We start from the raw sequence: 115343 nt of genomic DNA, 5'->3' as shown, positions 1-115343 counted from the left end.
CAGATATAGAGCGAACAAATTGTTGAATTCGCTGCGATACTGCGCTTGCCATGATGTCTTCCTAGCGTTTTATTACTCGTGACCTGTATGGAACTGCATGATTGCCTTGGATAACACTTTTGTATCTAGGCTAAGTTCACCACGCGCTAATGCGTTGCGTACTTGTTCTACTTTTTCCATATCAACATCAGGTAGTGATGCCATTTCAGCTTGAGCGCGATCTATCGCTACGGTATTCGCTTGAAATGCAGGCTCGTGTACTTTGCTCTGTTCGACGACGTCGACAGGCTGTTTGCTTGCTTGCTGTAATTTTGTTTGTGGGACATGACCGCCCGCGACTTTGTCGATTTTCATGCTGTGGTCCTCATCATCATGTTCTAAATTAAGTAGGCGGTTAGAATGTGATAAACATTAAATATTTTTTTTGTACTCGAAGTTCAGTGTTACTGACGAGAGCCAAAATTAAAAAATGTTACCTCGAGTCAAAAAATCAAAATTGAGTATGAACCTGGTTTAATCCAGTTACGACTGCTCTTATGACCTTGCCCGAACTTGGGTTTTCCACGTCAATTTGTTGCCCTTTCGCTCCATCTTCTAAGGCGACTCCTTTTGTGCTGGCACTAAATCCATTTTTGCTCGCAATGACTATGACTTCATTGCCTTTCTCGATTAGAGGTGGGGCCGACAAATTGGATGGATTAACCACTTGTCCAGCCCGCAAACGACGAGAGGTTTCTAAGCCTACTGCTTGCTCGGGGCGAGTATAAAAATCGTCTTGGCGAGAGATGGTTCGGGTTTCAAGCTTTATGTGTTTAGCCGTTACGACTTCATTTCGGCCAACCGTGGTTGTCGCGACCAAAACAGGCAGAGTCAGCGAAGACTTTATCGTAACGTTAATTCGCCATGGTGATGCGATATTGTCGCAGCTGACTGAGCGCTTGAGGTTACCGACTGGCAACGTGTTGTTGTCACGACCTGTGATAACTAAAGGAGATTCACATTCTGGCAAGTGATTGGCTGAACCGGGCACCCACATGTCGAAGTCTAGTTTGTACTCCCCCCACTGATTGGAGAGCGCTACGCGATCCACCTCTTGTTCGAAATCAGTTGCTACAACGGACCTTATCTCTTCAACGCTTAGGGTTTTGTCATTGGTGTTGGCGAATGCTTGTTCTGATGTCAAAGCGAGTAACGTCAGCATTATTGTTGAGGAAGTGGACACTTTCCTCTTGTTTTTAATGCTTTCCGAGAACCGGAAGTTTGGCTTCCATCCTTGTTTGTAAATCATTGATATATATGGCTATTTTTTATGGCACGTATCTTGTTTGTATGTTGGCGTATTCGAGCCAACTGTAAGGAAGATGCATGGCGATCACATTTGAAAATGCTTTAGGAGTACATCCAGAGGCACTTAATTTTCGCGTTCAGCGTACCAAAGTCCTCGCCAGTAACCTAGCAAATGTTGACACCCCTGGGTATTTGGCGAAAGACCTAAGTTTCACCACCGTAATGAACCAAGTAACGGCAGGTGGTGTGAACAAACCGGTGCCAAAGTTCCAGGTTCAGGCCCAATACTCGGTGCCTTACCAGAATAGCAAAAATGGCAACACCGTAGAGCTTGGTGTTGAACAAGCAAAATTCACGCAAAACAACATGGACTTTCAAACTAGCCTGACGTTTCTCAACATGAAATTTAATGGCTTAGCGAAAGCGATTGAGGGACGTTAATTATGTCATTCACTGATATTTACTCGATCACTGGTTCCGCGATGACAGCACAAACTGTGCGTCTGAATACGGTAGCCAGTAACTTAGCAAACGCAGATGCAGTATCTGCAAATCCAGAAGATGCTTATAAAGCGCTTAAGCCAGTATTTGCGACTGTGTACCAAAAAACGCAAATGACAACAGAAAATGGAGCTTATCCCAATGCAGAAGTTCGCATTGTTGACGTTGTTAAAAATGCTGGAGATGCAGAGAAGCGTTTTGAGCCGAACAACCCACTGGCTAATGATGAAGGTTATGTGTTTTACCCAGATATTGATGTAGTTGCTGAAATGGCAGACATGATGTCCGCAACACGCAGCTTCGAAACGAATGTTGAAGTATTAGCCAATGTAAAAAGTATGCAGCAAGGTCTGCTTAGATTAGGGCAGGGTAGCTAATGAGTATTGCACAATACACCCCTTTATCGTCTGACGCTCCAGTAAATACAAAAGCAAAAGACAGCAACGGTATCTCACCAAACCCTAAAGACATGAACAGTGCTTCTTCATTGGAGAATGAGTTTATTTCTTTGATGGTGGCTCAAATTCAAAACCAAGACCCACTTAACCCCCTTGATGGTACGGAATACGTTGGTCAATTGGCTCAGTTCTCGCAGGTACAAAGTACCGAGAATATGTCTAAGACAATGCAACAGAGCATGGTGTTACTGGACAACATGCAAGTGCTATCAACAGCGGGCCTTGTTGGGCAAACGGTTTACGTCAACGCGGATGAATTTCAGCTTGGTGAAGACGTACAAAACGGAAAAATCGAACTCGCTCATAGCTCAAACCAAGTCACGTTAGTTGTTAAAGATGAATTTGGTCAATCAACTAAAGTGCCACTAGGTGCTCACGGCAAAGGTGACGTCGACTTTTCAATTAATCCTGAAGAACTTGGTCTTAAACCAGGCAAATACTCAGTGGCCGTAGAAGTGCAAGAAGGGCAAGCAAGTCCAAATGTGCTGATGGCAGGCACTGTTGAGCAAGTGCGCATTCCTAATACCGGTGGCGCAGCATTAGTCAATGTCCATGGCGTTGGCAACGTTCCTTTCTATCAAATCACTCAGTTTGGTGCTTAACCAAATACGGAAATCAGAGGTCTATTTATGAGTTTTAACATCGCACTAAGTGGTCTGGACGCGACCAACACAGAGCTAAACACAATCAGCCACAACATTGCCAACGCATCAACGTATGGTTTTAAAGGTGGGCGCACAGAATTCTCCGCTGTATACAACGGCATGCAACCTGGTGGTGTGGAAGTCGCGTCAATTTCACAGAACTTCGACAAAGACGGCAGTATCACAGGAACTGGCCGTGCGATGGACCTAGCTATTAATGGCGGTGGCTTTTTTGTTACTAAAGATAATATGGGTCAAATGTTGTACACACGTTCAGGTGTGTTCTCAACGGATAAGAACAACTTTGTTACGGCTAACAGCGGTGCAAAGCTTCAAGGTTACAGTGTCGATAGCAACAACAACCTAATGACAGGTTCTGTGGGTAATATTCAGGTATCGACTTCCTCACTGAATGCTAAAGCAACAGACAGCTTAGATTTTGTTGCGAACTTCGACGCAAGCGCGTCTGTTATTGATAAAGCCGTAACGCCATTCAATCCAAAAGATCCAAGCTCATTTAACTCGTCTTACACAACAAAAGTCTACGACTCATTGGGTAACTCGCACACGGTAACTCAGTACTTTACTAAGACTGCTTCTAACTCGTGGGAAGTGAACGTTCAAGTAGATGGCGGTACGACGCCAGTAGCAACTGTGCCTGTAACGTTTGGTAAAGATGGCTCGCTTTCAACACCAACTGCGCCGTTTAATGTTTCATTCCCTGCAGCAGGCGCGAACGCGATGAGTGTAGACATTAACCTGAAAGGCAGCACGCAATTTGGTGCAGCTTTTGGCGTAAGTACTAATAGTCCTAACGGGTACACATCAGGTGAACTTGCAGGTGTACGCGTTGAAGGTAACGGCATGGTTTACGCGACTTACACTAACGGCCAATCACAGCTACAAGGTCAGGTTGTTCTTGCTGATTTTGCAAACACACAAGGCTTAGCGAAAGTGAGTGGAACATCATGGACTCAAAGCTTTAGCTCAGGTGCTCCAATTATGGGTGTTCCGGGTTCAGGTACGATGGGTGACCTAACTCCGGGTGCATTAGAAGGTTCTAACGTTGACTTAACCAGCGAGCTTGTTGCTCTAATGACTGCACAACGCAACTACCAAGCAAACGCAAAGACAATTTCTACCAGCGACAAGCTTACTCAAGCTTTGTTTAACGCGGTGTAATGGGAGTTTTGCATGGATAGTTTGTTATTTACGGCAACGTCGGGTGCCAGCCGAGTTCTTAAAGCGCAGCACGTTCGTTCAAACAACTTATCAAATGCTGATACTGCGGGTTTTCGAGCGGATATGGAGCGTGTGCGTAGTGTAGAGATGCAAGGCCCAGGTTTTGATGGTCGCACTATGGTTGTGACCAACTCTGCCTCAACACGTTTCGACGCTGGCGATATTGTGAAAACAGGACGTCCGTTGGACGTTGCGGTTATGGGTGAGGGGTATCTCTCTGTAGAAACCCCAGCGGGTAACGAAGCTTACACCCGTGCAGGCAATATTCAGGTCGATACTTTTGGCGCTCTAACAATCAATGGGTTCCCTGTCCTCGGTGACAATGGTCCTTTGGTTGTGCCGGATTATCAAAAGATTGAAATCAGCGAGCGTGGTCAAGTCTCAGTGATCCCACCAGGTGGCGGTGCAGAAATTGTGGCAGGCACTTTGAAGTTGGTTAAACCGGAAATTAATCAACTGCAAAAAGAGAGCGATAGCTTGCTGCACAGCGTAGATGGCGTGCCATTCGCGGCAGATGAAACCGTGCAACTCTCTCCTGAGCACATTGAGGGCAGTAACGTATCTGCTATTGATGAATTGGTTAGTGTGATGTCGCTGACGCGCAACTTTGAAATGCAAGTTCGCATGATGAAAACGGCGGAAACTCTAGCAAAAGCTGGTAACAAATTAATGGCGGCGAGCTAAGTCTCGCCCCGCAAGGAGTAAAAAATGCATTCAGCATTATGGGTAAGTAAAACAGGCATGGCAGCGCAAGACACGAAGATGACTGCCATTTCTAACAACCTAGCAAACGTAAACACGGTTGGCTTTAAGCGTGACCGAGTCGTATTTGAAGACCTTTTCTACAGCATTCAGCGTCAACCAGGCGCTCAAGTAGACCAAGTTAACGAACTACCAAGTGGTATTCAGCTAGGTAGCGGTGTTCGCGTTGTTGGCACACAAAAAGTGTTCACGCAAGGTAATACCCAAAACACAACGCAAGAGTTGGATCTTGCTGTAATGGGTCAGGGTTTCTTCCAAATAGAAAACTCGGACGGACAGATCATGTATACACGTAATGGTCAGTTCCATCGAAACTCAGAAGGCTTAATGGTGAACAGTCAGGGCCTGCCTTTAGAGCCTCAAATCCAGATCCCTGACAATGCGGTCTCTTTCTCTGTGGGTGTTGATGGCACCGTGACTACAACAACAGCAGACGATCCAACACCTCAGCAGCTTGGTCAAATTACACTTGCAAAATTCATCAATCCAGCCGGCTTAGAGGCCATGGGTGGCAACTTATTCCGTGAAACGGAAGCTAGCGGTCCAGCTGATGAGCTGATTGCAGGAGCTGATGGTGCCGGCATTATCAAGCAAGGTGCACTGGAAGGGTCAAACGTACAAGTAGTAGAAGAGATGGTCGACATGATCACCACTCAACGTGCGTATGAGATGAATGCGAAAGTGGTCTCTGCTGCAGATGACATGCTGAAGTTTGTTTCGCAATCAATGTAAGTATGAAATTGGTGATGATGAAGGAAAAAGCAATGAAATGGCTTTCTAAGAGTTGGGCAGTAGCCGCCGTGTTGCTGGTGGGATGTGCTGGCCGTCAGGAATTTATTCCGCCTGAGCCGAATGCTGAGGAATATGCACCACCAACGCTCGATTACACGCTGCCGGAAACCCAATCTGGTAGCCTTTATCGTCACCAATACACGATGACCCTGTTCCAGGATCGTCGTGCTTACCGAGTTGGCGATGTATTAACGGTTCAACTATCAGAAGAAACCTCATCGAGTAAAAATGCGGGTACTAAGTTCGGTAAAAGTTCAGCAATTAACTTTGTGGCGCCGACCATAGGCACGAAAACTATCGATGAGTTAGGGGTTAGCGTGGATGGCAAACGTAACTTCGATGGCAGTGCATCAAGTTCACAAGGCAATAAGCTTCAAGGTGCCATTACGGTAACGGTACACGAAGTATTACCTAATGGCGTATTGCGTATCAGCGGTGAAAAATGGCTTCGTCTGAATCAAGGCGACGAGTTTATTCGTCTAACCGGTATCGTCCGTGTGGATGATATTAACCGCAGTAACCAAGTTTCTTCTCAACGAATTGCTGATGCAAGAATTACCTACGCAGGTCGCGGAGCGCTAGCTGACAGCAACGCAGCCGGGTGGCTAACTCAGTTCTTCAACAGCCCATGGGTACCTTTCTAATGAAGACAATGCAATCTTTCTTTATGTCTCTCCTATTGGTGTTGACCTTGGGACTACCAGGCACTTCACGTGCTGAAGCGGAAATTCCGATCATGGACTTGGTCGATGTTCGCGGCATTCGAGAAAACCAACTGGTTGGTTATGGTTTGGTGGTTGGCTTAGCCGGCCAAGGTGACCGAAACCAAGTGAAATTTACCTCTCAATCTATTACCAATATGCTACGTCAGTTTGGGGTTCAAATTGATGACAGTATGAACCCTAAGCTACGAAATGTGGCTTCTGTGAGTGTGACAGCGTCCGTTGATCCAATGGCAGGCCCAGGACAAACGTTGGATGTGGTTGTGTCTTCAATCGGTGATGCAAAGAGCCTTCGCGGTGGTACGTTATTGCTAACGCCTTTACGTGGTATTGATGGCGAAGTGTACGCGATTGCGCAAGGTAACGTGGTTGTGGGGGGCTTATCTGCAGAGGGGCGAAGTGGCTCCAAAGTAGAAGTAAACACACCAACGGCGGGTCGCGTTCCGAATGGTGCGACTTTAGAGAGAGAAATCAAAACCGATTTCAATCAACGTGATGAAATCACCCTAAACCTGCGCAAGCCTAGCTTCACTACAGCAAAAAATATTGCGCGTGAAATTAACAACACTTTTGGACCTAACGTTGCAGTTGCGATCAATAAAGCGCGCATTGATATGCGTGCACCAAAAGATACACAGCAGCGTGTCGTCATGATGTCGATGCTTGAAGAAATGAGCGTTGTTGAAGGCCGTAAACCTGCTCGTATTGTCTTTAACTCTCGCACTGGCACCGTGGTGATCGGTAAGAGTGTCAAAGTGAGTGAAGCAGCAGTAAGTCACGGTAACTTAACCGTGCGAATTTCTGAATCACAACAAGTTAGTCAGCCTAATGCGTTTGCAAATGGCGATACGAAAGTCGTTAACCAAACGGATCTTGATGTGAATGAAGATCTCGCTCAGATGGTGATTTGGCCTCCAGGCACGGAACTTAACACCATAGTTAATGCGGTAAATAGTTTAGGTGCCACGCCTACAGACTTGATGTCTATCCTGCAAGCTTTGAGTGAAGCGGGTGCATTGAACGCTGAATTGGTCGTGATATAAGGAGTTAAGGATGAAGCTAGACAGTACCAATGAACAAACTCAGTTAAATTCGATGCTTTATCACGACAACAGTGCATTGGCTAACATCAAGCATAGTCGTGATCAAGAAGGCGCACTTGAAGTCGTCGCAGGTCAATTTGAGGCAATGTTCCTACAAATGGTGTTACGCCAAATGCGTAGCAGTAGTGACGCTCTTGCTGATAAAGACAGCCCGTTTGCCAGTCAGCAACAAGGGGTATTCCGTGATATGTATGACGGTCAGCTGGCGATGGAACTAGCAAAGAAACAGAGCTCAGGCATTGCCAATATGCTCATCCAGCAGCTGAGCCCGTCTATGCGTGAGGTTGCTTTCGATGCTGCGCGCAACATCTCATCCGCTAACGATGGTAAAGGTTCGAATTCTGAATCTATCTCACAAGTAGATTCTAAAGAGGTGGAGAAGAATTCAAGCCTATTTAATACCGCTTCTCAAGCCGTCGCCTCTGTTAAACAGGTATTCGGTGAGGCCGGTATGACTACCGCGTTTTCTCAGCCGTTGATCAGAAAAATGGAGCTGTAAATGAACCTAGTTAATATTGCCCTTTCAGGTTTAGGCGCGAACCGTGTGGCCCTAGACGTAACCGCGCAAAACGTGGCAAACGTGAATACCGTGGGTTACAGTCGTCAACAAGCGTTGATGGCGTCTGTCGATGATGGTAAAGCCAATCGCTTAAGTCCAGGTTTAGGGGTAGAAGTCACTAGCATTCGCCGCGTTACTGATCAATTTCTGATTAAGCAAACGTGGTCGACTAACAGTATGGCGGCATACGCATCTGGATACACCAGTAACATGAGTCAGCTGGAGAATACGCTTGGTGCCGATGGTTTCAGTATATCGGCTGGCTTGGACTCGCTAAACGCTGCGCTTAACGATGCGACCGTTAAGCCGGAATCCATACCTTACCGCCAGCAGATCATTAACGAATCTGAAGCTTTGGCCCGCCGTTTTAATACGCTTACCGAATCTTTATACAATCAACATAAAGACATGAGCGATCAACGTAATGCAGCGCTTAACCACGCGAATAGCCTTATGGAAAATATCGCGAAGGTGAACAAGCAACTGGTAGAGATGCAAGGTACAGGTGGTAACCCATCACAGTTAATGGATGAACGAGATAGGTTAATCGGTGAGTTATCTCAAACCATTGAAATCAAAACAACACAGCAGCATGACGGCAGTGTTCAGGTCACACTAACCTCTGGTCAACCGCTTGTGATGGGTACGGACCATGGCAAACTGGAAGCCATTCCTGACCCGAGTGATCCTTACTTGGCGGACTTACACGTCACGTTCTCGAATCAAAGTTTTGCGATTGGTGACTCGCTTGGTGGCAAATTAGGTGCGATTAATGACTATCAAACCGAAGTGTTGAAACCAAACCAATTGGCTCTGAATGACATGGCGAAAGCTCTCGCGGATGAATACAACGCCGTGCTTGCGACTGGCAAAGACTTAAATGGCAACCCAGGTAAACCTTTGTTCAGCTATGACCCAGCAAACCCTGCAGCCAGTTTGGATATTACCAAGCTAACTCCAGATGAGCTTGCGTTCTCAAGTGATGGAACACCTGGTAACGCAGATGCGTTGCAATCATTGATCGAGTTAAGCAACAAGCCAGTGGCGGTATCAGGTTACGGCTCAGTAAGCTTGAACGATGCCTTTAGTTCAATGGTGGGTCAAACCGCAATTAAAGCACGCCAAGCTAATGCTGATTATCAAGCGAAGTTAGCCATGAACAAGCAAGCGCACGCAGCTCGCGATAATGTTAGTTCCGTAAACAGCGATGAAGAAGCGGCTAACCTAATGATGTTTGCTAATGCGCACAATGCCAACATGAAAGTGATCAGCACAGCAAATCAACTGCTCGATTCTATTCTGCAGTTATTCTAAGAGGAAAGTTTAGATGCGAATTAGTGACAATCAATTTAGTCAAATGATGTTGCACAGCTTGCAGAGCAATAGCGCGGGATTAGGCGAAGCTCTGCAACAGATGTCTACTGGCAAGCGCTTGACCAAGCTGTCTGACGATCCAATGGCTTCGATCAAGTTGCTTAACTTAGACCGAGAAACCAGTGCGATTGCTCAGTACAAAAACAACATTGAAAACGTAAAAACGACGCTATCGAGTCAAGAAACCCATTTAGATTCGATCAAAGAAAGCTTAAAAAGCATGCGAGACATCGCGCTTTGGGGTGCGAACGGCTCTCTTACTGACGAAAGTCGTGGCGGTATGATTACAGAGCTTAAGAGTTACCGTGACTCTATTGAGTCGTCTTTTAACGCGCAGGATGAAGAAGGGCACTACCTTTTCTCTGGTACTAAAACGGATACTGCGGCTGTAAGTAAAGCGAGCGGCAGCTACGTAATTGAAGGTAATAGTGACAAGCGCGTAGTAACAATTGCTAAAGGTGTCACGATGGATTCCAATATGACTGCAAAAGAAATATTGGACCTTGGGGGAGGCCATAACGTGCTTAACCAAATTGATGCGCTGATCAAAGAGTTTGAGAGCCCTACCGCCAACTTCAGAGCTGAAGTTGAGGCGAGTATCAGCGCTATCGACGATACTTTTTCAAACGTACTAGGGACCATGACTGAGATTGGTGGTCGACACAACAACTTAGATCTTGTTGGTGGCGCGCACAGTGAAAACAAGCTGTTCGTTGACAAAGTATCTGGAGACCTCTCTGCTCTGGACTATGGTGAAGCGTCGGTACGATTGAGTAATTACATGGCCGCTTTGCAAGCAACGCAAGCAAGCTATGTGAAGATCGATGGTTTGTCGCTGTTTGACCGTTTATAAGGTTAGGAAGTTCTTTTTATGGTAATGAGTACAGTAGAGGTTAGACCCCATAGCATACGCTTAGGTGGACAAGAACAAGCCTCTATCATGCCGACCCGTTCTGCAGACTCAAGTACGGCAATTAAACCGCGCCCGGCGCAAATTCAGGCTGACACTGCGTCAGCCTACTCTGTATCTGGTATTCAGCTTACGCAGGGTCAGCAGCAAGCCACGGCGGTTCAGATCGCGTCCAAATCGCTGCAGGTGATTGGCAAAGAGCTCACGCAAATTAAACGTGGTTTGACGCAAGCTGTTAATCAAGGCGTACAAAATGTTCCTGGTTTGCAGGATACATTGGTTCGCTCTAAAGCCACCATCCAAAAAGTCGTTGAGCAAGCACGTTTCGATGGCCAGAAAGTCCTAAATAACGAACTGCACTTAAAACTGGATAAAGCGGATATTCGTCGCTTTTCTATTCCAGGTTTGAATGTTCATCGCTTAAGCGACAAGGCCGAGCAAATCCGTTTGGATTTTCCTCAAGGTCAAGCGGTGATGATTCAGTTTGATGGACAATCAGACGGTGAGCGAACGGTCAAAATGCTGGATCGCAGCTTGATTGCGTTAGGAATGCGAGCCTCATTAGCCGATGATGGCAGCATTTTATTTGAAGCCAGAGACAACGCTTATCAACAAATGCAGCAAAAGGTGATGGTAACGGGGGAAGGGCACCGATTCCCTGCGGGACAGCCTAACGTTTTGAACTTAAAGTCTGAGCCAGATGGTATTGCGGAGCTCGGGTTTGATCTAGGCTCACGCGACGGCATCAAGCAGACGATTGCCAAAGTAAATCAGCATCTGAAACAAGTTCAAACGAGCTTGCAGGAGGCGAAAGCTTTTCATGGTGAACTGAATACTCAAATGCGTTCTATCCAAACCAAAACCGCACAGCTTTCAGTCAATGAGGTGAATGCAAAACTGGATGGATTCATGCAAAAGTCTGGCGAGTTTACTTCGACTTTTCAGGCATTGAATGCGCAAGCAAACGTGCGTCGTCATACCGTGGTCGCTTTACTGAAGTAACGAACACTCCAATGATTCCCGGCTTTACACTGTTATCGTCCCCCAATAACGAAAACAGCGCACTGTCGGGAATCTCTCTTTGACTCGTCTAGGGCTCGAGTGCTTTTGCCACCGAACGATTCAATTTCTGGAATAGCCATCCAAGTGCTATCAAAGATGCACCTAAGCCTAAGAAGCTTATTGCTCGCCAGAACCCATCCAGAGAGCTCACATCCCATAAGAATACTTTCAGTGCGACACCGGCAAGGACCACTAGACCGACACGCTGCATCATCAGCCCCTGTTGGGTCACGCCGCGCCAAGTCAGCAATCCACCTACGAGCAAGCCAGCCACTGAATAACTGAACAACTCTGCCATGCTGGTTGGCTGATACAGCATCATCGATGTGGTTTGCCAGAATTGACGGATAGACATCCCCAACCAAATGGCTGCAAGTAAAAAGCCTAGACTAGCAATCGCAAATCGATGAACTTGCAACGTATTCCAGCGTTTAAAGGTTGCGATAAGCAGGATGCAAGCTGGTAACAGCCAGCCGATACTCAGCATGTTAAAGATGGGAAGTGCTTGTGCCGAGACGTTATCAGTCACCAACGGCGATTCTGCCGTATTAAGCAAAATAATCAATATAGCGAACGCGCACCAAAGCAAGTAACTATAGATTTCGTAGATACGGCTTAAGCGTTGCGCAAATTGGCTGCGGTAGCTGTATACCAAACCCATAACTAATGCTTGATTGGCAAAGACTGCCGCACTTGTGAAGTTGATGTTCCCCAAGTAACCATATTGCCCCGTTAACCAGTAGTTAGTTTGGGTGAACAATGCCATTAAGAATACATGTAAAAACGCCCCTTCAAACCAGTTGGTCAGTTCTCGGTCCACTTGTTTTAGTGTTGAACGAGCATAAGACAAGATGAAGAGAGAAGGCAGATAACTCACCAGAACCCAAGCCCAATGCCCAGCTTCTACCGGTTGCCATTCGGGTATGAAAGGTAGCAGCGTGAGTCGGATAACCAGTATTCCCATTGCCACTTTAATCGCCCAACTCGCAGGTCGAAATAACCCGACTTGAGCCTGTAAGGCCATTATCGCAACTTGTATTGAGATTGCTGTTGTTAACCAAGTATCACTCAACCAAACAAAAGCGATACCTACGATTAAAGCATGCATAACGGCAGAGCATTCTAATGCCAACGAACGTGCACGCTGACCAAGCACAACGTAGTAAGTGGCCATCAATGCGCAGAATGCAGTCCAATACCACAGGTAGCCTTGCATAAATTCGTCAATATAAAACAACGTAATTAAGCTCATCGCGGGAGCCAGTACCAGCAGAAGCAGCCCACTGAGTTGCGAACGGTCACTAAGTGATTGGCAATATGTTCGATAGCAGATCAGCGCAATACTCACCGCCAATGCGAATAGGATGCTAGCTTCTCGCTCTAACATATACAGCGCATTAAAAGCGATGGTAAGAACAATCAGCGCGGTTGCTGAGACGAGAATGGATGGCAAAAATACACGTAATGACCAGCCTGTACGAAGTGCTGGTAGCCAGATGATCGCAACAAGCAGCGTATAACAGTACGCCATTTGTAGAGTGTTCAGATCCGGCATTCTGGTGACGGCAGAAAAGGTCAATAAAGCAGTTGCGAGAGCGGTAGCGGTCGGCGAGTTTGTCCACTTGCTTTGATAGTGACGAAAGCGAGGATTGAGCATCCAACCCATTCTCGGAACCGCGAAAATGAGATACAAAGTGATGGAGAGATAAATCGCGAGCCACGAGAACAACAGTTCTGTTGGTGTACTCTCAATCAACAGCAACATCCAAATGACATGTGGAATCGCGATACTTGGCGTAATCCATGACCTACGCACTTTTTGCATCAATAAGGTCGCCGCGAACGAAATTGCGCAGATGTATCCGGCTAACAAAAAGTAGTTGGGTTCATTACCCCCAATCCACAGTGGTGCTGTGTAGCCACCAATTAAGCCAAGCACGGCCATTAACGGCCCTTGTCGCAATGATAATGCTAAACTGAAAAATGCCGCTGAAGCCAAGATGATCAACGAGATACTCGGCGTTAGCATTTGATAAACCACAAAGGCAAAAATGACGGTGCAGTAAATGCCCGTTAATCCCGTACCGGTAACAGCAGCAGGAACATACGTAAAGCCTTGGGCTCGTGCTGCCCGTTGCGGATTCTGTTGTTCTTTACGGTGAAACCACTCGCCAACAAGCACCATAAGTAATGAGATCACAAAGGCAAAGGACACTCGCATAAATGGCGAAAACTGGATGTGACTACCAATCACCTGTACGAGATAACCTCCACCGATCAGCATGGCCAATGCGCCTACCCAAACCAACCAATTTTCTTGAATGTTGCTAAGCAGGCTCTGAACTTTACTCTGAAGGAATGACTCATTTTCTTGACTAAAAACATCCAGTTGCACTTCTCTTGTCTGGGCGTACCCTTGATTCGCAGCGCTCTGGTCCAAGTCTAGGTTGGCAGCTGGATCATGCTCCCCAGAGGATGAGACATTTTTCTGTGGTGATTCTATGTGAGGTGACGTCGCTACAGATGGTGTGTCTTTTTCGATGCTGGATTGTTGGTGCGCTTGTGGGTTTGAGCCCCCATGGACACTGGCTCGTAGTGATGTGACTTCCTCACGAAGTTTGGTTAGTTCTTTTTCTAAAAGTGCAGCTCGGTTGGCGGCTTTCACTCCGATGAGGATGGCGAGACACGCCATGAACAGTGCTAGTATTACGTACAATCCATTTCTCCTTGCGTACGTCGCGTGACCCACGATTCTTAACTTTGAGCACTTACGCTAAAGCTTAGTTCATGCTCTATGCCTTAGCCTCATATAGTGCTAGGTTCCGCGCTTTCTTCAGAAATCATTCTACATAATGAAACTCAATGCGTAATGATGAATTCGACAAAGTCGCACACTTGTGTGCCACTTTAAGACCTGATGAACAAAAATGAGTCGTTAAGTCATTGGGGGTCAACTATATTCATAGTTCTGATGCGATCGCCAAAGGACTTCAAACATGTGCGTTTCGTAGCGATGTCATCGAAGGTCAGTCGTTTGATTTGCACGTTCGGTTGTTTCTATTTGACCGTAAGGCTGAATGTATTCGGGTATAGCGCATTCACGCGAAAAAAGACAAAAACAGGTAATTATTGATGCAAGTGGGTAATGAAGCGCTGGTGCTGTCAGCGGTTGGGGTTATTGGTTTAGGTTGCCAATGGTTAGCTTGGCGATTGCGTTTGCCAGCGATTTTATTTTTGTTGTTGGCAGGGCTGATCGTCGGGCCATTTATGCAGTGGTTAAATCCTGATGAGATATTAGGTAATTTGCTCTTTCCGTTGGTCTCTTTGGCGGTGGCAGTGATTTTATTTGAAGGCAGTTTGACCTTAAATTTTAAAGAAATTCGTGGCGTGAGTGGTTCGGTATGGAGCATTGTTTCCATCGGGGCGATCATTTCGTGGGCGGCGACCAGTATCGCAACACACTATTTCCTCGGCTTTACTTGGGAGCTTGCCATGTTGTTCGGCAGCTTAACCGTAGTAACAGGGCCGACGGTCATCGTGCCACTTCTACGAACCGTAAGACCTAACAGTACGCTTGCTAACATTTTGCGATGGGAAGGGATTTTGATTGACCCGCTCGGTGCGCTTTTTGTTGTGATGGTTTACGAGTTTATCGTATCTCACAGCGCGATAAATAGCGTCGAAGTGTTTGGGACGATCATTGCTGTCGGTGTCATGCTAGGTGCGGCCTCAGGCTATGCAGTTGCGACGATCATGCGTCGCTCTTGGCTACCGGAATATTTGCAGCCATTTGCGGTTTTGATGGTGGTTCTAGGTGTATTTTCGGTCTCTAACCACATTGAGTCTGAAGCTGGGTTACTAACCGTCACCGTAATGGGTATGTGGCTCGCAAACGCTAAAGACATCAATATTCAGCAAATTCTGCACTTTAAAGAGCATTTAACCATTTTACTGATCACCGGATTGTTCATCTTCCTTGCGGCTCGAATCAGTCTGGATGATTTTGCTGCGCTAGGTAGCGGTGCGTTATTGTTGTTTGTATTTATGCAGTTAGTGTCGCGTCCGTTATCGATTTTTCTTTCAACCTTCCGCAGCAACTTGCGTCTTAAAGATAAGCTGTTTTTGTCTTGGGTTGCACCGCGCGGTATTGTTGCTGCTTCGATTTCGTCTCTTTTCGCGATCAAATTGACCGAATACGGCATTGATGAAGCGATTTTACTGGTCCCTATGACCTTCATGGTGATTATAGGAACGGTCGTGTTACAAAGTGCGACGGCACGTCCTGTAGCGCTGACGTTGGGCGTTGCAGAGCCAGCACCACGCGGCTTCTTGTTGATTGGTGCTAACCGAGTAGCAAGAGAAATAGGGCAGGCGCTGGCGCGTTATGACCGCCGCGTATTAATGACTGACTCAAACTGGGAGTACATCAGTCAGGTTCGTATGTTGGGGTTGGATTACTATTACGGCAACCCTATTTCTAGTCACGCGGACGACAACTTGAACTTGATAGGAGTTGGACAAGTGGTTGCATTAACGCCCGATCAGCATTTCAACATTATGGCTTGCATGCAATTCGTCGACGAGTTTGGGGAAGATAAAGTTCACTGCTTACAAAAAGTGAAAACCAACGGCAATGGCAGCGAGAAGCACTCCGTGGCTCAGGAGTACCATGGTAAATTGCTGATGGGCGGCAATGTAAGCTATACCCAGCTAGCCAGTATGTTAAGTCGTGGTGCAGAGGTTAAACACACGAAATTGAGCGATAACTTCACGTATCAAGATTATTTAGCGCATCACAAAGGTAGTTCAGTTGTACCGCTGTTCCATGTAGAAGAAAAAGGAAAAATTCAATTCTGTGATGATCCCGAACAGTTTGAACCAACGACGACAAGCACTGTTGTGTCGCTAATTCTGTCGGACAGCGTAAAGTAAACTACAGAGCAATGTGATCCATTTTCATCATGGGTATCGTACGCTGATTATCTCAATTTGAAGAGAAACTTGCCGGCTTGTTTAAAACGGAAAGCGAGTTTCTTTTCTTATAATGTCAGGGGCAGTCGAGATTCATTACTCGTTTCGGAAAAGTAATCCGGCAAATTCACAAAATTCGCATTGACGTTACTGATAAGGATCGCAATACTGCGCGACTGTTTTACTTTAGGGTGACATTATGGCTCCGCAAACTAACCGAAAAGATTTACACCTAGATGCTGTTTTACATCATGATATGAGCATGAAGCATAAAACGGCGGGTTTTGAGTCTGTCGAGTTTGAACACTGTGCGCTGCCAGAATGTGACTTTCACGCGATCGATTTATCGACAGAGTTTCTTGGTCATCAATTAGCGCTACCGTTTTTGATTAGCTCGATGACTGGCGGAGCAAAAGACGCAGAAACGATCAATTGTCGTTTAGCTGAAGCAGCAAGTGAATTAGGTATTGCCATGGGTGTGGGCTCGCAACGGATTAGCTTAGAAGAAAGTCAGCATTCGGGCTTGGGTAAAACCATTCGTGAGTTGGCGAAAGAAGTACCGTTGTATTCCAATCTTGGAGCCGCTCAATTGCTCGATAAAGGTAAACTCGATAATGCGCAACGTGCGGTTGAGGCGATTCAAGCCGATGCCTTGTTTGTGCACGTTAATCCAATGCAGGAAGCGTTTCAGAAAAATGGCGACCACAATTGGGTTGGTGTTTTCCAGGCAATTGAGATGCTTAAATCTCGCGTGAAGGTTCCTATCATTATCAAAGAAGTCGGTTTTGGTATTAGCGGACACGTTGCGCAGCGATTAATTGATGCTGGTGTGGATGCAATTGACGTTGCGGGCGCGGGTGGCACAAGCTGGAGTGCGGTTGAAGGGTATTGCCAAGATAATCCGAAAATGCAGCGTGCAGCCGAGCTTTTCCGCGATTGGGGTGTCCCTACAGCAACATGTTTGGCTCAAATCCGCGCACTGCATCCTACATTACCCTTGATCGCCTCGGGAGGTGTTCATAACGGACTTGAAGCGGCGAAAGCCATTCATTTGGGGGCTAATCTCATTGGGCAAGCTGGTGCGGTATTAAAAGCTGCGACGATCAGCACGCAGTCTGTCGTCGATCACTTTGAACAAATGGCATTAGAGCTGCGTTTAACGTGCTTTGGTACTGGCTCTTTTAAGGTTGGTGAGCTAACAAAAGCGCGCTGCCTATAGCTTTTAGAATGGCGCGCTTTACACAGAGTCGCTCAATAATTTTTCGATGTCTTAACACGTAGACTGATAATTTCGTTATAGTTGATACAAAAGTCACTTCAGCTAGTGACGCCTTTATTCAGACACTTGAATGGGCACGTGTTGAAGAGATTGAGTTTAATTTTACTATTGTTTGCAACTGGAACCTTAAATTTATGAAAAAACTAGTCATGCTGATGTTGGCGGCTTCTGCTTTGACCGCTTGTAGTGATGAAGTGGGCACTGAAGGCTGGTGTAACGACATGCGCGATAAGCCAAAAACAGAATGGACAGCAGACAACGCGGTAGACTTTGCAAAGCATTGTGTTCTGCAAGATGGTGTCGGCAGCGAGCAATGGTGTGAAAACCTGAAAGATAAGCCGAAAGGTGACTGGACTGCAAACGAAGCGACCAGCTTTACTAAACACTGCATTTTTTAAGCACAGCGGAAAGCGCCTTTTCTGAGGCGACATTCTGTGAGGTAAACACCAAGCGTTATTGCTTGGTGTTTTTGTATCTAAAATAGCTCTATTTTTCACGTGTCAGCGCACTTCCCTCTGAATGGAAAGTTTTACATTTTCGTTTCATTTTTGAAAACCTGTATTGCCTGTCTTTAATTTTTCGTATTGCAATGGCATGGTGTCGAGATAGCCATCTAATTCAATTAAATTCATAACAAAAAGGAATTCAAATGGAAGTACTAAAAGGCTCATGTCTGTGCGGCAAGGTAAAGTTGGAAGTGGCAGATGAATTTAAGTACATGGGAAATTGCCATTGCTCTGAATGCCGCAAGTTCACAGGTTCTGACTATTCATCTGCCGGTGGTATTGCGTTGGATAAACTGCTTATTATCCAAGGGAAAGAAGATATTCAAACTTATCAGAAAAGCGAAAATACCATGCTATGCTTTTGTCGCCACTGCGGATCGAGCCTGTATTCGAAAAAGAACAATGGGATCGTCAATATTCGCCTTGGTATCTTGGATGACACACCTTCTCACAAGCCTGATTTCCATATTTTTGTCGCATCGAAAGCGCCATGGATCGAGATATCGGATAACCTGACTCAATTTGATGCAGGGCCCAGATAGTAGAGTTGTTGTAGATAAGTATTTAGAAACAGAGCGCGTTACAATACGCTTGCGACGCGCTCTGTGCTTTTACTTTGTATATTAGAACGGAGACGACTATTTGGCGTCTTGTAGTTCTTCAAAGCCACCTGCATTGTGCAGATTCGTAAAGCCTTGCGATTGTAAGTATTGATACGCTTTGCCAGAGCGGTTACCACTGCGACAGTACAACACGATAGCTTGATCTTTATCGACGTCTTGAAAATGTTTATCAAGTTCAGATAAAGGGAAGTTGACGGCATTATCCAAATGCCCTTCAGAAAACTCTTGCGGCGTGCGCACATCGACAATCATCGCGCCCTCGTCAATCAATTGCCAACCTTGTTCAGCGCGTTCAGAAGCTGACACGTTGGGTGAGAGGAAGCCAACGCATAACGTTGCAAGAAATAGAGATACGGCCTTTTTCATTGTTTGATTATCCTTTTTAAGAGTACGTAACCACTCTAGATTTGATTGAGCACATTTTCTATCATAAAGAGATGCTAAGTGGTTGTGAATGCGATAATTCGATAGAAAATTTTATTTAATTTAATAAAAAATTTTTATCAAATTCACCTCTTGAACTCTCATTTTTCGACCTTATTATTTTCATCGAAAGCGAGCTGTCGACTCGCAAATCCATCTTGATGTTTATTTTGTCTTTTATTTTTGGTTCCAAGTAGGAGGCACTTAAAAATGAAAATTCGTCCTTTAAATGACAAGCTAATTGTTGAAAGACAAGAGGTGGAAAATAAATCTGAAGGGGGAATCGTTTTAACTTCTCAGTCGGTGAAAAAATCAAACCGCGGGAAAGTCATTGCTGTTGGTTTAGGTAAACGTCTTGAAAATGGCGAACGCGCTGCGATGGAAGTCAAAGTGGGCGACCAAATCATTTTCAATGACGGTTACGGCGTGAAAACCGAGAAAATTGACGGCGCAGAATACTTAATTCTGTCCGAATCTGATGTGTTAGCAATCGTTGAGTAATTATTTTTGTAGTAGTTTTTTGAGGAGATAACCATGGCTGCAAAAGACGTATTATTTGCTAATGACGCACGTCAAAAAATGCTGAAAGGTGTGAACTTACTGGCGGACGCAGTAAAAGTGACACTAGGCCCGAAAGGCCGCAACGTTGTGCTTGATAAATCTTACGGCGCGCCAACCATCACCAAAGATGGCGTGTCTGTAGCGAAAGAAATCGAACTGAAAGATAAGTTCGAAAACATGGGCGCACAAATGGTGAAACAAGTGGCGTCCAAAGCGAATGATGAAGCGGGGGACGGTACAACGACGGCTACCGTACTGGCGCAATCTTTCATCAATGAAGGTCTTAAAGCGGTAGCCTCTGGCATGAACCCAATGGACCTAAAACGTGGTATCGACAAAGCCACTGAAGCGGCGGTTGAGAAACTACGTGAAATGTCTAAGCCATGCAGCGACAAAGAATCCATTACCCAAGTGGGTAGCATTTCTGCAAACAGCGATCGCGCGATCGGTGAAATCATTGCAGAAGCGATGGAAAAAGTGGGTCGCAATGGCGTGATTACGGTTGAAGAAGGCCAAGGTCTAAACAACGAATTGTCTGTGGTTGAAGGTATGCAATTTGACCGCGGTTACTTGTCGCCATACTTCATCACTAACCAAGAAAATGGCAGCGTAGAGCTAGACAACCCTTACATCCTATTGGTGGACAAAAAAGTCAGCAGCATCCGCGAGCTATTGCCTGTACTAGAAGAAGTGGCGAAATCTTCTCGCTCGCTATTGATCATTGCTGAAGACATCGAAGGTGAAGCGCTAGCGACATTGGTTGTGAACAACATGCGCGGCATCGTGCGTGCGACCGCGGTGAAAGCGCCTGGCTTTGGTGACAACCGTAAAGCGATGATGGAAGACATTGCGGTACTAACTGCTGGTACGGTCATCTCTGAAGAAATCGGCCTAGAGCTCGAAAAAGCAACGTTAGAGCAACTAGGTAGTGCGAAGAAAGTGACCATCACCAAAGACACAACAACCATTGTGGGTGGCGCAGCAGAAGCAAGCGCGATTGCTGATCGTGTGGCTTCGATTGAAAAACAAATCGAAACAACCACTTCTCAATACGACAAAGATAAGCTTCAACAACGTGTTGCGAAGCTATCTGGCGGCGTAGCGGTGATCAAGATCGGCGCTGCAACCGAAGTTGAGATGAAAGAGAAGAAAGACCGCGTGGACGATGCGCTACACGCTACTCGCGCAGCGGTTGAAGAAGGTATTGTTGCTGGTGGTGGTGTTGCCCTAACTAAGATCGCGAAAGAATTGGCGGATCTAAAAGGCGACAATGATGACCAAAACGTGGGTATCCGAGTTGCGCTACGTGCAATGGAAGAGCCTCTTCGTCAAATCGCAACTAACGCAGGTGACGAAGCTTCTGTTGTGGCGAACGCTGTCAAAGCTGGTGATTCCGATTACGGTTACAACGCTGCAACAGGTGAATACGGCAACATGATCGAAATGGGCATCTTGGACCCTGCGAAAGTAACACGTTCAGCGCTTCAATTCGCAGCGTCTGTTGCTGGCTTGATGATCACCACTGAAGCGATGATCACCAACCACGTTGAAGACAAAGAACTTGATATCTAACGTCATCAATCGTTAGTGATTAAGTAAGCGTTAAAATAACAATAACATTGCAAAACCTAAGCGGGCTCGCTTGAGCCCGCTAATCAGTCATTTGAGGTAAGTGTTATGACCCGTTTACCTGCGTTTTCTTTCTCAATATCTGAGCCGGGCGGTAATGAAGCTTCGTCAAAGTGGCCGACTGCTATTCACTTCCCCCTCGTTCCAGCTGGGCCAGAGTTTTCGATCGAAAATGCTCTGCCTAAACGTCCGACAGTGACGATATTCACTATCGATCTGTCTCAGTTACTTAAAGGGGACGCTCGGGTCATTCATTAACTGCATCGAAACAGCCAGCGCACGTTGGCTGTTTTTTCTAATTTAAGGTATTGATAATGCAGATTTTTATTTGATTACAGCCACTTGTTCAATGATCAATTTGAATTGGGGTAATCGGACCGCAAGCGTACTACACTTTTAAGCCCAGCATCGCGCCGAAAATGATTAATCCCGCCCCACATGCTTGATTGAGTCGATGCTTAATCTTCAACAAGAAAGCTTGTAGCTGGGGTGACGTGAATAAAACAGCAACGATAGAAAACCAAATACCATGCAGCGCAATCATATAAATCCCGTAGAACAAGGCGATGTGTTGCTGACTAGAGTCGGGAGAAATCACTTGGCTAAAAATACTCAGAAAAAACAGCATCGTCTTGGGATTGAGTAAATTACACAGAAACCCCTGCATGAAAAATCGCCACATTGAATACTCGCTCTGTTGAACGGTTTCTGAGTTTGATGCAGGTTGCGAGGAGAATATTCCTTTAATCCCAAGGTAGACAAGATAAGCGGCTCCAAGATAGCGCACGAGATTAAACAACCATTCATTTTGTGAAATTAAGTAACTGATCCCCAGCATGGAGTAAGCGGTGTGGATGCTTATCGCCATGCTGATACCAATCGCACTGTATACGCCTGCTTTTCGTCCTTGATTTAAGCTATTTCTTAATACCAAAACAAAGTCTGCGCCAGGGCTAATGACAATAAGCACACCTAATAACGCAAGAGTTACAAATTCCATATCGATTTCCTGTTTGAATGATGAAGTCTGGGATGTAGCGGAATTGTAGGTGTCTTTATTACTGACTATAATCGAAAAATATTCCCATATTGGTGAGAAAAACTCACAGATGCGTCACCTGAAATCTTTTTATGTCTTCCACGTTGCGGCGAGTTCTTCAAGCTACACTGAAGCGGCTGACAAACTGAACATTACTCACGGAGCCGTGAGTAAGCAGATCAAGCAACTTGAGCAATATCTGTCTCAACCTTTGTTCTTCAAAGAGGGCAGGAAAGTCGTGTTGACGGCAGAAGGCGAATTACTCAAGACATACACAGAAACGGCATTCCAAACGCTAGAAACAGGCGTGAATACGCTTATTCAAGAGAAGCATCAGCATCTTGAAGTGTCTTGTGAACCGACATTAACCATGCGCTGGTTGATGCCAAGGTTGGCCGCGTTTAATGATGAACACCGTGCTGATGTTCGTTTGTCGACGGCTGGTGGCCCGGTAACATTAGGATCAACTGGGCTTTCGATGGCGATTCGTCGAGACGATTTTGCGCAGCATCACGATTACGACAAAACCATTCTTGTGGAAGAGTGGGTGGGGCCGGTATTTTCTCCTGAGTATTGGCAATCCATTAAAGACAATTTGAAAGCAGCTCGATTGTTGAATAGCCAAACCAGACCGAATGCTTGGGCGGATTGGCAGCAATCAACACGTTGTGAAACTTTCAACGGCAACACTCAGCAATCATTCGCGCATTTTTATTTTTGCATACAAGCAGCGGTGGACGGCTTAGGCGTCGCAATGGGATCGTATCCTTTTGTCATGGACGATATTAAGCGTGGTAATTTGGTCGCACCATTTGGGTTTTCTCCATCAAGTTGCAATTACGTTTTATTGAGTCAAGATAAAAAGCGTACAGAACTTGAACATAAATTTATCACATGGTTACAAACGCAAATGGCAGAGTGTGTGCCACTGTCATCACAGCAGATTACGCAAGGCGAATAGAAGGCATAGAGCGAGATTACGTCAGTCAGTTTTATGGAAAAAGGCTTAGGAAATTGGAAATGGAAAACCTCAATATTGTTGAAATCAAATCATTTGTTCCGGCGAAAGATTACGCGCTATCAAAACGCTTTTATGAGGCGATTGGCTTTGAAATGGCGTCGGACTTCGGTGATGTAGCATACTTCTCTCAAGGTAGCTGCGCGTTTCTTTTACAGAATTTTTATGAGCCAGAACACGGCAATAACTTCATGATGCACTTGCTCGTAGAAGACGCAGAAAGTTGGCATCAGCACTTATCCAAAGTGGGTCATGAGGAATTTGGTTCGCGTTTGACAGAGCTAGTCGAGCAACCTTGGGGCATGCGCGAATGTTGTTTGTTTGACCCTAGTGGCGTTTTATGGCGAATTGGCCAGAACATGAATACTGACTAACGCCAGTCTTATTTTCACCGCATCTACGCGCAGGTATTGAGATCTCGATATCTGCGCGTTTTCTTTTTTACTTAGCCTTGCCAACGTTTGTAGCGCACTCACGCCTTTTTCGAGGTGGTGTGCGATGGGCTAACGCCAAAAAACTCCTCAAGCAGCATGGCTTTGAGTTCCGCTCTGACTTCTGCGCCACCGATTAACGCCAAAAGTGCGAGTCCTCCTGGAATAAGGATGACCATCAATATCGGTCTTAAAATATACGAAAAGCAGAAGATGGTCGGGAAGAAAATCAATCCTTGGCCTAGTTTGTTTAATACGTACATGAGCGATTCCTTTTGTTTTTATATAAAATGAGCATGCTCAATTTTATAAATGAGCGCGCTCAATTTGTCAATCTCAACCACGCAAGGTATGATCCTTTCAGGCTCATTAAGCAGACACATCAATGACGAAGCGACAACAAACCAGAGATAAAATTCTAAAAGCCGCATGGGCATCTTTTGCTCAAAATGGCTATGACATGACGACCACAAGGCAGATAGCGAGAGAAGCAGGAGTAGCCGATGGCACAGTGTTTAGCCATTTCCCGACTAAACTGTCGATTTTGCGCGAAGGGATGCTGGCGCAACTGCAACAGATCAGCCAAGAAACGCTAGTCAGTGTGGAAGGTAAAACCGATATCGACATTGGTTTGGCGCTGACGGAGAAATACTATCGCTACTATTTTGCGAACGTTGAGCTGAGCCGAGCTTTGTTGAAAGAAGTGATTTGGGATTTGGATTATTATCAGTCGTTTAACCAAGCTTTGTTTCAATCTGTAAACGGAAGCTCCGTCCTTGAGGGAAAAATACCGCTGATTTTTGACTGCTATTTTATGACGTTAATCTCGCACTTGAGCCGTGCAGAACCGGATGTTGAAGCGGCACTTGAAGAGCTTCATGCTAAGTTTCAGCAAATCATTGCGACTACATAACATGGCCCCAACGCAGGATCTGAAAGAATATACTGCCTGTCATCTTATTTGCTGGACTCCCATTTTCTCGTTTCAGTTGGTGTCTCACCAAATAGCCGCTTGTAGCTTTGACTGAACTGCCCGAGATGGAAAAAACCAAAGTCAAAAGCGATTTCTGCAATTGTTCGATTATCTTCAGGGCTTTGTAGCACTCTACGTACTTGATTCAAGCGCATTCGATGTATGAACTGTTTTGGGGAAGTATTACAGCAATGCTCAAAGGTGTACTGTAGTGTGCGACGACTGACGTGTACTGCATCACACAGTTCACTGACGGTTATCGGTGTACGGTAGTCTAGATCCTGTAGCTGTTGTTTTATACGGTGCATCACGTGTTGACGATGAGAGATTGATATCGGATGGCTCGTGTGCAGTGAACTGAGTGAGAACAGCTCCAGCACAATATCTTTTAAGATTGCTTGATGTGTGGTTTCAGACCATCTTGGTTCGGCGGAACCAAGTAACATGCCTAAGTAGTATTTAAGTTGTTGAATGTGTTTTTCCGTCAAACCCGTTAAGTGTAATGTGTTGTTTTGGATACTCCCAAGCTCAAGTTGATTTTCTATGATGTGAACGAAGTTTTTGTCGAGCACTATTCCATAGATAGAAAACTGCTCCGGTGTCATTAACTCAAAATCAGCGCCACCTTGCCTAAGCAAAAGTTGGCTTGAATTAAACTGACTGTGATTTAGGTGTAGCGGCTTATTTTCCGCACTCAAACCCAACCAAATACCTCCCTCTTCAACCCTGCATTGCTGTCTTAGCGAGCGGTTACTGTCTTCACGAAACACATGGAAATTGGGAAATCGTCGTTCTCGAATTTGACCTAAAAATCGACCATCGCTGAGTTGGTCATATTCCTGTTGCCAGTTTATCAGACTCGCAGCTTGTTGGTTTGCATCCTTAGTGTGATGGATGCACAGCATTGGTGCAGTTTGGGGCATTTGGTTACTCATCCTTGTGATGCTCATTCCTTTTTTGTGAGTCATGTTGGAGCAGTATTTACATAACTCATTGTTTATTATTGATTTATAAATGTTGCCAGTTTTTGATAACGCTACGGAACACATTTGGCAATACTTTCTTAAAGCTTATTGATAGTTCAGCAAAAAGCGAACCAAATAGTGAAGAGGAAGAGCAATGACGGCAACTTATCGTCGGCAACAAGGAAGTAAAGTCTATACCTTTAAGTCATTAGCTGACTTGATGGCGAAAGCGACACCGGAGCGCTCAGGCGATGCGTTAGCCGGGGTTTGTGCTCAGTCAGCGGCAGAACGTGTAGTCGCACAAATGGCGCTGTCTGAGTTACCACTTAAAACGTTTCTTAACGAGGCGGTTATTCCATACGAAAGCGACGATATCACTCGCCTAATTATCGATACGCACGACCTTGAAGCCTTTAAGCCGATTGAGCACTTGACGGTCGGAGATTTTCGAAATTGGCTGCTGAGTGAAGAAGCCGATGGTGAAACGTTGGCTAAAATTCGTCAAGGTTTAACACCAGAAATGGTGGCCGCAGTCAGTAAGATTATGCGCAACCAGGATTTGATTCTCGTTGCTAAAAAATGCCAAGTTGTCACGGCTTTTCGGAATACGATTGGTTTGCCGAGTCGCCTGTCTACTCGCTTACAGCCGAATCATCCCACTGATTCTCTCAACGGTATCGCAGCGACCATTTTTGATGGTCTGATGTACGGAAATGGCGATGCGGTTATCGGTATCAATCCGGCAACAGATAATGTACCTCAAGCTATTAAGTTAATGAACTTAATGGATGAGGTGATTCAACACTATCAAATACCGACTCAGTCTTGTGTGTTAACTCATGTCACGAACACGATCGAAGCCATTGAAATGGGTGCACCAGTCGATCTCGTTTTTCAGTCGATAGGCGGCACGCAAGGGACGAATGATACCTTCGGAATCGACTTGTCGATTTTGAAAGAGGCCCATGAAGCCGCGCTGTCTTTGAATCGAGGTAGCGTAGGAAACAATGTGATGTATTTTGAAACCGGACAAGGTACAGCGCTGTCTGCGAATGCATTTCATGGGGTCGATCAACAGACTTGTGAAGCCCGCGCTTATGCTGTCGCGAAACAGTTTGATCCTTTGTTGGTTAATACTGTCGTTGGGTTTATTGGCCCTGAGTATCTGTTTGATGGTAAACAGATCATTCGTGCTGGGCTTGAAGATCATTTCTGTGGGAAGCTGCTTGGTTTACCTATGGGTTGCGACATCTGTTACACCAATCATGCTTATGCCGATCAGAATGACATGGATAACTTGCTGACACTATTAGGTGTGGCCGAGTGCTCGTTCATCATGGGTATTCCAGGGTCTGATGACATCATGCTCAATTATCAAACTACCTCATTTCACGATGCCCTTTACGCAAGAAAAGTACTCGGTTTGAAGCCAGCACCAGAGTTCGAACAATGGTTAATGGAGATGCAGATTTTCGAGAGCGTGCAAGACGTTCGGTTAAGTGAGCAAATCTCTCGCTCGTTTTCGGGAGCAATTAACCAACTGAATAAGGGGTATTCTCATGGGTAAAGTAATCACCATTGCTCAGTCCCCACAAGATGAGTCTGAAGTTGTCACACATAACCCTTGGGGCAAGTTACGCGACTTCACCTCTGCTCGGATCGCTCTGGGTCGTAGCGGGAACAGTGTACCAACCAACGAGTTACTCTCATTTCAGCTGGATCATGCCCAAGCTATGGATGCAGTGCATTGCAGTTTGAATATTGAGTCTCTCGTTGCTGGTTTGTCGGACTCTTACTCGATTCTTGAAAATACCTTAGAGCCTCCAGTGGTAGTGAGCAGCCGAGTAAGTGATCGGCTTATGTACCTGCAAAGGCCCGATTTAGGAAGGCAACTCGATGAATCTTCTTGGCAAACGCTCAACTTGATAGCAAATGAGCATAACACTGACATTGATCTTGCGATTGTTATTGCTGATGGACTTTCTTCCGTCGCAATTCAAAACCATGCCGTGCCTGTTGTTACTCGATTGATTTCTCTTTTAAGCGCTGATGATGAACATCAATGGAAATTCGCACCTATCACAATCGTAAAGCAAGGAAGAGTAGCGGTAGGGGATGATGTTGGTGAATGTTTTAACGCCAAGGCCGTGCTGGTTTTAATTGGAGAGAGACCCGGTCTAACTTCTCCGGATAGCATGGGTATGTATCTCACTTGGGGGGCTAAACGAGGCTCTAAAGATTCCCAAAGAAACTGCATTTCCAATGTGCGTCCCCAGGGGCTCAACTATGACGATGCCTGTGAACGCGCATTTTACTTGCTCAAGGAGGCTCGAAAATTACAACTGTCAGGAGTGAATCTGAAAGATCGCTCAGATATCAATGAGCCAAGTGGCGCAAGCGTTGAAGATAAACACAGCGACAACTTTTTAATTTCATCAAAGTAGAAGGATTTACTATGTCTAAACATCAGGAGTACTTGGCCAAAAGGCAGCTAAAAAGAGGCACCGCAGGTTGGATTTTACTTGCGGGCTTAGGTGTCTCGTATGTTATATCTGGTGACTTCGCCGGTTGGAACTTTGGCATCGCTCAAGCAGGATGGGGAGGCTTTCTTATTGCTGCTATCGCGATGGCAGTAATGTATTTCACGCTAGTATTGTCTTTAGCTGAAATGTCTGCGGCTATTCCTGCTGCGGGTGGTGGTTACAGCTTCGCAAGACAGGCGATGGGGCCGACAGGTGGCTTTTTCACTGGCTTATCAGTTTTGATTGAATATGCGCTCGCGCCTGCTGCGATAGTGATTTTTATTGGCTCAGCAGTGAATGAATTGGTTGGTATCGATGGTCCTGTTGTTTACGCACTTTTCTACGCCGTCTTTATCGCTATTCATATGGCAGGGGTTGGCGAAGCTCTCAAAGTAATGATGGTCATCAGCGGTTTGGCTGTGCTAGCTATTCTAATTACTGCTGCTGTGCTTATTGGTCACTTTGACGTTAATAACTTATTCGATATTGCTCCGGCGACGGCTCAGGCAACAGAAATCTTGCCGTTTGGGTGGTATGGCGTATGGGCTGCGTTGCCATTTGCAATGTGGTTGTTTCTTGCGGTTGAAGGTGTGCCTTTAGCGGCAGAGGAGGCAAAAAATCCGGCAAAAGATGTTCCCAAAGGCATCATTGGTGCGATGCTGTTTTTATTGCTAACCGCAACTCTCGTAGTCGTCCTTTTGGCTGGCGCGGTTGGCTCAAAGGTCATAGGCGATAGCGCGGTGCCATTAGTTGACGCCCTAAAGATTACGGGCAATTCAACGGTAGCAATGGCCGTGAACTTACTTGGATTGGCTGGCCTTATCGCTTCTTTCTTTTCAATCATTTATGGTTACAGTCGCTTGGTGTTTGCGCTTTCCCGCGCGGGTTATTTACCGCAAACTTTGTCATTAACCAGTGACAAAAAAGTGCCTTCTCGTGCGCTTTTGGTTCCGGGCGTTTTTGGGTTCTTGGTTTCACTTACGGGTGAGGGGGACTTAATCTTGGCGATGGCTGTTGTCGGTGCGACTGTATCGTACGCATTAATGTCCTTGAGCCATATTTTATTGCGAATTAAACAGCCGGAATTAACTCGTCCATATAAAACGCCTGGTGGGATAATTACTTCGAGTATTTCTCTGGTGCTTTCTTTGATCGCAATGACAGGTGTTTATGCTTTTGATCCCTCAGCCTTTTTCATGACAATGGGATTGTTTCTTATCGGTGGTGTTTATTATGGGTTATACAGCCGCAACAAATTGGTGGCAGCAACCGCCGAGGAAGAGTTTGCCATGCTGTCTGTGGCAGAGCTAGAGCTTGAATCAGATGTCGTACGATAGTCACTTTGATTCTTGTTATTCAGCATATTAAGGGAGCCATAGGCTCCCTTTGTCATTTCTATCAAAAGTGCATAGCGCACAAATGCATCACTTTAACTTTATAAGTGTTTAATCATGTGAAAGTCTAGTCTGGATAACGATGGCGCAGATCCATCACAGGTAAAGGTTAAGTTTTCAAGGAAAGATCATGATAAACAAGGTATTTAATACACTTTTGGGAACAGAGTTACCGATTATTCAAGCGCCAATGGCCGGTGTGCAAGACAGCCAAATGACCATCGCCGTCAGTAATGTTGGCGGGCTTGGCTCGTTACCTTGTGGAATGCTGAACAAAGACGCCATCGTAAAAGAACTTCAACTTATCAAGCAGGCAACTAACCGACCGTTTAACCTCAATTTCTTTTGCCATGAAATGCCGGAGTATGACGCCAACAAGCACGAAAAGTGGCAAAAAACGCTGCAACCGTATTTTTCCGAGGTTGATGCAACCGTTCAGGCTCAGCCAAACGCTCCGACAAGGATGCCTTTCAATCATGATATTGCTGACGCGATTGAACCATTTGCACCGCCAGTGATCAGTTTCCACTTTGGTTTGCCAGACGATGATCTGTTAGCTCGAATTAGAGGGTGGGGAGGGAAGATCCTTTCGTCAGCGACCACGGTGGACGAAGCACTTTGGCTAGAAGCAAAAGGCGTTGACGGTATTATCGCCCAAGGCTTGGAGGCTGGTGGACACCGAGGTATGTTTTTATCGGATGATTTAACTACTCAATTAAGTTTGATGGCGTTATTACCACAAATCGCCAAACGGGTGAATTTGCCCGTTATTGCTGCAGGCGGAATCGCTGATAGAAGTGGGGTGGAAGCCGCGTTGAGATTAGGAGCGAGTGCCGTTCAAGTTGGCAGCGTCTATTTGTTGTGTGATGAGGCGAAAACATCGTCTTTACATCGATATGCCATTGCCAGTGAACGCGCGCAACATACCGCAGTGACCAATGTTTTCTCGGGCCGACCAGCGAGAGGCATTGTGAATCGCGCGATGTCGGAGCTAGGCTACATCAGTGAGTTTGCGCCGAAATTCCCATACGCCTCCATTGAAATGGCTCAACTAAGAGCGCTTATGGAAAAGCAAAACCGAGATGAATTCACACCGTTGTGGTGCGGACAAAACTCGTCGGGTTGTAAGGAAATATCGGCGGCAGAAATGACATTGTCATTAGTGGAAGGCATCGATTTAAACTGATATGCATCTTGCCTTTTAAAGCGATGCTGACTGAATGGTTACGAGTTATCCCTGTATTTATGTAGTAAATCTAATGGGATGTGACAGTAATCATTCGGAAAGTTTGTGAGTCTGTCTTGGTGCTCATCATCACTTGGTACATAATTCGTGAGTGGCAGTACTTCTACGGCGATCTTGTCGGCGTCCGGTCGTGCTGCGATAAACGCTTTCGCGATGGTGAGATGCTGTTCGTTTTGGCTATAAACACCAGTACGGTACTTCTCACCTACGTCTTCACCTTGCTTGTTAACGCTGTAAGGGTCGATTATCTCAAACAAATACCCCATTAAAGTTTCAACCGAAACTTGCTCAGGGTCGAACTGGGTTTTCACGCACTCTGCGTATCCATCGTATTCGGATTGAGTGTTATCCGTTGTGCCATTTGCTCGCCCGGCTTCTGTGTTGATTACGCCCGGAAGGTGGCGCATAAATTCTTGCACGCCCCAAAGGCAACCGCCTGCGAAGTAAATTTCTTCCATTACTTTTATCCTAGTCTTTACCGTTGTTGGGATGTAGGGAGCTAACCCCTCTTCTTCCATCCCATTTTCGTTGCCCTATTATCTGTTGATGGGAGCGATATTCGCAAGGTGCAGCTTGGCTAATCAGACCACGCGTTTTTTCCTTTTTACTTTCAAGTTCTTTTCATATGAAACATCAGGTGAGTATACTGTAAGCTCATCAATAAGGAGCGAATCTGTGAACCCAAGACAAAATGAAATCCTGCAATTAGTGAACGACCGTAAACGCGTTCAAGTCACGGAGCTTTCTGACATCATTGGCGTGTCGGGCGTGACCATCAGACAGGATTTGAACTTTCTGGAGCAACAGGGCTACCTAAAGCGCGTTCACGGCGCAGCTACCGCGTTGCAAAGTGATGACATTGATGCCCGCCTAGAAGTACGTTTCGATATTAAACAATCGCTCGCAAACCAAGCTGCGGATTTGGTCGCACCGAATGAGACAGTGCTGATTGAAGGAGGCAGTGCCAATGCGTTGTTGGCTCGGACATTGGCTGAGCGCGGCGATGTGACCATTATTACGCCATCGGCGTATATCGCCCATCTCATCCGTAACACTTCTGCCAACATTATCTTGCTTGGTGGCGTGTATCAGCACCAAGGCGAGAGCTTGGTCGGACCGCTGACTAAGTTGTGTATTGAGAACATTCATTTCAGCACGGCCTTCTTGGGTATTGACGGCTTCCATCAAGACACTGGCTTTACTAGCCGCGACATGATGCGCGCTGAGATTGCAGAAACCATCATTGCGAAAAAAAGGCGCAATATTGTTCTAACGGATTCTAGTAAATTTGGGCAAATTTATCCCTCATCAATTGGTAAGACTGACGAAATATCAGTGCTGCTGACTGACAAAGCCGCTCCGAAAAGCGACCTTGAACAAATCAAAAAGCGAGGTGTGGAAGTTATATTAGGCTGATTAAGCCACGCTTCGTTTTCTCTTCGCGAGCATTGCTGTTGGGGAGAAACCGGTGACTAGCATAGTGCCGCTAAGCACTAGAATTGTTCCTATGATGGTGTTAGAGCCGACGGGCTCATCTAGCACCAAGTAGCCCCATAAGATACCAAAAACAGGAACAAGAAAAGTGACAGTCAGTGCTGACGCTGGGCCGATATCAGAAACTAAGCGGAAATAGAGCAAATAAGCGAACCCTGTGCATACAACGCCGAGCGTGACAACAGAGCTCCATTCGAAATGACTTGGTTCTGCACGCATTGGTAAGAATGGTAGCAGCGGCAGTACCCAAATAACCGCCGCCCACATGCTGCCGTGAGCATTATCAAAAGCAGGTACTTGTGGCGCATTTTTAGTGTAGTTGGTAGCAATGCCATAGCTGAAAGAAGCCATCAAACTGGCGGCAATAGGGAGCATGGCTTCTTCACCTATGGTTGAAGTATCTAAGCCGACCAAGACTGCAACGCCTCCTATGCCTATTAGCATACCGAGAACAGATTTCGCTGTGAGTGGGCTGCGGTACCAAACAAAGCCAACTAGTGCTCCCCATATTGGGGCGGTTGAGTTCAATATTGCTAAAGTTGATGCATTCAGTGTCTGGGCTGCGTACGCAAAGAGTAAAAATGGAACTGCGCTATTGAATAAGCCAATAATAAAGAAGTGTTTAGTATGCGCAGTTAACGTGAGTTTCTTCTTCAAATATACGGCGATCAATAACAAAGCGACGGCGGCAAATGTAACTCGAAATTCGATTAAGTAAGCCGGCCCGAATGTGTTGGCGGCGACTCGCATAAACAGAAACGAGCCACCCCAAATAGCAGCGAGGCAGAGTAAGCGAAAAAAACTGACGGCAGTCATTTGACATCCTTGGTCGAGGTCTAGCGCCTCATCGATTAATTGTTGCGCTAACAGTGAATTAAACCAAGGATGAGGTCAACCAGAAATGTAATGCCAGTTCCGGATCTGGCTAGCTTGGGCTCACGTTGATGGTGTGTTGTTGATTTGTGATCACTTAATGGCTCTCTGACCATACTGCGAATTCATTTCCACTCGGTTCAGTGAAGTGGAATCGACAGCCGCCGGGGAATTCGAAAATAGGGCGGATAACTTTTCCACCATGCAGCTCTACTTTTGTCTGAGTGGCCTGAATGTCTGAGCTATAAAATACTAAAAGTGCGCCACCATTTGCGGTTTGGTTTATAAACTCAGATTTGAAGAATCCGCCATCCAACCCTTGTCCTGAAAATGCAGAATATTCTGGACCATAATCGGTAAAGCTCCAGTCAAAAGCACGCTCAAAAAATTGTTTGGTCGCACTGACATTAGTGGAACCAAATTCAACGTAATTCAATTTTTCATGTTGATGCATGGTGAAATCCTTCTCGGTTACTATCGTTTCTAGGCGAACTTTTCTACGATGATGTCGTCCGCTTTTTCGACAAATAATGCGCCATTATCTCTGAGCTCTGTCAGCACATTCTCTACATTATCAGGCAGCACCGCACGAGTTGAAGCAAGATTAACTACCACATTGTAGCCAAGTTCCAGCGCTTGCATGACGGATTTTTTCACGCAAAAGTCTAAGGCAAGGCCACCGATAACTAAGGTATCAATCCCGTTGAACTTTAGAAATTCATGCGCGCCTGTCGTTTTGGTGTCGGCAATATCATGGAAAAAAATACCGTAAGGGTGTGCGTCAGGATCCATACCTTTATTAACTTGAAAATCATAGTCCAACACGGGTGGTAAGCCATCTAGCAGCTCAGAACCTGTTGTGCCAAGCACACAGTGACGGTTCCACTTTATATCCACATTCGGTAAACCAACGGGCTCAAGCATATTGGATGGCGATTCTGCATCCCACTTTGCTTTTGGTGGGTGTAAGTCACGACTGACCAGTTTTAATCGGCCTTTGGCATGATTGTTCAAAAGTTCCGGTACGATTTCCAACGCACCTGCAACGGGCAGTTCATCTGGACATAACTCACTAAAGCCTTTCTCTGGATCAACGTCGATCACTGCTGTAGTTTGATAGTTTACTCGAACAGTCATGGCAGACTCCTTGTCTGTCTGATTGTCTGCGTTTATCCACGCAAACAGTTTTGAAAAAAGGTTACTTCGTCGCTAGTCAGCGTATATACCATTGCGGGTTTTCCACCTTTGCCTTTGTTGGTTGAAGCGACTTTATTAGTGGGTTTTAGTACGCCTGAATCTATCAAGCGGCGCTTAATCGTCATTCGGCTGATATCAATACCAAACTCTTGATAAGCAGAAATGATGTCCGCAACCAAAAACTCTTTGTCTAATGCAAACAAAAGAACCGATGTGTATTCAATGGATGCACGAAGCTTTTGCCACGCTTTTTCAATGGTTTTTTGATGATCAAATGCGAGGGTTTCTTCTCCATTGAGAATAGCCTGTAGCGAAAACCATTTAAGTTGGCATTCCGGTACACCTGCATTATTTATTTGCTCTACATTGTTACGATCGACTAAGGCGTAGTGCGTAATGTTTAAGCTCCAGTCTTCTGGATCGCGCTTTGGATCACCGTCGATAAACGCTTCGCTAAAATGGCGAGGGTAGGTATGGATTTTCTCACGGCAAATTCGGCGACGCGCCGCTTCAAAGTTTTCATCGGCCGGGCGTCCGCCTTCACTGGTTAAGTCTTTATCAAAGACAAATCCGCCCGGTAGTGCCCAGACTCCATGGTATGGCCGATTTGGATTTGAACGTTTAATCAACAACACTTCCAATCCCTTATCGGCACAGCCAGATAGCCTGAATGGAATAATGTCGACAGATACGATCATGGTTGGGTCCTAATATTGATTTGTAAGTAATCTAGCGCATAACAAGTGGTCAATCAATGGGTAAGTAACGAGTTGTTAGAAACGTTTTTGGTAGTGTTCGTAATACGGTTTGAGCATAAATTTACGGATGACTCTGACTTATTCACAATGCTTGCTCGAATTCTAGACAAAAAAACCTTATAAAAATGAGTGGTTAGTAACAAAAGTTGACAAACTATAGATGGGTGTTTATTGTTTACGCAAATTAGTTAGTAACAAAAAGTTATATACCCAGGAAGGGCATGTAGAAGGGCACCTAATGACCACCAAACTATTTTCTTCCCGCATCATTCAAAGTGCTTTGGATTTCGATGTCTACAAAGTCAATATGATGAGCGCTGTAACAGCGCTTTACCCTGATGCGATGGTGTCATATAAGTTTATCGTGCGCAGTGAGGAAGACCTCTCTGAGCTTTTGCCCGAGGTAAAAGCCGAAGTCCTTAAACTGCAAGATATTCAATTTACGCAAGAAGAAATTGAATATATTAAGCGTGTCGCGCCTTACCTGAATCCTGACTTTGTTGATGCACTGCGCCATTTCCGTTTCAACCCACAAAGCGATGTCTCTTTCCATAACAAAGCCATGGCTGATGGCTCAAGCCAGTTAAGAATTACCATTAACGGTTTGTGGCGAGACACCATCTTGTACGAAACGATCATCATGAGCATCGTGTCTGAAGTTCGTAGCCGTCAGCGTTGGTCAGATATCCCTGTTGCGCAATTTACCACTGTTTTAGAAGAGAAAGTTCGACACCTAAAGTCGGAACTAAAACGTCGTAACATTACTAACTTTAAATTTTCTGACATGTCGACGCGTCGACGTTTTTCCTTTCAAGCTCAGCGCACTATGCTGGAATATTTGTGCCAGGAAGTGCCGGAATGTTTGACAGGAACAAGCAACTATCACTTAGCAAAAGAGCTAAACTTGACGCCTATCGGCACGGTTGCTCATGAATGGTTTATGGGACACCAAGCTCTGGTGAATGTGCGAGATTCGCAAAAAGTGGCGTTGCAACGTTGGCAAAAAATGTTTAATGGTGCACTAGGTATTGCGTTAACCGATACGATTGGTATCGATGCTTTCCTTAAAGACTTTGATGAAGAACTAAGTAACGCGTACTTCGGTGTACGTCACGATAGTGGTTGCCCTTATAGCTGGGGTGAAAAAATGATTGCACACTACCAGTCGCTGAATATAGACCCATTAACAAAAACACTGGTGTTTACCGACGGACTTAACTTCGAACAAGCGTTAGATATTTGCGAGTATTTCCAAGGACGTATTCAGGTGAGTTTTGGTATCGGTACTTTTCTTGCCAATGATATGGGTGATTATGTCAATAAAGATGGTGACGCCTACCAGCCACTTTCTATCGTGATAAAAATGGTCACGTGCAATGGTTCACCGGTCGCCAAAATCAGTGACGAACCTGAGAAAGCCATGTGTGAAGATATCTTCTTTTTGATGAATCTCAAGCGCCGCTTTGAACAACCTCTTGATTTAAATGAGTGTCGTAAAATGATTGATCGTTTAGAAACTGAAGGTCAAAATTATCTCATCGACGTGTAGGCGTTATCCTCTCTCCTTGATAAGCACCCTCTATCGTTACGACAAATTTATATAGGTAAACGTGGAGGGTGATTTCGTTATAGTAATATACAGAAGTAACCAGATACAGCGCAGGAAAGCACTCAAAAGTTGATGTGTTATCTGCCTTTGATTGGTGTAAATCGATACGTTACAGCATCGTGGACGGTGTATCTCATCCGACACTAAACTCAGTCTAATCACGTAGTTTATTCCCACGTACCATGAGCTCACTCGGGTATAGACGTCTATCTGCTTTTATGGCTTTGGGCTTCACGTAGTTGCTTGAATCAGGAGTCAAAATGAACCTAGTAGTACATTTGCAAAAGAAAGCGATCCGAAAATATGGCTATGAGATGGCTACTCGCCAAGCATGGAAGTGTGGTATCAAGGCAAATCTTGTAAAGCGCGTGATTGGCCTTTTTAAAGGACAAATTGTTTGTGTGGTTGAAGGTTGCCGAGCAGAGTTTTCTTCTCCTCTTAATAACCCCCTTCACGAAGATGACAAGCAGGGGCGATATGTGTTTGTTGGCGGTGTATGCTGGGAACCAAATAACATTATAGCGCCTGGTTTCCCTGATTTTATGTTTATGCACGTGCGTAATCTAAGCCACCGTCATAAGTATTTAACGGATGACGAACTATTTTTGAGCTTGGCTTAAAAATAAATCTCATAGACTAGTTCAGCCCAATCATAATCAGTAGTGATACAGTTTTAGCTCTGTTGACACGTTGCTGAGTGTTTCTTGACGTATCTTTTATAAAACAGTGTTTCTTTACTTGTTAATGACAGAGGGTTTGTTTTCGTCTGATGTGATTTCCCTTTTGCGATTTACCATAACGCTCATCAAAGCAAACCATACTGGGATGTAAATCATGAATATGAAATCTATCGCAATTGCAACGGCAGTTGTTGCTGTACTAGCAGGCTGTAAAGACAAAACGCCACCAGCTCCAACTCAAGCAAACATTACTTTGGTTGAAGCGGTGACTGAAACGGTGAAAAAGCCGCACCAAGTATGTAAAGACGTGGTAGTAACCGAGCAAGTTGCCCCTGCGGATGACAATAAAATTATTGGTACGGTTGGTGGCGCAGCAGCTGGAGCAGCGCTGGGCAACCAAATCGGTGGTGGCTCAGGTAAAGTGATTGCAACTGCAGCTGGTACGATTGCTGGTGCACTGACAGGTCGTAAGATCCAGGAAAATGTGCAAAAAGGTGATGTAGTAACAACGACGAAAAAACAGTGTCATACAGAATATACGACATCTGATAAAGTAGTGGGTTACGACGTCACTTACGAAGTTTCAGGTGCACCAACGACGGTTCGTTTGGCGAGCAAGCCAGCGACAAAAACGTTCCCAATTCAAGATGGTAACGTTGTTCTACCACAATAGTTAGCGACTTAACCGAAGCGATTAACAAGCCCTTTTATCTTTGAGATGAAAGGGCTTTTTCACATAAGCGGCGTTTTCATCTGTTTTCCCATTGGAATGTGCGGCCAGAAATACCCGTTAATTTCCGCGTTCGATACAATCACTTTTCTTAAAGTACGAACGGAAAAAACATGGAAGATTTTTACCTGACCGAGCACGGTTTGGCTGGTTATTTCGAGGCGCAATGGTTCGACAAGTTCATTGAGGAGCAACAGATTGAGATGATAACCAGTCGCTCAAAACAAGTCCCACTTTCTTTTTTGTCATCACCTCACTGCTCCCAAGTTGCTGATTTTATTGCGCAAGTGGTAATCGGAAGCAGCGTTCAGCCGTATTCCCTACTTGAGGTTGGGGCGGCGCTGGGAAGAAATTATTATGAGCTAGTGCAACGCTTACCTAACCTTAAAGAAGCGACGCTTGTGGAGCCTTCAAATAGGTTAATGGATGGCTTGAAGCAACTGTTAATAGAAGAACAACGCGTCGAGCTTACTTACCTTCACGATGTGAACACCTTAAACACTTTAGAGGTTGAGAATAGAGATATCGTACAGAAATGTGCTCATGTTGATTTGACGCTAATTAACCAGCCTTTTGAGCTCGATACTCTCCAATCTCGCTTTGATTTAGTCGTATGTTTAAATGTGATTGATCAATGTGAGTCGCCACTTAGCGTGATCAATGCTCTAAAAAAAACCACCAAGGTGGGTGGGCTGATCGTTGTCTCTTGCACTTATCAGTGGAACGCGAAACACATCAAAAATAAAGAAGAGGCGGTTGATGATATCAAAGAATACTTTGCTGAAGGCTGGCGTCTAGTGTCGGAAGCCGAGCATGAATATCGCATCCGGTTTAATGATCGCTTTGCAAGGCAGTTTTTATCTCACGTAGTCGCTTACGTAAAAACCGATTAGAGCCACATAAAAAAACCGAGCACTTACGGCTCGGTTTTTTAGTCTTTGGGTTAGAGCACAACTTTAAGTAACGTGCGCTTCTTGTTGCTCTTGCAACTTTTTCTTGCGACGCTCTCGTTTAGAAAGCCAAACCAGAGGCACAACAATCATAATGGTTCCTATTGCCATAAATATGTCTGGCACTTCTCCAAACCAAATCAATCCCACAAACACGGCACCAATTAAGCCACTGTATTCAGCGCTGGCAATTTTGTTGCTATCGATCGAGCGGTAAGCGATGACACATGTTGCTGCATAAATCATGATGAACAAACTTGAGCCAGCAGCAACAGGGAAAGCACTCCAGTCCCAAGGTTCTGCTTCGATCAGAACAAGCAAGAAGGCTACTGGAATACCTGCCAAGTTTGTCATCAATAACGTTTGCATCACAGACTGATTTTTTGGCAGTTTTCGAATGAGCAAGTTATTGATTGCTAAAGTAATTGCAACAACTAAAGCTGAAATGGCTGCCCAATCGATTTGGTCTGGACGAATGATGACCAATACACCGGCAAAGCCCATTATCGCTGCGGCGACCGATTGCTTAGACAACTGTTCTCCAAAAAAGATTGCTGCAAGCGGCAACATGATCAATGGCGCGGCGTAAAAGATCGCGTTCGCAGTTGCGAGCGGTAAAGATGAGATCGCCAAAACCATGAATATTGCACCAAGTAACCATACGTGAGCGCGAACAGCATGCCACTTAAACCCTTCAAGAAAAGGCGCATTTTTTGTTAGCAGGTAGATTGGCAGCAGGAAAAGCACCGCTGATATTTGTCGGAAAAAGACAAATTGAAAAATAGGCACTTCATTTCCGACACTTTTAATTAAAGAGTCCGAAAGCACCGCAATGAGATTTCCAACAATTAATAGCAGCATCGCTGCTCCGACCGATGTAACTTTCACTTTTTCCTCTCCTCTTTCTTTGCCAAAGAGTAGGTGATGTCATAGGATGAAGTGAAGTGATATTTATTAGTTTAAGTATGAGATTTTTAGATAATGAAATTGCCACCACTCAGAGCGGTTCACTGTTTTGAATCTGTTGCCAGAAACTCTAGCTTTTCGCTTGCTGCTGAAGAACTCAATGTGACGCAAAGTGCCGTTAGCCACCAGATACGATTATTAGAAGATTACTTGGGTGAATCATTATTTATCCGCCAAGGCAGAAAGCTCTCTTTGTCCGATACGGGCACCCGCTATTTAGAGGATATTAGCCCAGCAATTAGCTCAATTGCGATGGCCAGCCAAAAGGTGCGAGAAGGGGACAAAGGCAGCATACGGTTGGCGATTTATAGCTCGCTCGCCGTAAAGTGGCTTATTCCGCGTTTGTCTGATTTTAAGCGCCTACATCCAGAAATCGATCTGACACTCAATATGGTCGTTGGTGATCCTGAACAGACAGACAGCGTTGGCGATTGTTTTATCACGGTAGAGAAGCCAAAGCGAAACTACATGTCGGTAAAGTTATACGCGGAGACGTTGTATCCGGTCTGCAGCCATAAAATTTGGAAAGAGTTGCAAGATCAACCGATTCCAGAAGCGCTTTGGCGATACCCTATTTTGTCGACAGACTCAATTTATCGAGAGAGAGGAAAAGATTGGGCAGAGTGGTGCAGAGCGGGCGGTTACACCTTGCCGAAAGATGTCGATGTTCAACATTTTAGTCATATGTTGTTGGCAATAGAGGCGGCGCGTTATGACCAAGGCATCGCATTTGCGAATGATTTTATGCTCAATGAAAGAGATAAAGCGCACGATTTGGTGTACATCCCTTCTCATGGATTGGAAACCGGCGACAGCTTTTATTTTATTCATAAAAAGAGTCGAGCCAAGCAAGCGGAAATCATCAAACTCACTAACTGGTTGAAGCAGCAATGCTTGTGAAATGACTAAATTGTCAAAATTAAGAAAGAAAGTGGCAAAGTTGTGTCTAAATATTTCATGTTTTATTGAGTTTTTATTCATTAACATCCACTTGGTTTTGAAACCAAGTGAAATGGATAGCATGGCATGCTTAAGGATGGGCAAAACACAACCTCAATAATTAACAGGCAGTGAAATACAATGTTTAAAAAAACATGGCTAATGACAGCCCTTCTAGCAACATGTTCTGTTGCAAACGCAGCTCCTTACGTTGGTGCATCTGTAGGTCAAGCATCGTTTGGTGATGTTAATGGCTCTATCAATGGTGGTGGTACTAACGCTAGCACTAAACTTAAACTTGAAGATGACTCAAGCCTTTCAGGCAAAGTATTCGGTGGTTACAAATTCAACGAATACATTTCTCTAGAAGCAGCCATTGGTGGCTACGATGCTTTAGACGGCAAAGTTGTTACTGTTGGTGACATGAAGTATCTATCGATTCAGCCAAAAGCGACTCTACCGATTGGCGATCGTTTCAACCTTTTTGCGAAAGCTGGTCTTTCTTACTTCAATGCTGAATTCAAAATTAGCAACTCTGTGATTGACGGTAGCGCAGGCCATACCACCATTTCTGACAGCACTGTAACAGGCATGTACGGTTTAGGCGCAGAGTTCGCTATTACTGAAAACTTTGCTCTACAAGTTGAATGGGAATACATGATGCCTGAGCTAGACATTGCGAAATTTGGCAATGAAAAAGTAACGGTTGATGCAGACATCAATGTGTTCTCTGTAGGTATGAGCTACCGTTTCTAAGAATACTTATTCAAGTTACCTCTTGGCTTAGTAAACGTTTTTGACTTCTGTTGGTCGAGCTGAGTCCAAGCTTTGAATTTGTTTAGATATAGCACAGGAAGTTTAGTTGCTAAGCGTCCTGTGCTATTTTTTTTGCTTTGGAATAACTCTTAGGAATCTTTGTGAACGATGTCAATCTTAGGTATCTGGATCTACTGTTAAAGCACTTTGAACCTCACCAGTATCACCTTGTTACGCTTTCTGAGCTAGAAGCGGTGATTTGCACGTCGAGGCGCAATGTTTCTATTGTGATGAAAAAGCTTGCCACTTACGATTGGGTCGATTGGCAACCTGCGATTGGCCGAAGTAACGCTAGCCGTCTCAGTATTAATATTTCCCTCCAACAAGCGATGACCGAGTTTTTGGTTGAGGAGCTTGGCAGAGGAAGAATGAACTCAATAACGAAACTTATTGATTGGTTCGGTCAAACCGCGGTTAGAGCACTGACTATCGCTTCTGAAAAAGTGAATCGATTGAACGAATCAAATAACGCTATTTTGATTTCTTCTTACCCTTGGGTATCCAAAATCGACCCTGCGAATACTTACCGTCACACTGAATTACACGTCGCGAAAAGCGTTTATGACGTATTGCTGACCCAAAATTCCAATGGTGGTATCGAGCCATCGTTAGCACACGAATGGAAAATGGAAGGCAAGGTAATGACGTTATGGTTGCGGCCGGGCATATATCGCCATGATGGTGAACCCCTTAACATACAGGATGTGGTTTGGAGTATAGAAAGACTCAGGGAGATAAAAGGACCAGTTCACGAGCTCTGGCAATGCATTGATAGCGTGGTTGCAGAAACATCTAACTGCTTAAAAATCATATTGAAGCATCCGAACAAGTTGTTTCCATACATGCTAGCAACTCCTCATGCGTCTATTCTGTGTCGAGATGTCGTCTCTTTCGGTTCTAGTTATTCCTACCACATAGGGACTGGACCATTTAAAATCAGCGGCTGGAACCAGGAGAGTATGACTCTTGAAGCGCACAAAGAGTATTTTTCAGCACGCGCATTGTTAGATCAAATAACGCTGTCTCATGGAGATGTTAAAACCTTAAATATGTTGAGCTTTAACCAAAGCTCCGATCACGTTGAAGTGGAAAAAATTAGCGCATTTTCATATGTGACCTACCGCGAACGCGTGGAATCCCAACTCACAAAAGAGACTTGGTATCAACTCGCTGATTACATCCATGTGCAAAAGCGAATTTATGATGCGCCAAGTGCCGTTGACAACATTCAGTTAGAGACTCATGAGCAAGATTTATCAATAACAGATGGTGGTGTGATACCTAAACTGAAAGGTAAAGTGGTATTAGCTGAACCTGTCTGGACGATACCGAGTCTAATTCGCCATTCCGAATGGTTGCACAGTGTGATTCGTGCAACGGGATTAGAGTTAGAGATCATTGTTATTGATGACATTAGTTTTCCTGAGGTAGTGTCTCACCAAGCAGACTTGCTCTTCATTGAGGAAGTCATGGAAGCACCATTTGAATATGGCATCTTCGAATGGCTGTCGATAGCAACTGGACTGCGTTTTAGTTTTGATCAAAGCCAGATGTTAAGCCATAGAGAAAAGGTTCGCAGAGCGATGGCAGATGATCACTCGCTACAGTCTTTATTAAACCTAGAGAAAGCGCTGCGCGATCAGTACCTATATTTGCCTTTGTTTGTTGGCTACGAAGAAGTGACAAAAACACAGCAAGTGCGAGGTGTGCAGGTGAAGAATACAGGCTATAGCGATTTACATAGGTTATGGATTGCTCATTCACACTAGAGTCTGTGTTCAAGATTATGCAAATGTCCAACGCATAAAGCCATCGAAATGATGGCTTTATAAGGGCGTATCGGATTAGAAGTTGTACGACACACTTGCGCCAACAACCCATTGGTTTGCACTATCAATGATAGATGAGTCGCTGATACCGCTGCCTAGGCGCGTGTATTGTGTCATTTGGCTTACTTGCCAGTTGTCGTTGATTGGCATAACAAGTTTGTAGCCCACACCATAGCTTACCGTTGAATCACCTTTGTATGCTTTGCGGTTTGCGTTTGCTTCGCGTTGTTTTACACCAAAGTAGTAATCTACGTAGTCTTCACTTTGATAAGTTAGGTTAGCAAAAGGAACAAAATCAACACTACCGAATTTCATGATGTGGAAGTAAGTCGCGCCCGCTAAGTAACCTTTGTAAGCGCCACTGATATCGTGCTGAAGGTACGTAGAAATGACGTTGTTTTGATCCAGTGTAAAGTCTGCGTTTAAACCTAGATCGACGGCGAAGCGGCGTTTATCTGTGCCTTTCAGGCTTTTCGCTGTATCACCGTCGCGCATTACACCGCTACCTACAAGGTAGGTACTCATGTTGATTAACTCATTGGTGTTACCGAAGAAGCGGTAGTTAATGCCACTTAGGTCGGCATTAAAGTCGTCACCATGGTAACCACCGTTGAGAATTGGTGCTGTATTATGCTTTTGATCTTTGAAAAGATCGCTGCCTTGAGCCACACCAGCTTCTACGTTCCAACCGCCTTCGTTGTTGTAGATGTTACCGTTACGAATGTAAGTATCGCCAGCGAAAGCTGAGCCAGCAGCTGTCAGAGTAAGTAGTGCAATTAATGTTTTTTTCATCATTTTTCCGAGTTGTTCTGTTTTGTTTTGAACACTGTACAAAATAACGTTGTAAGCATCTATCGGCAAAGCGTATGGAAATGTAATGAACAATCAGGGTAAGAAGCAGAATGTTGCTTCAGAATAGAAAGGTTGCTGGAATAGCTTTCGTTAAAATAACGAAAAATCCGAGCTGGGGTGGCTCGGATTTGGGGTATTTATCAGGTATTGATACTAACTTCTTACTGTTTCGTTAAGTTGTATAGTGGTGCTAGGTCACCCGTTACTTTTTCGCCATTCATGTCTAGCTTCATAAGTACGTTTTCACCAACAAAGTATTGGTTTGGTGCATCTTCATTTGTCAACGTTACGATGCTGCCATTTGCGTCCCAAGTGAATTGACCTTCAGATTTTGATTGACCGTCTTCTTTGCCTTGGTAGCTTTCTTCAAGTACGTAAGTGCCATCTTGATTTAGTGTGATGGTCATATCGATACCAGCACAATCCGCGCAAGGTAGTGTTCCTTTGTAGGTGCCGTTCCAGTCCAGAGCACTTTGTGCGTTGTGTTCAGAGTCTACAAAAGTCTCTTCAGTAATTACTTGTTCTTCTTCTACTGGTAACGTGTCAATTGTCTCAGTCGTAACGTCTGCACTGGTGGTGACTTCAGTTTCCGTTGCCTGAGGTACTTCAACTGCGCTTGTTTCGGCAGGTTTCTCATCTTGACAGCCTGCAAGAATGATTACCGCGCCTGTTAGTGCCAACATTGTCTTTTTCATTTTATCCCTCTTTAAATCAAGATTTTGTATGAGAGTAATAGTAGACATTTATCGAGGATTTGCGTCATCAAAAAGCAATAGAATGATCTAACTATGTCAATAAAACCGGATATGAGCATGAAATTGTCAGGAAAATCAGAACAATGTAAATGTTGCTTTGGGTATCAAGCTTGAGCCCACAGATAAATATCTAAAAAGGGGAGTGGGAGTGAGTTAATTGATAACAGCCCACATTGTTGTGAGCTGTATTATCAACATCATCTAAGAAACGTTATTGAAGCTTGAGCGTGAAGTGCCTCGTTTTGTGCTTCGTTGATCAGAAAACAGCTCCGCAATAACCTGACGATTTAATTCGCCTTTCAAATGGCCGTGCTCATCGATGACGGGCAGTGAATGTTCACACGACATGACTTCAGTCAGCACTTGCTCAATGGCTAAATGTGGAGAGATGATAGGCACCTCTTCATAGATATCATCACGCCAATCTGATATATGAGTTAACTTCGCTGCGTTTAGCAATCCTTGCTGTGTTATCACGCCTTGATAGCCTGCATTGGTCTCATGGTAGGCATAATCACGTTTAACACGTTTCATTTCACTCAGCGCATCTTCAATGGTTTCAGCGCGAACACAGTATGAAGGTGGCTGCATCAGCGTTTCGACTGTCAGTGCTCGCGCTCTATTGACGTCTTTTACAAAGGCTTCAACGTACTCATCGGCAGGATGCAGTAAAATTTCGTCTGGTGAGCCTTGTTGGACAAGTTCACCGTCTTTAAGAATCGCGATGCGATCGCCAAGTCGAAGCGCTTCATCTAAATCATGAGTAATGAAAATAATGGTTTTGTGCAGCTTCTGTTGCAGCTCTACCAGCTGATCTTGCATTTCGCTCCGAATCAGAGGGTCCAATGCCGAGAAAGCCTCGTCCATCAACAGTATTTCGGCGTCGGTAGCCAGTGCCCGTGCAAGGCCCACACGCTGTTGCTGTCCACCCGATAGTTGAGCAGGATACTGGTGCTCATAACCCGTCAGTCCAACGGTTTCTAACCATTCATTTGCTTTTTCTAAGCGCGCCTCTTTATTCATTCCCTGAACTTCCAAACCATATGCGATGTTGTCGATAACAGTGCGATGAGGCAGCAAGCCAAAGCGTTGGAACACCATAGACATCTTGTGACGGCGAAACTGTTCAAGCTCTTTGTTAGAAAGTTGCATGACATCCACCCCTTCTACCAAGATCTGCCCCATGGTTGGATCGATTAATCGATTGAAGTGGCGAATCATGGTGGATTTTCCAGAACCGGATAATCCCATAATGACAAAAATTTCACCCTTTTGAATTTGCAGGTTGATGTCTTTTAGTCCGACCGTGTGGCCCGTTTCCGCTAAAACCTGCTCTTTACTATGTCCCAACTTAACGCGCTCAATCACGCTATTGGGTCTGGTACCGAAGATTTTATACAGACCGCTGATTTCGATAAGTGGACTAGTCATGTTTTGAGTCTCCTAAATGAGCTTGAGTGCGTTTCGCATACGCTTGTGAAGCACGATCAAAAAGGATTGCTAGGGCGACAATTGCTAAACCATTGAGAAGACCAAGAGTGAAATATTGATTGGTAATAGACTTTAGAACAGGCTGACCTAAACCTTTTACCCCAATCATTGATGCGATGACCACCATTGACAGTGCCATCATGATCGTTTGGTTAATTCCCGCCATGATGGTTGGCATTGCAAGCGGAAGCTGAACCCCAAAAAGCCGTTGCCGAGTGCTGGCACCAAATGCGGTTGCGGCTTCCAATACTTCTTTATCAACTAGACGAATGCCCAAATTGGTTAAACGAATAACCGGTGGAATCGCGTAGATCACTACTGCGATAAGGCCAGGAATTTTCCCGATGCCCAATAACATCACAACTGGAATGAGATACACAAATGCCGGCATGGTTTGCATGACGTCGAGTAATGGTGTTACCACCGACTGAATGCGATTAGAGCGCGCCATAGCGATGCCGATAGGGATACCAAGTGCGATGGCAAGCATAGTACATACAGTGATGATACTGAGCGTACGCATAGTGTCTTCCCACATTCCAAAATAGCCAATCAGAATCAGCGAACCAAAACATGCAGCGGCCAGTTTCCAAGAGCGGCTGGCGGCATAAACGAGAGTGGTGCAGACACCTAAAATAATGAACCAAGGTGTAGAAATCAGAAGTTTTTCAAACCAGACAAGAAACGCAAGGAGCGGATCAAACAGAGACTCAATGAGTTCACCATACTCGCGAGAGAAATCTCTGTAGGCGCCGTCGAGTGTTTTGCGAATCGCCCTGAGATCAGAGGCATCCATTTCCGGGAATTCGCTGAGCCAATTTGAGTCAGACATATGTACTTCCTTTTTCTGATATACCTAAGCGCTTTCAAGAAACTTAATTTGGCAAGAAGAGTAGGGCGCCTAGGCCAAGTAATGGTCGTTCGACAGGTTCTGTATCGAAAGTATTACCCTTTAAGCTCAGGCCGATGTCGTCAAACTTCTCTTTTTCGTTCCTTAGGTATACATCCTTTTAAATAAAACAATCATTAGTGTTCAAACTAATGATTTGCTTGGATTATAGTTTTTCTTCTTCAATAAAATGAACACATTAGCGTGTATTTGTATGAAAAATCTGCGCAAACTAACGTTTTTATTATCCGGTTAATTAGAATTGATCTTTTTGTTCGTTTGTCATCAAAATTCCTAAATTATTAGATGTCTAATTAATGCTGATGTATTACGTATTTGTCGTGTTGATTTTTGCAAACTTAGTTTATTGGCATATGCTAAAAATGTTATTGGCATATGCCAGTTTAAGGCGTAATTTGACTCTGTGTTTTTGAGGGACAATGATGGCAAGACCAAAGATAGAAAGACGAATATGCGGACGTGCGGCTCACCAATGCTTTAAGCCCAATGGCATTCCATTTAATCAGTTGGAGCAAGTCGCCATATTACCAGAAGAGTTAGAAGCGCTACGTTTAGCCGACTTAGAGGGGCTTAGCCAGCAGCAAGCTGCGGAGCAGATGGGCGTTTCTAGACAAACTTTTGGTAACACAGTAAAAAGTGCAAGATTGAAAGTCGCAAAAAGTTTAGTTGAAGGTCATGCATTAGTTTTTCCGAATGAGGAGTCAAACTTATGATTTATGCTATTCCTAATGATGGTGAGCGGGTGGCAAACCACTTTGTAAAAGCACCATACATCGCTATTTATTCTGATACTGACGGTATGCTAAAAAACTTAGCGAACATTGCTTCTATGCCACAAGCGGGTTGTAATGCGAAGTCTCAGTTGATTCAGTCTCTACAAGGGTACAATGTGGATGCTGTTCTTGTGCGAAATATTGGTGAACGTGTATTGGCAAAGCTACTTAGCAGTGGCACGCCAGTATTTAGGCTGTCTACTCGTAGTTCATTGGAAGATGTGCTTGCGGTTCCAAGAGAGCCTTTGATTGAGCCCTCTCAAGGACGCCCATCAAACAATCATAAGAAAAGTGTTCACAAACAAAAAGGCGGCTGCGGCTCCTGTGGTTGTGGTGGCCAAAAATCAAAAACCTCCTTGTTGGCAAGACCTAAAGCGCTACTCAAAGCAACATCTAGCCCTGCTATACTTAAGCTAGAGTCGATGGCTAATAAGGCAGGTTAATATGGTTTGGTTATTTACCTTTCTTGGTTTTCTCGCAATCATTTTGTTGATGTCACTTGGCGTCATTTTTCATAACAAGCGTATTCAAGGAAGTTGCGGCGGTTTAAACAACGTCGGTGTTGATAAAGTATGCAACTGCGAAACCTCATGCGCAGAACCTGAAAGGCGTTTATATCAAATCTCAGAGCCTAACTCATCACCTGAGCGCTAAGGCTTTTGGCCCATTGCGGCAAGGTTCGTCGAAACCAGTCCAAATATTTGCTGGTCTGCGGATTTTTTCTGGAGACCAGTATGTTGACTACCTCGACGACGATCCACGCTTTTGCTAATCCGATATCGCGCGCCAATTCTGTTGTTTCACCTTTCTCGGCGCACTTTACATACTTGCCTGCCACCTTCAAGTAATCATCAAATGTGCCCATGCCCTCGATGAGCGGCGCTAAATCTATCGCGACATGCCCTGTAGAAAAGCGTTCCCAGTCGAACAGCACCAGCTCGCCATTTTCGCGCTGTCCCCAGTTTCCAGCATTCGAGTCTCCGGAGATCAAGTTCTGCCTATCAAAAAGGTGCGCCGCTCGTTGTTGTAGTTGGTGGAAGAACTGTTCTGTCTCTGAGCCCAGTTTAAGTGTAGTGAGTGCTTGTTGAGTCGCTTGTGGTGTCCACTGGTGGCGGTGATAAACACCATCTGATGTTGGTGGAAGTCGGTGCAGTTTGACGAGCTGTTCAATGACCCGAGGATCTTCAAGTAAGAATGCTTGCTCGACTGCGTGGGGAACGTATTCAATGTGCAGAACGTTTTTCTGGTCGTCGAGTTGAATCAAGCGCGGTACGTGTATTCCAAGCGCGTTAAACTGCTCGGCATAGCGTTGATAAAACGCCACTTCTATTTGAGTAGGGTTACGTTTTTCTATTACTTGAACGCCATCTTTTTCGATGAGAAAAACTTTGGCACTGCCCATTTGATTGAGTTCTTGTTGCGACACCGGACTTCCTGTCTTCATGTAGAGAGAGCTCACCTTAATCGCTGCACTCACGTTTGCCAATAGCCACGACAAAGTGCCTCAAAAATATTAAATGCAACTGTTTAAATATGATTTTGTCGTTGGTGTCTAAATTTTACACAGTTACGCCTGTACTCCGATAAATTCGTTCTACGCTTACTATTCGTCTTAATAAAGGAGAACCAAAATGGCTGTAATGAAGCAGGATATTCCAAATCGTGTAACGGTTTACCATGACAATATCGATCAAGAACAAGAGCTGAAAAATGCGATGCTGCCAGAGAAACCGCGCTACTTTAACGGTGCTCCGACTTACAAAGCGAACAGCATCGAAGAGTTTGAAAGCAAAATCAGTCAGATAGGTTTGTCTCTCGATAAATAATTTTTCTTTTACATAAAAGCGCCCTCAAAATGAGGGCGCTTTTTTGTTTATGTGATTGATTTGAATCTTAGGGAATTAACCTTGTTGTGTACTGCCTTGGCAGACCTGTTTTTGCACTGCTGGTGGCGCAGGCTCGTAATGGCTTAAGGTCATACTAAAGCTGCCTTCACCACCAGTGATAGAGCGTAATCGACGAGCGTAATCTTGCAGCTCGTTTACAGGTGACTTGGCTCTGAGTAAGGTGAAGCTGCTGTCGATTGGCTCGGAGCCTTCGATTAAGCCTCGGTTGCCAGATAAATCACCAGAAACATCGCCAACATTCGCGGTTGGGATGTACAGTTCCATCTGGACAATGGGTTCTAGCACAATAGGATCGGCGTTGTTAATAGCATCTAAAAAGGCTTTCTTACCTGCGATGACAAACGCAATTTCTTTCGAATCGACGGAGTGATATTTACCGTCATAAACGGTGACTTCCACATCCTTAATTGGGTTGCCAGAAATCGCGCCTTCCTCTAACGCTTGCAAAATACCTTTTTCAACAGCAGGAATGAGCGCGGTTGGAATGGCGCCACCCACCACTTTGTTGATGAACTTAAATCCGGCACCACGTTCGAGTGGACGAACCTTCAATTGCACTTCACCAAATTGGCCTGCACCGCCACTTTGTTTTTTGTGTCGATAATGCCCTTCGGCAGGTTTGGTGATGGTTTCAAAGTATTCGACGCTTGGTTGGCAGGTTTCGACGTCCAGTTTGTACACGTTCGCCATCTTTTCTAATGCGACTTTGAGGTGAAACTCCCCTTGGCCGCTGATGATGGTTTCGTTGGTGCGAGCGCGATGTTCGATGCGCAGCGAAGGATCTTCACTGGCAATTTTATTCAGCACATCTCCTAATTTTTGCTCATCTCCACGCTTAAGAGGCTTCAAGCACAAAGAATACATGGAGTCAGGAAGGTCCAACGTCTTGAGTTGAACACCATCTTCTTCGTGAGAGTCATGAACGATTGAATCGAATTCGAGATCATCCACTTTGGCTAAAACGCAGAAGTCGCCCGCAAGCGCGCGAGGGATCTCGGTTCTATCTTTGCCCTGCAGTTGATATAAGTGCCCAACTTTAAATGCCTTGTTGCTTTCGCCAATATAAAGCTGGCTGCCCGCATTGATTTCCCCCTGATACACACGTAAGTAGGCAAGTTTTCCCATATATGGGTCGACGCTGACTTTGTACACGTGTGCGACGGTGTGCTCTAAGGTTTCGCAATTTACTTTGATTTTTTTGCCGTTCTTTTCCAGTAGAGGAGGGTTACCCTCGTTTGGCATGGGCATGATCTCCGCCAAGGTGCGCAGCAGCAACTCGACGCCCGTGCCGGTTTGTGCTGAGACAAAACAGACCGGAATCACATGTCCAGTTCTTAGTGCTTCTTCAAACGGATCATGCAGTTGCTCTGCGGTGAGTTCGGAGCCTTGTTCCAGATACAGTTCCATCAGTTCTTCATCGACTTCGATAACTTGGTCAATCAAGGTCTCATGAGCTTCATCTACCGTTGCAAGTAAGGTTTCTCGTCCCAATTCTGGTTCGAAATAGCAGTCAACTACAGATTCCCCGTCAGTCGAAGGTAAGTTGATCGGCAAGCAGTGGTCACCAAAATGCTCAACGATGTTCTCCATCAATCTTTCTAACTGACTACCGTGGTTATCGAGCTTATTGATGATGATCATCTGACATTTTTGCTGCTCTTTTGCAAAGGTGAATAAGCGATCGGAAGTTTGGTTAAGTGGTGTTTGAGGGTCGATGACAAGGGCGGATGTTTCAACGGCAGGAAAAACGCTGATAGTACGGCCAAGTAACTCGTTTTGTCCCGGAGTGTCGATGATATTGAGCCGGTGTTTATTCCAGCGCAGTGCGACTGGCGTTGCTTCAATACTGTGTTGATATTTGATGGATTGAGGGTCGAAGTCGGTAACAGTATCGCCTTTTTCTACGCTGCCTAAATGGTGGGTGGCATCGCAGGTGAAGAGCAGTTTTTCTATCAGTGTGGTTTTACCGGTCCCGGTTTGACCGACAAAAGCGATATTGCGTATTTTATTGATAGGCATAAAGCCTCCTTGCAAGATGGCGTGAAAAACCTACGAATTGCTAGGAAGTGGGTTGTTATAGAAACCCACGCACTGCATTGGAGTAGGGCGGGATTACCGCCTATTCGTTTTCCACGTCATTTTCCGGATGACTCGATGCATAAGACCACCTTCTTGGACTACTGGAATCTTAGCATGCCTCAATAACCATATAATTTATGTGACTTATTTCATGATGGGGCTGATTGTTTTTTAATCGAGATCATAAACTCAGAGGTTCTGACTTTTGGAGCAAAACCTCTGGATTGTTTAGGCTATTTGGAAAGAACGATTTCGCCGTCGCAATAAACCAAGCTTGGCGTTACATCTTGTCCGAGCAGCACCGGGCCATCAAGATCGACAACGCTTGCCTGAGCAGCAATGGGTAAGGCAGCACGCATCGCAAGCGACGTCCCCAACATACAACCGGACATGAGGCTAAAACCGAGTTTTTGGGCGTCGTCGGATAATAATAGTGCTTCAGTGAGCCCGCCAGTTTTATCTAGCTTAATATTCACCATTTCATATTTGCCAACCAACTGATGCAATTGCTCTCTGGTGTGACAACTTTCATCGGCGCAAAGTGGAATGGGGTGCGGAATGCTGGCGAGTACGTCATCGCAGTCTTGTGGCAACGGTTGTTCGATCATGGTGATGTCTAGCGGTTCGAGTTGAGCAAATACCGTCGCGAGGTCGAGGCCTTGCCACGCTTCATTCGCATCTAAAACAATTTGCGCGTGCGGCGCAGCATCGCGTACTGCGGCAACGCGCTCAAGCACGTGTTCACCATCCAGTTTTACCTTAAGCAGTTTTGCGCCTTGGCTAAGGTAAGCTTGTGCCTGTTTTGCCATCGCTTGCGGCGTGTCGATAGAAACCGTCATCGCCGTCACAATCGCCTCTGGTAACGTAAAGAGGTCGTGAACCTGTTGCTTGTGGCTCAAAAGCGCGTGAAGATGCCAAAGGGCGCAATCCAATGCATTTCTTGCCGCCCCCGCGGGCAATAACGATTGAAGTTGGCTTTTGAGAACCATGACATCAGCTTCGCCTTTGGCATACAAACTTTGCAGTTCATGTGCGGCGTGAGAAATCGCCTTAATCACCGATTCAACCGATTCACCATAACGAGGGTATGGCGTGCATTCACCTTGGGCGGTCATGCCTCGATGTTCAATTGTCACTCGGACTACGTGGCACTCTGTCCGACTGCCGCGAGAGATGCGAAATGGTGTCGCCATGGCAAGCGTGACAGGTTCTACATGAATTTTCATCTCACTAGTTTTCCCTAAACCACAGTTATTTTCTAAACCGTAAATGTTTCTTAAATCGTAAGGAGCCTATCTGCAACCGCATCAACGCCAAAACGTACAGGGTCGGTGACGGGCACTTGGTATTTGTCGCTCCAATCCTGGCATAACTGGGCTGCATCTTCTTCGCTGAGCGCCGAAGTGTTTAAGCAAATACCCACTAATTGAGCGTTTGGATTTGTTAGACGAGCAGCGGCCAGATTCGCTTCTATCGTTTGTTCAATAGTTGGCAAGCTCGCATGTGGTAAGTTGCGGATGTGCGGGCGACCAATCTCATGGCACAGTATCAGAGCGTCAGCTTGTGCGCCGTGAAGTAAGCCCAAACTTACGCCAGCAAACGAAGGGTTAAACAATGAACCTTGCCCTTCGATGATGTCCCAATCGTGATCGGTGAACTCAGGGCTGATCGCTTCTACTGCGCCGGAGATAAAATCGGCAACTACAGCATCAATCGAAATGCCACTGCCTGCGATGAGAATTCCGGTTTGACCCGTTGCTTTGAACTCTGCACGACAGTTTTTACGCTTCAATGCATGCTCAATGGCAAGGGCAGAGTACATTTTGCCAACGGAGCAATCTGTCCCTACAGTAAGTACTCGCTTGCCTGCGCGAGCTTTGCCATTGCCGACCTTGAGCGGGGCATCATAATGACGAACATCATATAGTTTGGTTAATCCGCGTTGTTCTAGATCGGCAAGAGGAGCAAATTCCGCCAAACGTTGGTGCATGCCCGATGCAATTTCAAATCCCATCTCTGCCGCTTCAAGTAAGGTTGCTTGCCAAGCTTCGGGAATGACGCCTCCTGGATTTGCCGTGCCGAGCACCAGCGTTTTTGCTCCTTGCTGCTGCGCTTGTTGTAGTGTCATGTCGGTTAAACCAAGCGATACGGTTTCTGGCGTCAGGCGGATTTGGCCAAGACAAATCTCAGGTCGCCATTGATATATGCCACGTGCGGTTTTTGCTGCGAGTGGATCGGTTACATCGCCAAGAAAAAGTAGGTAAGGTTGAGCAATTTGCATGATGGTTCCCTTCGTCATCGTTATTGCTCATTAATGTAGCCAGACTGATTTAGGAAACCGAATGCTTATTTGTTAGGCAGGTATAACTTCAGGTTATACCTTTAAACCATCTGCTGTTTTAGGGCGGTGATAAATTGCTTTGTCGCAATGGATTGAGGTGTGTGCTCTGCGAATAAAATAGAGACAGAGAAGGACATATTTGGCTCCAAAGCATGCACGGAAACGGCATTATCTTGGCGATATTGTTTTGCAGTCCAAGGGTCTACAATCGCGAATCCTGCTTCGTTTTTCACCAGTTCAGCCGCCGCGGAGTAGCTGCGGACGGTAATGGCATGTTGATAATGCTCGTCACGCGCTGACAAGGTTTGATGTAACAGCAAGCCCAGAGGATCTCGGCTATCTAAACCGATAATGGGTAAATCGTGACTGATGAGTTCTTCTAAAGTGACGGTTTTTTCTGTGGGTATCGCTGCGCTTTTAGGGGCAATTAGCGCCAAGTTTTCTTTTAATAACATGTGTCCCATGATCGCTGGTGGCGTTTCTTCACCGAACGCAATGGCGACATCCAATTCATGTTTCAGTAAACCTGAGCACAGCTCATCGCGATTAGCCGTTGAGAGCTCAAAGGAGATGCCGTGCTCTTTCGACAGCAACGCGACAGTCGGCGCTAACAAGTGTGCGGCCAAAACAGGCGGAGCACCGACTCGTAAATGTTGAGTTCCCTGTTTGACTTTGTTGGTCAGAGAGCGAAATTGTCCGAGTTGTTGATAGACTTTTTCAGCCTCTGGCAATAAGGCTTTGGCTTCTTGAGTGGGAACGAGGCGACCTTTTACACGCTCAAATAAAGCGAAGCTCAGTTGTTGTTCTGTATGGGCGAGAACTCGAGTGACATTAGGTTGGGAAACGTGCAGTAAGCGAGCCGCGCCTGACACCGTTCCTGCTTGCATAATGGCGTAAAAGACTTCTAATTGCCTTAAGTTCACTGCGATTTCCCCCTGCTCATGTTGGTCACCTCAGAATACCCAACCTTGCTGATAAGCGATAGAGGCAAAAGTGCTGGCGTAAAAAATAGGAAGACGATGTTGGTTGCCTTCTTATCTCGCTTTTTCAATTTCTCAACTTCTCAACTTCTCAACTTCTCAACTTCTCAACTTCTATGCTTCACTTTGCTGCTGCATGAAGGGGCAGGTCGTTAAACGGCTCGACGTCTCGGCTGAGTAATCCCATCAAAACCACTGCTAACACCATGACAACAGCTGCTATTGCAAAACCGTATTGTGTTAGCTCGTAATGACTTAACATCGCGATTAACACGTAACTGAGAGATTGAATGGTGGTGGCAAACATGCTGATGCCGCCATCGACGCGACCTCGTTGATGAACCGCTACGGTATGATGCATCCAGTTGACTCTCGCAATGCGATTTAGCGCGTTAAATACGCCAAACAGCGCCGTAAACAATAAGATGGTCAGCGGGCTCATCGCAAAACTCATACCGATAAGCGCAAAAGAGACCATAACCATCGAAGCGAATATAATGTGGCTATGGGAGGCACGGCTTAGCACTTTGGTGACAATAAAGCCGGTTAGCAACGAGCCGAGGCCAAAACTGATGTTGAACCCTGCAAACCAATCGCCAGAGATGCCTTGTTCAGAAAACCAAATCGGCACCAGTTTGCTCAAATACGTCAATGCAGGATAAGAGAGGCAAGAGAGCAGAATAAAGCCATAAAATCGAGGTTCGAGACGGAATATTTGTTTGCTCTCTTTGAGTTGCGCGATGAAAGCAACGGATTTTGATGCCCTTAATTGTTGGGTATAAGGCGTCAGAATATAGAACATCGCTGCTAACGCAGAGGCGCTGGCCGCAAACAAAGCAAACTCTTTCATACCCCACATTTCAAGCAAAACAATACCCAACGCGCCAGCTCCGAGGGTTGTGGATTGCATTACAATTTCTTGCTGACCCGAAATTTTCGCATACTCATGGTGCTGATAATTTTCTTGGGTGAAGGCGTTGTTGGTCGTCCATGCAAAATTACTCGAAACCCAATACACCAATTGTGCAAAAGCCAGTAACCAGTGTGACTCAAACCCTAACCAATAAGCAATGAACACCACCAAAGCCATACCCGATTGAATCCATTGATTGAGCACGAGTAGTACTTTGCGTGAATGTCGGTCAATTAAAGTGGAAAAGAAAGGCGTTGCTAGAAAAGAAATCGCGGTGCAGCTCAGAGAAACTAAAGCGACGAATGTACCCATGTTAGGTTCGGAAAGCATGACCCATGGCAGCGCCATCATGAATAAGCCAGAGGAGATACTGTCGAAGAAGCGGCCAGCTAAGTACGGCTGAGTTTTATTTTTCATTATGTTTGCCTCTAACTCCCGATGTATTTCAAAAGGTTGATGTCCAACTGTCTTGTGTTTAACAACCAAGTCGTTCGCGCTGAACACATTATCTTGAGCTCGCCGGGGTTTAGCGTTAATTAAGATGGTGCAACTTTAAAACCTCAAGTAAACTTGAGGTAAAGCTTTTTTTTAACAAAATTGATATACAGGGAGTCAAGGATGGAAATCAGCGTAGGAGAAGTGGCAAAACGTTCTGGAGTGAAAGTATCTGCCCTACATTTTTACGAGCAAAAAGGACTGATTTCGAGTTGGAGAAATCAAGGTAATCAGCGTCGCTACCATCGCAGTGTGTTGCGCCGTGTTGCGGTGATCAAAGCAGCGCAGCAAGTTGGGTTGTCGTTAGAAGAAATTAAACATGCGTTAGATGAACTGCCGAAACACCAAGCCCCTAACAAAGCGCAATGGGAAGAAATGGCAAGCCATTGGCATGAACAGTTAGAACAAAAGATTCAAAAACTTAAAGCGTTGCAAAACGATTTAGGCGGATGCATTGGCTGCGGGTGCTTGTCGTTAGAAACCTGCGCACTGCGAAACCCAGAAGATGTATTAGGGAAAGACCACTCGGGGTCGAACTTAACGTTAGAAGAAGAGTAGCGATTATCTCTATTCTTTGTCGAAACTGTCGACTACGATCGCGCCCATCGAAGCAGGCATTGTGATGACGATAACGCGCTTTATCGCAACCAAAGGCTCATTCATGAGTGGCAGCTTATCAAGACAGAAAAGAACTAACGCTACCACAACTGCCGCAATGAGGTACGCGATAACCACACGAAAAATAAAGATGGATACGCGATTCTTGATGTGGCTTTGAAACACGCTTTGATACGCGAAAAAACTGAGGAAAATGACAGAAAGACTTAACAGCATGAGCAAGTTTGCCATTGGTAGGCTCTCACCCAATCGCCACGCTTCCTCCGAAAATGAGATCGGGACTGCTAGGGCAAAAGCGCCAACCAATACTTGGCTAGCGTCTTCTAGATTAAAGTGGCTGCTCATGCTGTTTATTCCATTATTCGCTTGCTAGATGTAAGAGCTTTTCAAAACGCTCATTACCGTGCAGCAATTCGAGGTCTCGTTCTTCGGCAAGTAAATCACGAATGGATGGGCTGTATTCAATTGCGCGTTCCAAGTCTTCAATAGCTTGCTCTTCGATACCAAGGCGAGAGTATGCACACGCGCGTTGATACAGTGCAGGGCCGTTGGTGTAATCGACTTCAAGTACGCGGTTACAAATGCTAAGTGCCCAATGGTATTCGTTGATTTCCATCGCTGCGTCGGCTTTGTAAGTCAACGCTTCTAAATCACCTGGACGAATTAATAAGATTTCATCATAGATTTCAATACGTTGTTCTGGAGTTTGAGAGCTTTGTGCACGTAGCCATAAGTTATGGATCTCGTTGATTTTCTCAATCTCTTTGTTGTTCTCACTGATAATGCGAGTTTTGCGTTTTAAATCTCGCTCAAGGGCGACAAACTTTTTCTCGTATTCTTGGGCGATCTTCTCCAATCGTTTATCAGCCATCTCTTTGGTGTTGTGTTTAAACTCACGCAGAGATTGCCATCCGACAAAGGCAATCAGCGATGCGACACCAGCAATGATGTAGAAGAAGTATGTAACGGTGACGTTGGCATAGTTCAACGATTTATCTGCGACCGTTAGCTCGCGATCAGTGATCTCTGTGATCATTCGCTTTTCTAGGCTTTGATAGTCCTGACGCAGCGCTTTTAGTTCATCTAAAATATAGCGTTCCATTAATGGTCTATCTAACAGATCCGATTCTGAATACTTTTCCTCCGATGCCATTGTTGGCAAGGCAAGTATCAGCGAGAAAAAAATACCAATAAATAAGCGCATATAACGTCCTTTCACGAGAAGAGTACAGATAGACCATGCAACAATAGCAAATAGCACAAACGTTTAGCAAAGTTATTACAAAAGAAATAACAGTCGTCTACGTAGAAGTCATATTCTTGTTGTTTTTCAGTTTGTTCCTGGTGGTTATTTGTTGTGATATCTTTTATCCTCCTTGCGAATTTATGATTAATGGAGTGAGCATGGACGCGCGAGCTAAGGATTACTTAGAACAATTCCTAGAATTATTATCACCAGAACAAAGGGAAGCTGTACCATCAGTCAGTGCTGACTATTATTGTGCCGATGAATACAACGCGAATGTATGCGCAGATTTGGTTCGTATTGGACAGAAAACTGCATCGTGCAGTTTGGAGCTTTGGTATCGAGAACATGGTGAAACCATGCCCCAACTCGGTCATTTACAAGTAGTGACGAATTGGGATGGGGACCCGGTTTGCGTGATACGAATTACTGACGTAAGTACATGCAAATATGAGGATGTAACCGCAGAGTTTGCCTTCGCAGAAGGCGAAGGTGATAGAACCTTAAACTGGTGGCGTGATGCTCATACTGCATTTTTTAAAGCTGAATGCGATGAGTTGAACATCGATTGGCATGAGAAACGTACGCTGGTTTTAGAGCGTTTTGAAGTGGTGTATCCCGTCAATTAATCTCTGATAGCAGCACTGATTTGAAGTGCTGCTATCTTTATTGAGAGACCATTTTTAGCGCTTTCGAGTGGTCACACTAAACATATGCCAATGTTTTTGGCTTCCTACTACAGTGGTTCCGTCTTCATCTCTTTCATGCAATGAAATGAGGTCGTAACCCTCGAATAAGCTTTCCACTTCCTTTTTTGTTAATGCGGTAATGTTTGGATGCATTTCGGAGGTAACCCAGGAGTCTTTCACTCCCAAGAAATCGCCGCAGAAGATACCGCCCGGTTGTAATGCGCTGTCTATTTTTGTCCAGACTTGTTTGAAGCCTGTGTCAGGGCAAAAGAACAAACTGGCATTTGCGATAACCAAACTGCACTGAGGATAATTAAACTCAGTAAAACAGCACTGCGAAACCGAAAATCGTTTGTTACCTTCAAAGCGTGTTAAACAAGTTTTTACTGCATCTTCATTGCTATCACATGCGTGAACCTTAAATCCCTTTTCGAGGAGAAAGTGGCTGTCTCGACCTATTCCGCAGCCAATATCAAGAGCGACTTTGCCTTCTATCTTAAGTCGGTTTACGGCATTTTCCACGTTTGGGCGGTGAGGTTGGCTTAAAATTTTCTGATAGTATTCATTCCATTGCGCTGGCATTGAACTTCCTTATGTTGGTTGTGTCCCCTGCCCAAAACTAGCGTCCATTTTGTTTTGCTTGACTGGGGAGGTTTGCAGTATTGGCAGCTGTTATAGCTGATCTTCAATCGGTAATATTCCGGAGAACCAAGCGCCCATTTTTCGCCATACTCCTGCTTCTGGTTCGGACTCGTATTCTTCGCCTGTTTTTACGTCGGTCCAGACAATGTCCCCGTCGCGCAGAGTTAAGGCATAGGCGTTACTCGACAGTTGACTCGGCAGTTGTTCTAGAAACATTTGCACATATTCTGGCTGTTCGATAACAACGGCCATTTCGGTATTCAAAGCGGCCGAACGTGGGTCCCAGTTCATCGAACCAACGAAAAGTGTTTTGTTATCAATCGTCATTGCTTTAGCGTGTAAACTTGCTCTGCTACTCCCCGTGAGGCTCCACTTACTTTTGAGTTTCGCGCTCGCTTTTACTTCCCAAAGCTTGATTCCAGCTTCGAGTAGATCTTTTCGATATTTTGCGTACCAACCATGCACGGCAAACACATCGTTAGACGCGAGGCTATTGGTCACAATCGTGATATCAACGCCTCGCTTGGCCGCGTTACTTAATGCTTGAGTACCTACTTCAGTTGGAACGAAATAAGGAGAAATGAGCACAAATGAATCCTCAACACTTTTAACCAGTTCCGTTAAATTATCAATAAGTTGGCTCTCTCGGGTCGCGACTTTATCGGGCAGATCAAACCATACTTTCGCTTCTCCCCAGTAGAGCTTGAGTTTACCTTGTTTTAGATCTTGGTACATATCCAGTTGAGTGAAGTCATAGCGGCCGGTTGAAAACTTTTCCTCTAACCGGAGTTTATTGACCTGCTTTTGAATCGCTTGGTCGGTAATTTGCTGCGAATTCGGTGTAATCCATTCCATTGGTATCGAATAGGCGCTATTCCAGTAGAGGTCGAACTGATCGGCAGTTTGTTGTACCGCCTCACCATAGAGCAGAAGATCAAAATCACCAAACTCAACTTGCGATTCAAAAGAGAAGTATTCATTGCCGATATTTCTACCTCCGACAATGGCGGAAACACTGTCTGCAATCAGAGACTTATTGTGCATACGACGATTAAGGCGTTCAAAATCGCTAGCAAGAGCGAACCAACGGGAGTCGCGATACTGATGCGGGTTAAATAAGCGGATTTCTATATTAGGATGTGCATTGAGGGCAGCCATCACATCGTCGTTTCGCTTTTGCATATCGTCAAGCAACAGCCTTACTCGAACACCACGCTTTGCCGCTTCATACAAGCGCCACGTTATTAGCTGACTCGTTTCGTCACCACGGTAAATATAGTATTGAAGATCAAGGCTTTTCTGGGCGGACTCGATCAAAGAGGTTCGAGCAAGAAGGGCATCGTGTCCCTGATTTAACGGTGCAAAGCCAGTTATGGACTTAGGGTCTCTCCCGTAAGCTTCAAAGTACTGCGCAAGAACAGAATCCTTTTGATAACCGAGCTGAAAGCTGGTGGACTTTTCACTGGCGTCATTCAACGATACGGATGAGCATGCCGATAAAATAGTGAGCAGCGAGGGGAAGAGCAACTTGGCGAGCGTTTGTAACAAAGCACATTTCCTTGTCTTACAGAGTGTTACCTACTCCAAATTATAGACTTAAGCTGACGCCACATGCACCCAGAACCGTTTGATAACGAGCGATTAATCAATGAATTGCCATAGAGCCTGCACTAAGTTCAACTTTTAGAGCGCAGATAATCATTTATTTTAATTATCATTATGGCCGTATTGGTCATAATCACTAATATCTGGTGATTATGACCAATAGCACACTGGATAAAATAATGCTTTTTATATAACCATATGATTTTTAATAAATAAATGCTTGGCATGTCATTTGCTGTTTAGAATAAAAGTTAAGTCAGAGCAACTTGCGCAGTTGGTTAATTTTTTGTTAATTTTATTAACTTTGAATTGGCAATAACTATCTAGTTAGCTGCTTAAAAGACTAGGCAAGTGCCGCTTTGATGTTTATTCAAATTCAATTCTCTCACCACCATGCTTACCGGGAGCAATGGACTGAATAAAAGTGTGGTGTTGAAAACAACAATAAAAAAGGATTTTCGATGTTAGCAAAACCCATATTACGTTGGCTTTTACCCTTCGTCGTCGTTGGAGGCTCTTATGCAGGATATGCAGCAATTGCCGCAACTGCGCCGGAAAAAGAGTCAACCAAAGATGCAATTACAGAACCTACTGTTCAGGCTTCTTCTCTTTTTCCTACTGATCACAAAGTGGTGATTACCAGTCACGGTGAATTAGTCCCTTTTGAAAAAACACACCTTTCCGCGCAAGTCAGTGGTGAAGTGATAAGTTGGCACCCGAATTTTGTAACGGGTGGCATCGTGAAACGAGGAGAGGTTCTTTTCACAATTGAAAGTGACAACTATGAAGCGTCGGTTCTACAAGCTGAAGCCGATTTAGCTAGTGCACGCGCAAACTTGATTGAGGAACAAGCGAAAGCCGAAGTGGCAAAACGTCAGGCAAAGAGACTGAGCGATAAGCAAGTGACGGATCTGTATTTACGCAAACCTCACGTTTTGAGCGCACAAGCCCAAGTGAAGTCGGCTCAAGCGGCACTCAAACGAGCAAAAAGAGAGTTAGAAAATTGCAAAGTCGTTGCACCTTACGATGCGCTGGTTGTTGAGCGTGATATTGGTGTTGGTCAATTTGTTACATCTGGTTCTCGAGTTGCCACGTTAAACAACATCGAAGTGGCAGAGGTGCACGTACCCATTGCCGGTTTTGATAGTGCATTTTTACCCGAATCCATTGGTGAACTCACTGCGACAGTGACGCAGCAAGGTGTGTTTTCTACCACTAGAGAAGGTCGAGTAGTTCGTGATTTAGGCATGATTGATAGCGCAACCCGAATGATTAACATGGTCATTCAAATCGCGGACCCATACGGTGTCGATAACCAGCAGCCTCCAATTAAATTCGGCTCCTACGTTGAAGTGAGCTTCACTGGTAAGGAACTTAAGCATATCTATCGCTTACCACAGGAATTAGTTAAAAACCGTACCGTGTGGGTGGTGAATGGCGATAATCAACTTCAACCCAGAACCGTCACGGTTTTGAGAGCAGAAGGTGAGTTTTTGCTGGTGGGCGAAGGTTTAGAGCAAAGTGATAAGTTGGTACTGACCTTACCAGAGTACCCTCAAAAAGGCATGGCGGTACAAATCGCAAAAAAGAGTGACGACTCCGAAACCGTCGTACAGTAAGTAGGAGTTTGTCATGGAAGATACTAAACAAAAGGGCTTGATTGCCTATTTTGCGAATAACCCCGTCGCTGCCAACCTTTTGATGGTGTTCATCATTATCATGGGTGTGGTGAGTTTTCTCTTTATTCAAAGGCAGATGTTTCCGAATATTGAGGTGAACTACATTGATGTTCGTGCGACTTATCCTGGCGCTTCTCCTCAAGAGATAGAAGAGAGTATTCTCGTTAAGGTCGAGGAATCGATTAAAGACGTCACCGGGATTAAAAAAGCAGTCTCAACGGCCTCTAGAGGTAGCGCTTATGTTTCTATCGAGGTAGACGTTAATGCCGATATCAAGCGTGTCTTAGATGATGTAAATCAACGTATTGATACCTTGTCTAACCTACCAGCGGGTATGGAACCAATCAATGTTTACCAAGTTGAATGGCGCCAAGATGTAATCGAAATGGGGTTAGTTGGGGACCGACCGCTCGAGGAGCTTAAACCGATTGCTAAGCAAATCGAAGATGAATTACTTCAGTTAGAAAACGTCATGCTGGTGTATCTGAGTGCGCCAGAAGAAGAAATAGCGATTGAAGTGGATCCACTTGTTCTTCGTAAATACGACCTGACGTTGAGCGATATCAGCAGCGCGATCAGCCGTTACTCGGCCAACTTTTCTGCGGGCGAAGTAAAAACAAATTCAGGGATGATTGCAGTAAGGATTGAAAACCAATACTACCGTGGTGATGAGTTTAGAAATATTCCTGTAAAGCTTGGCGCAAATGGTGCGAAGGTTTTACTGCAAGATATCGCCACGATCAAAGATGGTTTTACGGAAGAAGAGCGCTATTTTGAATACTCAGGGCAAAATGCGATCTACATGTCTGTTGAAGCAACTCGTGATCAGAACATTATCCCTGTTGCACAGTCCGTTCGTAATTATATTGAAGCAAAAAACAAGACATTACCGCAGGATGTTAAGCTCAAAGTTTTAGTTGATACTACTTATTATTTAAATGGGCGTCTCGACATGATGTTGAAAAACTTGCTGCAAGGCGCTGCATTAGTCGCGATTATGCTGACCATTTTCCTACGTTTCCGCTTGGCTATGTGGGTAATGATTGGGCTACCTGTCTGTTTTCTCGGTGCCGTAATGATGATGCCTGCATTAGGGATCACGGTAAACATCGTGTCTCTTTTTGCCTTCATTATGGTGCTCGGAATTGTGGTGGATGACGCCATCGTCATGGGAGAAAGTGCGTACAGTGAAATCGAAGAAAAGGGCGGCGGTGTCGATAACGTGGTACGCGGTGTCAAACGTGTTGCTACGCCAGCGACATTTGGTGTTCTGACAACGATTGCTGTATTCGCACCATTCTTGTTGTCTAGTGGTATTGATAGTGCCTTCTTTTATGGTATCGCGGGGGTCGTGATTCTGTGTTTGATCTTCAGTTTGATTGAATCGAAGCTGATCCTTCCTGCACACCTTGCGCATACTCATTTTAAGCCAGTTAAACCAGGTGGTTGGCGTGACCGATTTAACCAACGTTTTTTTGGTTTTGTAAATGGTCCATATCGGAACTTTGTAACAACATGCACCCATTGGCGCTGGACAGTGTTTGCGGTGTTCTGTGGTTTACTGCTGATCAGCGCGGCTTTGATCAACGCGAATTATGTTCGGGTGATCCCTAACCCTAAAGTGCCGACTGACTATCCTGCGATCACTATTGAAATGAATGATACCGTTTCAAGTGAGCAGACAATCAGTGCACTCAAGACTATTGAACGTGTCATGCAAAAGATCGAATCTGAGACCATTGCAGAACATGGTCAAGGAATGATTCGTGATGTGCTGTCGTACAACAGAAGCCGCACCGAAGGTCGTGTATTAGTACCTCTGGTTGATGAAGAGTTACGCCCGTTCAATACATTTGAACTGGCTCGACGTTGGCGTGAAGCTATGCCTGTTATTCCAGGTATGAAGAGCATCAAAATCCGCGAGCAGAGTGCGGGTGGTGGTGACAGAGATGAGTTTGGCTACTTGTTGTTTGGTTCTAACATCAATGAGCTCAACGAGGCTGGGCGTTACTTGATAGAGCGTTTACAGCTGGAAGAAGGGTTATATGATATTTCATCTTCTATTGATTCTGGAAGCAAAGAAGTACTCCTGTCTCTTGCGCCTGTAGCGTACGATCTCGGTCTGGATCTCACCATGATCGCAGAGCAAGTTGGTGGCAGCTTTTATGGTGGCGAAGCACAGCGCATTATTCGTGATGGTGAAGAAATTAAAGTTATGGTGCGTTACCCGCAACTGACGCGTGAAGCATTCTCATCATTGCGTTACGCCGTGATTACAACACCAGCAGGTAAGAAGGTCATGCTAGGTGATGTGGTGAAGATCAACGAGCAGCCGGGCGTGAGTAGCATTCGACGTGAAGGCGGGTATCAAACCGTTTATGTCTATGGTTCGATAGACGAAGAATTGGTTGAACCTCAAGAAATCGTAAAGGTCATTGACGACAATATCTTACCGGATATGAAGCAAGCGTTCTCGAGTGTGAAAACAGAATTGGGTGGTGATATTGAAGAGCAGGCTGCGCAGCGTAATGAACAGATTTTGTTCTTTATTGCAGGCATGATCATCGTCTACATCTTGTTAGCTGTACCGTTAAAAAGTTATACCCAACCTTTGATTGTAATGTCCGTCATTCCGTTTAGTCTGACGGGGGCGATTTGGGGCCATTTCTGGCTAGGTTTAGACATCAGTATGATGTCGACATTTGGTTTGATCGCCGCTGCTGGCGTGGTTATCAACGACTCTCTGGTTATGACAGATTACGTAAACCAAGTGAGAGAAAAGGGTATGAACATCAAACAAGCGGTTGTTGAGGCGGGTTGTGCTCGTTTTCGAGCTATCACTCTCACCTCAATAACGACGTTTGCGGGTGTATTGCCGATAATGTTTGAAACGAGTTTGCAGGCGCGTTTTGTCATACCGATGGCTGTCGCTTTGGGCTTTGCGGTGTTGTACGCAACGGTTCTGACTTTAGTGTTGGTGCCTTGTTTGTATTTAATGCTTGAAGATATTAAAAATATTTTCAGATCGATTAAGAGGTTTATCCATCGTTTGATTAATCGTTTCAGAAAGTCGCCAGTGACGTCGAGCGTTGAAGCAAGCGTATCGAGTTAACAAGCTTGATGTTAACGATTAGGAGCAGCCTTCGGGCTGCTTTTTTGTTTCCGCATTTTGATTCAAAGTGATTTTTTAGTGGGCAGTTACGTAATTATCTGATGAGAAAACTGCCTGACAAAGCATTTATAATATGTATGTTTCTAATGTTTTAAATTCGCATGGTTAATTTGACACTTGGTTAGCGAAATTTACCAGACGAAGATAACGTTGAATATGAGGTTTTATTTAAGCTGTTGAAAAATAACAAAATAAAAGTTGGCATCGTATGTGCAATATATGAATTGTAATTAAAATTAACTGCTAATCCTCAAGGAGCTTATTATGAAAAGCGTATTTCTATCTACTCTAAGTCTTATTGCTGTAATGTCATCACCAATCGCTGCTGCTAACACTTTAGACAAAGAGGAGTGGAGCTCAGATTTACGTCAGGACTTTTCTGAAATGAAACATGAAGCTATAGCAGATATTCAGCAAATGAACATGGATGCCATTCACGCACGTGATGAGCGTATCGTGAAAAACATTAAAGATGAGCAAGAACAGTTAGTAAAGGTAACGTGCCACAAAGAGAAAGCAAGCAAGTCATAAACGCCGATAAAAGAGACTAACAGACGAAAATGAATCCAATACGAGTTCGGTGTTAGTTAGCAGTAAGCACTGACCTTGTTGCTCTACTTGCCAGCCTTTTAAGGCTGGCTTTTTTGTTTCTCATTTCATGGGTGGAGATCAGATCCTCAAGCTTATTATCAATAGTTGGCGTGTTTGATGAGCTATTGCTGGATGGAGGGGATGTAACTTTCAAAAGTGTAGATTTCAGTAAAGTGGAGGTGATGTTAGATATTTAAAATTTTGAAAAGATCCGATCTCCTTTTTGACCTTCATAATACCTTAGTATGTGGCTTACCTTTACTTGAATTAGAACTCATATTTCAGGCGTTCGTTTAAAGGTATTGATGCATATTTGAAGAGTAAGAGATAGACATATGAGTTTTATTAAAATGTGTAAAGATGGTTTTAGAGGAAAGCCGGATTTCTCTGACTTATTACATAATGCGTTCCAGATAGATGACTTAGTGCTGTCATTTGAGTGTCCGAACAACATATATGAAGGACATGTATACCAGGATCTTGTTAATTTAGAACAGTTCGATGTTGAATCAAAAATAGAGAGGCATGAAAGGTTTGTAAAGTTAGCTACGGTATATTTTTTGTTTCAGAAGAAAATATTAAACCCTTTGCTTCCTATTAACAAACAAGGTGGATTATATATTAGGCTACGGGTTAAATCTACTGGAGAAGATATTGATAATATTAGTCAATTGTCCTCATTTTTAGAGAGAGAATATTATGATTTTTATCATGCCCCGGAGCAAAGTGAAGGCTCTATGAGGGGGTATCATACAGACTTTATGAAAGAATTGACTAAGCGTGCGAATAAACAATGGGGAGAAATTCCAGAAAGTGAAGACCGAAAAAGAGAAAAAGAAGAATATTTAATTAGAGGTTTCTTAAGTGGTTATCCACCAATAAAGTGTGAGATAGTTGAAGTTGGAAAAAACAAATACTCAAAATACTCAGAAGGTAATCTTAAGTATAAGAGTGAATTACGAAGAGTATACAATTTACCCATAAAAAATGAATTCTACCTGAGCATCGAGTTTTGGTATAAGTACGAATCGATGTTTGCTAAGCAGAAGTTTTTAGATTGGGTGAGAAGTGCGGATGAAACCTTTGAAAAAAAAGTATTGGAATTACTGGATTTGTCTCCGCTCATCGACTCGTATACAGCCAAAGCAGTAAAGGGGTTGAACGAAAAAACTAAGGCTGAGTAACACAGCGTCAGTGTCAAGAAAAGCTAGCAAAGTATGTAGCCATGAGAGAAAAATGAATCAAATTGGATGTCTATTTACCTTTGTACGCCATGGCGCATATAAAGCCAATGGATTTAGTATAGAGCTTATCACAAATATCAATACATATTTAAATAACAAGAGATATAAATATGAATTTTATCAAAATCTTTAAAGATGGGTTTAGAGGGAAACCAGATTTTGCACACTTGTTACATAATGTATTCCAGATAGATGACTTAGTACTATCATTTGAATGTCCGAACAATATATATGAAGGTCATGTATACCAAGATTTTATTGAATTACAACGATTCAATATTGATTCAAAAGTAGAGCGGCATGAAAAGTTTATAAACTTGGCCACGATTTATTTCTCTTTTCAAAATAGAATAATAAATCCACTATTACCAATCAATAAACAAGGTAGCTTATATATTCGGTTAAGGATTAAATCTTCAGATAAATATATTACTAGTGTTAATCAACTATCTTCATTTATAGAGAAAGAGTACGTGGATTTTTATCATGCTGTAGAGTCACCTGACGGCTCTCGAAAAGGTGATCATACAGAGTTGATGAATGATGCCATTGCGTACGCAAATCATCGTTGGGGAATGGACCCGATAAACGAAGAAAAAAAGAGAGCGAAAGAAGAGTTCCTTATAGGAGAGTTTCTTCGTGGTTACCCTCCAATCAAATGCCAAGATATCAAGATTGGTGAAAATACATTTTCAAAATATGTAGAAGGAAATTTGGAGTATAAAAAAGACTATCGAAGAGTGTACAATTTGCCTATCAAAAATGAGTTTTACTTTAGTATTGAATTTTTATATGAAATCGAGCCTATGTTTGCTCAAAAAAAGTTTTTAGATTGGGTAAGACACGCGGATGAAATCTTTGAAAAAAATGTTTTAGAGTTGCTAGCACTGTCTCCGCTTATTGATTCGCATACTACCTCCAAATCCGAAAGGTTGACAAAAAAAGTTGATCCAGAGCGTTCATACTTAACTTAAAGAAAAAAGCCCGCGAAGAATGCTTTCACGGGCGAAAAAAGGGCACCAAATTGGGTGTCTATTCATTTTGGAGGTGGTCGAACGTCCATATAAAACTGACAATAGGCTTGGTGAGAGGCTTACCACCAGCGCGACCAACGAGGCTAAAGTTAACATTGTTGTAATGATTGTTAAAATGTTAATTCTTCAATCAATGTTTTCATTATCGTGAGTTTAAATTGTGAATGTGTTGCCTACGTGTATTTTTACTCTGTGAAATTCCGTTTTTGACAATAAGACATATTATAAATCTTGTGTTGGTTATTTGATTTGGTTATATAAAACTCAACATACTTAATCCTTAACTGTTCATATTCACACTTAATGAGACACAATAACCCTCTGTTTGTTAAGTGGTTGTGTGTTTTTTAACGTGTTGGTATTGAACAAAAAGCGACCTAAGCCGCTCTTGTTCATTTTGATAAGTTTACTTATCAGTCGTTTTAGATTTCTTCGTGCTTATGGACTAGGCCGAAGTCAGCTAAAATGGCATACGCAGCAGGGATCATAAACAACACCAGCAGAGTGGATGCGAAAATACCAAACACGATAGAGATAACCAGTGGTTGGATAACCTGTGCTTGCAAACTGGTTTCAGTCAGCAACGGAAGCAAACCTGCTGCAGTGGTCATTGATGTTAGGAATACTGCTCTAAAGCGTTCCCGACTGGCTTTGACTACCGAGTCATGCACATTATCCCCTTCATCCACATGATGGCGTATGTACTGAACTAACAGAATCGAGTCATTCACCACAATCCCTGCTAATGAGACGAAGCCCATCATACTTGGCATACTTAATGAGTGACCGAGTAGGATGTGTCCCCATACCACGCCAATAAAAGCGAGGGGAATCGCAAGCATGACGACGAATGGTTCCAAATAACTGCGGAATTGGTAACTCAGAATCGCAAACACGCCAAACAAACCAAGCAAGAAGCCTTTACCCATTGATGCGCCAGTTTCAGCGGTATCTTTGGCTTCGCCTTCAAAATCAAAGCGAAGACCAGGATACTTTTGCATAAGCTTTGGCGCTTCATCCTGTTGGAACTGACGAATAATGGCGGTTGAGTTGGCTTTCGTATTGTCGATATCGCCGAATACGCTCACGGTGCGCAAGCCATCAATGCGCTGGATTCTTACGTAATTACGTTGGAAATCCAAAGTAGCAATGGTCGCGAGCGGAATTTGACTTCCATCGGACAAGATAATAGGGAAGTTTGCCAATTGCTGTAAGTCACCAGCTTGCGCTTTATCAAGGCGAACTTCGATGGAAATATTTTCTACTCCAACTTGGATTTCGTCTGCGGTTTGGCCAAAGAAAGCCGCGCGCAATTGATTGGCGATGAGTTGGCCGTTAATCCCATAAGCTTCCGCTCCCGGACGCAGTTTAACCAAGACTTCTTCTTTACCCATACGCATGTCATCCAACACGCCATGGACACCGTCAAACTCATTCAAGTATTGCTGAATGTTGATAGAGGCTGCTTTGAGCGCATCAAGATCATCATGTTTCGCTCGAATTTCAATCGCTCGTCCACCCGGCCCCATGGTCGGTTGTTTAAATACCAGCGAGATAGGATCGGCAAGTTCACCAATGTCTTCACGCCATGCATCGATAAATTCATCGATGAGTGTGTTACGACTCTCTGCACCCAGCAAATCCAGACGTACCGTGGCAATGTGAGGGCCAGATTCATTCGCGTCGGCGTTAGCGTTGAATTGACTGGTGATGTGTAGAACCAATGGATTGCCGTCTTCCACTTTCTCTGTCCATTCTTTATCTAGCTTTTGAGCGGAAGCGACGATCTTATCGACGACAGCTTCCGTTTGAGACAGAGAAGAACCCGGAGGAAGAATAATACGCGCTTCTGCAATGTCGCCATCCAATTCAGGGAAGGGTTGGAACTTGAGTAAACCACCTACTAACGTGGCCGCGGAGATAAGAAGCAAGGCAACCACGCCACCCATAAAGGCATAGCGATACTCGACCACTTTATCTACTGCGTTGACCAAGGTGGTGTTGCGGAAGTTTTCAAAAGAAGCGAGCAGCTTTTGTTTGAACTTCGGTGTTTTTCGCTCTTGCTTTTGTTTATGTAGCGAATGAGAAAGGTGGTTAGGTAGGATCAAGAAGGCTTCCACCAAACTCAAACTCAAAACGAGGATCAGAACTTGAGGAACTGCTTTAAGTACCGCACCCATTTCACCTTGCAGGAATAACAAGCTACCAAAAATACACACCGTAGTTAGGAAGGAAGAAATTACCCCTGGCAGTACCTTTTTCACTCCTTTGATAACGGCATCATCGATCTCTTCTCCTCGGTCGAGGTGAGCGGCAATCGATTCGGCAATAACGATGGCATCATCCATCATGATACCGATGGCCATGAGTAACCCGACCAAAGACATGATGTTGATGGACAGGCCAAGTTGCGCCATCAAAAATAAGCCACCCAAGAAGGCTACGGGCAAACCAGCTGCGACCCAAAAAGAGTAGCGAAAACTAAAGAACAACCACATGGTGGCGAAAACCAGAATGATACCTTGCCAACCGTTTTTGACCATCATGGTCAGGCGATCCCAAAGCACGGATGAAAGATCATTGGTCATTTGTAGCATCACACCATCTGGCGCAATGGCTTGTTGTTCTTGGACAAATTGAGCAACACGTTCTTTAATGCGCAGTGCATCGTCTTCTTTGTTTTTGCTGACTTTTAGTAGGGCAGATGGGTGACCATCAAAGAGGACTTTCTGTTCGTCCAATTCAAATCGGTCGGTAATCGTCGCAATGTCTCTTAGACGGATGATTGATCCATTTGGACCAGAGCCCACGACAATAGTCTCAAGCTCTTCTGGTGTCACGCGTCGTTCGTCAAAGCGGATCAGAAAGTTCTTATCTGGCGTTTCGACATTACCACTTGGCAGCTTGACGTTCTGACGACCAATCTGCTCAGCAATATCACCAACACTTAAGCCAAGTTGTCGAATAGCTTGAGTATCTAACTCTACTCGGTATTGGTGGTCAGAGAAGCCTGCAACTTCAACCAAAGACACATCATAATCGAGCTTTAATGTGCGTTTAAGTTGTTCTGCATAGGCTTTTAGCTCTGGCCATGTGGTGTCTGCAGTGATCGCGACATCCACAACGGGCTCATTCCAATCTAGCTCTTGGACCACAGGAGACTCAATTTCTTGTGGGAAGTCATTAATTGAGTTGATTTGAGTCTGAACGTCGACCAACATGCGGCCGATGTCGGCTTCTTCATTCAGTTTTAAGATAAGACGCGAAGAGCCTTCAATCGCTTCACATTGCGTTTCTTCAATGTTAGCAAGGCCATCAACAGCATCTTCCATGCGGACACAGATACTCTCTTCGACTTCTTGCGGGGAAGCGCCAGGGTAAACCACACCAGCTAGGATGTAGGGCGGATCAAACTCAGGAAAGGTTTCCCGCTTAATCGTGGAAAGTGAAGAAATCCCCAATATCAGCAGCGTTAGCATCAGCAAGTTGGCTGCTGTTGGGGGCTTGGCGAAGAATCGGATCATGAATCAGACTCCTCAATAGCCGTTTCTGACTGTTCAGGTGACTCTTTCAATAGCATGCCGTTAATCGCAGGCAGCAAATCGTTGATGATCAGTTTCTGACCTTGCTCCAATTCGCCATCGATCACCACTTGGTTATTTCGGCGATATAACACTTCAACCGTCACGACTTGCAGACGATTGTCATCGCCCATCAGGTAAATCTTATCGCCATGAAGCGCACGCTCTGGGATGACCCAACTCGGGTTCTCTTGTCCCTCAATCAAGGCTCGCACAAACATGCCGTTCACTAGTGGAGGCGCAGAGATTGGGTTTAATGCACGGTAGTCTTGTTCAATTTCCAGAATCACACCGGCAGTCGCTTGGCTTGGATCAACCGTTTCACTGATGCGTGCAACTTTCGCAGGCCAGCTTGCAGAGAGGTTACCGCTGCTGAGTTCAATGTTGGCATGAATCGCATTCATATCAGGTTGTGGAATACCAGATTCATCACGAACAAACTCACCGATGCTCGCAGCCAAAGTTTGCATGTCATGAATGGACAGTTGAGCTTCAACCTCCATAACATCAATACCATGCCCGGTCACCATGGTCTGTTGTAGATTAACCACTTGCTTTTTCTCAATTTCTACGCCAGCAATACGCAAATCGTAAGGAAGCGTGATGATGGTTTTATCAAGCGAGCGTTCGGCCTCATCCACTTTTGATGCATTAACTTTAACTAGGGCTTCCGCGACTCGTTTCTCATCCGGCATCAAACCAATTTGATTTTCAATATCCAGTACTAACTTACGTTGAGAGAGCGCGCTTTGCTCTTGCTGATCTACATCCGATTGAGACGTTAGGCCTTTTTTACGTAGGTTTTGTTTACGGTCTAACTCTTTGTTGGCGATAACCAGACGGTTGGCTTCTATCTTGAGTGTGCTTTTGAGATTCGCTTCTTCTTGGTTCAGCTTAGCCAGAGAGGTTTGAGCAGATTTGAGATCGGCTTGAGCTTGAACCAGTTTCAGTTCGTAATCGAGTGGGTCGATTCGCAAGATTTCTGTCCCTGCTTGCAACACTTGTCCTTTTTCCAGCTGCGGATGGCGGTAGACCACTTTCCCCGTCACTTCGGCTATCGCTTTCCATTCCACTTTTGGGGCGATCTTGCCAAACCCTATGGCTACTGGAGCAATGGCTTTGAGCTCAAGTGGAATCGTCTCGACCAACCGTGCACGATCTCCAGCGGGTTTTACGGGCAAATCTGGTTTGAGGCTAATCGCCAAAAACAGAATGACGACCCCCACCGCAAGAGCAGGAAAGAACAGCAGCTTTTTATTTATCTTCATATTGGTCGCCCGAGTCTAAAAATCCATGTTTCATCAGTTGTATGTTGTGTTCGAATAATCGGTTCAAGAAGGCTTCAGAAAGTTCAATGCCATGAATGGCGAGCAGTGCTGGTGGTGCCATAAAAGGAAATACCATCAAGCTGATGTAAGAGACGCGACAAAGTTGAGGGTCGGCGTCTTTTCGTAAAACGCCACTGTCGATCAACTTATCAAAGATCACGCCTTGCATTGGCTTACTGATATCTGCGAAGACTTTTTCGAGCAGTTTGCGTTGGGTTTCCGATGGGGGCATATTCATAACTTGGGCAACTAAGCGTGGGAACTGTGGTACCTTGATCATTTCGCGGTAGTAGGTGCGCATTAGATCGAGAAAGTTTTGCTCGTTACTGTTGGATACCAACGTCTGCATCTGCTTTTGCATCGGTGACAGTGTTTCGCGCAACATGGTCTCGAACAAGCCTTCTTTGTTGCCAAAGTAGTAACGAATCATCGCCACGTTCACGCCTGCTTTCTGCGCGACTAGGCGAGTAGAGACCTTGTCATAAGCCATAATGGTGAAGAGTTCGCGCGCGTGGAAAATCAGTTTTTCCCTTGCGTCGATATTATCTGTGGGTCTTCCCGCCCTTCGATGCGCTTCCGTCACAATCTTCTCTCAAAATATTAAACATTTGATTAATTATAAGACGCTGATTTCTCATGCGACATGTGAAAAATTAATCAGTATTTAATCAAGTGATTAATTTGTGATGAAGAGAAGTAAAAAAGAGCAGAAAGAACTGCTCTTTGAACAAATAGAAAAGTATTTACTTAGGAAGAACGGTCTTGTGAGGCTATATCACCCCCAACTTAACACACTCCAATTCGGTCTGTTGGCGTGTTCTTTTAGTTGTGGGCATGGATTTACCAGATAAGCGTAGTTCGCGTATTCACAAAGCGGTAAATCGTTGATTGAATCGGTATAGAAATGGATTTCGGAATAAGGCTCAGGCTGATTTTCTAGCCACTGTTTTAATCGCGTGACTTTGCCTTCACGATAACTCGGGATACCGTCGATTTCAGCAGTATAACGGTTGTTTTTCTCGATTAAATCAATTCCGAGTGCGGTTGGAATATTAAGACGGCGACCAACGGCTTCCACCAAAAAAGTGACGCTGGCAGAGATGATAACCATATCTATACCATCACGAGACAGTTGCTCAATCAGGGTTTTGGCTTGAGGGAACTGTTTAGGCAAAATATGGCTTTCAACACATTCTTCAACCAAGGCGTTTACTTCTTCAATCGGCATGTTTTCTAGTGGCTTCATGGAGAACGCTAGGTAATCTTCCATGTCCATTTTGCCTTCAGAGTACAAGGCCATTAGACGCTGATCTTCCATAATAAATAAAGGATCAGTCGCGATGCCTTTCTCAACCATAAACTCGTTCCAAATCATTGCGCAGTCAGCGTTTATTAGGGTTTCATCCATATCAAAAACATACAAAGGTTTGGACATGTTTAGGCTCTCACTGGTTGAATTTCGTTTAGGTTAAAGAGTAGTTCTAGTTGGCTGCCATTCGCTAGTAAGCGTTCTGAAGAGCGGTTAAGTAAGTCAACAGTGAGCTCACACTCTTCAACGTTCACTTGATAGCGAATAACATTACCTAGAAGCTGGTGGTTGGTGATCGTACCTACTTGTGGCGCTGAGATGTGGCTATCATATTGACGACCTTGCTCTTTTACATATATAGACTCTGGGCGAATCGCCACTTTCCATTCGGTATCAATGTTGAAGAGTTGCTTGGCTTTATTGGCCTCTACAAGGTTGTAGTGCCCCATGAAACCGGCCACAAACTCGTTAGCAGGATGAGTATAGATTTCTTCAGGTGTTCCTGCTTGAACAATTTCTCCTTTACTCATTAGGAAGATACGATCAGACATAATCATCGCCTCTTCTTGGTCATGAGTTACGAAGATAGTGGTGAGATTCATCTCTTTCTGAATATCTCGGATTTGCTGACGAAGGTGTTTGCGGATTTTGGCATCAAGCGCAGAAAGTGGTTCATCAAGCAATAATATGCGAGGTTTCACCACCAACGCTCGAGCGAGTGCGACACGCTGGCGCTGACCGCCAGAAAGTTGATGCGGATAGTGTTTTTCTTTACCTGCCAGATCCACCAGTTTGATGACTTTAGCCACTTCACGTCGAATATCATCATTCGCAAGCTTTTTCATTTTTAAGCCAAATGCAATGTTGCCTTCGACGGTCATATTGGGAAACAGCGCATACGATTGAAAGACCATCCCAATACCACGCTCTTGCGGGACTTGATGCGTGATATCTTCTCCGTTTACCCAAATCTCGCCTCCATCGACAGGGTTAAGCCCAGCAAGGCTGCGAAGTAGTGTCGATTTACCACAACCGCTAGGGCCTAAAAGCGTAATGAATTCACCTTGCTCGATGTTAAAGTGAATGTCCTCAAATACGGTGTTATCACCAAAACGTTTAGTCAGATTTTTCGCTGTTACGTAGCTCATTGTTTGACTCCTCGGCTGAAACGACTTGCCAACCAAGTCAGTAAAAAAATAAATAGGAAGTAGGTCATCACTAAGGCAGACGTAAAGTGGCCGCTCGTCTGACGCATGTTATACAAGTAGATTTGCAGGGTTTCATAACGTGTGCCGACTAAAATATTGGCGAACACAAACTCTCCCAATAGAAATGAAAATGAAAGGAAAAGCGATGCCATCAGTCCTTTTTTGAGGTTAGGTAAAATGACCATCAAAAACGCTTTGGTTGTGCTTGCCCCTAGCAAGTGTGCAGCGTCCATTAAATCGTTAAGGTTAATTGCTTCGAAGCTATTAGAAATCGCACGATACATGAACGGTAACGCGATGGTGAAGTAAGTACCTACTAGAATCCAAGGAGTACCGATAAGGGAGATTTCACTGTCAGCATAAAGTTGAAGCAAGCCGACGGAGGACACCACTGGTGGTACAGCGAATGGTAGCAAAATCAATACGTTCATGAGCTTATCGAGCTTCGGAAAGTAGTAAAACACCACGAATATCGCTGGCAGAACCAGAATCACACTGAGGGTTAGCGAAGCAATACAAATAAACAGCGAACGCCCAAACGCTTGCAAAAAGCGTGGGTCGGTCAGCAATTTAACGTACCAATCAAAAGTGAAACCATCTGGAAGCACCGTGGCGCCCCAGCGTGATGAAAGCGAATAGACAAAGGTCGCTAAAATCGGGATGAGCATGATCCCAACAATGGAATAAACCACCGTTTTATGGAATCGATTATTAACGTTGTGCATGACTACTTCCTACCTGCATAGCTTTTCGAAATGAGCCATTGGTTAATCACTGTGATAAAGGCAAGTAACGCCATTAGAATCACCGAAATTGCAGCGGCGAGATTAGGTTCAAGGAACAGGTCTCCCGATACCAGACTCGCAATTCGAATTGTGATGACGTTATAGTTACCGGAGGTCAACGCATAAACACTCGCATATGCGCCAATTGCGTTGGCTATTAAGATAATAAAGGTACCGAATAAGGCTGGTGAGAGCACTGGCAGAGCGATTTTCGCCCAATACTGTGATGTTTTGGCTCCCAGTAGCGCAGCAGCTGCTTGCCAATCATCACTCAACGCATCGAACGCAGGGTAGAGCAACAACACCGCCAGCGGGATTTGGAAGTAGATGTAAATGGCCAGCAGGCCCCATTTACCATAAAGGTCGAAATCACCGAGTAAGCCATACTGCTTGAGCAAAAGGGTAATCGCCCCATTGGTGCCCAAAATAATAATAAAAGCGAATGACAGAGGTACGCCTGCAAAGTTGCTGCTCATGTTCGTAAACGCAATCACACCGTCGCGGACTTTAGAATCGACTCTGCGCAGAGAAGAGACCAACAGAGTCGCAATGGCTAAGCCAAAAATGCTCGACCATATAGCTAACCACAAACTGTTGCCAAACGCCTGCATCATAAAGGCGGAGTCGAGCACTTCAATGTAGTTATCGAAGGCAAACTCGCCATCGTAGATAAAGCTGTTTAACAGCACCCAAATCATCGGTGCGAGTTGAAATAGGTAGAAAAACAGCGCGAAAGGCACCAACCAAATGGCTGGCTTAAAGCGCTTTAACCAAGTACTTGCCAAATTTGAGCGTGATTCGCTGGAGCTTGGGGAGAGGACTGAACTGCTCATAGTGCTAACAATTCCTGAGTGTATGGCTTCGTGTGGTCAAGGTTTAGCAATTGACAAACGGTGCCACAAATATCAGTTTGCTTAACATGACAATCTTGATGGGTAAACTTATCACCAATGACAAACAGGGGAACTTCTCGCTCTTCAGGTAAAATCCCACCATGAGAAAGATCGTTGTTCATGCCATGATCGCTGGTCACAATGATTTGATACCCATCAGCAAGCCATTGATCGATGTAGTTGGAAAGAATAATGTCTGCACCTCGCGCACAATTGCGGTATTGGCGAGAGTCTAGGCCAAACTTATGTCCTGTATCGTCGATATTCATCGGATGGATCAATAAAAAATCAGGTTGATAGTTGCGACGTAAATACTCTGCGTCCAGGAACAAGGCTTCATCAGGATAATGATCCCAATGGTAAAAGCAGCCATGCTGGATATTCAGGGTTTCATCATGCGTGAAACGATCGCGAACAGGTTCAAATGGCGCGCGATTATAAAGCTCACTTACCCAATGGTAGGCAGCCGCAGCGGTCACTTTTCCTTGGGCTTTTGCCAAACTGAAAATGGAATCGTGTTTGGATAGACGAACGATATTGTTGTTTACGATGCCGCTTTCTACAGGGCGAACGCCCGTTAAAATGCACTCATAAAGTGGGCGAGACATAGAGGGCAGCTCACACTGCACAGGATAAAGCGTTGCGCGAGTTTCTTGTTGGGAACGACTTTGTTCTAGAAGACCATTGAGGTAGCCCATGCAATCACGGGCTACCTGATAGTTCAGTCCATCTAGAACAACAAGGATGACCTTATTGCTCATAACGACTTACTCTTATTGCTGGTGGATTAAGACACTTTCTTGCCATTGACGTGGCAGCTTACGTGCGGACTTTTCCCAAGCTGAGAAGTCAGTCACTGGGTGAACATTGCTGTATTGGTCATTAGCAATTAGCTTGTCTTGCACTGCTTGAGGCAGTGTGATGTTGGTGCGGATTGGACGCGCATAACCTTCTGCTAAGTTGATTTGCCCTTGATCGCTGAAGATGTATTCACGAGCAAGCTTTGCTGCATTAGGGTTCTTCGCGTATTTATTGATTATGGTTGTATAACCAGAAATCACAGAGCCATCTTGAGGAATGCTCACTGTAAAGCGGTCGCGGTCAATTTTGTCGCGGTAGTTCAATGCATTGAAGTCCCACATGATCGCCACTTCAACTTCGCCTTTTTCTAGGTTGGCGATGTTCGGATCGGTAAATGAAAGACGACCTTGCTTCGCGAGTTCAGAAAAGAATTTGAGCGCAGGCTTGAGGTTGGATTCGTCCCCACCGTTGGCGAAAGCTGCGGCGAGAACCGCGTTGTTTGCCTGTGCTGCTACGCCTACGTCACCTACGGTCACTTTGTAGTCGCCTTTTAATAGGTCATCCCACGTTTTTGGCGCGTCTTTTACGAGGTTATTGTTGGAGATAAAAGAAATAGTGCCAGTGTAGGCAAGTGCCCAATGACCATCTTCGTCTTTTGCCCAATCTGGGATGTCATTCCAAGTTGTTGGTTTATATGGCTGAGTGACGCCTTTTTTAACCGCTACACGTGCGAAGGCAAAGCCTACGTCACCAATGTCTGCGGTCGCGTTTTTCTTCTCAGCTTCGAATTTTGCGATTTCTTGAGCCGAGCTCATATCCGTGTCTTGGTGCTTAAGGTTGTAATTTGACTTTAAATCAGCCCAAGTGTCTTTCCAGTTTGCCCAACTGTCAGGCATACCCACACTGTAAACCGCCCCTTCTTTTTGTGCTGCTGCTACCAAAGATTCAATATCGGCTTCTTTCGCTACTGTTGGCGTAGCGAGCGTTACCGCAATGATTGCCGCTGGTGCGGTAATTGAACGACTTAGCAAAGTTTTCATTGTCTCCATCCTTCTGGACTAGGTCAGTAAGTTCGCTTTGTATGCTATGGATGGAATGTGACGATTTAGCGCAAGTAATTTGACAGTTTTGCTGATTTTATATGGCACTTATATTTCATACGTTCAGTATGTGTTCTGTTGATTAATGTCATATTTTTGTTACGTAAACGCCTTATGTTATTCGTCAAATTATCGTTGGACTAGATCAGAATGAGAGCGACAGGCACCGGACAATTTGGTACCCAATTAGGAAAAATTAGAAGCAGCTTAAAACAGCAGATTCTTTCCGGCATCATGTCGGAAGGACAAAAACTGCCGTCAGAGAGAGAGCTCAGTGAGCTGTTTTCTACAACTCGAATCACTATCAAAGATGCGTTGGTGTCTTTAGAAACTGAAGGTCTTATTTATCGAGAAGAGCGCCGGGGTTGGTATGTATCTCCTGAGCGTATCTGTTACAACCCGTTGTCTCGTTCTCACTTCCATCAGATGATTCGAGAGCAGCATCGTATTGCAGAAACTAAGTTACTCAACGTGCGAAGTGAAATGGCCGCAGGTGAGTATGCCAAATCGTTAGAGGTGGAGCTAATTACCCCAATTTATGTAATTGAACGGTTACGTTTTATTGATGGGCGAGCGGTATTGTTTGTTGAGAACGTGCTCAAAGCGGCACTGTTTGAGGGTATATTGTTTGAGAACCTCACCATGTCCCTGACGGGCATTTATCGTGAGAAGTATGGTTACGAGACAAAGCGCTCTCGTTTTGATGTGATTCCCACGTCAGCTCCTGCTCATGTCGCTAAGGCGTTGAACCTAGTTGAAGGACAACCCGTTCTGAAAATTCGGCGGGTAAACTACAAACAAGATGGGCATTTAATGGACTGCGAATTCGAGTATTGGCGTCCAGACGCAGTGATGATTCGCATTGATAGCGTAGGATAAAGCGCAGAATTAAAAAGAGCCCAATGAAGGGCTCTTTTTCGCATATTGGTTAGAGAGGCGGTTTAAACGAGGCCTTGCTCTTTCGCCATTCTGCTTGCAATGCCGGGTGCTTTCCAAATGCTTGGCAGCAAAATGAAAGACACAGGTACGGCGGTAATCACAATGAAAGACTGCAATGCAGAAATACCACCAGAGCCCATTGAGATAAGCGCAATAGCGACAATACCCATAATCAGCCCCCAGAACGAGCGAATCACTGCGTTTGGTTCTGTTGAGCCCGTCATCACTACACTTATTGTGTAAGTCATCGAGTCACCCGTCGTCACGATAAATGTTGTCGTTAAGATCAGGAAAAGAACCGAAATGATCATTGGGTAAGGTAATTCACCAGTAATCGCTAGCAGTGCTGCAGGCAAGTTAAAGCCTTCAAACGCAGATGAAATCAAACCAGGGTTATCAAGTTCAAACGCAAGGCCACTGCCACCAACGATACTAAACCAGAAGCAAGTAATCAGCGGTGCCGCGATGCTAATAGACATGATTAATTGGCGAATTGTACGACCACGAGAGATACGAGCAATAAAGATCGCCATCATTGGGCCATAACCGATAAACCAACCCCAGAAGAATACTGTCCACCAACTTAGCCAGCCTGTATCACCACGGTAAAGTGCCATAGGGAAGAAGTTATCCACCATACGACCAACGCCTTGCACGTAGCCATCAACGATAAAGCTTGTCGGCCCGAAGAACAGGATGTAACCAATTAATAGTACAGACAAAATGATGTTGTAACGACTGACGATTTGAATACCCTTGCTCAATCCGCTCAGTGCGGAAAGGGTATACATCAGGATCGCCGCCATAATAACCATACTTTGCGTTACGAACGTATCTGGCAGGCCAAACAATGAGTTTAGCGCGTAGCTAATTTGTAAACCTAAGAAGCCGATAGGACCGATGGTTCCTGCTGCTACTGCAATGATGCTACATGCGTCAGCAACATCACCAATCCAGCCTTTAATGGCTTTATCACCAAACACAGGGTAAAGCAGAGTACGCGGCTTAAGAGGCAGGCCTTTATCGTAATGCAAGTGCATTAAGACAATGGAAGATAGACCACCAAGGATCGCCCAAGCTAAGAAGCCCCAGTGCATAAAAGACTGAGATAGGGCATTGATTGCGGCAGTTTTCGGTGAGGCTTCCCCGTATAGAGGCGGAGCAGTCACAAAGTGCGCGATAGGCTCAGCTGCGGCCCAGAACACACCACCACCTGCAAGTAGAGTACAGAGTACGATTGACAACCACTTAAAGTTATCAATATCAGGTTTCGCTAGACCACCTAGGCGCACATAACCAGTGCGACCAAACGCAAGAGCCAAACCAATTAGGAAATTCAGAAGAAGCAGTACTTGCCAGTAAGCTCCGAAATATTTAGTAGCAAAGCCGAAGCCGGTGTTAACCATTGCGGTTAGAGAGTCGGTATTCGTTAGAGCAAGTAAAACGAATAGAGTGAGGAAGCTACCACTTAACCAAAAGACAGGATTGGTGAGTTCGAGGCGCTTGAGTAAAGATGGGGGATGAATAGCAGAATAGTCAGCATCCTGAATAGGCGCTGTGTGGGAGGCGGCATTCGTCATATTTGACATAATTACTTCGCTTTTTAGGGCTATGAAGCCGTGCATTTCCCCTCACATCGTTTCGACGAAAAGTGTGAGGATGTTCAAAAAGCCGATGATGTTAACATGTCGAAGTTGCAAATATAACCTTAGATTTCGATTAATTTTTAACAGGTTAGCCAAGTTGCTGATTTTTGGGTAGAGATCAAAAGAAAGAGTTTTTACGTGAAATGCACCGCATTTCGTATGTAATTAACATTTCCCTTGTTTTTGCATGGGATTATCAGGATTACATTGAGAAAACATGTTTTTCCCAAGCTAAGGTTTAACTCGATGGCTCACTTCGAACTTAACGGGCAGTGGATGCTTACCTCGCCACAGCGCCCCAATCTTGAAATTCCAATGTTTATTCCGGGCGATAATGTGTCGGCGCTTTTACAAGCAGAGCAGATTCCAGATCCTTATTTTGCCGATAATGAAAACAAAGTTCGATGGATTGAAGAGTGTGAGTGGCATATCTCACGTGAGTTTGACGTCGACGCGTTTACGTTGTCTGCCAAGCAAATTTGGATGACGCTAACTCGTGTCGATACATTGGCAACCTTCTATGTTAATGGTGAGCTAGCACTAACTTGCAGCAACATGTTTACCCAGCAACGTGTGGATATTAAACCGCATTTAAAGCAAGGTACTAACACGATTCGGGTTGAGTTTGCTCGGGCGGATTTAGAAGGTATCGCAAGAGCAAAAAAACTGCCATTTCCTATTCCATCGGCAATGGGCAACAACCAAATTCCACACATGAACTTGATCCGCAAAACACAATGCCATTCCGGATGGGACTGGGGCATTTGCTTGATGGTATCGGGTATTTACGACCCCATTCAAATCGACATTGTGAATGAGCTTTGGCTCAAAGGCTTCTCGACAGAGCAGCAATGGCAAGCCGATGGGAGTGTGTTTCTTGATGTAGTAGTTGAAGTGGAAACGGACAGTCAACGCCATGAAATGATGGTTGAATTTAATGGTGGGCGTCAATGTATTCAAACAAAAGGAAGTGGTCACTATCATTGCCAGTTCCACATTTTGGAGCCTCAACGCTGGTGGCCATCGGGTTATGGCGAAGCGTATCTCTATCCCATTACCATTTCTTGCAGAGAGCAAAAGTTAACGCACAACATTGGTTTGCGTCAGTTAACCCTAAATAACCAAGCTGATGAGCACGGCTCTGCAATGGAATTTATCGTCAATGGCGTACCGATTAATGCTAAAGGTGCCAACTGGATCCCTATTGACGCAATGCCGGGGCGAGAGTACGAAACACGTTATCGCAACCTTTTGCAAAGTGCGGTTGACGCCAACATGAACATGATTCGCGTATGGGGCGGTGGTCAGTACGAGAGTGAAACCTTTTATAACCTTTGTGATGAACTTGGTTTGTTGGTGTGGCAAGACATGATGTTCGCCTGCTCGTTGTACCCATCAAACGACGAGTTTTTAAAAGACGTAGAAGAAGAACTTAGATTCCAAATCCCGAGGCTTAAGAAGCACCCATCAATCGCACTTTGGTGTGGTGACAATGAAGTGATTGGAGCTATTGGTTGGTATGACGAATCTAAGCGCAGCAAAGTCAAATACACGGTTAACTACGATCGCCTCAACCGCATGATTGAGAAGGAGATTACCGAGCAAGATAGCACTCGCCGTTTCTGGCCAAGTTCCTCATGTAATGGTGAACTGGATTTCGGTGATGCGTGGCATGATGATAGTAAAGGCGATATGCACTTTTGGGACGTTTGGCATTCAGGAAAATCATTCAGTGCTTACGTTGACGTGAATCCTCGTTTTTGCTCTGAGTTTGGTTTTCAATCTTGGCCATCTTTTGCTGAAGTTAAGCGGTTTGTCCCTGAGCAAGACTGGAATATTACATCCCCAACTTTCGAACAACATCAGAAGAACCCTCGAGGTCATAGTATTATTACAGAGATGTTCACGCGCTATTTTCGTTTTCCCTCTGGATTCGAGAGCATGCTGTATTTAAGTCAAGTTCAGCAGGCAATCGCGATCAAAACTGCATGCGATCATTGGCGTGCCATTTCTCCAGTTTGTCGCGGCATGCTGTACTGGCAACTCAACGACAATTGGCCTGTCAGTTCTTGGTCTAGTTTGGAATACAGTGGTCGATGGAAGCAGTTGCACTACCATGCGAAGCGATTTTTTGCGCCACAGTATTTGGTATTTTCCGAGCATACAGGCAAGTTGAGCCTACATTTGCTCAATGATGCCAAAGAGTCCGCAAGCGTCAACGCACTGCTTAAGTGGGTAGATTGGCAAGGGGAAGAAAAGCAATGTTGGAGCTTAGAACAAACAGTCATAGCAGACAGCAATACGATTTTGTGGCAATTGGATGAATCGATCGAGAAGGACGAACTTACGTCAGGCTTCTTCTATGTTGAAGCGCAAATCGGTGAAGACAGAATAAGCAACACATGGTTTAGTACTCACGAGCTAAAAACCTTGCCGATAGCGAAAGCCAATATAGGTGTCTCTATTGAAGGGAGGAAAATTACATTGATTGCGGATAAGCCTGCGTTTTTTGTTCATTTGGAGAGTGATGCTGATGGAAGGTTCAGTGACTCTAGTTTTACTCTGTTGGCCAAGGTTCCAATGACGGTTGAGTATTTAGGTGATGATGTTTCAGGTATGCAGCAGTCGTTGAGGGTATGCCACCTTAATGATTAAAGCGGGCATAGAACATCTACATGCTGATAACTAAAAAGGGAGCGTTTGCTCCCTTTTTAGTTACCAAGTATCCGTTATTAAGCTCAGGTTGAGACAGAAGACTATTTAAGTTTCTGATGGACCCGATAGCTAACGACAAAGCCAATGTAGAATAGTGCAGCAAGAGTAATCACTGCCGTCGCGTACGCCAGCAGGCTGTTTAACCCTAAACCAAAAGCCAAAGTGAAGGCGATACCATGAATGGCTTCCGCAGGGATTCGGTACCAAGCAGCGTGGACGGAAGATCCGAATAGGATAAAGGTACTAAGTAAGACAATCGTGCCGCCTATAAAGCCGACCCATCTGCTGTTGTTCATGTTGCAGTCTCAGGTGTTACCGAGGTAACGTAACAAAATATTTCAGAATCGTATTATACAACCGATCATCGCGAAAAGCGCTAGAGAAATTTCGCGGATAAAACAGAGTGTTTTAATTCGAACAAAAGAATACGACCATAGCCAACTTAATACAGGAATAACAAAACATGTTGAGATTTATACAGCGTCGTCGGATTAAGAAAGTGATTAAACTAATGAGTACCAGATTGCTGGTGGGATACGGCAGTCGTGAGTATTTTTCGGTTGGTCAGGTAAAGACGAGCACCAGTGAGTTAAGCGCGTGCCAACAAAAAATTGCGTTGGCATTATATGCGGATCCGCAAGATCTTGATTTGGAAAATCAACCAGAGTTGCAAGCAATACGCTCAGACGTGGCGCATGATTTCTTTTCTGGTGCCGATTATACCGCTCAAGATGTGCTTAATTTACTCGGCTCTGGTGGCTGGAAAGGTGGCCGAATGGAAGATGGAATGTCTCATCATTTTGGTATGCACAGTCGCTATTAAAAACATGCGTTAATTTTATAAATTCGATAAATATTTTTGCTGTTAAAGATTAATTAAATTTTCTTTCAATTGGGTAACAATTACCTAATTATGCACCCGAATCCCAGCGCGTCGCTGGACTGGTTGGATTGCATACCATGAAATTAATCATCAAAGGATTGGGGCTGAGTGCTCTTGTGCTCAGCATGTTTGCTCATGCAGATAGCAAAACGTTGAACGTTTATGCATGGGGTGGCTATTTGCCGGAAGCATCGTTAAAAGCGTTTGAAAAACAAGAAGGCGTTACGATTAATTATTCGACCTTTGAGAATAATGAATCAATGTATACCAAGCTAAAATTGCTAAAAGGTTCTGGCTACGATGTGGTTTTTGCTTCTGCGTACTTCATTGAAAAAATGGGTCGAGAAGGGCTGCTTTCGAAAATAGATCACGCTCAAGTGCCAAACATGCAAGACACAATGGACGGCTTACTTGGCCAAGCGCACGATCCGAAAAATGATTACTCTCTGCCTTATATTTGGGGCATTACCGGGATCAGCTACAACGAATCCATGGTTGAGCAACCAGTGACCAAATGGGCAGACTTATGGGAGTCTCAATACGAACAACAAGTCATGTTGATTGATGACGTCCGCGATGTGTTTGGTATGGCGCTGAAGAAAAATGGCCATAGCGTGAACACAAAAGACGAAACTGAAATCGAGCAGGCTTTTGATTCTCTAGTCGCGCTGAAAAACAACGTATTACTGTACAACTCAGATGCGCCGCAAGTCCCTTACGTGTCCGGTGAAACATCGGTCGGCATGCAATGGAACGGCAACGCATTCCAAGGACAGGTTGAAATGCCTGAGCTGAAGTTCGTGATGCCGGAAGAGGGCGCGGTATTGTGGATGGACAACTTCACTATTCCGTCTGGCAGTAAAAACAAAGCATTGGCGCATAAATTTATTAACTTCATGTACCAATCAGAGAACCAAGCGGAAATCGTGACCAGTTTGGGTTATGCGTCGGCAACGAACGCTGGGCGTGACAAATTGCCAGAAGAGTTGAAAAACAACCGTACTATTTTCCCTTCATCAGAAGACTTGAAAAAAGGCGAGTTTATTAATGATGTTGGCGCAGAAACGTTAGCGATTTACAAAAAGTACTGGCAACGTTTAAGAACGCAATAAGCAACGTCTTTGCCTATTGTTAGGCTTAAAATCGTTCAAATTTGGATTCCCCTCATCACGAAAGTGGTGAGGGGAATTTTTTTATAGGTTTTGTACTGCGAGTGTTGCTACGCGGCACGCTTTACGAGGCAGAAGTGCTTTTTACCGCGTTGCAGTAACCAATATTGATCAAACAGTGGGAAGCTTAAACTCGGGTTATCAGCCGCCACTTTTTCACCGTTTACACTGATGGCGTTGTTGCTGATGTGTTCGCGTGCAACACGCTTCGAACTTGCTAAGCCCGACTCAATCAACAGCTCAACCAAATCTTGTTGTGTGCTCTCAATGCTTGGTAAACCATCCAACTCCAACTGTTTTAATTCACCCAAACTCAGTTGTTGCACATTACCGCTGAATAAAGCTTGAGTGATACGCTCGGCACTGGCTAGGCCTTCTTCGCCATGAACAAATCGCGTCATTTCTTCAGCGAGAATACGTTGTGCTTGTGGCTTACCTTGGCTTGCTTGGTCTTGCGCTTCAATGCTGGCAATTTCTTCGCAGCTCAAGAATGTGTAGTAACGCAAGAAGTGGTAAACGTCGGCGTCTTCTGCGCCAAGCCAGAACTGGTAGAACGCGTAAGGAGAGGTTTTGCTAGGATCTAGCCATACTGCACCGCCTTCGGTTTTGCCAAATTTGGTGCCATCGGATTTGGTGATCAGCGGCAGAGTTAAGCCAAATACTTGCTCACCATTTTGACGGCGAGTTAAATCGATCCCGCTGACGATGTTTCCCCATTGGTCATTGCCACCGATTTGCAAACGGCAACCGTATCGACGGTTTAGCTCGGCAAAATCGTACGATTGCAGTAGGGCGTAGCTAAATTCGGTGAAGGAGATACCTTGGTCAGGTCGTTGCAGGCGTTGTTTTACCGATTCTCGGTTGACCATAGTATTGATTGAGAAGTGCTTACCCACATCGCGGAAGAAGTCGATCACATTGATCGCTTTCATCCAGTCAGCGTTGTTTACCATGATCATCGGCTTGGCCAGTTGGTGATTCATCAACTGCTGAATTTGATTAGAAAGATCGTTAACCCAGCCTGAGACGATTTCCTCTGAGTTCAGACTGCGCTCAGTCGCTTTAAAGCTTGGGTCGCCAATCATGCCCGTTGCACCGCCAATCAAGGCAACAGCTTGGTGTCCGGCATCTTGAAAGCGCTTAAGCATAATCAAAGGCACGAGGTGGCCGATATGTAAGCTGCCAGCTGTAGGATCGAAGCCGCAGTAAACGGTTTGTGGCTGTGAGAGAAGTGTCTGAATTTCTTCCAAATCGCTGGCTTGTGCAATCAAGCCGCGATCTTGTAAATCTTGCAGTAATGGTGTCGTCATTCTTTTTGTCTGTTTTAGTGGTTGTTACATTCAGACTAAAACGCGACACCTTTTCTCGATATATCCCTTAAGGGACAGTTTTTTATCTTGAATGGAGAATGAGGTGATTGAGGAAAAGCTGGAATAACTCACTCAATGAAGACACATTTAATTGCGAGTAAATTCGCTTTCGATGATTTTTGACCGTGCCTTGAACTAAGTGTAACCGCGCGGCAATTTCTTTGGTGTCAAACCCTTGAGCGAGAAGCGAAGCCACCTCTTGTTCGCGACGGGTGAGTGATTCTACGCCAAACGTTGCTAAAGCTTGCTCAATGGCTAATCGCATACTGCCAGAATAAGCACTCTGTGCAAAAACAGGCTCAGAAAAGGTAAATTCCGTTTGTTTCCAATGCTGCTGACAAAGCGACTGAATTATCGGGAAATAGGGCTTTAGCTTATTGATTTGTTGCTGAGAAAAGTATTTTCCATCATTCATATACCCGAAGTACAGCATGACCCAACGGCCAGATTCAACTTCGACTAGCATGCTCAGTTCGTCTTTCCACCCGGTCTGATGGTAGAACTGTTCGCAGTAGGAAGTAAAATCAACGCCTTTACGCGCCACGTCTTTGAGCGTAAATACGCCTTGTTGCTTTGTCTCGTTTAGTTTGAGAAAAAAAGGGTCATTTTGAAATGAGTCAGTAAGGTAGCGTTGAAAAAGTAACTCTCGCTCGTTCTCAATTGAGTCGTAGAGATAAATAGGATGTTTACCTTCTCGGTAACCTAAAATAACTGCGCAATCAAAATGAAAAAGAGTGCGAATGACACGCATAAGTTTAGGAGTAAAGTTAGGCGTGTTAAGAGCAGAAATTGCTTCTGTTAGCAGATTATTAAAGTTATTGTCAGGCATGGGATACCGAATTGCAGGTGGTTTTGCGCAAGCATAACCAAAAGCAATCCAACGAGAAAGGGAAGTCGCCATCTTCTGGTGACTTCCATAGAGAAAGTTGCGTAAGTGCTCAGTTTTGAGGAATCATATCCCCGTTAACTTATTGATAAGGGTGCATAACAACGGTTTTATTTAAGCGATTAGTTGCTATGCATTACTGCGAGTTAGTGAGCTCTTCGTTAACCCAATATTTAGAACCAGACACGTTAGCATCGATGAGCAAACCTTTAGCGTTCAACTGATAGACGGCGACGCCGCTGTTAAATTGTTTTGAAAGTTGCTCTGAATCTTCGCCCGCAACAGCAGAGGCTTCACTTGTGGCCTCCCATCCTTCGTTGACGAACGTATCAAAGTCTTCTTTGCTCTCAAACAGAACCACTTGTTGGTAAAATTTGCCGCCAGCCCCAAGTGCAACGCCCAAACCAAACATATTCATATAAGTGCGTTCTTCTGTTTCCTTATTCACTGCGACTCCTGACCCTGAGTTGGTGTGAAACAGCAAAGATAATTTACGAGAATCAAAGACCGCGTAGCCGTACGCGTTGTCGTAAATAGCTTTTGCCTCCGGCTTTTCATTAAATAACTTGAGCAAAGCGCTATCTGCCATTAAGTCCACGGCTTGGCGAGCTTCTTCTGGCGTATCGCCTTCCATCAGCTCATCAATTTTTTTGTCGGCAGCATCTATCCATTCTTTGCTTTTCTCGATGCTGGCTTCTGTCCATTCGCCTGCGGTATTGATCGCTTCCTCGGACCAGTTCGTGAAATCTTGCCACGCTTGTTTTGAAAACGCTTTGGTGTCGTCCCAAGCATCTTGTGCAGTATCAGAAACTGCGTCGCCAAGCTCAGACATTTTATTGGAAATTTCATCCCAATCGGCATAAGCAGGGGATGCCAGGAGCATCAATGTAGTAAGGAGTGCGATAGGCTTTTTCATCAAATTCTCTCTGGAGTTATCGATATACCATTCATTTTAGGTCATCAGACTTTGATAATGAAATTGACTAAATGACGAACTTGAGAGAGGAATCACGAACTGATTGTGAAATGACGTGTGAATAACAAAGCCCTCACAAGTGGAGTGTGAGGGCTAGAGTTTATCGTGTGTTACTTGCTGCTAACTTTACCGAGTTTTAACCAAGTATCGATAACCGTATCTGGGTTTAGTGATACAGAGCTAATACCTTGATCCATTAGCCATTCCGCTAAGTCGTCGTGGTCTGATGGGCCTTGACCACAAATACCAACGTATTTGCCTGCTTTTGTTGCCGCATCAATCGCCATCTGAAGCATCACCTTAACCGCTGGGTTGCGCTCATCAAATAGATGTGCAACATCGCCAGAGTCACGATCAAGTCCAAGCGCTAGCTGAGTCATGTCGTTTGAGCCAATCGAGAAGCCATCAAAGTACTTCAAGAACTCATCGGCAAGGACCGCGTTGGATGGCAGTTCGCACATCATGATGACTTTAAGACCCTGATCGCCACGGCGCAGATCAAACTTCGCTAGCAAATCAATCACTGATGCTGCTTCGCTTGGTGTACGCACAAATGGGATCATGATTTCAACGTTTTTCAGACCCATTTCGTTACGAACGCGTTTAATTGCTTGAGTTTCTAGCTCGAAGCAGTCTTCAAACACTGGAGAAATGTAACGAGACGCGCCACGGAAGCCAAGCATTGGGTTTTCTTCATGCGGTTCGTATGCTTTACCGCCAACCAAGTTGCTGTATTCGTTAGACTTAAAGTCAGACATACGAACAATAACGCGTTTCGGCCAAAATGCCGCAGCAATGGTTGCGATACCTTCTGTCAGTTTGCTTACGTAGAAATCGATAGGATCTTTGTAACCACGAATACGCTGAGTGATTTCTGCTTTTAGCTCATCGCTTTGTGCATCAAAGTTAAGTAATGCTTTCGGGTGGATACCAATCATCTTATTGATGATGAATTCAAGACGCGCAAGACCAACACCTTCATTTGGAATTTGTGCGAAGTCAAACGCGCGATCAGGGTTACCCACGTTCATCATCACTTTTGTTGGTAGCAGTGGCAGTTCATCAACAGAAGAGCGTTTTACATCAAACTCAAGTTCACCTTGGTAAACGTAGCCCGTTTCACCTTCTGAACAAGATACGGTCACGGTTGCACCATCGGTTAACTTGCTTGTCGCATCGCCACAGCCAACGATTGCAGGAATACCAAGCTCACGAGCGATGATGGCAGCGTGACACGTACGGCCACCACGGTTGGTTACGATTGCAGATGCTTTTTTCATCACTGGTTCCCAGTCTGGGTCAGTCATGTCTGTAACTAGCACGTCACCTTCTTGGACTAAAGACATTTGGTCCAGAGAGTCAACCAAGCGAACCACGCCTTTACCGATGCGCTGACCGATTGCACGACCTTCAACCAAAACATCCGCTTTGTTTTGTAGCTCGTAGCGCTCAATCACGTTTTGTTCCGTTTGTGAACATACGGTTTCAGGACGCGCTTGAACAATGTACAGCTTGCCATCAATGCCATCTTTTGCCCATTCAATGTCCATTGGACGCTGATAGTGCTTTTCGATGATCATTGCTTGTTTTGCGAGCTCTTTAATCTCGTCGTCGTTCAATGAGAACGTGTTGCGCTCTTCATCAGAAGTATCAACGATATCAACTTGTTTGCCGATTTCTTGGTTATCTGAGTAGATCATTTTGATCAACTTAGAACCAAATGTTTTCTTAACGATTGGGTGTTCGCCTGCTTCAAGCATTGGCTTGTGAACGTAGAACTCGTCAGGGTTTACTGCACCTTGAACGACCATCTCGCCTAGACCCCATGAAGAGGTGATGAAGACAACTTGATCGAAACCCGATTCAGTGTCTAGTGTAAACATAACACCCGACGAGGCTTTATCTGAACGCACCATACGTTGGATACCCGCAGATAGCGAGATGCCACGGTGGTCGAACCCTTGGTGAACGCGGTAAGAAATCGCACGGTCGTTAAATAGAGAAGCGTAAACGTGCTTAGTTGCTTCTAGTACTGCGTCGATGCCTTTCACGTTCAAAAACGTTTCTTGCTGACCAGCAAAAGAAGCATCAGGTAGGTCTTCTGCCGTAGCAGATGAACGAACTGCGACTGAAAGCTCAGGATTGCCTTCGATCAGTTCTTGGTAATTTTCACGAATTTCTTGTTCAAGGTCCGCAGGGAAAGGGGCCTCTAATACCCATTGACGAATGTTTGCACCTGTCTTACGCAGAGCTTCTACATCTTCAACGTCTAGTTCATCGAGTAATTGGTGAATACGCTCATCCAAACCTTCGTGGTCAAGGAATTGGTTAAACGCGTATGAGGTTGTCGCAAAACCATTTGGTACAGAAACGCCTGCGTTCGCTAGGTTAGAAACCATTTCGCCAAGTGAAGCATTTTTACCGCCGACTTTGTCGACATCATCCATGGATAGGCCATTGAACCAGAGGGTGTTCTTTTGCATGTCTTTCTCCAGAAACATTGCAGCTTAGTAGGGGGACTTAAATCGATCTAAACAATCGCATGTTGGCTGTTATTACACGTTGACCATACATTGCTTCATTCAGATTGATATCAAAGGCAAACGATTACGTTCTGGCTGAAAAAAATTCAAACGAATTTTTAAAGCTGTGGTGAACCTAACTGAAAGCCAAACTGATTTATTAATATTATGTGTACCATCCTACTCAAAAGATTTTGAAAAATTAAACAGAAATGCAAATAAATAACCAAAGTCGTGATGTGTTCTATGTTTCTGACGGTACGGCGATAACATGTGAGACATTAGGGCATGTTGTTCTCGGTCAATTTCCGTTCATTCCTAACGAAAAAACCTTTCCGTTTGTTGAAAGCCAGGACAAAGCTACTGACGTAGTCAAAGAAATTGAAACTTCCTACCAGCGCAATGGCGTCAAACCTCTGGTCTTTTTCTCAATTGTCGTTCCAGAAGTACGTGAAATGCTGCTTGAAGCGCCAGCATACAGTTACGATGTGTTGGAGAGTATTGTGCAGAAAGTGCAAGACGACATTCAGATGGCACCAAAGCCTAAGTTGCAGCGTTCTCGCAGCGTGGGGAAAGATTCCGACACCTATTTTGACCGTATTGCGGCTATTGAATACACATTGGCGCATGATGATGGCATCACACTAAAAGGGTTGGAGCAAGCTGATATCATCTTACTTGGCGTGTCGCGTAGTGGAAAAACGCCGACTAGCTTGTATATGGCGATGCAGTTTGGTTTACGTGTTGTGAACTATCCGTTTATTGCGGAAGATGTGAAGATGATGCGTTTGTTACCTGAGTTTGAGATCCATCGTCATAAGTTGTTCGGGCTTACTATCGACCCTGAACGTTTGACTGAAATCCGTGAGAATCGTTTGTCTGGAAGTGATTACGCTAGCACAGAGCAGTGCAAGCTGGAGCTAGACACTGTTGAGGCTTTGTTTAGAAGAGAGGCGATCCCATATATCAATACGTCCTCTCTGTCTGTTGAGGAAATTACTACGCGTATTCTGGAAAAAGCAGGAATGAAGCGTCGCTTGTTTGGCTAACAAGAGACGCTCATGTCGCTATGTGTAAGAGGAGGTAAGGTGTGTACCTCCTCTATCGAATGAACCTTAGACAGAATTAATAGTATTGGAACATCTTTTGGATGTCTTGATAGTTTTTGGTCTGAGTCAGTGACAGCATCAGTAAGATACGTGCTTTTTGCGGGTTCAATTTACCAGCGGCAACAAAGCCGTATTTTTCGTCATCAATTTCAGCATCCAAAGTGGTTGAGCCGCTAGGCGTTCGGGAGCTTCTTACAACAACAACGCCATCTTTACTCGCTTTCTCTAGCTCATCAAACACAGTGTGGTACAAGTTACCATTACCGACACCAGCACTTACGATGCCGTCAAACTTCGCATCCACAAAGGCTTTCACTGGCAAATTGGAGGCATTTGCATAGTTATAAACAATACCGACCTTAGGCAACTTAGTAAGCTTTGATACATCGAATGGGGTTTCTGTCGTATGTTTACGTTCTGGGCTTCGTTGATATTTGGCATCGCTATTATGAATGTAGCCGATAGCACCAAAGTTGGGTGACTGGAAAGTGCTGACGGAGGTTGTATTGGTTTTTGTCACATCTCGCGCATCGAAAATCGTGTCATTCATTGCGACTAGCACGCCACGTCCTTCTGAATCTTCATCGGTGGCTGTTACGACTGCATTGTATAAGTTGACTGGTCCATCAGCACTCATTGCGGTGGAAGGACGCATTGCACCGACGATCACGACAGGCTTTTTGCTCTTGACGGTCAGATCAAGGAAGTAAGCGGTTTCCTCTAACGTATCCGTACCATGAGTAATGACGATGCCGTCAACATCATCTTGATCGAGTAGCTCATTAACTCTTTTCGATAATTTTAGCCACACTTCATCATTCATATCTTGTGAACCGATACTGACCACTTGCTCTCCAGAAATATCGGCAATCTTGGTCATACTCGGCACCGCAGAAATCAATGATTCAACGCCGACTTTACCTGCTGTGTAGTTTGATTCTGTTGCAGATTGACCTGCGCCTGCTATGGTGCCACCAGTGGCAAGGATTTTAATGTTCGGAAGTTCGGATTGCGCGAAAGACAAAGAACTAAGGCACAAACCAAGGGTTATCGTACTGAGGCGGAAAAGATTTTTCGTCATGGGAATCACCTGCTGTTAGGTTGGATGTTGGGGAACTCATCTATCCTAAAAACAGTGGGTTAGATTTTTTGAGTACTAGTTCAACAAATTGCAGATGAAGATCGTGATCAACTAATCACTTAAAGAATATCAAATCAACCAGTTAACCTAATTGACGTGCTTCTTTAACAAGTGAGATGTGCTAGTAACGTGCACAACGTGTTAAGCCCTATAATTTATTGATTTATAAATAAAGGAGGTAGGAGTCTCGTGATGAGGTTACTAAACATGAATTTAGCCGTGCAATTTTCCAAAGTTTACATTGTAAAAAAAAAGCGGCTTTACCCCGGAACAGATAAAAGCCGCTTGCCAATGATGTGTTAATTCACATCTTATCGCATAATCATTTGTTCACGACCAGGACCCACAGACACCATTTTTACTGGTACGCCCATGAGTTCCTCAATGCGTAGAACGTATTTCTGTGCTGCTACTGGAAGCTCTTCAAACTTACGACAACCAGTGATGTCCTCGCTCCAGCTTTCCATCTTCTCGTAGATTGGTGCAAGAGAGGCAGTTTGAGGCCAGATTGGGTTTTCGTTGTGGTCGCCTTCGTAGCCAACACAGATTTTCAGATCGTTAAGGCCAGTCAAACAGTCTACTTTAGTTAGCGCAATTTCAGTTGCTGCTTGCAGTTCAACACCATTCTTAGTAGCGACTGCGTCGAAGTAGCCCATATCGCGTGGACGACCTGTAGTTGCACCGAACTCGCCTGCAAGTTCGCGGAAAGCATCTTGCTCTTCCATTGCAGTGATCAACGTACCAGTACCTACTGATGAGCTGAATGCTTTTGCAACCGCAATAACGCGCTCAGGGCGAAGTGCCGGAAGACCACTGCCGATACCCGCGTACATTGATACAACGTTAGAAGATGTTGTCCAAGGGTACTCACCGTAAACAAGGTCACGACCTGCGCCAAGCTGTGCTTCGAACAATAGAGTTTTGTCTTTCGCTTGTAGTTCTTTTAGAGGAAGCGTTACGTTGCAAATTGAATCGCGCCAAGGTGCAGAGACTTCTAGCAGCCAGTTCGCCAGTTCTTCAGCGGTTTGTTCAAACTCGAACGTCGGGTAAAGTGCACGCAGTTGCGGCAGTTTCCAATCCATCATGAATTGAAGGCGTTCAACCAATACTTCTGGTTGCTTCAACCAACCAACTAGGATGCCTTTCTTCATTACGCGGTCACCGTACGCAGGTGCAATACCTTGACGAGTTGAACCGTATGCTTTGTCGCCTAAACGTTGTTCTTCTAGCGTATCTTCTAGTGCGTGTAGAGGTAGACACAGTGTTGCGCGATCTGAGATGCACATATTCACTTTTACGCCTGCTTCTTCAACTTCCGCAATCTCCTGAGACAGCAACGCAGGGCTGATAACCATACCCGGACCTAACACTGCCAAACAGTCTGGGTTGAATACGCCACTTGGTAGCTGGTGCAGCTTAAACGTACCTAGATCGTTAACCACGGTGTGACCCGCGTTGTTACCACCTTGGAAACGAATGCTCGCAGAAGCTTGCTCTGCCAAAAAGTCAACGATGCGGCCTTTGCCTTCATCACCCCAGTTTGCACCCACAACAACGATAGACGACATAATTTAATCTCCAAAAACAGATGCAAAAATCTTAAGGTGTTCGCCATAATAAGAGAAATTAATTATACTCATTAACTTGATAAGAATCTCATATCGGAATTGGCAATGTTAGATTTGAACTGGCTGCGAACCTTCGTAACTCTTGCAGAGGTAAAACACTTTGGTAAAACAGCGACGGAACTCCACATGACACAGCCGAACGTAAGTTTGCATATCAAGCAGTTGGAGCAAGCCACGCGCACGAAATTGATTGAGCGAAATCCTGTGCAGTTGACGCAAGCGGGGAAGCGTTTGTTAGCTACGGCGCAGCGGATGCTCAATGAGCTGCAAATTTGTCAGTCGGATCTCAATGCCATCAACGATCTTACGCAGGGGACGCTTTCTATTGCGGCGAGCGATATTGTTTCACGTTTACTGCTTATCAAACCATTTCAGCAATTCAAAAGTGAATATCCGGGGATCGACTTGGCATTGTTCAATACCACATCTTCTCAAGCGGTGGATTTGGTGAAAAGTGCGCGTGCCGATATCGGCTTTGTTATCGCACAAAAAGAGAGTCAACCGCTGCATTTTACGCCTCTCACGCAGATTCACTGGTGTGCGTTTGGCGATAACATTTTTGAGTGGCAAGACAATCGAAAAGAGAGCCAGACGCTGATCCTGCTAGGGCACGATACTCGAACCCGAGAGCTGATTGATTCGTCTTTACCTGAACTAAATCTGCCTAAGCATCGCGTGATGGAAGTGGGCAGTGTGGAAGCACAAATCGACTGGGCGGAAGCGGGGTTTGGGACTGCTATTGTGCCGGATTTCTCGCTCGATCCGAGATTAAAGCTTTCTCGTGAAGTTACGCCTTTGCCAAGTTTTCCAAACACTGATTTCGGCTACATCGTGCGTCAAAATCAGGTGTTATCCAAAGCGGCAAAACAGTTGCTGGCATGGGTTGGCGAGAATGTGTCGGTGGTTGAGGGCTAAGACGATGAAAGAAAAGGCCATGAAAGAGACGAAGATTACGATTTCGCTCCCATCCTTGATTCACCGTATTGGGGGCGACCATGCCAAGCGAGCGAAAACACTCGCAGCAGAAAAACAGTGCGATCTTAAGCGAATTAGACGATCTCGTCACTGGCAAATCTCGGGCGAGGCTTTGGATGTAAAAGCGTTTTTAGAGCATCTCAAAAACGAAGAAGCAGAGACGATGCGATTTGCGATCAACAAGATCGAACAAGCTCTACTTGCTCACCAAGACAAATTGGAACCTTTGGACGTGAAGTTGATACGTTTGGTGAGACAAAACCCAAACATCACCCTAGCGGAGCTGATGGCTGAAACGAACTGCACGTTAGTTCAAGCTCGCACGGTACGATTTGGTGCTGAGTTGCTTTAAGATCGGTTTGTGGTTTACTCACTTTATTAACAGATGTTAGGGTACCGATCAAAATCACTCACTAAGACCATTTTATTATGGATATTTGGCAGCTTCTCCTTTTTATTCCTGCTTGCTTCGCTCTAAATATGGCTCCAGGCCCAAACAATTTATTGGCAATGAATAATGCGCGTTGTTACGGCTTTAGGGCCGCGTTTACGGCCAGTTTAGGCAGAATTGCTGCTTTTTCAGCGATGATTGCGTTGTCTGCATCAGGTCTGGCTGTGATTTTGTATACGTCAGAAATGCTATTTTTGGCAATAAAGTTGGTAGGAGCGCTGTATCTACTGTGGATTGCGTTTAACCTTTGGCGTTCAGAGTCCAGCCCGATCTCTGACTTGGACAATTCGCGCAATTACGCAGGACTTGCGAAGCAAGAATTTACGCTTGCTGCTGGCAACCCGAAAGCGATACTTATTTTTACTGCATTCTTGCCGCAATTTGTTGATGCCAATGCCAACGTTCAAGAGCAGTTTTTTGCCCTTGGCTCGACGTTTTTGATATTAGAAATGGTCGCCATTTCAATCTATGCCATCTTTGGTTTGTACTTGAGGCACTGGTTTTCAAATCCAAAAATGGCGAAACGTTTCAATCGCGGATGTTCGTTGTTTTTAGCCGCATCAGGTGCGAATTTGCTACTAAGTAAGCAATAACAACACATCATCTCCGTAGATTATTTTTCTATAAAAAGAGCCGCTGATGTTACATCAGCGGCTCTTTTAGTTGATGCATCGATTATTTATTGTTACCACATCAAATCGTCAGGCACGACGAAATCTGCGTATGGATCGTCTTCTGCTGGAATGTCCGATTCAGGTTCTTTTTGTTCGATGATGACGGACTCATCACGTTGAGCAATTTTATTCGCTACTCCACGTGGAATGACAACATAGCTTTCACCAAAAATTGCGATTGCCAAAATACCTTTGATCAACTGCTCGCGGATAAGTGAATCTACATAAAGTGATTTCACTAGCGTACCGTGAGTGAAGTTGTATTTGATGTCGCCATCTTTTAAGTCGATCTTGTTCATCTCAATCAATTGATTGATCTGCGCTTTGATCTCTTTGTTTAATCGCTCAGCATTTTGCTGCTCGCTCAATTGTTTATCACGCTCTAACTGTTGGCGTTTATTCTCTTCAACCGCCGCTTTTACTTCGCGTGCTTGAACGCGTGATTTTTTTGAGCCTTTCTTCGCTTTCTTTAGTTTCTTTTCATTAACTAAGCCAGCTTTCAGCATTTGTTCTTGAAGGGTAAGTTTTGCCATGTTTCATCCAGTTAGTGCGCAATTTTGGGCATTTTACCCACTATTGCCACTTGTAGTAAATAATAGTGCTTTCTATGGGTCTAAAATGTTTGGTTGGCTTGTTGTCTCTTTAATGGAAAGTGCAAAGCGGGCCTTCTCCAAAGCCCGCGAGCATTACTGAAATCTAGGTGGGTTATAGCTGCCACTGTTTAGATGTGACGAGGTTATCCATCACTTTGTTTACCGCTTGATCCGCTTTGTCGACAATGGTGTCTATATCGTTACGATTCGCGATAAGCGGTGGAGCAAAACCGAGGATGTCACCATGTGGCATAGCGCGAGCGATTAAGCCTCGCTCTAAACAGGCCGCCGCGATTTGCGGGCCTACTTTCAAGTTTGGATCAAAGTGTGCACGGCGGAGCTTGTCTGAAGAAAACTCCAACGCATGCAACAAGCCAACGCCACGAGTATCACCGACCAATGGATGATCGCTAAACGTCTCCGCCATGCGTTGCTGCAAGTAAGCGCCGACTTCGGCCGCGTTTTTTACCAAGCCTTCACGTTCAATGATATCGAGGTTGCAGTTCGCGGCTGCCGCTCCCATTGGGTGACCAGAGTAGGTATAACCGTGTCCGATAGCGCCCCATTGGTCGGTGCCGTTTTCTAGCACACTCCAAACTCGTTCACCGACGATCACGCCAGACAGCGGTTGATACGCTGAGGTTAACCCTTTCGCTACCGTGATGAGATCTGGTTTCATGTCGTAGTGCAGTGAGCCAAAATCGGAGCCGAGGCGACCAAAGCCACACACCACTTCATCCGCAATCAAGAGTACATCGTATTTGTCGAGCACTTTGCGAATCGCCTGCCAGTACCCTGCTGGTGGTGGCACAATACCGCCAGTACCGAGCACTGGTTCTGCAATCATTGCTGCTACCGTTTCTGGGCCTTCTTCCAAGATCATCGCTTCGAGTTGATCTGCGCAATATTGAGAGAATTCGAGCTCAGACATACTCTCGTCTTCACGGCGATAATAATATGGCGCGATGGTGTGTTTGATACGCTCAAGTGGTAAATCAAAATGGGCGTGGAACAGCGGCAAACCTGTCATTGAACCGGACGCGATACTTGAACCATGGTAGCCGCGGTCACGCGAAATGATTTTTTTCTTCTCTGGTAGACCACGAGCATTGTTGTAATACCATACCAACTTAAGTTGAGTTTCGTTCGCGTCGCTGCCTGACATGCCGTAGTAAACTTTGCTCATGCCTTCAGGCGCCATTTTGATGATGCGATCTGACAGTGTCACGAGCGCTTCGTTCGTATGACCGACGTACGTGTGGTAGTACGCCAGTTCTTTGGCTTGCTCATAAATCGCATCGGCCATTTCGGTCCTGCCATAGCCAATGTTTACACAATACAACCCGGCAAAGCCGTCTATCAGCTCGATGCCTTCTGAATCGATGATGCGTATTCCGCTTCCGCTCGAGATAATTCTTCCCGGAAGCTCCCCGGCCGCATACTGCTTCAGGTGGGTTGAGGCATGAAATACTCTCTGACGATCGATCTCTAAAAGTTGTTGGGTTTTGTTACTCATGATCCTTCTCCTCGAATAATTGGATATCCATATTTCGTGTCTCAACTGCCACTGACGGTTGGTAAAGCGCCTAAGCAGCAGTATTTGATTTCGCTGTATTCTTCAAATCCGTGACGGCTTCCTTCTCGTCCAAGACCAGACTGTTTCACGCCGCCGAATGGGATAGGGTGCCCTGTCATTTTGACGGAGTTCACGCTCACCATGCCAAACTCCAAACCGCGCATGCAGTGCCAAATTTGGTGAATATCGTGACCATAAACATAGGCAGCTAAGCCGTACTCAGTGTCGTTGCTCATTTCAATCACGGTATCTAAGTCTTGGTAAGGCAATACGCCTGCCACAGGACAAAAATTCTCTTCGCGATACACCGCCATTTCAGGGGTGACATCGGCTAGCAATGTCGGCGCGAAGAAGTTTTCGCCTGGTACGGGCTGGTGGTATCCCGCTACCAATCGCGCGCCTTTGTCGAGCGCGTCACGCACCAAATCATGCGCTTTATCCACCGCAGTGCGATTAATAAGCGGTCCCATGGTGGTTTTTTCATCTAAGCCATTGCCTAAAACGATGTGGCTCATTTCCTTGGCAAACGCTTCCAAAAACGCTTCGTACTTATCGTCAGGGACGAAAATACGGTTTGCGGCCAAGCAGTCTTGTCCTGCGGTTTGAAACTTCGCATCCACGGCGGCTTTGGCTGCTTGCTCGACATCCATATCTGGCAGCACGATGAAAGGGGCGTTACCACCTAGCTCCATACTGCACTTCTTCACGGTTTGTGCCGCGTCGCGTAGCAATAGTTTGCCTACTCGAGTTGAGCCTGTGAACGAGAGCGCTTTGACTTTATCGGAGTGACACAAGGTTTGTGACACCATCACCGCATCGCCAGTGATCACGTTAAATACACCAGGTGGAAAGCCAGCTCGGTCTGCTAACTCTGCCAACGCTAACGCAGAAAAAGGCGTTTCACTGGCGGGCTTAATGAGCACCGGACAGCCTATTGCTAGTGCGGCTGCGGCTTTGCGTGTGATCATGGCATTAGGAAAGTTCCATGGCGTAATCAGTGCTGCGACACCAATTGGCTCGCGCACCGTTGATAGCTGCGCATTCGGAATATGACTTGGGATGGTTTCGCCATAACAGCGGCGTGATTCTTCGGCAAACCAACGAACAAAGGATGCGCCGTAGTCAATCTCACCTACAGCATCACCTAGTATTTTTCCTTGCTCCATCACCATCAAATGAGCAAGATCTTGCTTTGATTCTAGAATCAGGTCGTGCCAACGCATGAGAATTTCAGCGCGCTCTTCTGCTTGCATTTTTCGCCATTGACGAAAGGCTTGGTCGGCTTCATCAATCGCTTGATAGAGTTGTTGCTGAGAAAGCTTAGTGATGTAACCGATGACCGTGCCATCTGCTGGATTATCCACCGGATGAAATTGATCACCACTTACCCATTTGCCATTTACGTACGCTAAACCTCTCACCAAACGTACGTCTTTCATTATCGCCATCATGTCGTGCGAGGCTTTTAATTCCTCTGCATGTAAGCTGTGCAGTGCTGTCATGAGTCCTTCTCCCAGCATCGTTGTCCATAATGAAACTGTAATGGAGAAGTGACCGAAATAATTTCTGATACCGAGGTTTAAAACGTCAGAACTTTCTTTTTAGTGCCGTTAAATATGGTGTTTTTTCTGTTCACGTCTGATGCGCATTTTCCCTTTTATAACAAAGCGTTTTGGTTTACTTCGAATGTGCCCGCATCACGTTTGATTGTTTTTGTCACAATGTAAGTAAAGTAGCGCTCAATGCCCACATCTGAGTCTAACCAGTTGTCGATAAGCCGCTGATATTGGTCGATATCTTCTGACTGAATTTTAAGGATGTAATCGACACCACCGCCCGTGGCATAGCAATCAGTGACTTCTGGTGAATGTTGAACCAGTTGCTCGAAGCGTTTGAACGCTTGGGCGTTGTGTTCTTTGAGCGTAACTTCAACCATAACCGACGTTCGTTTGAACAAAATATCGGTATTTACTTTTGCTCCGTAACCTTCAATGATGCCTGCTTCTTCCAGTTTTTTGACGCGCTCCCAGCAAGGGCTCACGGATAGGTTGATGGCCTCGGCAAGGTGAGATTTGGTGATACGACCATTATCATGAAGTATTTGTAGAATTTTTACGTCGTAGCGATCGAGGCGCATTATGAGTCTCCCTGTTGAATACTAATCATTTCATGAAAGGCTGATGACTGGTCGCTGTTATAAGGTGCTTTCCAGTTTGCTTCTGGTATGCCATTTGTTTTGATTTCTTTAGTTGGCTTTTCAATCAGCCTATCTCGCCGCAGTCTTCGGCTATAACTGCGATAGTGTCACCGATATTCACCATAGCAGGAAAACGACGCGCCGCGAAAATACCATTGCGCTGTGACTTGTACCCAACGGGGGCGGTACCTGTGCGCTCGGTCGAGAAGATTCTCACTAATACATCGCCCTTTTTGACGGTATCGCCAAGATCAAATAAGTATTCTGTGATGCCGTGGTGCTGGCTTTGCACATAACAACTTGCATCAGGCATATCTAATAACTTAGTTGGTTGGGTTGGTTGTTCGTAGTCACCGGGCAAGTTGCCTGAGAAGCGTAAGAAGTTGCGAATGCCACGGTCGGAATAAGCGATGGTTTCTGGAGTGCTGGTTCCACCTCCTCTTAGTTCGGTGGTAACAAAGATTTTTCCCTGAGACTCCACGGCAGTGTCATACAGGCTGGTGGCGTCCATTTCGAGCAAGATCATGGTGTAAGGTGCGCCAAACAGTTTTGCACCTAATATGCAGGCTTCTTCTTGATCGAGATTGTCGAGACGATGGGCAGCGGCGAACGGCACGATATCTAACGTTTTACCACCTGAGTGAATGTCTAACGCAAAATCGCACTTAGGAACTAGGTAACGAGTAAAATAATCCGCAATTTTCTCGGTCACTGTGCCTATGGGGTTGCCGGGAAAGCTGCGATTTAAATTCCCTTTATCGATAAACGACGTACGTGAGGCATTTTGTACCGCAGGTAAGTTCATCATGGGTACAATAATGACACGACCTTGGATTTGATCTGCCTGAAGCGAGTTCGTCAATTTTAGCAGGCTGGTGATGCCTTCGTATTCGTCTCCGTGATTACCGCCAGTAAGCAGTGCGGTTGGTCCGTGACCATTTTTGATCACGGTGATAGGTATCATAATACTGCCCCAAGCGGAGTCGTCATGTGAATAGGGCAGCGTTAAAAAGCCGTGCTGTACACCTTCTCGGTCAAAGTCTATGGTGGCTGTGATCGAGCTTTTTTGCATATCAAGTCCTTTTAGTTCTCAGATCTAGCTCAACAGAGCTTGAGGTTTGAAAAATTAGTGTTTAACAAATAAGTGGCGTGGAAAGTCACACAGCGTTTTTGCTCCATCATGGGTAATGACGATACTTTCCGTTGTTTCTAACCCCCAATCTTTGAACCACAGTCCCGGCATAAAATGGAATGTCATGCCTTCTCTCAAGATGGTTTTATCGGTGTCTCGCAAACTCATGGTTCGTTCCCCCCAATCTGGCGGGTAGCTCAAACCTATTGGATAGCCACAACGGGCGCCTTCGCGTGAGAATCCCGCTTTATCGAGAACCTGGTTTAGTGCATTGGCGATGTCGGCGCAGGTATTTCCGGGCTTTGCCACTTTTAGGCCTGCTTCAAGTCCTAAAGTTAGGGCTTCGTCGGCTCGTTTGAACTTGTCGTCAGGCTCGCCAAGAAAAATAGTGCGTGAGAGTGGGCAATGGTAACGGCGGTGCGCCCCTGCGATTTCAAAAAACGTCCCTTCGCCTTTCTTGAAGGGTCTGTCATCCCAAGTCAGGTGAGGTGCGGAAGCATCAGAACCTGATGGCAAAAGCGGCACAATCGCGGTGTAATCGCCAAAGTGGTCTTCATGCCCGAGCACGGCTTGGCGGTTAATCTCGGCAACAAGGTGGTGTTTCGGTAATCCTGGTTCAATCATGTCGAACGCGACGCGGTGCATATTTTCAACAATGCGAGCGGCACGGTACATGTACGCCAGTTCTTGATCGGATTTAACGGCGCGGCACCAGTTGACTAGTCCAGTTGCATCGAGAAGTTGAGCATTCGGTAGGTGCGTAGTGAGTGATTCGTAAGCGGTGGCGCTAAAGTAATAGTTATCTTTTTCTACGCCGATGCGACCACGATCCCAAAGGCGCGAAGCCAGTACGGCTTCGACCAGGAAATCCATCGGGTGTAGCGGCGGATTCATTACATAATGGTCTGGATAGTAGGTGATGTTTTCTGCCGACATATACGCAGTCCTGTATGCTCCGTTGGCATCTTGGCAGCGTCCAAACCAAACGGGTTCATCAGATGGACCAACAACGACACATTGTGGCACGTAAAAAGACCACCCATCATAGCCTGTTAGCCACGCCATGTTAGAAGGGTCATGAATGATAAGGACATCCAATTCTCTTTCTTCCATCGATTGCCGAACTTTCGTTAACCGATCCTGGAACTCATCCAGTGTAAAATGCAAAGCAACGCCTCTCATATTTTCTCCTTGTTAGAAATCCGACGCCTTATGGGCCTTCGGAGACGCTGAGGTATTTCTACCTTCTACCAGCTAGCCAGATCTGCGTTAAAAATGATTGCAATTTACCTCTGGGGTTGTATTTGGATTGAACGATGCTGTTTAACATGTTTGTTTAACCCATACATTTCATGTCAATCATTACAATTGTGGTTTACTTTTGTGCATTTCACCTCGTTTTGTGAGTTAAAGTTCGCCATTTGTTAAATGGAAGTTACAATGAGCGTTAAAAATGAATCAATTAAAATATTGTGTCATGACAATTTCTTTGAACCCGATCATTCGGCCAGGCACCGCTAAATACATCTCCATTGGTAACTATCTTGTCGAATGTGTCCGCAGTGGTTATCTAAAACCGGGGACTCGATTACCCACACATCGTGAGTTTGCAGAGCAAATTGGCGTCAGCGTACAAACGGTGAGCCATGCATATGGTTATGCAGAGAAAAAAGGGGCGATCGAGTCTTGGGTTGGGAATGGTACTTTTGTCAAATCAGGTTTTGTGGATGAAAGTACGGACACGGAGTTTATGCTGACACAAGAGATGAAAGAAACGCCGGATGAAATTGATATGTCGATTGCACATCCAGTGGTGACCGATCGCCACATTACGCTTTTTAATCAGGCGTTAATGGAGATTGCTGGGCAAACAAACAATCGTGGTTTGATCAGTAAAGCAAAGCCGGTAACAGGTCAGCCTCATCATATTGAGTCAGGAGCACGATTTCTAAGTAGCCAAGGGTTGGATGTGGGTGCCGATCAAATATTACTCACAAATGGAGCATGCCATGGTTTAACGTTGGCTTTAAGCACAGTTGTTGAACACGGTGATTTAGTTGCTTGTGGTCACTTGGTTGATCATGGCTTGATCTCTCGCTCGAGAATGCTTGGATTTAAGTTGCAACCACTTGAAATGGATGAGTTTGGTATAACGCCGGATGCATTTGAATGGGCATGTAAACACAAACCAATCAAGGTATTGTGTTGCACACCGAGCATGGCTAACCCGACTAGTGCGCATATGGATGTTGAACGCCGAGAGGCGATAGCGAATATTGCGCAGCAATACGACATCTATGTCATTGAAGATGACGTGTATGGAGCACTAGAGCCTAACCGTGTCCCACCCCTTGCCACATTGTTACCCGAACAGGCTTTCTATGTCACCAGTTTAACCAAAGTTGTAGCGCCAGGCATGCGCACTGGCTATCTGACGGTCCCACGTCATTTTTTGCAGCACGCGATTGGTCGTTTAGCGGCAACGAGTTGGTCTGCGACTCCATTACCATTTGAAGTCGCTCATTTGTGGATCGAAAACGGTACGTTAAATCGACTTATTCGCTTTCAAGTCAATGAGTTTGCTAAGCGACAGCGAATAGCAAAAGCCGCTTTAGAAGGGCATGTTTATAGCTCGCACCCGAATGGACAGCACATTTGGTTGAGACTACCCGAGCAGTGGAATAGCGATGACCTGGTTGCTTCGGCTAAGCGTTCAGGGGTGCAGATCACTGGATATAAACCGTTTGTTCTCGATACTAATCAGCCAATGCCTTACGTGCGAATCAGCTTGGGAGCAGAAACAAACCGAGGCTACATCAAACACGGGTTATCTGTGATTGCTGAAATTCTCGATACCAACCCTCCCACCTCACACTTTTTGGTTTGAGCGATAGGTTATTTATGCTTTTATCTGATGGGCTTAAACGTTTGTAACAGAGTTTTTTCTTGTCGCCATTGTCTTGGCGATTTCCCCGTCCAACGGCGAAAGTGGCGGCTGAAGACCGCAGTTTCGGCATAACCCAATTGCAACGCGATATCGGTAATGCTCTGAATATTCTCACTTAAACGCTGTTCTGCAAAATCCTGACGCACTTGCTGCAATAGCTGCCGATAATTTGTGCCCTGTTGTTTCAGCTTGTTTTGCAGCATTCTCGGATGCAGGTCCAATGCTCTTGCAACGCGCTCAACGCTGCATTCTCCGGTTGAGAGCAGACGGCCAATCATGTTTGCTGCTTGGTCACTGAGATTGTTGGGGTAACGGGTTTGCAGCTCTTTGAGGTGCTGTTGAAAATGGCGCTCTAGTGCGTCTTCATCTTGGTGGTTCTTAGCGTTAAGCAGAGTCGCTTTAAGTAGGATGCCGTCAAACTTATCACCGAAACGCAGTTTGTTCTGCTGGGCAAACTTGCTTTTTTCTACTTCCAATGTTGCGTGTTGAGTCAAATGTAGCGCGAAGTGACTTGCTTCAATATCAAGCAGACTGGCAATAAACATCGCCAGATGCGACACACTGAGCTGCATCAACTGCGCGATACCTCGTTCGCTGTGCACATCAATATTGAGCGACAACCGTACCCAATCATCTTGTGGCGTCATGTTGAGAGTGACCCCTGACGAATGCAGATAGAGAAAATCATTCACCCGCGCCAAGGCTTCACCGACCGTTTGCGCCCGGGAAACCAGCATTGGCAAGTCTCCCAAGCTCTGTAGGTTTTGACGCTCGGCGAGCAACACGCCAAACAGCGGTTGCTGACAACGAGCAGCCGCTTCCTCCAGCAATTCAGCCAGCCTAGGGTAGGCGAGATACGTATCGGGATTGCGAAACTGCGCCGCAGACAGCCCGACGGCAGCCATAATCTCAACCGGATTCTGCCCCAGTTCGGAAACCAAGCTATCAAATTTATCGGCAGCGCCACTTCGTACGATATACATGTCTCGATTTTTAAATGTTAACAGATTGTAAATCGCAATGTATCAAATTTACTTCGCAAAAGGTCAAGTGAGTGTCAATGAGTTGATCTAAGTTACATTTTGATAACAACAACACATGGACGAGAAGCCGTATGGAACTTATCAATAAAACCGCGATTGTCACCGGCGCTGCAGGTGGAATTGGCCAAGCCATTATTCACAAGCTGCTGGAACAAGGCGCGAAAGTACTTGCTGTCGACATTTCCCCTCAATCACTCAATGTGTATCAAAACTTCGATGCAGAGCAGCTACGAACATTTGTTGCAGACGTCACCGAATACCAAGAAGTGGAAGCCATGGTCAAGCATGCGGCCGAACAGTTTGGCTCGCTCGATATCATGATCAACAACGCGGGCATCGGCGCCCCGAAACCTCTGCTTGACCACGATCCAGTTGCCGATTTTGAGCCGATCTCAAAGGTCAATCAAAACGGTGTCTACTACGGTATTCTCGCCGCTGGGCGACAATTCCAAGCGCAAGGGACACCGGGCGTGATCCTCAATACCTCTTCCATTTACGCCCAAATGGCCTCCGAGATGACGTTTACCTACAACGTCAGTAAAGCCGCAGTCGATATGATGACCAAATGCGCCGCTCTAGAGTTAGCGCCTCTGGATATTCGTGTGTGTGCCGTCGCTCCGGGACGTGTCGATACTCCGATGTTAAGGCAATACGAAGAGATCGGCTTGTGGAACCACATCCGCAAAGAACAGATGCCCCAAAACTTCACGCAACCAGAAGAGATTGCCAACGTGGTAGCGTTTCTTGTCAGCGAGAAAGCCAACTGTATCAACGGCTGCACCATTAGCGCATCTGACGGTTTCGAGAATTTTAAGTACCCGCTCATGGGATAGATGGAATAGGCGAGCACGCCAAATTACAGCAATAGTGAGGATGTAAGTTATGTCATTACCAGAAGTTATTCAGCATCAAGATTTCCTATTAACTCTTAATACTAATGAAGAGTCGATCATTAAAGACGCGCTACCGGGTGTTGATGTTTACCCGCTGTTTCTTGACCCAGAAAATGGTACGTGGGTGATTCGCGCCAAGTTCAAACCGGGTATCACTCTGCCTAAGCACTTCCACACTGGCGTGGTGCATTTCTATACGCTGAGTGGCGCTTGGCACTACATTGAGTACCCAGATCAAGTCCAAACCGCTGGTAGCTACTTATATGAGCCAGGTGGTTCGATTCATACCTTTCACTGTCCAGAAGAGTCGGGTGGTGCAGATGGCTTTATGGTGATCCAAGGTGCGAACATTAACTTTGACGAAGAGGGTAACTTCATCAACATTATGGATGCAGGTTGGATTGAGCAAGTGGTGGTTGCCGCTGCCAAAGCGCAAGGCTTCACTGCGCGCTATATCAAACCGGGTGCGATTGCTGGCCTGAGTGATGATCTTGCGGAGTAACCCCATGCAACAGATGAACAGTATTGTAATGCAGGATGGCCGAGTCCGCCTGCAGCAAGTCGCAATCCCTCAACCCGAAGCGGGACAAGTGTTGGTTCGCAGCCTTGCCTGTGGCATTTGTGGCTCCGACCTTCACATTACTCGACACGCGGATGAGGTATTTGATGTATTCCACCAGCTCGGGTTGATACCTGATGAAGCCGGTGAGCACGCTCAAGTAATGTTGGGGCATGAGTTCTGCGCGGAAATTGTCGAATACGGTGCTGATACACAACAAACATTACCCGTTGGTAGCCGAGTCACCTCAGTGCCGATGTTGCTCAGTCAAAATGGCGCGGGCGTTGGTGTTACTCCGGGTACTTATGGCGCTTACTCTGAGTACTTCCTGCTTGATGAAGCGTTATTGCTACCTGTGCCAGACGGAATGCCATCTGAGGCGGCGGCACTGACTGAACCACTGGCGGTCGGTTTGCACGCGGTCAATCGCAGTGAAATCGAGACGGAAGAAACAGCGCTGGTTGTCGGTTGCGGTCCTATAGGGCTGGCTGTGATTGCTGCACTGAAACAACGTGGCGTCAGCAATATTCTTGCGGTCGATCTTCAGGAAGAAAAGCTGCAACTTGCCAGCGAGTTTGGCGCAAATCGATTGATCAACCCGACCAAGGAAGACGAGATCGCCGTTGGTGAGCAGTACGCGATGAACTCACGTCTGGTCATTTATGAATGTGTGGGCAAGCATACCTTGATTGACGATTTTATGCGCCGCGCCCCTGCCCGAGCGCGAATCGTCATCTCGGGTATCCATACGACACCCGCAATCATTAACTACGCGTACGCAACGGTAAAAGAGCTCGACTTGAGATTCTCTTACTACTACCAACCGCACGAGTTTGAGCAATGCCTACAAGCGATTGCCGAACATAAGTTGCCTTGGCAGAAAATGCTCACTGCCAAAGTAGGGATCGATGGTGTGGAAGATGCGTTTAGACAGTTAATGACTCCCAACGACCACATCAAAGTGGTTATCGAACCTTGGCGCAGCGGCGCGTTAGAAGTGATTTAACTCTTAGCCAGATTTAGCTAGCTAAAACCAATTTTAGTTTGGTGACAGCCCCAACCGTAGCAGCTAGGTTGGGGCTTTTTTTGTTAGGCCTGTTCTGCGCATTCCTGTTGCAGAGCAGGGTAATCGGTGTAGCCTCGTTCGTTTCCGCCAAACAACGTTGAGCCATCGAGTTCTGCCAACGGATGGTGATGTTGCAATCGAGAGACCAAGTCTGGGTTTGCTACGAATGGTCGTCCGAATGCGACAAGATCCGCGTAGCCTTTCTCTAACACTTCGTTTGCTCGTTGAGGATCGTAGCGACCTGCGACAATGATAGCGTTGCGAAAGCGCTTTCTAAGTTCGATTCGAAACGTCTCGGGAATCGTTGGTGCATCGGCCCAATCGGCCTCGGACAAGTGCAAGTAGGCAATGTCGCGCTCCTGTAGCTGTTTTGATGCCTCTAGGATCGTTGGCACGATATCTGGGCAGTCCATATCTTTAAACGTAATGAATGGTGCCAATCTCACCCCAACTCGATGCGCACCAACAGCGGCGATAACTGCATCCACTACTTCGATAAGAAAACGGATACGATTTTCTCGTGAACCACCGTAGTTGTCTGTTCGATGGTTTGAGTTGGTTCTTAAGAACTGATCGATCAGATACCCATTCCCGCCATGGATTTCTACACCATCAAAACCCGATTCAATAGCGCGTTTGGCTGCGTTCGCGAAATCACCGACAACTCGGTTGATATCCGCTTGTGTCATGGCGCGAGGCTCAACACAATCGACCATATTGCCGTTGCCTTGTTCATCTGCAATCCAAACTTGCGTCTCTACCGGAGCGAGCGCAGATGGCGCGATAGGCTGTTCACCATTTTGGAATGTTGGGTGAGACACTCTGCCCACATGCCATAGCTGACAAAACATCGCTGCGCCTTGTGATTTGACCGCTTGGGTCACACCCTGCCAGCCCGCCACTTGAGCATCGGTGTAAACGCCAGGGGTGAACGAATAGCCTTGAGAATCGTCCGAAATTTGTGTGGCTTCGGAAATGATCAGCCCGGCAGAAGCGCGTTGTTGATAATACGTTGCCATCATCTCATTCGGGATGTTGCCCGGCTGAGTGGTGCGTGCGCGAGTCATTGGTGCCATGACAATGCGGTTTTGTAGTGACAACGCTTTCAGTTGAGCTGGTTCAAACAGCTTATTTGGTCTTTGTTGCATGTTGCGCTCCTTAGATAAGTACTGGCACGTTGGTCGCTTTACGAGCGGTTGCCATCCAGTGAAGTACGGCTGGATCCCATTGCACTTCGGGCGCACTGAAAAAGCCGCGTAGAATGGAAAACATAATGGCTTGATCAACCAGTGACGTTTGCTTTTCTGAACTTAGGTTGAGCAAGGGTTTAGTTTGTTCTATCAAAGCGGCGACTTCTTTCGCAATCGCAGGTGTATCGTTAATCAAAGCTTCAAAATTTAACGCTTCGGTTTCTTTTTTTGCACGCCATGCTTGTTTAGCGGTTTCTGTTGCAAATTCCGGTAACGTCATGTTTGACCAACGCGGATACCCGACTTTTTGTAGCGGTAAAAACGCTTGTTTTTGCCAGTCTAAAACCGGTGCTGAGGGTTGGCTGCTTTCATTGGAAGATGCCAATTCAAGGAAGTAGTTGATGATGTCTAAGCTTTCCGCCATCGCTTCACCATCGTCTTTGATCAAAAGAGGAACTTGTTTTGCGCCGATGATGTTTGTGGTGGTGATCTCGTCGTCATAAGCAATGTTGATGACGTCGAGCTGAATATTCAGCATGCCTGCAACAAAACGGACGCGGGCGCTGAAAGGGCAATGTTCATAAATGTACAGTTTCATTTTTGTCTCCTATCTCTTGGCTGGGCAGGGCGTGTTGTTGTGCGTTGTACAGCGTTACGGCGTTTAACTTTGCCCTGTCACATAACGTTCTGGGTCTAAACAATGTCGATAGGGTCAGTATATGGATTCGACTTAATTTGATAATTGGGTAATATCTGAATTGATTATTCAGTTTTTCAAAATAATAAGGGCGCGAAGATGGATAAGTTTTCGGATATGACGTTGTTTGTCAGCATCGTTAAACATCAAGGTCTGGCAGCGGCGGGAAGGGAGCTAGGTTTATCTCCAGCGACGGTAACGGCAAGGCTGCAAGCGATAGAAGAACGCTATGGTGTAAAGCTGCTCAACCGAAGCACACGCCACGTATCACTCACGGACGCAGGGGCAATGTACCATCAAGCTTGTCTGAACATCATTGATAGCATGAAAGAGACGGAAAACTTGCTGCAAACGGGTATTTCGGAAGTGCGCGGAACGTTGAAAATTTCAGCTCCACGAGATATTGGCAAACAAATTATTTCGCCGATGGTGTCGGCTTTTTCTGAGCAATATCCGGATGTGACGCCCTATCTTTATCTTAATGACAATTTATCGAACTTGGCTGAATCGGGGCTCGATTTAGTGATTCGTTACGGTGAGTTAGCGGACAGCAATCTCATTTCGCGCAAGCTGGCGTCGAGTCAACGTGTGCTGTGCGCGTCACCTGATTATTTGTCGAAGCAAGGTGTCCCAAACTGCCCACAAGATCTCGCGGATCATCGCTGCTTAGCCATGGTGCGCAGCAATGAAGAATTAAAAACGTGGCACTTTAAAGATGAAGAGTCTCACCAAACGATCACGGTCACGCCAAAGCGCTGTTCTGATGACGGTGAAGTGATTCGACAATGGGCGTTGGAGGGGGCGGGGATTGCGTTGAAATCGATTTTAGATATTCAACAAGACCTCAAACAACAACGTTTAGTAACGGTTTTGGATGGGTATATGAAAAACTTCAGCGCCTTCTCGCAAGGCGCTGAAGCGGATCTGCATGTCATTTATCAAAGCCGTCAATATCAACCGAAAAGAGTTCGCCTGTTTTTGGACTTTCTAGTTGAGCAATTTAGCGCGCTGAGTGATGCCCGCAATCAGATCTAGATGCGATTCCGAGGTTTCTCGGCGGTGGCGATAAATCCCGACGGTGCCAGGGTTTGGTTCGTTTTCCATGGTTAAGCATCGTAAGCCAAAGGATTCCAAATACGATTGCAGATGGCGGGTATAAGACATCACCGCGACGCTTTCTTTCAGTACATCAATACTGGCGAGCAGAGAATCCACTTCGTAAGTCGGTCTGTCATCCAGTTGCTGCCTTTCGCGTTCATTTTGTTTCGGGATTGGGTTATCGATGACGTGAGCGAATTTCTTAGCGTCATAAGTGACCGAAAGAGCAGGGTATTCGTGCAGCATCTCTTCGGTGACGGTTTTCCCTAGCAGTGGGTGGTTTGGGGAAACAAAATAGGCATCAACCGTTTGAAATAGTGGAATAAACGTAACATCGCATTTAGACGACAAGCCGACAATCTCGTGGCCGATGAAGAATTCAATCTGTTCGTTTATTAATGAATCCATCA

At 45.2% G+C, this 115343-nt stretch carries 113 protein-coding genes (2 of these 113 cut by a window edge); 58 read left to right on the top strand and 55 right to left on the bottom strand.

Annotated elements, in window-relative coordinates; all coding sequences use genetic code 11:
- From flgN to flgA, 3 genes are all read right to left on the bottom strand, one after another.
- A protein-coding gene (gene flgN, locus R7035_RS05440; protein ID WP_005374018.1) for a flagellar export chaperone FlgN crosses the window boundary here: on the bottom strand, positions 1–52 show its beginning. The gene continues 386 nt to the left of window position 1, outside the view; only the first 52 of its 438 coding nucleotides appear in the window; the start codon lies at positions 50–52; its stop codon lies off the left edge, out of view.
- A 20-nt stretch (positions 53–72) separates the two neighbouring features.
- Positions 73–354 carry a flagellar biosynthesis anti-sigma factor FlgM gene (gene flgM / locus R7035_RS05435; protein WP_005374016.1) on the bottom strand — a complete coding sequence of 94 codons (282 nt, stop codon included), beginning with the start codon at positions 352–354 and terminating at the stop codon, positions 73–75.
- A gap of 136 nt (positions 355–490) precedes the next feature.
- Positions 491–1288, bottom strand: a complete 798-nt coding sequence (gene flgA, locus R7035_RS05430) for a flagellar basal body P-ring formation chaperone FlgA (RefSeq protein ID WP_047102793.1) — start codon at positions 1286–1288, stop codon at positions 491–493.
- A gap of 77 nt (positions 1289–1365) precedes the next feature.
- Between flgA and flgB the strand changes: the two genes are divergently transcribed.
- From flgB to R7035_RS05370, 12 genes are read left to right on the top strand one after another with little or no spacing between them, the layout of a single operon-like run.
- Positions 1366–1728: a flagellar basal body rod protein FlgB gene (gene flgB, locus R7035_RS05425; protein ID WP_005374013.1), complete on the top strand. Its 363-nt coding sequence runs from the start codon at positions 1366–1368 to the stop codon at positions 1726–1728.
- Positions 1729–1730: 2 nt separating this feature from the next.
- Positions 1731–2165 carry a flagellar basal body rod protein FlgC gene (gene flgC, locus R7035_RS05420; RefSeq protein ID WP_005374012.1) on the top strand — a complete coding sequence of 145 codons (435 nt, stop codon included), beginning with the start codon at positions 1731–1733 and terminating at the stop codon, positions 2163–2165.
- Positions 2165–2848: a flagellar hook assembly protein FlgD gene (gene flgD / locus R7035_RS05415; protein WP_005384410.1), complete on the top strand. Its 684-nt coding sequence runs from the start codon at positions 2165–2167 to the stop codon at positions 2846–2848. The genes flgC and flgD overlap by 1 nt, the downstream gene beginning before the upstream one ends.
- A 27-nt stretch (positions 2849–2875) precedes the next feature.
- Complete coding sequence (gene flgE, locus R7035_RS05410) at positions 2876–4072, top strand: flagellar hook protein FlgE (protein ID WP_017635110.1); 1197 nt, start codon at positions 2876–2878, stop codon at positions 4070–4072.
- A gap of 12 nt (positions 4073–4084) precedes the next feature.
- Complete coding sequence (gene flgF / locus R7035_RS05405) at positions 4085–4816, top strand: flagellar basal-body rod protein FlgF (RefSeq protein WP_005374009.1); 732 nt, start codon at positions 4085–4087, stop codon at positions 4814–4816.
- Positions 4817–4840: 24 nt separating this feature from the next.
- Positions 4841–5626, top strand: a complete 786-nt coding sequence (flgG, locus tag R7035_RS05400; RefSeq protein ID WP_005374008.1) for a flagellar basal-body rod protein FlgG — start codon at positions 4841–4843, stop codon at positions 5624–5626.
- A gap of 32 nt (positions 5627–5658) precedes the next feature.
- Entirely contained in the window at positions 5659–6330 is a 672-nt protein-coding gene (gene flgH / locus R7035_RS05395) for a flagellar basal body L-ring protein FlgH (protein WP_017635111.1), read from the top strand.
- The gene (locus R7035_RS05390; RefSeq protein ID WP_086026720.1) at positions 6315–7451 is read left to right on the top strand and encodes a flagellar basal body P-ring protein FlgI; all 1137 of its coding nucleotides are present in this window, start codon (positions 6315–6317) and stop codon (positions 7449–7451) included. The genes flgH and R7035_RS05390 overlap by 16 nt, the downstream gene beginning before the upstream one ends.
- A 10-nt stretch (positions 7452–7461) precedes the next feature.
- A complete protein-coding gene (locus tag R7035_RS05385) occupies positions 7462–8010 on the top strand; it encodes a rod-binding protein (protein WP_005384422.1) in 549 nt (182 codons plus the stop codon).
- A complete protein-coding gene (gene flgK, locus R7035_RS05380) occupies positions 8011–9384 on the top strand; it encodes a flagellar hook-associated protein FlgK (protein ID WP_005374000.1) in 1374 nt (457 codons plus the stop codon).
- A 13-nt stretch (positions 9385–9397) separates the two neighbouring features.
- A complete protein-coding gene (gene flgL / locus R7035_RS05375) occupies positions 9398–10297 on the top strand; it encodes a flagellar hook-associated protein FlgL (RefSeq protein ID WP_005373998.1) in 900 nt (299 codons plus the stop codon).
- A gap of 18 nt (positions 10298–10315) precedes the next feature.
- Complete coding sequence (locus R7035_RS05370; RefSeq protein ID WP_136976308.1) at positions 10316–11356, top strand: flagellin; 1041 nt, start codon at positions 10316–10318, stop codon at positions 11354–11356.
- An 88-nt stretch (positions 11357–11444) separates the two neighbouring features.
- On the opposite strand, the gene R7035_RS05365 is transcribed toward R7035_RS05370, so the two are convergent.
- Positions 11445–14108 carry a DUF2339 domain-containing protein gene (locus R7035_RS05365; protein ID WP_373417436.1) on the bottom strand — a complete coding sequence of 888 codons (2664 nt, stop codon included), beginning with the start codon at positions 14106–14108 and terminating at the stop codon, positions 11445–11447.
- 440 nt (positions 14109–14548) lie between these two features.
- Between R7035_RS05365 and R7035_RS05360 the strand changes: the two genes are divergently transcribed.
- The 4 genes from R7035_RS05360 to R7035_RS05345 all read left to right on the top strand — a co-directional run bounded on the left by R7035_RS05360 (position 14549) and on the right by R7035_RS05345 (position 18714).
- Positions 14549–16348 (top strand): cation:proton antiporter, encoded by a 1800-nt coding sequence (locus tag R7035_RS05360; protein WP_005373994.1) that lies wholly within the window; start codon positions 14549–14551, stop codon positions 16346–16348.
- Between the two features lie 238 nt (positions 16349–16586).
- A complete protein-coding gene (gene fni / locus R7035_RS05355; RefSeq protein ID WP_005373993.1) occupies positions 16587–17606 on the top strand; it encodes a type 2 isopentenyl-diphosphate Delta-isomerase in 1020 nt (339 codons plus the stop codon).
- A 194-nt stretch (positions 17607–17800) separates the two neighbouring features.
- The gene (locus tag R7035_RS05350; protein ID WP_005373992.1) at positions 17801–18064 is read left to right on the top strand and encodes a DUF3012 domain-containing protein; all 264 of its coding nucleotides are present in this window, start codon (positions 17801–17803) and stop codon (positions 18062–18064) included.
- A 251-nt stretch (positions 18065–18315) separates the two neighbouring features.
- Positions 18316–18714 (top strand): GFA family protein, encoded by a 399-nt coding sequence (locus R7035_RS05345; protein ID WP_005373991.1) that lies wholly within the window; start codon positions 18316–18318, stop codon positions 18712–18714.
- 96 nt (positions 18715–18810) lie between these two features.
- On the opposite strand, the gene R7035_RS05340 is transcribed toward R7035_RS05345, so the two are convergent.
- On the bottom strand, positions 18811–19161 hold the full coding sequence (locus R7035_RS05340; RefSeq protein ID WP_025768015.1) for a rhodanese-like domain-containing protein: 351 nt from the start codon (positions 19159–19161) through the stop codon (positions 18811–18813).
- A gap of 267 nt (positions 19162–19428) precedes the next feature.
- Between R7035_RS05340 and R7035_RS05335 the strand changes: the two genes are divergently transcribed.
- The 3 genes from R7035_RS05335 to R7035_RS05325 all read left to right on the top strand — a co-directional run bounded on the left by R7035_RS05335 (position 19429) and on the right by R7035_RS05325 (position 21666).
- Complete coding sequence (locus tag R7035_RS05335; RefSeq protein ID WP_005373989.1) at positions 19429–19719, top strand: co-chaperone GroES; 291 nt, start codon at positions 19429–19431, stop codon at positions 19717–19719.
- 33 nt (positions 19720–19752) lie between these two features.
- A complete protein-coding gene (gene groL, locus R7035_RS05330) occupies positions 19753–21351 on the top strand; it encodes a chaperonin GroEL (RefSeq protein ID WP_053304624.1) in 1599 nt (532 codons plus the stop codon).
- 105 nt (positions 21352–21456) lie between these two features.
- Positions 21457–21666: a hypothetical protein gene (locus R7035_RS05325; protein WP_080257663.1), complete on the top strand. Its 210-nt coding sequence runs from the start codon at positions 21457–21459 to the stop codon at positions 21664–21666.
- Positions 21667–21796: 130 nt separating this feature from the next.
- Here the strand turns inward: R7035_RS05325 and R7035_RS05320 are convergent, their stop codons facing one another.
- Complete coding sequence (locus tag R7035_RS05320) at positions 21797–22408, bottom strand: LysE family translocator (RefSeq protein WP_047102790.1); 612 nt, start codon at positions 22406–22408, stop codon at positions 21797–21799.
- Positions 22409–22517: 109 nt separating this feature from the next.
- Between R7035_RS05320 and R7035_RS05315 the strand changes: the two genes are divergently transcribed.
- Together R7035_RS05315 and R7035_RS05310 are read left to right on the top strand one after the other, a co-directional pair.
- Complete coding sequence (locus tag R7035_RS05315; RefSeq protein ID WP_005388706.1) at positions 22518–23408, top strand: LysR family transcriptional regulator; 891 nt, start codon at positions 22518–22520, stop codon at positions 23406–23408.
- 59 nt (positions 23409–23467) lie between these two features.
- Complete coding sequence (locus R7035_RS05310) at positions 23468–23839, top strand: VOC family protein (protein ID WP_005373979.1); 372 nt, start codon at positions 23468–23470, stop codon at positions 23837–23839.
- A 98-nt stretch (positions 23840–23937) separates the two neighbouring features.
- Here R7035_RS05310 and R7035_RS05305 read toward each other — a convergent pair whose 3' ends face one another.
- Complete coding sequence (locus tag R7035_RS05305) at positions 23938–24159, bottom strand: hypothetical protein (protein ID WP_017635120.1); 222 nt, start codon at positions 24157–24159, stop codon at positions 23938–23940.
- Positions 24160–24281: 122 nt separating this feature from the next.
- Between R7035_RS05305 and R7035_RS05300 the strand changes: the two genes are divergently transcribed.
- Complete coding sequence (locus R7035_RS05300; RefSeq protein ID WP_132936981.1) at positions 24282–24809, top strand: TetR/AcrR family transcriptional regulator; 528 nt, start codon at positions 24282–24284, stop codon at positions 24807–24809.
- 44 nt (positions 24810–24853) lie between these two features.
- Here the strand turns inward: R7035_RS05300 and R7035_RS05295 are convergent, their stop codons facing one another.
- Entirely contained in the window at positions 24854–25804 is a 951-nt protein-coding gene (locus R7035_RS05295) for a helix-turn-helix domain-containing protein (RefSeq protein WP_104976286.1), read from the bottom strand.
- Between the two features lie 184 nt (positions 25805–25988).
- Here R7035_RS05295 and R7035_RS05290 point away from each other — a divergent pair, with 184 nt between their 5' ends.
- The 4 genes from R7035_RS05290 (at position 25989) to R7035_RS05275 (ending at position 30936) form a co-directional block, all read left to right on the top strand.
- On the top strand, positions 25989–27401 hold the full coding sequence (locus tag R7035_RS05290; protein ID WP_005388715.1) for an ethanolamine ammonia-lyase subunit EutB: 1413 nt from the start codon (positions 25989–25991) through the stop codon (positions 27399–27401).
- Positions 27394–28278 carry an ethanolamine ammonia-lyase subunit EutC gene (eutC, locus tag R7035_RS05285; RefSeq protein WP_132936982.1) on the top strand — a complete coding sequence of 295 codons (885 nt, stop codon included), beginning with the start codon at positions 27394–27396 and terminating at the stop codon, positions 28276–28278. The genes R7035_RS05290 and eutC overlap by 8 nt, the downstream gene beginning before the upstream one ends.
- Positions 28279–28289: 11 nt before the next feature.
- On the top strand, positions 28290–29693 hold the full coding sequence (gene eat / locus R7035_RS05280) for an ethanolamine permease (protein WP_132936983.1): 1404 nt from the start codon (positions 28290–28292) through the stop codon (positions 29691–29693).
- A gap of 187 nt (positions 29694–29880) precedes the next feature.
- Positions 29881–30936 (top strand): NAD(P)H-dependent flavin oxidoreductase, encoded by a 1056-nt coding sequence (locus R7035_RS05275; protein WP_033906298.1) that lies wholly within the window; start codon positions 29881–29883, stop codon positions 30934–30936.
- A 38-nt stretch (positions 30937–30974) separates the two neighbouring features.
- On the opposite strand, the gene R7035_RS05270 is transcribed toward R7035_RS05275, so the two are convergent.
- Complete coding sequence (locus R7035_RS05270; protein WP_054701515.1) at positions 30975–31454, bottom strand: peptide-methionine (S)-S-oxide reductase; 480 nt, start codon at positions 31452–31454, stop codon at positions 30975–30977.
- A 217-nt stretch (positions 31455–31671) separates the two neighbouring features.
- Between R7035_RS05270 and R7035_RS05265 the strand changes: the two genes are divergently transcribed.
- The gene (locus tag R7035_RS05265; protein ID WP_017635127.1) at positions 31672–32412 is read left to right on the top strand and encodes a DNA-binding transcriptional regulator YciT; all 741 of its coding nucleotides are present in this window, start codon (positions 31672–31674) and stop codon (positions 32410–32412) included.
- Here the strand turns inward: R7035_RS05265 and R7035_RS05260 are convergent, their stop codons facing one another.
- The 4 genes from R7035_RS05260 to R7035_RS05245 form a co-directional block, all read right to left on the bottom strand.
- The gene (locus tag R7035_RS05260) at positions 32413–33306 is read right to left on the bottom strand and encodes a DMT family transporter (RefSeq protein ID WP_005373960.1); all 894 of its coding nucleotides are present in this window, start codon (positions 33304–33306) and stop codon (positions 32413–32415) included.
- Positions 33307–33460: 154 nt separating this feature from the next.
- Entirely contained in the window at positions 33461–33817 is a 357-nt protein-coding gene (locus R7035_RS05255) for a VOC family protein (protein ID WP_025768007.1), read from the bottom strand.
- A 29-nt stretch (positions 33818–33846) separates the two neighbouring features.
- Positions 33847–34500 carry an isochorismatase family protein gene (locus R7035_RS05250; protein ID WP_053307171.1) on the bottom strand — a complete coding sequence of 218 codons (654 nt, stop codon included), beginning with the start codon at positions 34498–34500 and terminating at the stop codon, positions 33847–33849.
- Positions 34501–34532: 32 nt separating this feature from the next.
- Positions 34533–35258 carry an NUDIX domain-containing protein gene (locus R7035_RS05245; protein WP_005373953.1) on the bottom strand — a complete coding sequence of 242 codons (726 nt, stop codon included), beginning with the start codon at positions 35256–35258 and terminating at the stop codon, positions 34533–34535.
- 298 nt (positions 35259–35556) lie between these two features.
- On the opposite strand from R7035_RS05245, the gene pncB reads away from it, so the two are divergent.
- The 4 genes from pncB (at position 35557) to R7035_RS05225 (ending at position 39230) form a co-directional block, all read left to right on the top strand.
- Entirely contained in the window at positions 35557–36867 is a 1311-nt protein-coding gene (gene pncB, locus R7035_RS05240; protein WP_025998656.1) for a nicotinate phosphoribosyltransferase, read from the top strand.
- Positions 36868–37187: 320 nt separating this feature from the next.
- Positions 37188–37547: a hypothetical protein gene (locus R7035_RS05235; protein WP_005373947.1), complete on the top strand. Its 360-nt coding sequence runs from the start codon at positions 37188–37190 to the stop codon at positions 37545–37547.
- A 214-nt stretch (positions 37548–37761) separates the two neighbouring features.
- Positions 37762–38280, top strand: coding sequence for a glycine zipper 2TM domain-containing protein (locus R7035_RS05230; protein ID WP_005373945.1), 519 nt, complete (start codon positions 37762–37764; stop codon positions 38278–38280).
- Positions 38281–38450: 170 nt separating this feature from the next.
- The gene (locus tag R7035_RS05225; protein ID WP_213879730.1) at positions 38451–39230 is read left to right on the top strand and encodes a methyltransferase domain-containing protein; all 780 of its coding nucleotides are present in this window, start codon (positions 38451–38453) and stop codon (positions 39228–39230) included.
- Between the two features lie 63 nt (positions 39231–39293).
- On the opposite strand, the gene R7035_RS05220 is transcribed toward R7035_RS05225, so the two are convergent.
- Complete coding sequence (locus R7035_RS05220) at positions 39294–40175, bottom strand: DMT family transporter (protein WP_318145997.1); 882 nt, start codon at positions 40173–40175, stop codon at positions 39294–39296.
- Positions 40176–40268: 93 nt separating this feature from the next.
- Between R7035_RS05220 and R7035_RS05215 the strand changes: the two genes are divergently transcribed.
- The 3 genes from R7035_RS05215 (at position 40269) to R7035_RS05205 (ending at position 43777) form a co-directional block, all read left to right on the top strand.
- Entirely contained in the window at positions 40269–41153 is an 885-nt protein-coding gene (locus R7035_RS05215; protein ID WP_005387224.1) for a LysR family transcriptional regulator, read from the top strand.
- 180 nt (positions 41154–41333) lie between these two features.
- The gene (locus R7035_RS05210; RefSeq protein WP_005373936.1) at positions 41334–41948 is read left to right on the top strand and encodes an outer membrane beta-barrel protein; all 615 of its coding nucleotides are present in this window, start codon (positions 41334–41336) and stop codon (positions 41946–41948) included.
- Positions 41949–42109: 161 nt separating this feature from the next.
- A complete protein-coding gene (locus R7035_RS05205; RefSeq protein ID WP_104980421.1) occupies positions 42110–43777 on the top strand; it encodes an ABC transporter substrate-binding protein in 1668 nt (555 codons plus the stop codon).
- Between the two features lie 75 nt (positions 43778–43852).
- Here the strand turns inward: R7035_RS05205 and ompV are convergent, their stop codons facing one another.
- From ompV to R7035_RS05185, 4 genes are all read right to left on the bottom strand, one after another.
- Positions 43853–44629, bottom strand: coding sequence for an outer membrane protein OmpV (gene ompV, locus R7035_RS05200; protein WP_318145996.1), 777 nt, complete (start codon positions 44627–44629; stop codon positions 43853–43855).
- Between the two features lie 221 nt (positions 44630–44850).
- A complete protein-coding gene (locus R7035_RS05195; RefSeq protein WP_158155736.1) occupies positions 44851–45384 on the bottom strand; it encodes a copper resistance protein NlpE in 534 nt (177 codons plus the stop codon).
- Between the two features lie 261 nt (positions 45385–45645).
- A complete protein-coding gene (locus R7035_RS05190; RefSeq protein ID WP_005387213.1) occupies positions 45646–46875 on the bottom strand; it encodes a glycine betaine/L-proline ABC transporter ATP-binding protein in 1230 nt (409 codons plus the stop codon).
- Positions 46868–47767: an ABC transporter permease gene (locus R7035_RS05185; protein WP_005373926.1), complete on the bottom strand. Its 900-nt coding sequence runs from the start codon at positions 47765–47767 to the stop codon at positions 46868–46870. The genes R7035_RS05190 and R7035_RS05185 overlap by 8 nt, the downstream gene beginning before the upstream one ends.
- Before the next feature lie 500 nt (positions 47768–48267).
- Between R7035_RS05185 and R7035_RS05180 the strand changes: the two genes are divergently transcribed.
- Genes R7035_RS05180 through nqrM form a run of 3 tightly spaced genes read left to right on the top strand, consistent with a single transcriptional unit; the run spans position 48268 to position 49272 of the window.
- Positions 48268–48558, top strand: a complete 291-nt coding sequence (locus tag R7035_RS05180) for a DUF134 domain-containing protein (protein WP_149192161.1) — start codon at positions 48268–48270, stop codon at positions 48556–48558.
- The gene (locus R7035_RS05175; protein ID WP_005373923.1) at positions 48555–49061 is read left to right on the top strand and encodes a NifB/NifX family molybdenum-iron cluster-binding protein; all 507 of its coding nucleotides are present in this window, start codon (positions 48555–48557) and stop codon (positions 49059–49061) included. The genes R7035_RS05180 and R7035_RS05175 overlap by 4 nt, the downstream gene beginning before the upstream one ends.
- Before the next feature lies 1 nt (position 49062).
- Positions 49063–49272 carry a (Na+)-NQR maturation NqrM gene (gene nqrM / locus R7035_RS05170; RefSeq protein WP_017635136.1) on the top strand — a complete coding sequence of 70 codons (210 nt, stop codon included), beginning with the start codon at positions 49063–49065 and terminating at the stop codon, positions 49270–49272.
- Here nqrM and R7035_RS05165 read toward each other — a convergent pair.
- A complete protein-coding gene (locus R7035_RS05165) occupies positions 49250–50062 on the bottom strand; it encodes an aminoglycoside phosphotransferase family protein (RefSeq protein ID WP_213872733.1) in 813 nt (270 codons plus the stop codon). The two genes, nqrM and R7035_RS05165, sit on opposite strands and share 23 nt — an antisense overlap.
- Before the next feature lie 187 nt (positions 50063–50249).
- Between R7035_RS05165 and R7035_RS05160 the strand changes: the two genes are divergently transcribed.
- The gene (locus R7035_RS05160) at positions 50250–50444 is read left to right on the top strand and encodes a hypothetical protein (protein ID WP_005373920.1); all 195 of its coding nucleotides are present in this window, start codon (positions 50250–50252) and stop codon (positions 50442–50444) included.
- A 75-nt stretch (positions 50445–50519) separates the two neighbouring features.
- Here R7035_RS05160 and fusA read toward each other — a convergent pair whose 3' ends face one another.
- From fusA to R7035_RS05135, 5 genes are all read right to left on the bottom strand, one after another.
- Entirely contained in the window at positions 50520–52544 is a 2025-nt protein-coding gene (gene fusA / locus R7035_RS05155) for an elongation factor G (RefSeq protein ID WP_262651481.1), read from the bottom strand.
- Between the two features lie 293 nt (positions 52545–52837).
- A complete protein-coding gene (gene dgcA / locus R7035_RS05150; protein ID WP_213886190.1) occupies positions 52838–53830 on the bottom strand; it encodes an N-acetyl-D-Glu racemase DgcA in 993 nt (330 codons plus the stop codon).
- Positions 53831–53880: 50 nt separating this feature from the next.
- Positions 53881–54885 carry an N-acetyltransferase DgcN gene (gene dgcN / locus R7035_RS05145; protein ID WP_139059311.1) on the bottom strand — a complete coding sequence of 335 codons (1005 nt, stop codon included), beginning with the start codon at positions 54883–54885 and terminating at the stop codon, positions 53881–53883.
- A gap of 101 nt (positions 54886–54986) precedes the next feature.
- Entirely contained in the window at positions 54987–55868 is an 882-nt protein-coding gene (locus R7035_RS05140) for a LysR family transcriptional regulator (protein WP_047102778.1), read from the bottom strand.
- A 178-nt stretch (positions 55869–56046) separates the two neighbouring features.
- Positions 56047–57255, bottom strand: a complete 1209-nt coding sequence (locus R7035_RS05135; RefSeq protein ID WP_256900888.1) for an MFS transporter — start codon at positions 57253–57255, stop codon at positions 56047–56049.
- A gap of 201 nt (positions 57256–57456) precedes the next feature.
- Between R7035_RS05135 and soxR the strand changes: the two genes are divergently transcribed.
- A complete protein-coding gene (soxR, locus tag R7035_RS05130; protein WP_005373898.1) occupies positions 57457–57891 on the top strand; it encodes a redox-sensitive transcriptional activator SoxR in 435 nt (144 codons plus the stop codon).
- Positions 57892–57900: 9 nt separating this feature from the next.
- Here the strand turns inward: soxR and R7035_RS05125 are convergent, their stop codons facing one another.
- Entirely contained in the window at positions 57901–58296 is a 396-nt protein-coding gene (locus R7035_RS05125) for a DUF2391 family protein (protein ID WP_005373896.1), read from the bottom strand.
- Positions 58297–58309: 13 nt separating this feature from the next.
- Positions 58310–59155, bottom strand: a complete 846-nt coding sequence (locus R7035_RS05120) for a tetratricopeptide repeat protein (protein WP_005373890.1) — start codon at positions 59153–59155, stop codon at positions 58310–58312.
- 200 nt (positions 59156–59355) lie between these two features.
- Here R7035_RS05120 and R7035_RS05115 point away from each other — a divergent pair, with 200 nt between their 5' ends.
- The gene (locus R7035_RS05115) at positions 59356–59826 is read left to right on the top strand and encodes an ASCH domain-containing protein (protein ID WP_318145995.1); all 471 of its coding nucleotides are present in this window, start codon (positions 59356–59358) and stop codon (positions 59824–59826) included.
- A gap of 54 nt (positions 59827–59880) precedes the next feature.
- Here the strand turns inward: R7035_RS05115 and R7035_RS05110 are convergent, their stop codons facing one another.
- Together R7035_RS05110 and R7035_RS05105 are read right to left on the bottom strand one after the other, a co-directional pair.
- Entirely contained in the window at positions 59881–60468 is a 588-nt protein-coding gene (locus tag R7035_RS05110) for a class I SAM-dependent methyltransferase (RefSeq protein ID WP_256900890.1), read from the bottom strand.
- A 90-nt stretch (positions 60469–60558) separates the two neighbouring features.
- A complete protein-coding gene (locus R7035_RS05105) occupies positions 60559–62076 on the bottom strand; it encodes a phospholipase D family protein (protein WP_005387112.1) in 1518 nt (505 codons plus the stop codon).
- Positions 62077–62594: 518 nt separating this feature from the next.
- On the opposite strand from R7035_RS05105, the gene R7035_RS05100 reads away from it, so the two are divergent.
- From R7035_RS05100 to R7035_RS05080, 5 genes are all read left to right on the top strand, one after another.
- Entirely contained in the window at positions 62595–63752 is a 1158-nt protein-coding gene (locus R7035_RS05100; protein ID WP_025767993.1) for an efflux RND transporter periplasmic adaptor subunit, read from the top strand.
- A gap of 13 nt (positions 63753–63765) precedes the next feature.
- Complete coding sequence (locus R7035_RS05095; RefSeq protein ID WP_256900891.1) at positions 63766–66924, top strand: efflux RND transporter permease subunit; 3159 nt, start codon at positions 63766–63768, stop codon at positions 66922–66924.
- Between the two features lie 324 nt (positions 66925–67248).
- A complete protein-coding gene (locus R7035_RS05090) occupies positions 67249–67515 on the top strand; it encodes a hypothetical protein (RefSeq protein WP_005373876.1) in 267 nt (88 codons plus the stop codon).
- A gap of 395 nt (positions 67516–67910) precedes the next feature.
- On the top strand, positions 67911–68759 hold the full coding sequence (locus R7035_RS05085; protein WP_258469509.1) for a DNAase: 849 nt from the start codon (positions 67911–67913) through the stop codon (positions 68757–68759).
- Positions 68760–68929: 170 nt separating this feature from the next.
- Positions 68930–69793: a DNAase gene (locus R7035_RS05080; RefSeq protein WP_104980435.1), complete on the top strand. Its 864-nt coding sequence runs from the start codon at positions 68930–68932 to the stop codon at positions 69791–69793.
- 482 nt (positions 69794–70275) lie between these two features.
- Here R7035_RS05080 and R7035_RS05075 read toward each other — a convergent pair whose 3' ends face one another.
- The 9 genes from R7035_RS05075 to R7035_RS05035 form a co-directional block, all read right to left on the bottom strand.
- Complete coding sequence (locus tag R7035_RS05075) at positions 70276–73377, bottom strand: efflux RND transporter permease subunit (RefSeq protein WP_318145994.1); 3102 nt, start codon at positions 73375–73377, stop codon at positions 70276–70278.
- Complete coding sequence (locus R7035_RS05070) at positions 73374–74702, bottom strand: HlyD family secretion protein (protein WP_318145993.1); 1329 nt, start codon at positions 74700–74702, stop codon at positions 73374–73376. The genes R7035_RS05075 and R7035_RS05070 overlap by 4 nt, the downstream gene beginning before the upstream one ends.
- On the bottom strand, positions 74689–75345 hold the full coding sequence (locus R7035_RS05065; protein WP_021707693.1) for a TetR/AcrR family transcriptional regulator: 657 nt from the start codon (positions 75343–75345) through the stop codon (positions 74689–74691). Before R7035_RS05065 ends, R7035_RS05070 begins: the two co-directional genes overlap by 14 nt.
- 192 nt (positions 75346–75537) lie before the next feature.
- The gene (locus R7035_RS05060) at positions 75538–76197 is read right to left on the bottom strand and encodes an HAD family hydrolase (protein WP_017633566.1); all 660 of its coding nucleotides are present in this window, start codon (positions 76195–76197) and stop codon (positions 75538–75540) included.
- A 2-nt stretch (positions 76198–76199) separates the two neighbouring features.
- Positions 76200–77219, bottom strand: a complete 1020-nt coding sequence (locus tag R7035_RS05055) for an ABC transporter ATP-binding protein (RefSeq protein WP_005373862.1) — start codon at positions 77217–77219, stop codon at positions 76200–76202.
- Positions 77216–78004 carry an ABC transporter permease gene (locus tag R7035_RS05050; RefSeq protein ID WP_033906312.1) on the bottom strand — a complete coding sequence of 263 codons (789 nt, stop codon included), beginning with the start codon at positions 78002–78004 and terminating at the stop codon, positions 77216–77218. Before R7035_RS05050 ends, R7035_RS05055 begins: the two co-directional genes overlap by 4 nt.
- A 2-nt stretch (positions 78005–78006) precedes the next feature.
- Positions 78007–78897 carry an ABC transporter permease gene (locus tag R7035_RS05045; protein WP_033906313.1) on the bottom strand — a complete coding sequence of 297 codons (891 nt, stop codon included), beginning with the start codon at positions 78895–78897 and terminating at the stop codon, positions 78007–78009.
- A complete protein-coding gene (locus R7035_RS05040) occupies positions 78894–79718 on the bottom strand; it encodes an alkaline phosphatase family protein (RefSeq protein WP_033906314.1) in 825 nt (274 codons plus the stop codon). The genes R7035_RS05045 and R7035_RS05040 overlap by 4 nt, the downstream gene beginning before the upstream one ends.
- A gap of 12 nt (positions 79719–79730) precedes the next feature.
- Entirely contained in the window at positions 79731–80798 is a 1068-nt protein-coding gene (locus R7035_RS05035) for an ABC transporter substrate-binding protein (RefSeq protein ID WP_005373851.1), read from the bottom strand.
- A gap of 210 nt (positions 80799–81008) precedes the next feature.
- Between R7035_RS05035 and R7035_RS05030 the strand changes: the two genes are divergently transcribed.
- Positions 81009–81737, top strand: a complete 729-nt coding sequence (locus tag R7035_RS05030) for a UTRA domain-containing protein (protein ID WP_033906315.1) — start codon at positions 81009–81011, stop codon at positions 81735–81737.
- Between the two features lie 62 nt (positions 81738–81799).
- On the opposite strand, the gene R7035_RS05025 is transcribed toward R7035_RS05030, so the two are convergent.
- Positions 81800–83386, bottom strand: a complete 1587-nt coding sequence (locus R7035_RS05025) for a BCCT family transporter (RefSeq protein ID WP_005373846.1) — start codon at positions 83384–83386, stop codon at positions 81800–81802.
- A gap of 303 nt (positions 83387–83689) precedes the next feature.
- On the opposite strand from R7035_RS05025, the gene R7035_RS05020 reads away from it, so the two are divergent.
- Positions 83690–86098 carry a beta-mannosidase gene (locus R7035_RS05020; protein WP_033906316.1) on the top strand — a complete coding sequence of 803 codons (2409 nt, stop codon included), beginning with the start codon at positions 83690–83692 and terminating at the stop codon, positions 86096–86098.
- Between the two features lie 101 nt (positions 86099–86199).
- Here R7035_RS05020 and R7035_RS05015 read toward each other — a convergent pair whose 3' ends face one another.
- Positions 86200–86454, bottom strand: coding sequence for a hypothetical protein (locus tag R7035_RS05015; RefSeq protein ID WP_005387084.1), 255 nt, complete (start codon positions 86452–86454; stop codon positions 86200–86202).
- A 167-nt stretch (positions 86455–86621) separates the two neighbouring features.
- On the opposite strand from R7035_RS05015, the gene R7035_RS05010 reads away from it, so the two are divergent.
- Together R7035_RS05010 and R7035_RS05005 are read left to right on the top strand one after the other, a co-directional pair.
- Positions 86622–86981 carry a DUF6559 family protein gene (locus R7035_RS05010; RefSeq protein ID WP_206953396.1) on the top strand — a complete coding sequence of 120 codons (360 nt, stop codon included), beginning with the start codon at positions 86622–86624 and terminating at the stop codon, positions 86979–86981.
- Positions 86982–87118: 137 nt separating this feature from the next.
- A complete protein-coding gene (locus tag R7035_RS05005) occupies positions 87119–88153 on the top strand; it encodes a spermidine/putrescine ABC transporter substrate-binding protein (protein ID WP_318145992.1) in 1035 nt (344 codons plus the stop codon).
- 107 nt (positions 88154–88260) lie between these two features.
- On the opposite strand, the gene tyrS is transcribed toward R7035_RS05005, so the two are convergent.
- The 4 genes from tyrS to ppsA form a co-directional block, all read right to left on the bottom strand.
- The gene (gene tyrS / locus R7035_RS05000) at positions 88261–89520 is read right to left on the bottom strand and encodes a tyrosine--tRNA ligase (protein WP_025767979.1); all 1260 of its coding nucleotides are present in this window, start codon (positions 89518–89520) and stop codon (positions 88261–88263) included.
- Positions 89521–89602: 82 nt separating this feature from the next.
- Entirely contained in the window at positions 89603–90409 is an 807-nt protein-coding gene (locus R7035_RS04995; protein WP_318146017.1) for a helix-turn-helix transcriptional regulator, read from the bottom strand.
- Between the two features lie 193 nt (positions 90410–90602).
- Positions 90603–91382, bottom strand: a complete 780-nt coding sequence (locus R7035_RS04990; protein WP_005373824.1) for a hypothetical protein — start codon at positions 91380–91382, stop codon at positions 90603–90605.
- A gap of 170 nt (positions 91383–91552) precedes the next feature.
- Positions 91553–93925 (bottom strand): phosphoenolpyruvate synthase, encoded by a 2373-nt coding sequence (gene ppsA / locus R7035_RS04985; RefSeq protein ID WP_318145991.1) that lies wholly within the window; start codon positions 93923–93925, stop codon positions 91553–91555.
- 251 nt (positions 93926–94176) lie between these two features.
- Here ppsA and R7035_RS04980 point away from each other — a divergent pair, with 251 nt between their 5' ends.
- Positions 94177–95013 (top strand): pyruvate, water dikinase regulatory protein, encoded by an 837-nt coding sequence (locus R7035_RS04980; RefSeq protein WP_005373820.1) that lies wholly within the window; start codon positions 94177–94179, stop codon positions 95011–95013.
- A 76-nt stretch (positions 95014–95089) separates the two neighbouring features.
- Here the strand turns inward: R7035_RS04980 and ansB are convergent, their stop codons facing one another.
- Both ansB and R7035_RS04970 read right to left on the bottom strand, forming a co-directional pair.
- Complete coding sequence (gene ansB / locus R7035_RS04975) at positions 95090–96154, bottom strand: L-asparaginase 2 (RefSeq protein ID WP_318145990.1); 1065 nt, start codon at positions 96152–96154, stop codon at positions 95090–95092.
- 371 nt (positions 96155–96525) lie between these two features.
- Positions 96526–97782, bottom strand: a complete 1257-nt coding sequence (locus R7035_RS04970) for an adenylosuccinate synthase (protein ID WP_017819812.1) — start codon at positions 97780–97782, stop codon at positions 96526–96528.
- A gap of 105 nt (positions 97783–97887) precedes the next feature.
- Here R7035_RS04970 and R7035_RS04965 point away from each other — a divergent pair, with 105 nt between their 5' ends.
- The 3 genes from R7035_RS04965 to R7035_RS04955 all read left to right on the top strand — a co-directional run bounded on the left by R7035_RS04965 (position 97888) and on the right by R7035_RS04955 (position 99861).
- On the top strand, positions 97888–98757 hold the full coding sequence (locus R7035_RS04965; protein WP_186585494.1) for a LysR family transcriptional regulator: 870 nt from the start codon (positions 97888–97890) through the stop codon (positions 98755–98757).
- Between the two features lie 19 nt (positions 98758–98776).
- A complete protein-coding gene (locus R7035_RS04960) occupies positions 98777–99169 on the top strand; it encodes a ribosome recycling factor family protein (protein WP_017633574.1) in 393 nt (130 codons plus the stop codon).
- A 77-nt stretch (positions 99170–99246) separates the two neighbouring features.
- Positions 99247–99861, top strand: coding sequence for a LysE family translocator (locus R7035_RS04955; RefSeq protein ID WP_017633575.1), 615 nt, complete (start codon positions 99247–99249; stop codon positions 99859–99861).
- Positions 99862–99953: 92 nt separating this feature from the next.
- Here R7035_RS04955 and R7035_RS04950 read toward each other — a convergent pair whose 3' ends face one another.
- The 6 genes from R7035_RS04950 to doeA form a co-directional block, all read right to left on the bottom strand.
- Positions 99954–100475: a DUF2058 domain-containing protein gene (locus tag R7035_RS04950; RefSeq protein ID WP_033906326.1), complete on the bottom strand. Its 522-nt coding sequence runs from the start codon at positions 100473–100475 to the stop codon at positions 99954–99956.
- A 172-nt stretch (positions 100476–100647) separates the two neighbouring features.
- On the bottom strand, positions 100648–102051 hold the full coding sequence (locus R7035_RS04945) for an aspartate aminotransferase family protein (RefSeq protein ID WP_258489127.1): 1404 nt from the start codon (positions 102049–102051) through the stop codon (positions 100648–100650).
- Between the two features lie 41 nt (positions 102052–102092).
- The gene (locus R7035_RS04940; RefSeq protein WP_017633578.1) at positions 102093–103613 is read right to left on the bottom strand and encodes an NAD-dependent succinate-semialdehyde dehydrogenase; all 1521 of its coding nucleotides are present in this window, start codon (positions 103611–103613) and stop codon (positions 102093–102095) included.
- Positions 103614–103768: 155 nt separating this feature from the next.
- Positions 103769–104248 (bottom strand): Lrp/AsnC family transcriptional regulator, encoded by a 480-nt coding sequence (locus R7035_RS04935; RefSeq protein WP_005373784.1) that lies wholly within the window; start codon positions 104246–104248, stop codon positions 103769–103771.
- A 124-nt stretch (positions 104249–104372) separates the two neighbouring features.
- Entirely contained in the window at positions 104373–105380 is a 1008-nt protein-coding gene (gene doeB, locus R7035_RS04930) for a N(2)-acetyl-L-2,4-diaminobutanoate deacetylase DoeB (protein ID WP_053307196.1), read from the bottom strand.
- A 54-nt stretch (positions 105381–105434) separates the two neighbouring features.
- Positions 105435–106622: an ectoine hydrolase DoeA gene (doeA, locus tag R7035_RS04925; protein WP_017819819.1), complete on the bottom strand. Its 1188-nt coding sequence runs from the start codon at positions 106620–106622 to the stop codon at positions 105435–105437.
- A 271-nt stretch (positions 106623–106893) separates the two neighbouring features.
- On the opposite strand from doeA, the gene R7035_RS04920 reads away from it, so the two are divergent.
- Entirely contained in the window at positions 106894–108327 is a 1434-nt protein-coding gene (locus R7035_RS04920) for a PLP-dependent aminotransferase family protein (RefSeq protein ID WP_080996739.1), read from the top strand.
- Between the two features lie 20 nt (positions 108328–108347).
- Here R7035_RS04920 and R7035_RS04915 read toward each other — a convergent pair whose 3' ends face one another.
- Complete coding sequence (locus R7035_RS04915) at positions 108348–109370, bottom strand: helix-turn-helix transcriptional regulator (protein WP_054574553.1); 1023 nt, start codon at positions 109368–109370, stop codon at positions 108348–108350.
- 131 nt (positions 109371–109501) lie between these two features.
- Between R7035_RS04915 and R7035_RS04910 the strand changes: the two genes are divergently transcribed.
- Genes R7035_RS04910 through R7035_RS04900 form a run of 3 tightly spaced genes read left to right on the top strand, consistent with a single transcriptional unit; the run spans position 109502 to position 111888 of the window.
- Positions 109502–110263 (top strand): SDR family oxidoreductase, encoded by a 762-nt coding sequence (locus R7035_RS04910; protein WP_318145989.1) that lies wholly within the window; start codon positions 109502–109504, stop codon positions 110261–110263.
- Between the two features lie 49 nt (positions 110264–110312).
- Positions 110313–110825: a 2,4'-dihydroxyacetophenone dioxygenase family protein gene (locus R7035_RS04905; protein ID WP_054865484.1), complete on the top strand. Its 513-nt coding sequence runs from the start codon at positions 110313–110315 to the stop codon at positions 110823–110825.
- Between the two features lie 4 nt (positions 110826–110829).
- Positions 110830–111888 carry a zinc-binding dehydrogenase gene (locus R7035_RS04900; protein ID WP_318145988.1) on the top strand — a complete coding sequence of 353 codons (1059 nt, stop codon included), beginning with the start codon at positions 110830–110832 and terminating at the stop codon, positions 111886–111888.
- An 83-nt stretch (positions 111889–111971) separates the two neighbouring features.
- Here R7035_RS04900 and R7035_RS04895 read toward each other — a convergent pair whose 3' ends face one another.
- Positions 111972–113096: an alkene reductase gene (locus tag R7035_RS04895; RefSeq protein ID WP_042523247.1), complete on the bottom strand. Its 1125-nt coding sequence runs from the start codon at positions 113094–113096 to the stop codon at positions 111972–111974.
- A gap of 10 nt (positions 113097–113106) precedes the next feature.
- The gene (gene grxB / locus R7035_RS04890; protein WP_042523245.1) at positions 113107–113736 is read right to left on the bottom strand and encodes a glutaredoxin 2; all 630 of its coding nucleotides are present in this window, start codon (positions 113734–113736) and stop codon (positions 113107–113109) included.
- A 198-nt stretch (positions 113737–113934) separates the two neighbouring features.
- Between grxB and R7035_RS04885 the strand changes: the two genes are divergently transcribed.
- Positions 113935–114870 carry a LysR family transcriptional regulator gene (locus R7035_RS04885; RefSeq protein ID WP_318145987.1) on the top strand — a complete coding sequence of 312 codons (936 nt, stop codon included), beginning with the start codon at positions 113935–113937 and terminating at the stop codon, positions 114868–114870.
- Here the strand turns inward: R7035_RS04885 and R7035_RS04880 are convergent.
- Positions 114823–115343, bottom strand: partial view of a LysR family transcriptional regulator gene (locus tag R7035_RS04880; RefSeq protein ID WP_025506531.1) — the 3' portion only. Its footprint extends 391 nt past the window's final position; only the last 521 of its 912 coding nucleotides appear in the window; its start codon lies off the right edge, out of view; it ends in the stop codon at positions 114823–114825. The genes R7035_RS04885 and R7035_RS04880 overlap by 48 nt on opposite strands.

This window comes from Vibrio sp. 1731, from assembly GCF_033339955.1.
GTDB classification, from domain to species: Bacteria; Pseudomonadota; Gammaproteobacteria; order Enterobacterales; family Vibrionaceae; genus Vibrio; species Vibrio alginolyticus.
This window is presented reverse-complemented; position numbering and strand designations above follow the sequence as displayed.

Coding starts and splice junctions, on each gene's coding strand:
- flgM (WP_005374016.1), bottom strand. CDS start 354: ATGAAAATCGACAAAGTCGCGGGCGGTCATGTCCCACAAACAAAATTA.
- flgA (WP_047102793.1), bottom strand. CDS start 1,288: ATGATTTACAAACAAGGATGGAAGCCAAACTTCCGGTTCTCGGAAAGC.
- flgB (WP_005374013.1), top strand. CDS start 1,366: ATGGCGATCACATTTGAAAATGCTTTAGGAGTACATCCAGAGGCACTT.
- flgC (WP_005374012.1), top strand. CDS start 1,731: ATGTCATTCACTGATATTTACTCGATCACTGGTTCCGCGATGACAGCA.
- flgD (WP_005384410.1), top strand. CDS start 2,165: ATGAGTATTGCACAATACACCCCTTTATCGTCTGACGCTCCAGTAAAT.
- flgE (WP_017635110.1), top strand. CDS start 2,876: ATGAGTTTTAACATCGCACTAAGTGGTCTGGACGCGACCAACACAGAG.
- flgF (WP_005374009.1), top strand. CDS start 4,085: ATGGATAGTTTGTTATTTACGGCAACGTCGGGTGCCAGCCGAGTTCTT.
- flgG (WP_005374008.1), top strand. CDS start 4,841: ATGCATTCAGCATTATGGGTAAGTAAAACAGGCATGGCAGCGCAAGAC.
- flgH (WP_017635111.1), top strand. CDS start 5,659: ATGAAATGGCTTTCTAAGAGTTGGGCAGTAGCCGCCGTGTTGCTGGTG.
- R7035_RS05390 (WP_086026720.1), top strand. CDS start 6,315: ATGGGTACCTTTCTAATGAAGACAATGCAATCTTTCTTTATGTCTCTC.
- R7035_RS05385 (WP_005384422.1), top strand. CDS start 7,462: ATGAAGCTAGACAGTACCAATGAACAAACTCAGTTAAATTCGATGCTT.
- flgK (WP_005374000.1), top strand. CDS start 8,011: ATGAACCTAGTTAATATTGCCCTTTCAGGTTTAGGCGCGAACCGTGTG.
- flgL (WP_005373998.1), top strand. CDS start 9,398: ATGCGAATTAGTGACAATCAATTTAGTCAAATGATGTTGCACAGCTTG.
- R7035_RS05370 (WP_136976308.1), top strand. CDS start 10,316: ATGGTAATGAGTACAGTAGAGGTTAGACCCCATAGCATACGCTTAGGT.
- R7035_RS05365 (WP_373417436.1), bottom strand. CDS start 14,108: ATGGCGTGTCTCGCCATCCTCATCGGAGTGAAAGCCGCCAACCGAGCT.
- R7035_RS05360 (WP_005373994.1), top strand. CDS start 14,549: ATGCAAGTGGGTAATGAAGCGCTGGTGCTGTCAGCGGTTGGGGTTATT.
- fni (WP_005373993.1), top strand. CDS start 16,587: ATGGCTCCGCAAACTAACCGAAAAGATTTACACCTAGATGCTGTTTTA.
- R7035_RS05350 (WP_005373992.1), top strand. CDS start 17,801: ATGAAAAAACTAGTCATGCTGATGTTGGCGGCTTCTGCTTTGACCGCT.
- R7035_RS05345 (WP_005373991.1), top strand. CDS start 18,316: ATGGAAGTACTAAAAGGCTCATGTCTGTGCGGCAAGGTAAAGTTGGAA.
- R7035_RS05340 (WP_025768015.1), bottom strand. CDS start 19,161: ATGAAAAAGGCCGTATCTCTATTTCTTGCAACGTTATGCGTTGGCTTC.
- R7035_RS05335 (WP_005373989.1), top strand. CDS start 19,429: ATGAAAATTCGTCCTTTAAATGACAAGCTAATTGTTGAAAGACAAGAG.
- groL (WP_053304624.1), top strand. CDS start 19,753: ATGGCTGCAAAAGACGTATTATTTGCTAATGACGCACGTCAAAAAATG.
- R7035_RS05325 (WP_080257663.1), top strand. CDS start 21,457: ATGACCCGTTTACCTGCGTTTTCTTTCTCAATATCTGAGCCGGGCGGT.
- R7035_RS05320 (WP_047102790.1), bottom strand. CDS start 22,408: ATGGAATTTGTAACTCTTGCGTTATTAGGTGTGCTTATTGTCATTAGC.
- R7035_RS05315 (WP_005388706.1), top strand. CDS start 22,518: ATGCGTCACCTGAAATCTTTTTATGTCTTCCACGTTGCGGCGAGTTCT.
- R7035_RS05310 (WP_005373979.1), top strand. CDS start 23,468: ATGGAAAACCTCAATATTGTTGAAATCAAATCATTTGTTCCGGCGAAA.
- R7035_RS05305 (WP_017635120.1), bottom strand. CDS start 24,159: ATGTACGTATTAAACAAACTAGGCCAAGGATTGATTTTCTTCCCGACC.
- R7035_RS05300 (WP_132936981.1), top strand. CDS start 24,282: ATGACGAAGCGACAACAAACCAGAGATAAAATTCTAAAAGCCGCATGG.
- R7035_RS05295 (WP_104976286.1), bottom strand. CDS start 25,804: ATGAGTAACCAAATGCCCCAAACTGCACCAATGCTGTGCATCCATCAC.
- R7035_RS05290 (WP_005388715.1), top strand. CDS start 25,989: ATGACGGCAACTTATCGTCGGCAACAAGGAAGTAAAGTCTATACCTTT.
- eutC (WP_132936982.1), top strand. CDS start 27,394: ATGGGTAAAGTAATCACCATTGCTCAGTCCCCACAAGATGAGTCTGAA.
- eat (WP_132936983.1), top strand. CDS start 28,290: ATGTCTAAACATCAGGAGTACTTGGCCAAAAGGCAGCTAAAAAGAGGC.
- R7035_RS05275 (WP_033906298.1), top strand. CDS start 29,881: ATGATAAACAAGGTATTTAATACACTTTTGGGAACAGAGTTACCGATT.
- R7035_RS05270 (WP_054701515.1), bottom strand. CDS start 31,454: ATGGAAGAAATTTACTTCGCAGGCGGTTGCCTTTGGGGCGTGCAAGAA.
- R7035_RS05260 (WP_005373960.1), bottom strand. CDS start 33,306: ATGACTGCCGTCAGTTTTTTTCGCTTACTCTGCCTCGCTGCTATTTGG.
- R7035_RS05255 (WP_025768007.1), bottom strand. CDS start 33,817: ATGCATCAACATGAAAAATTGAATTACGTTGAATTTGGTTCCACTAAT.
- R7035_RS05250 (WP_053307171.1), bottom strand. CDS start 34,500: ATGACTGTTCGAGTAAACTATCAAACTACAGCAGTGATCGACGTTGAT.
- R7035_RS05245 (WP_005373953.1), bottom strand. CDS start 35,258: ATGATCGTATCTGTCGACATTATTCCATTCAGGCTATCTGGCTGTGCC.
- pncB (WP_025998656.1), top strand. CDS start 35,557: ATGACCACCAAACTATTTTCTTCCCGCATCATTCAAAGTGCTTTGGAT.
- R7035_RS05235 (WP_005373947.1), top strand. CDS start 37,188: ATGAACCTAGTAGTACATTTGCAAAAGAAAGCGATCCGAAAATATGGC.
- R7035_RS05230 (WP_005373945.1), top strand. CDS start 37,762: ATGAATATGAAATCTATCGCAATTGCAACGGCAGTTGTTGCTGTACTA.
- R7035_RS05225 (WP_213879730.1), top strand. CDS start 38,451: ATGGAAGATTTTTACCTGACCGAGCACGGTTTGGCTGGTTATTTCGAG.
- R7035_RS05215 (WP_005387224.1), top strand. CDS start 40,269: ATGAAATTGCCACCACTCAGAGCGGTTCACTGTTTTGAATCTGTTGCC.
- R7035_RS05210 (WP_005373936.1), top strand. CDS start 41,334: ATGTTTAAAAAAACATGGCTAATGACAGCCCTTCTAGCAACATGTTCT.
- ompV (WP_318145996.1), bottom strand. CDS start 44,629: ATGAAAAAAACATTAATTGCACTACTTACTCTGACAGCTGCTGGCTCA.
- R7035_RS05195 (WP_158155736.1), bottom strand. CDS start 45,384: ATGAAAAAGACAATGTTGGCACTAACAGGCGCGGTAATCATTCTTGCA.
- R7035_RS05190 (WP_005387213.1), bottom strand. CDS start 46,875: ATGACTAGTCCACTTATCGAAATCAGCGGTCTGTATAAAATCTTCGGT.
- R7035_RS05185 (WP_005373926.1), bottom strand. CDS start 47,767: ATGTCTGACTCAAATTGGCTCAGCGAATTCCCGGAAATGGATGCCTCT.
- R7035_RS05180 (WP_149192161.1), top strand. CDS start 48,268: ATGGCAAGACCAAAGATAGAAAGACGAATATGCGGACGTGCGGCTCAC.
- R7035_RS05175 (WP_005373923.1), top strand. CDS start 48,555: ATGATTTATGCTATTCCTAATGATGGTGAGCGGGTGGCAAACCACTTT.
- nqrM (WP_017635136.1), top strand. CDS start 49,063: ATGGTTTGGTTATTTACCTTTCTTGGTTTTCTCGCAATCATTTTGTTG.
- R7035_RS05165 (WP_213872733.1), bottom strand. CDS start 50,062: ATGAAGACAGGAAGTCCGGTGTCGCAACAAGAACTCAATCAAATGGGC.
- R7035_RS05160 (WP_005373920.1), top strand. CDS start 50,250: ATGGCTGTAATGAAGCAGGATATTCCAAATCGTGTAACGGTTTACCAT.
- fusA (WP_262651481.1), bottom strand. CDS start 52,544: ATGCCTATCAATAAAATACGCAATATCGCTTTTGTCGGTCAAACCGGG.
- dgcA (WP_213886190.1), bottom strand. CDS start 53,830: ATGAAAATTCATGTAGAACCTGTCACGCTTGCCATGGCGACACCATTT.
- dgcN (WP_139059311.1), bottom strand. CDS start 54,885: ATGCAAATTGCTCAACCTTACCTACTTTTTCTTGGCGATGTAACCGAT.
- R7035_RS05135 (WP_256900888.1), bottom strand. CDS start 57,255: ATGAAAAATAAAACTCAGCCGTACTTAGCTGGCCGCTTCTTCGACAGT.
- soxR (WP_005373898.1), top strand. CDS start 57,457: ATGGAAATCAGCGTAGGAGAAGTGGCAAAACGTTCTGGAGTGAAAGTA.
- R7035_RS05125 (WP_005373896.1), bottom strand. CDS start 58,296: ATGAGCAGCCACTTTAATCTAGAAGACGCTAGCCAAGTATTGGTTGGC.
- R7035_RS05120 (WP_005373890.1), bottom strand. CDS start 59,155: ATGCGCTTATTTATTGGTATTTTTTTCTCGCTGATACTTGCCTTGCCA.
- R7035_RS05115 (WP_318145995.1), top strand. CDS start 59,356: ATGGACGCGCGAGCTAAGGATTACTTAGAACAATTCCTAGAATTATTA.
- R7035_RS05110 (WP_256900890.1), bottom strand. CDS start 60,468: ATGCCAGCGCAATGGAATGAATACTATCAGAAAATTTTAAGCCAACCT.
- R7035_RS05100 (WP_025767993.1), top strand. CDS start 62,595: ATGTTAGCAAAACCCATATTACGTTGGCTTTTACCCTTCGTCGTCGTT.
- R7035_RS05095 (WP_256900891.1), top strand. CDS start 63,766: ATGGAAGATACTAAACAAAAGGGCTTGATTGCCTATTTTGCGAATAAC.
- R7035_RS05090 (WP_005373876.1), top strand. CDS start 67,249: ATGAAAAGCGTATTTCTATCTACTCTAAGTCTTATTGCTGTAATGTCA.
- R7035_RS05085 (WP_258469509.1), top strand. CDS start 67,911: ATGAGTTTTATTAAAATGTGTAAAGATGGTTTTAGAGGAAAGCCGGAT.
- R7035_RS05080 (WP_104980435.1), top strand. CDS start 68,930: ATGAATTTTATCAAAATCTTTAAAGATGGGTTTAGAGGGAAACCAGAT.
- R7035_RS05075 (WP_318145994.1), bottom strand. CDS start 73,377: ATGATCCGATTCTTCGCCAAGCCCCCAACAGCAGCCAACTTGCTGATG.
- R7035_RS05070 (WP_318145993.1), bottom strand. CDS start 74,702: ATGAAGATAAATAAAAAGCTGCTGTTCTTTCCTGCTCTTGCGGTGGGG.
- R7035_RS05060 (WP_017633566.1), bottom strand. CDS start 76,197: ATGTCCAAACCTTTGTATGTTTTTGATATGGATGAAACCCTAATAAAC.
- R7035_RS05055 (WP_005373862.1), bottom strand. CDS start 77,219: ATGAGCTACGTAACAGCGAAAAATCTGACTAAACGTTTTGGTGATAAC.
- R7035_RS05050 (WP_033906312.1), bottom strand. CDS start 78,004: ATGCACAACGTTAATAATCGATTCCATAAAACGGTGGTTTATTCCATT.
- R7035_RS05045 (WP_033906313.1), bottom strand. CDS start 78,897: ATGAGCAGTTCAGTCCTCTCCCCAAGCTCCAGCGAATCACGCTCAAAT.
- R7035_RS05040 (WP_033906314.1), bottom strand. CDS start 79,718: ATGAGCAATAAGGTCATCCTTGTTGTTCTAGATGGACTGAACTATCAG.
- R7035_RS05035 (WP_005373851.1), bottom strand. CDS start 80,798: ATGAAAACTTTGCTAAGTCGTTCAATTACCGCACCAGCGGCAATCATT.
- R7035_RS05030 (WP_033906315.1), top strand. CDS start 81,009: ATGAGAGCGACAGGCACCGGACAATTTGGTACCCAATTAGGAAAAATT.
- R7035_RS05025 (WP_005373846.1), bottom strand. CDS start 83,386: ATGTCAAATATGACGAATGCCGCCTCCCACACAGCGCCTATTCAGGAT.
- R7035_RS05020 (WP_033906316.1), top strand. CDS start 83,690: ATGGCTCACTTCGAACTTAACGGGCAGTGGATGCTTACCTCGCCACAG.
- R7035_RS05015 (WP_005387084.1), bottom strand. CDS start 86,454: ATGAACAACAGCAGATGGGTCGGCTTTATAGGCGGCACGATTGTCTTA.
- R7035_RS05010 (WP_206953396.1), top strand. CDS start 86,622: ATGTTGAGATTTATACAGCGTCGTCGGATTAAGAAAGTGATTAAACTA.
- R7035_RS05005 (WP_318145992.1), top strand. CDS start 87,119: ATGAAATTAATCATCAAAGGATTGGGGCTGAGTGCTCTTGTGCTCAGC.
- tyrS (WP_025767979.1), bottom strand. CDS start 89,520: ATGACGACACCATTACTGCAAGATTTACAAGATCGCGGCTTGATTGCA.
- R7035_RS04995 (WP_318146017.1), bottom strand. CDS start 90,409: ATGCCTGACAATAACTTTAATAATCTGCTAACAGAAGCAATTTCTGCT.
- R7035_RS04990 (WP_005373824.1), bottom strand. CDS start 91,382: ATGAAAAAGCCTATCGCACTCCTTACTACATTGATGCTCCTGGCATCC.
- ppsA (WP_318145991.1), bottom strand. CDS start 93,925: ATGCAAAAGAACACCCTCTGGTTCAATGGCCTATCCATGGATGATGTC.
- R7035_RS04980 (WP_005373820.1), top strand. CDS start 94,177: ATGCAAATAAATAACCAAAGTCGTGATGTGTTCTATGTTTCTGACGGT.
- ansB (WP_318145990.1), bottom strand. CDS start 96,154: ATGACGAAAAATCTTTTCCGCCTCAGTACGATAACCCTTGGTTTGTGC.
- R7035_RS04970 (WP_017819812.1), bottom strand. CDS start 97,782: ATGTCGTCTATCGTTGTTGTGGGTGCAAACTGGGGTGATGAAGGCAAA.
- R7035_RS04965 (WP_186585494.1), top strand. CDS start 97,888: ATGTTAGATTTGAACTGGCTGCGAACCTTCGTAACTCTTGCAGAGGTA.
- R7035_RS04960 (WP_017633574.1), top strand. CDS start 98,777: ATGAAAGAGACGAAGATTACGATTTCGCTCCCATCCTTGATTCACCGT.
- R7035_RS04955 (WP_017633575.1), top strand. CDS start 99,247: ATGGATATTTGGCAGCTTCTCCTTTTTATTCCTGCTTGCTTCGCTCTA.
- R7035_RS04950 (WP_033906326.1), bottom strand. CDS start 100,475: ATGGCAAAACTTACCCTTCAAGAACAAATGCTGAAAGCTGGCTTAGTT.
- R7035_RS04945 (WP_258489127.1), bottom strand. CDS start 102,051: ATGAGTAACAAAACCCAACAACTTTTAGAGATCGATCGTCAGAGAGTA.
- R7035_RS04940 (WP_017633578.1), bottom strand. CDS start 103,613: ATGACAGCACTGCACAGCTTACATGCAGAGGAATTAAAAGCCTCGCAC.
- R7035_RS04935 (WP_005373784.1), bottom strand. CDS start 104,248: ATGCGCCTCGATCGCTACGACGTAAAAATTCTACAAATACTTCATGAT.
- doeB (WP_053307196.1), bottom strand. CDS start 105,380: ATGCAAAAAAGCTCGATCACAGCCACCATAGACTTTGACCGAGAAGGT.
- doeA (WP_017819819.1), bottom strand. CDS start 106,622: ATGAGAGGCGTTGCTTTGCATTTTACACTGGATGAGTTCCAGGATCGG.
- R7035_RS04920 (WP_080996739.1), top strand. CDS start 106,894: ATGAATCAATTAAAATATTGTGTCATGACAATTTCTTTGAACCCGATC.
- R7035_RS04915 (WP_054574553.1), bottom strand. CDS start 109,370: ATGTATATCGTACGAAGTGGCGCTGCCGATAAATTTGATAGCTTGGTT.
- R7035_RS04910 (WP_318145989.1), top strand. CDS start 109,502: ATGGAACTTATCAATAAAACCGCGATTGTCACCGGCGCTGCAGGTGGA.
- R7035_RS04905 (WP_054865484.1), top strand. CDS start 110,313: ATGTCATTACCAGAAGTTATTCAGCATCAAGATTTCCTATTAACTCTT.
- R7035_RS04900 (WP_318145988.1), top strand. CDS start 110,830: ATGCAACAGATGAACAGTATTGTAATGCAGGATGGCCGAGTCCGCCTG.
- R7035_RS04895 (WP_042523247.1), bottom strand. CDS start 113,096: ATGCAACAAAGACCAAATAAGCTGTTTGAACCAGCTCAACTGAAAGCG.
- grxB (WP_042523245.1), bottom strand. CDS start 113,736: ATGAAACTGTACATTTATGAACATTGCCCTTTCAGCGCCCGCGTCCGT.
- R7035_RS04885 (WP_318145987.1), top strand. CDS start 113,935: ATGGATAAGTTTTCGGATATGACGTTGTTTGTCAGCATCGTTAAACAT.